This is a genomic window from Rhodocytophaga aerolata, assembly GCF_030503435.1.
GTDB classification, from domain to species: Bacteria; Bacteroidota; Bacteroidia; order Cytophagales; family 172606-1; genus Rhodocytophaga; species Rhodocytophaga aerolata.
The window spans coordinates 57,672-173,014 of record NZ_JAUKPO010000005.1; the positions used below are offsets into that span (position 1 = coordinate 57,672).

Below are 115,343 nucleotides of genomic sequence, written 5' to 3' on the forward strand. Positions count from 1 at the left end.
ACATTGGCCACTTGCCACATATTGAAGCATATGATCAGTTTATTACTCCTCTGGTGAGCTTTCTGAAGAAATAGGCTAGAGAATAAAATTAGTAGAGTAGGATTTTACTAGCTTATCAGGAAAAGGCATTATAAATATACTTTTTTTACATAAAAAAACAGCTTAGCTCTGATAATTTTTCTGCGATAGAATCCATTAAGAGACATAAGGTAAAAATCTCATTTGAAACGTGTTACCGGGTTACTGCTTCTTCCTTTTTAAGAGCCACAAAGCGTTGTTTGGAAGCTTCGCACAGGCTGCAAACATAGCTATCCGGTAGTTCTTCAAAAGCTGTACTGGCTGGTATAGCAGCTGCCTCATCTCCAAACTCCGGATCATACACAGTTAAACAATCGCTGCATTGATATACGTCATGAGTGGCAATAAAAACAGGCTTCTCTTCAGAAAAGATGGATGGAAAATGTTGATCTACCTGCGTATAATACAGCTGGCAAAGATTTATTAGTACAGAAGCCACTACTTGCTCAGATAGATTAGTAGCGAACACCTGCCATTGCAGCGAGTGTGTGCTAAAATCGTGTGTATGTAAAATATCGTACCTGGTTTGGCCCGCTTCACTGGTTTGTCTGATGAGTACAGAAGTAGTAACATCCATCGGCTTTGTCTGGATAGCAAAACTGAGCCCTGTGGTATAAACCTCCTTTTCTTCCAGCTCCCTTACCCAGGTATTTTTTAACCGTTGGGCTTCCACCTCCAGATCTGGTATTTGCCAGTTTACTTCTAACGCTGAGTGGTGGTTATGTATCTGATGCAGGCCTAGTAGTTTCTCCCATTTGGCTTTATGCTCGGCTTTGATGTCTGTGATAAGAAGTGTTTGATGAGGAGTTAGGCAGATTTTCCCAATTTTAGATTCGATACATTGGTTGTAGAGGGCTTCCAGAAAACTCAGTGGAAAAGATTGATTCCGGCGATAGATACCCAGCCAGTAAGAGTTTCCATACGAATACATTCCTTCAATAACAGGAAATGAATGTGCCGTCAGTTGAAGCTCTTCTTCCCATTGCCGTGTTCTGCCCGTGAATGTATGAGAAACAGCCAAATACAAATCTTGTATGGTATCTAGTTGCTGTTGAAAATATACCTCCTCAATTAGTTTAGATACCGTAACAATATCCTCCCCATCTATGAGTACAGGCCATATTTGCCTCTTTCCGAAGAAAGAGAAATTAACATATAAATGCCAGTACCGGGGATACGAGGAAGCTATAAAGTTTAGCTCACCAGTAAACAGCGGCACCAGGTTTTGCAGCGGGTCTACAATATTGATCTTTAGCCTGGGCTGATAAACAAAAGAATCCAGAATGTCCAGGTACGTATCTCCTAATAACCATGCTGTGGTAGGCAGTATTTGCAACGCAGCAAAGGAAGTAACAATGTTTTGCTTACTATCTTCTACTAATGTATACTTGAGGGCATTTTTGCTTAACTCCTTTTCTGCTATGGGTAGATAGACTTTCTCTAGTTGCAGATATACCTCTTGACGAGAGCCAGGTATAATACTATCACAACCACACATACGAGCTATCTCAATTACTTTTCTTACTTCTTCTGGGGTAATAATACCACCATTAGTAAATAATCGAAGGGTTATATTACTAGCCATAGCACAGTTCTTTACAAATTTCACAGATTCTAGTATTGTTCATTATGCGATATAGATTAGCTAAAAATCGTCAGTTGTGACTTAAATCTACTGACTAGCTACCAGGGACTTCTCTATGATAGCTTTTACTTCTGGCTTGCAACTGCCACAGCCCATACCGGCACCGGTAGCCTTGCAAACATCCGTCAACTGAGCACAGCCGTCTTGAACCACCTTCTGGATATTTCCTTCGCCCACATTGTTGCAGGAGCAAATGAGTTTACCTACCGCGGCATCCCTTCTCGATTTGCCAGAGCGAAGCAATTGCAAGCGTTTCTCGGAAAGTTCGGTTTGATTGGCAATTAACTCTTTAAACTCAATGAACTCTGTTTTGTCACCCATTAAGATAGCACCTACCAGCCGGTCCTGATGAATGATGCATTTTTTATAGTACCGCTTAGATTTGTCAATAAAAATCACTTCTTCATAGTCTTTTCTATTTGCCGGAACCTCAATCATCCCGATAGAGCATAATTTCAGCCCTTCCATTTTAAGGATGTTCATAGATAAAGAGCCTTTGTAATAACTCAGCCAATCGCCGTTCAGGTATTTACAAATTACATCAGCCTGTTCTTCGGCTGCGGCCGTAATGCCATAGAGCATGCCCTGGTGCTCTGCTATTTCGCCCATGGCAAATATATCCGGATCACTCGTCTGCAGATATTCATTCACCACAATGCCTCTGTTTATCTGCAAACCCGCCCCTTTGGCCAGATCAATAGTAGGTGTGGTGCCAATGGCGAAAACCACGGCATCGCATTCAATGGTGCGGCCACTAGCTAAACGTACACCCCCTATTTTATCTTTTCCGGTGAAGTATTTTACCTGGTCGTTGTAGTAAATATCTACTCCCCGGTCGGTCATTTCTTCGTGAAGCAGGTCGCTGGCAATTTTATCCAGTTGCCGGTTCATGAGCTGAGATACCCGCTGAATAATGGTGACATTTCTGGAAAGTTCACGGAGAGAGGCTGCCAGTTCCAGGCCTAACAAGCCACCGCCAATAATTACTACATGGCTTCCGGCTTCGGTATAGGCTTTCAGCAGATCGGCATCCTGGCGGGTACGCATCGTAAAAATGCCTTCCAGGTCGGTGTTCAAATCTTTGGGTAAGGAGGCGCTGCTTCCGGTAGCCAGTAAAAGCAAATCATATGAATGCTTGTTTCCTTCTGTATCCAATACCGTTTTGTTTTCCCGGTCAATAAACTGAATAGAAATTCCATTATGCAAATGCACATGCAATTTTTCCTGTTCTTCGCGGCGGAGTTTAATTAACTTCTCCCATGGCATGGCACCACTGATATAATCAGGGAGCATCACCCGGTTATAAAACGGAATAACTTCGCGGCTGAACACATGGATTTCGTCTTGAACGTTCCACTCACGGTAGGCACTAACAAAGCGGGAAGCAGCAGCCCCTGCCCCAATCACTAGTATTTTTTGTTTCGTTTTTATATACTTTTCAACCTGTACAGCGGAGAATTTAAAATCTGGTTCTTTTGATACCGGATCAATTAAAGGTGTAGTTAAATTATTGGCTCTGCCCTTAGACTGGTTGAGAATCTTACCCCAGTGCATCGGCAGGAAAACCACCCCTTTTTTTATGGTATCGGTAATTTTTGCATTCACTTGTACCTGTCCATAGCGGTTAGAAATAACAACCGGATTACCTTCTGCAATATTTCTCACTTTGGCATCGGCCGGGTGAATCTCCAGAAATGGACGGTCAATATGCTGCTTCAGTTTATACACTTTGCCTGTTTTGGTCATGGTGTGCCACTGGTCACGGATACGCCCGGTAGTTAAGATCAGGGGGTAATCTTCTGTTGGCGGTTCAGATAGATTTTCGTCCGGAACGGTGTAAATCGTAGCCCGTTTATTAGTGGTATAAAACTGATGATCAGTAAAAAGCCTCGGTGTGCCTGGAGAATCTGAAGTTGGCACAGGCCACTGGAAAGTGCCTTTTTCTTTTAATCTGGCATGGCTTAATCCGCTTACATCAATCCGGGTGCCTTTGGTAAGTCCGGCATGTTCATCATAAATCTGCGAAACATCTTCATAGTTGAAACTATTGCCAAAGCCCATTTTTTTAGCAAAACGGCACAGAATCTCCACATCTGGCAAGGCTTCTCCCGGTGGATCAATGATTTTATTGAGGTAACTCACCCGCCGTTCAGAATTGGTCATGGTGCCGGTTTTTTCTGCCCATGCGGCTGCCGGAAGTACCAGATCAGCATATTTAACGGTATCCGCCCGGTTAGAAATATCTTGTACTACTACAAACTTGGCATTTTGTAAAGCTTCTTCTACCACCTGAGAGTTAGGTAGACTGACTAATGGATTAGTACAAATAATCCAGATCGCTTTCATGCGGCCATCCCGTAAGGCTTCAAACATTTCAGTGGCTGTATAGCCTGGTTTTTCCGGTACAGCAGGCACTCCCCAGTAATCAGCCACTTCTTTGCGGTGTTGTGGATTTTTCAGATCCCGGTGAGCCGCCAGCATGGTGCTTAATCCACCTACTTCCCTGCCTCCCATGGCATTCGGTTGACCAGTCAAGGAAAAAGGCCCGGAACCTGGTTTGCCGATTTTGCCGGTGATTAAGGATAAATTAATCAGGGAAAAGTTCTTATTCACGCCAATTACGCTCTGGTTCAGTCCCATGGCCCACATAGAAATAAACCCTTCTGCCCGGCCAATATATTCCACAGCCCAGTAAATATCATCTGCTTTTACGCCACATATCTTGGCTGCTTCTTTAATCGTCCGCCCCATCACCATCTGGCGGTAGCTATTGAATCCTTCCGTATGGTTGGCAATAAAGTCTGCATCAATTTTATCCCGCTCAATCAGTCCGCGGCCGATGGCATTGTATAGCACGATGTCTGTACCTGGATTGATCTGAAAATGTAGGTCTGCAATGGAAGTTGTCTGGGTTTTGCGGGGATCTACGACTATAATCTTTACATCTGGATTCTTGGCTTTGTGTGCTTCCAGGCGGCGGAAAATAATGGGATGGCACCAGGCAGGATTAGCCCCGGCAATCAGAAAACAATCGGCCAGTTCAATATCTTCATAGCTTATCGGAACGGAATCTTCCCCCAATGCCATTTTATAAGCCACCACTGCTGAGCTCATACATAGGCGGGAATTGGTATCTATGTTATTGCTGCCAATAAATCCTTTGATCAGTTTATTAACTATATAATATTCTTCCGTGAGGCACTGACCAGATACATAGAAACCTACAGAATCTGGCCCGTGTTTGTTTATCAAAGTTTTGAAAACAGCAGCAGCTCTATCAAGACCAGTATCCCAGCTTACCCGCTGCAAAGGACTGTTGCGGTTCCAACGCATTTCCGGATGCAAGAGCCTGTCGGAAGTGTCCATGGCCGTGTAATGCAGGTTCATTCCTTTAGAACACAACATACCCTGGCTTCCGGGATGCTCTGGATCACCTTCTACTTTGAGGTTGCCTTTATTATCTTTATGAACCACCATTCCACAACCTACACCGCAGTAGGAGCAGGTTGTTTTATAGGTTTTTTGCTTGATTAATGACATAGTAAAAGTAAATGTGAGGAAACCAATTCCTTTTTATTATCCTCATTTAGAATATAGCTTAACTTATATAAGTATAGGTTACCTACTTTATAAGTTTGTCGCTCTATCTGACTTTCTTTACTTTTATTTTGCTTGCCCAAAATAAAAGTAACAAAACAAAAAGGCAGCACCAACAAAGCCTATTGTATGCTTGGATAGGCCAATCCCACAATCCTCCGGCTCGCCCACAGGCCAAAATAGGCCACACTGTTGCTGCACCACCCACCGCACTTTAGAGAACTATTCCATGCGGGTAGGCCTGGAAAAACAGCGGGGTGTGCGTATGCCATGCGCCAGGAAGCATTGTTTTTCCTAGATTTTTCTTTGTTACTTTCTTTGTAGCAATGACAAAGAAAGTAAGTGAACGTATAGGTAAGCACTACTCTCAAAGTGAATCTCATACTAGCTATTTCCTACACTAACTCCACTTTTGGACCTTTATAGAAGTCTGTGGCGTCGATTTCTACTTTGTCCATTAATAAGCTCAGCAGGCGTTCACGGATGGTTTTGTATTCAGGCATATTCACAATGTCTTTTTTGTTTCTGGGCCTGGGCAGATGCACATCTTCTATTTCCCGGATAGTAGCTGAGGGACCATCAGTCATGACTACGATTTTATCGGAAAGGAAAATGGCTTCTTCAATATCATGCGTTACCATCACGATGGTTTTACTGCGGTTATCGAGGTTCCAGAGTTTTAACAATTCAATGTGCATAGAACCTTTTGTGAGGGCATCCAAGGCACCGAATGGTTCATCCAGTAATAGTACATCCGGGTTAATAGCAAAGGCTCTGGCAATGGCCACCCGCTGTTTCATACCACCAGAGATTTGTTTGGGTAGTTTCTCCCGGTGAGCTGATAAGCCTACCATGCGAATATATTTTTCCACAATCTCCCGTTTGTCCACTTCAGATGTAGTTTGTAAGGCAGCATCTACGGCTTGGAAGATATTTTCATACACCGATAACCAGGGAAGCAGGGAGTAATTCTGAAACACAATGCCTCTGTCCGGACCTGGACCTTTAATAGCTTTGCCTTGTATAGTAACGGTCCCTTTTGTTGGGGTGACCATGCCGCCAATGGCATTCATGATGGTAGATTTGCCACAGCCAGAATGGCCAATGATAGATACAATTTCTCCCTTACCTATCTCAAGGTTAATATTTTTTACAGCTATAAATTTGCCTCTGGGTGTGGAGAAGGCAATCTCCATATCTTTTATCTCTACGTAGCTCATGGGAATGACGAATGTTTAATGATGAATGACAATTGACTAACTTGCATAGGAAAATCTTTTTTCCAGAAGGGTGAATAGCCTGTCTAAGAGCAATCCTACCAGACCGATGATAAGAATAGCGGAGATTACTTTTTCTAAACTCAGCGCATTCCAGCTATCCCATACAAAGAAGCCAATACCCAACCCACCAGACAGCATTTCTCCAGCTACAATTACCAGCCAGGCTACACTGATGCTTAAGCGAAGGCCCGTAATAATATGAGGCAGGCTATAGGGAATCAATATTTTGGTGATGTAGCGGCGGGTGGAGAAACCGAAAGCTTTGGCTACATTTTTATGATCATCAGGAATGGAACCCACACCAAAAGCGGTGTTGATCAAGGTAGACCACAGGGAGGTGATAAAGATGATGAAGATGGTAGCGGTACCGGCAGACTGAAATACGGCTAATCCGATGGGAAACCAGGCAAGCGGAGATACTGGCTTTAATATTTGTACTATCGGATAAAAGAGTTTCTTACAAAAAGCATTAGCCCCCATCACAATGCCAACCGGAATAGCTACCAATGAGCCCAATCCAAAACCTAAAAATACTTTTCCTAGTGAACTGAAAAGCTGCAAAGCAATACCTTTGTCATTGGGTCCATAATCATAAAAAGGATCTTTGAGCATTTCCCAAAGTACAGACAAGGTAGCATAAGGCCCAGGCAAGGCATCAGTGGTAATTTTACTGATGATGTACCAAATGAGGAGCAGTATACCAAATCCGCCTAAAGTAAAGGCAGAAGATTGGCCGAAAGCTGTTAGCTTTTTTACCAGGTTATTATCCCAAATCCGGGTGGCAACTTCCGAAGATTCTAATTCTATATCCGTTGCAATTGTTTGACTTTTCATGGCTAGAAGGTTTCTTATTAATGAATTAATATTATTCAAAGATTTGTGTATCAGTATTAAAAGCAGTTCTTACCGGAAACTTTTGTCCTCCAGGGCCGGACAGGCCCCGCCTTCCCAACACCGCTGTATACAATCCGCACAAACCTGCTCCCCATACCAAAGATTGTATAAGGCGGCTTTTGCGAAGGCTGTTATCAGAAACAAGGCTTAAGATGAAAATGGTGTATATTCATTATTCATTACTTTTTAGCTAATCCGCCATCCGGATTATTTGGGTCGAAGGTAGCTTTGTCCAGGTCTATGGTGAATGGCTGCATATCATCTTCCGGAAGGACAATACCCATTTCTTTAGCTACTTCCGCATATACATCCTGCAAAATGAGTTTGTCTGCTACCTCTTTATAATTGGGAGCTTGTTTCAAATAATTGAAGCGTACATATTGATTCAGGTACCAGATGCCATGCGCTTTGCGTGGGTAGTTCACCATTCCTTTATTGTGATACAACATATAATCGTCTGTATACGTGTGGGTACCATAGTCGCAACCCAGATCATAATTTCCCATCAGGCGGGCTTCAATTTCTTTAGCTGGCGCATTTACATACGAAGGTCTGCCGATGATTTCGGCTGCTTCAGCCCGGTTCTTCATGTCATCCAGCCACATAGAGCCTTCCAGTACAGCTTTCATTACTTTTTTCATGTCTTCCCGGCGGGTTCCGCTAAATTCTTTGTTCACCACCAAAGCTTTCTCCGGATGGTTTTTCCAGATGTCTTGCGAAGAAACATGGGTAAAGCCAATGCCTTGTTTTACTGCTACCTGGTTCCAGGGTTCGCCTACACAAAATCCATCCATGTTACCCACTTTCATGTTGGCTACCATTTGTGGCGGAGGAATGGTAATAATTTTTACTTTATTCTGATCAACACCGGAAGCAGCCAGCCAGTATCGCAACCAGATATCATGTGTACCGCCAGGAAAAGTCATGGCGAAGGTGGGTTCCTTTTTCGTTTTCATCTTTTCTACAGCCGCCGCTACACCATCGGTTTTTTGAAAAGGAACATCTCCGCAAAAGTCTTTAGAAAGGGTAATGGCCTGTCCGTTGTTGTTCAGAATCATGGCAATGTGCATTTCGGAACCAGCTTTTCCGCCCACGCCAGTGTAGACAGAGAAAGGCATTCCGAATAAGCAATGGGCTCCATCGAGTTCACCGGTTAAAATTTTATCACGGACATTGGCCCAGGAAGCTTCTTTAGAGATTTCTACCTCTAAGCCGTATTTCTTGAAAAATCCTTTTTCGTGGGCAATTACTAAAGGAGCACAATCGGTTAGTGGAATAATGCCTAAAGTAATTTTTTTAGAAGCGGTGGCAGTTGTTTCTTCCGCAGAAGATGTATCATTGTCCGTAGCTGAACTATTGCTACAGGAGGTAGAGATGTGCAGCAACATCAGCACCAACCATAAGGTAAATAAAGATGAATATATGCGTTTCATAAGTATCTGAGTAGAAGAAAGGTTAATTGAACTAATTGCTTATCTGGATAAAGAAACACCCGTATTACTTACTGAAGAAATCCGGTTTGATATTGATCATCAGGTATGCCCAGTTGGCTTGTAAACCGGCATTGTTTACATTTTTTACTCCGGAAGAAGCAAGGGTTGGCGTAGCAAAGAAACTGGAGTAGCCACCTTCAATAGTGATGATTTTAGTCAGGCTATATGTAGCCGTAAAGTCTAGTTCTGTCCCAAAATTCCGGTCTAGCTCTACTCCATCGCCGCCGGTTACTTTATTTGAAGACGTAAACTGGTGTGCATCTAAGGATAGCAGTAATTTAGAACTAGCTTTGTAGCGGCTTCTGAGGTAGTAGTCTACCAGGCCATTTTTCCCAAAGCCATCCGCTACATAGAAATAATCCATGGTTCCCCAGAATTTATGCGGTGTGCCATATAACGGATCAAACTGGCGGTTGGTGTTGCCGGTAGCCGAGCCACTGTTTCCGGATGTAAAATCAATTCCCGGACCTATGTTTAAGTTTTTACTTACCGGGTATAAGGTGTAGGCCGATAGCAGATACGCATTCATGTTTTTTCCATCTTTGTCTTTACCTCCCTGGTAATAAGCACTGGCCGTCAGGCTTATTTTCTTTAATGCCGTTGTGGAAAGATAGGCACCTGTGGTAAAGCGGCTCCATACTCCCCTGTCATATACTTTAGTAGCTTCTTCCATGTGATATTTATTGAAATCATCTTTCAGGAAAAGGAAAGAAGCATTCCCAGTCTGGAGTTTGCGGCCCAGATACAAAAACTGCATGGATTTATATAAGGCACCGATGCCATTAGTACCGGCCGCATAGCCTGATGGAGTTCCGTTGTAGACACCTCCTGATTTTAATTCGCGGTTCTGGTTAAAAGCCACACCCAGGTGTGCCATCCAACCGTGATCTTCCAGTTTCAGTAAAGCCAGATCGTGCCGTCTTCCTTGCTGCAACCAATCCAGGTTTCCCAGTAAGCGTACATCGTCATACACCAGTTCCTGCCGGCCAATTTTTAAAGAAAGATTTTCCAGAGCGGCACTGGTATCTAGTAACATAATTTCTCCCCAGGCTTCGTGGATTAGTAGTCCATCGTTGGCGTCTACGGTAGTGCGGTTGATAGAAGAGGCATCCTGGCCCCATACCCGTACATCCTGCACAGCGGTAAATAATTTAAAGCGGTGGCCGGTGTAGCCAAAATTGAGCCGGGTGCGCTGCGAAGTGAAAAAAGCAGGAACTGCCTTCTTCCCTGATAGGGTTCCCTGACCATCGCGGAGTTCTGAGCGGGTGCGGAGCTGCCCTGTTAGCGAGAACTGTGCCTGTACAGAACTACAACACAGTAACAGGAATACTAGCCCAACCAAAAGTTGGCTATGTAACTTTTTTTGCATACGTTTGTACTGTTTTAAGTTAGTAATAATTTAAAATGATCAATTAAACATTGGCCCTGAAGGATTGGCAGATCTTTTCAGGGTTTTTCTTTATAAATTATTTAGATCTTTCAACAGTGGATTTGCCTGCTAATACCGGTTGCAGTGCAGGTTCTGCAGATTCGGCAGGGTTTGTATTAAATACCGGGAGCATAGCCAGCAGAGAAATAAAGGCTGTAACAGCTACCGCAATTCCGATAATAAATAAGCCATCGCGGTAAGAAACATCCTCTGCTTTAAATAAGAAGCCTGCCAGTACAGCTCCCACATTCCCCCCGGCCCCCACAATACCAGACACAGCTCCCAACGCTTTTTTATTAATAAACGGCACCACCGCATAGGTAGCACCATTCGACATTTTCACAAACAAGGCAAACCCCAGCATGGCGGCAATGGCAAATGGCAGGTAGGTCATGGTGGAGAAGAGCATGATGCCTAAACCTTCCAGCAACAGGAATATACCCAGTATTATCACCCGTCCTTTGAAACCTGACTTTTTGCTAATTTTATCGCTGAACATCCCACCCAGAGCACGGGCAAACAGGTTCATAAACCCAAACAACCCGGCAATAAGTCCCGCTTCTTTAATGCCTAACTGGAAGTTATCTATAAAGTATAAGGCCGCAATATTATCAATGGTAATTTCGATGCCGAAACAAGCACCATAAGCCAGAAACAACACCCATACCCGGTGGTCGCGGCAAGCACGCCAGAAACTGCCTTCGGCATCGCCTGCTTTGGCTTTATACGCCGGGTCCGTTTTACGCAGGTCAGCAATGTTTCCTTCCGGGGTATCCTGGGTGCAGAAATAATAGACAAAAGCCATCATCAGTAGCCCAAGTCCCGGAATGACCATACTTAAGCGCCAGGCTTCTGAACTCGTATAGCCGGCTCCTACAAAAGCGGCAAAAATCAGCGGCATTACCATTTGTGTAACCCCGCCGCCCAGGTTTCCCCAACCGGCCGTAGTGGCATTAGCCGTGCCTACAATGTTTGGGGCAAACATCACCGACGTGTGGTACTGCGTAATCACAAAGGAAGCTCCAATTACCCCAATTGCCAGGCGGAATAATAAAAAGCTTTCATAACTGTTGCTGAATCCAATACACATCACCGGAATGGCACCAAACGCCAGCATAATCGTATAGGTAATGCGGGGACCTATTTTATCGCAAAGCCAGCCTACAAACAGGCGGGCAAATATGGTAATAGAAACAGAGGCAATAACAATATTTCCTATTTGAGATTTGGTCAGGTGAAGCTCTTCCCGGACAACGGCCATTAGCGGAGCAATACCGAACCACCCGAAGAAGCAGATAAAAAAGGTGAGCCAGGTAATATGAAAGGCCCGCATGCTGGGTGTAGACAGGTTAAACAGATTAATACTTTCGGCTTTTTTAAAGGCAGCTTTTTTCATGAACTATGCGATGGTTAAAGGGTAAATTTCAGGAATAAGTGTATATGTGGATAAAGGCGGTTCAGCGAAATAGTATAAATTACCATACAAACTAATTTTAAGAACAGTGCCCATAAATTTTAACCCTATTTTTGAGTAATTATACTTAAGATGAAAATAAGTACCTAAAATTTTAACCTAAATTTTTAAATAATATGTAATTTTCTTTAAAATGCGTTATAAAATATAGGTATAATTCAAATTAGTAATATTTTATTCTAAATCGTGTATACTAAAAAATAGATAATTCTCTATATACTTGCACTATGCATACACTTCATTCGTCTTCCGAGAATCCGCTGGTACAGGGCATCAAGATTATAGGAATAGGCAAACATGGCAGTAAGCCATTATCTCCTCCACTGCTGGAGGAAATTTTAGCCTATCTTTCAGAAAAGAATACTATATCTATTCAGAAGGGTGCATTTTTTGGGGCATTAATGGCTAAAGGCCCAACCGAGGACGAAAAAAGACTATTACAGCAGATTTGCGGTGAGTCTGGTAACTTAAATGCCCTCTATGATCATCTGTGCGTAGATTCCCCCGGCTATATGAAACCCATTGGGGTAAAACTACTGGGCAGAGAGACGTTACCTGTAGAAGAAGCGGAAACGTTAGGCAGGTACCTGTTTTCGGATGAACCTGGAGAAACTTTCCGGGGAATGGCCGTAAGTATGCTTCGAATCCGGTATGAAACCGATGAAGAATATGCAGGATTTTATAAAGCGGTACTTTCTACTTTTTCACGTGATTTTCAGAAAACACCCTCAAATTTAGGGGCCACTATCCAACTTGCCGAGCCTTTCGACGGAGTGGAACACTCTTATCTACTTACGCCTTTGTTGGCGCACGCATTTGGGCAAAAGGGCTACCCGGTTGTTGTTACAGCAGGCAGATCATCCGGACCTAAATTAACCTTAAATGCCTTAGATATATATCAAGCTTTGGGAGGCACTTTTATTGATACTATACAATCACTCACGCAGAGACCTCCTGCATTTGGCTGGGTAATTGACCAGGGCACCTTGTCTCCTGCCTTAGATCTGTGGGTAGACCGCCGGAAACTCATTTTTAAAAGACCCTTTCTGGCTACATTAGAAAAAGTATTGAACCCTTGTGGCGCAAAAATTCTGATTACGTCCGTTTTTCATATCACCTATATGGAAAAGATGATTTCCTTGGCTGCTATGGCCGGCTTTTCTGCGGTAATTGTACTAAAACGGGGCCTAGAGGGTACGCTTGCCCCTTCTATCGCCAAAGCCAGTGGTATCCTCTGTGCCGTTATCCAGCCAGATGGCAGTTTCCTTACCCAGACTTTTGATGCGACAGATGAAGCGTATGCCGCTTATCGTGCCGAATCGGATGAAGTAGTGGAGGATATATCCGTAGCAGAAAATATCCGGTTAATCCATGGGTTCACCGAAAAAGGCTTTACCGGCAATATAGATTTTGATAAACGGGTAAATTTAGCAATTGCCTTATATACGAAAGGAATAGAATGGCTAGAACAGCACATCGCATAAGATAATTGTTATACAGTAATCTTATGCATTACCTAGCAGGAGTAAAGGTATTGGCTGAATTTAGATTTTTACTTACCACCAGGTTTTTCCCTTCTATAAATCCTTTTTGTTGAGGAAGGGTTACATAGTACCACACATTCCGGTCAATTACTTGTTTTTGCTTTGCTTTAACAGGAGTATAATTTGGTACAGTTCCCAAAGTAGCGGCAGTGGCAGTTGGCTGTGCGTAAATGGGAGCATTATTAACGGTATACATCCGGGTGGAACAACTTGTAGCAACAACTAAGAATAAGATAAGAAAGATGTTTTTCATAGCATAGGTGTCTGTAACCCAAAATAAGAAAAATACCCATCCGTGTTTCGCCAGACATAGAATTTTTACCTTCTACCTACCGTCGCGAACGCATATTTTTTGAAAGAATGATACTGATCATACTATGAATGCATGTTTGCTAGAACTTTAGGATTTATGCCACTTATGATTGAGGGATAATTCTGACTAATTTTATTGTATGAAAGTCGTATTTCTGGATATTGATGGCGTACTAGTAACAGAGCATTATTTACTGCAACTGGAGCGTAACAGGGATAGTTGGCGGGATAAACAAGGACATGCCCATTTTTGCCCCAGGTGCCTGGCTAATTTTGAGTTATTAATTAAGCAAACGGGAGCCAAAGTAGTACTTTCTTCTACCTGGCGATTTTATCTGGCAGATACGGTAGGTGTGCCTGAATTCTTTAAATCCAGAGGCGTAAAATTTGAAATTTTTGATGTTACTCCCAGGTTCCGCTCGTCTTCCAAAAAAATAAGTGAATACCCCACCCGTGGCGAAGAAATCCAATCGTGGTTAGCTATATATCCTGAAGTAACCAAGTACTGCATTTTAGATGATGATCCCAGAATTCTCCCAGAGCAACAGCCGTATTGGGTAAGAACTAGCTTCCGGTATGGCTTTACAAAATCGAAGCTAGAGCAAGCGTTGAAAATATTAACAGATTAGCACTAATTAATTCTTTGCTCAGTTCGTCATATTAGGCACCAAAACAAAGCTTTGAAAGTGAAAGCATAGATCATAGATTTGAACTATGCCTAGCAACTAATTCTAATCAATAAATTGCCTCTATCAAGCAAATTTTCTCGCCACTTCCTCCCTTACAAACTGCGGATGCAACGACACTATTTCTCCTATTACTATTACTGCCGGGTTGCTTAATCCTTGCTCCTGGGCTAAATCAGCAATGTTGTCCATGGTACTAACAGCTATTTTCTCCTCTGCCCAGGTGCCTTGCTGAATAATAGCTACCGGCGTTTGGGCTTTTCCGCACGCATGAAAGATACCGGCTATTTGCCGCAGGTTTTTCATGCCCATTAAAATCACTAAGGTTGCCGATGTCTGGGCTGCCAGGTGAATATCCTTGGATAATTCGTGATTCATGGTAGTGCCGGTTAATACCCAGAAACTCTCATTGACGCCCCGGCAAGTCAGCGGAATATGTTGCAGTTCCGGCACTGCAATACAGCTGGAAATTCCCGGAACTACCTGTGTTTCTATATGAAATCCTCTGGCATGCGTAATTTCTTCGTAGCCCCGGCCAAACACAAATGGGTCGCCGCCTTTTAGCCGCACCACATGCCCATGATGCAAAGCATAATAGACAATCAGATCATTAATATCCTTCTGGGCATATTCACATTTACCTAACCTTTTGCCAACAAACACTTTGATAGAATCTGCCGGTGCATAGTCCAACAAATCCGCATTCACTAATGCATCATAGAGCACGACATCTGCTTGCGACAAAGCTTTTATTCCTTTCAGAGAAATCAGTTCCGGATCGCCAGGGCCTGCACCAACTAACGTGAGTTTAGGAGTCTTCATAGGTAAAAAGGGTAAACGTTAAAAGAAAAAATAAAACAGGCAGGACGCTTTTACGAAACTATCAACACGCACCTACTTTAAGAGATAATACAGTAACAAACAAAAGTTAATTCATTGATGAGTAGAAAATTTTTAAGTATTCCTACTCAAAAACTACTTTCACAAAGATATACTATTATTGAAATACACCATAAAATTTCAAGTGCAAAATTTTGAAATAATATATATTCTCAAAATATAGGTTTAAAATTTAACCTGTTTTAAGAATTTATATAAACTTTTCCTGAAAACGGGCTATAAATTTGACGTGTATTATTTTTATAAGTAGTTTTAGCATAAGTAGTAATTAACCAGTAACCAAACAACCTTGTATGATGAATATAGTAGTTATAGGCAATGGCATGGTGGGATATAAGTTTTGCGAAAAACTTGTGGCAAAATCCACCTCAAAAGCTTTCAACATCACCGTTATTGGAGAAGAGCCCCGTCCGGCATACGACCGGGTGCATTTAAGCGCCTATTTTTCCGGCACTACTGTTGAAGAACTCACTATGGCACCAGCCAGCTGGTATGCAGAAAATGGCATCAACCTCCTGACCGGAGAACTGGCCATTTCTATTGATCGGACTGCCAAAACCGTGACTACCCAGCATGGACGCATCTTATCCTATGATAAACTTATTCTGGTTACTGGTTCCGGAGCCTTTGTTCCTCCTATTAAAGGAGTAGAAAAAGATGGTGTATTTGTTTACCGCACCATTGAAGACCTGGAAGCTATTATCAGTTATAGCAAAAAAGCCAAGAAAGCCGCTGTTATCGGAGGGGGGTTACTCGGACTAGAAGCAGCCAAAGCCGTTCTGGATTTAGGACTGGAAGCCCACGTGGTGGAATTTGCTCCCCGCTTAATGCCCCGGCAACTGGACGAGGCAGGTTCTACCATTTTACAAAACAAACTGGAAAGCTTAGGCATTGGCATACATCTAACTAAAAATACCGCTTCTATTGAAGGGGAAAACTGTATTTCGGGGATGATTTTTACCGATGGTACTTTTCTGGAGGTAGACATGGTGGTTATTTCGGCCGGAATAAAACCACGGGATGAATTGGCTATAAAATCCGGGTTAGCTACCGGGACCAGAGGAGGCATTGTGGTAAATGATTCGCTACAAACCAGTGATGCAGATATTTTTGCTATTGGCGAATGTGCCTTGCATGGACAAATGATTTACGGACTGGTAGCCCCGGGTTATGAAATGGCCGATGTGGTGGTTAGTCAGTTGACTGGCAACAACAAAACCTTTACAGCCTATGATATGTCTACCAAACTGAAGCTGATCGGGGTAGATGTAGCCAGCTTCGGAGATCCATTTTGCACTAGTACTAAGCACCGCACCATTGTACTGGAAGACAAAGTAAAGGGAGTTTACAAGCGGATAAATATTTCGGAAGATGGCAAGCGTTTACTTGGCGGCATTCTGGTCGGCGAAGCAGAAAGCTATAACATGCTGCTGCAAACGGCCAAAAATAATATACTGCTTCCTCCCAATCCTGAAGATATGATACTGGGTGCCCGTGGCGGCAGTGAAGGTGCACAAGGAAGCGGTGTAATGAGTTTACCGGATGAAGCCTTGATTTGTTCCTGCGAAAATGTATCCAAAGGGGCATTATGTTCGGCTATTACAGAAGGAGAATTGAGTGACATAAAAGACATAAAGAAATGTACCAAAGCCGGCACAGGTTGTGGCGGTTGTATTCCCATGCTAAACGATCTGCTTACCGAAACCATGAAGGCTCAAGGAAAAGTAGTGCGGAAAGTGCTTTGCGAACATTTTACCTATACCCGCCAGGAGCTATTCGACATTATTAAGATCAGTGGCATACGTACCTACGATAATTTAATTGAGGAATATGGAAAAGGCCACGGCTGTGAGGTATGTAAACCGGCTGTTGCTTCCATGATGGCCAGTATCTGGAATGAGATGATTTTGAAACAAGCCACTATTCAGGATACCAACGACCAGTATTTAGCCAATATTCAACGGGGTGGTACCTATTCGGTGGTTCCCCGGATTCCCGGAGGAGAAATTACAGCTGAAAAGTTAATAGTCATTGGACAGGTAGCCCAGAAATATGGCTTATACTGCAAAATTACCGGCGGCCAGCGGATAGATTTATTCGGTGCCCGGGTAGATCAGTTGCCAGATATATGGGAAGAGTTAATTGATGCCGGATTTGAAAGTGGTCATGCCTATGGAAAATCTCTCCGGACCGTAAAAAGCTGTGTGGGTTCAACCTGGTGCCGGTTTGGCGTGCAAGATTCGGTTACGTTTGCTATTGAAGTAGAAGAACGCTACAAAGGATTGCGGGCACCGCATAAGCTTAAAAGTGCGGTTTCCGGTTGTGTACGCGAATGTGCCGAAGCGCAATCCAAAGATTTTGGCATTATTGCTACCGAAAAAGGCTGGAACTTATATGTCTGTGGCAACGGCGGTGCTAAACCGCAGCATGCCCAGCTATTAGCTTCTGATATTGACAAGGAAACCTGCATTAAATACATAGACCGCTTTCTGATGTTCTATATCAAAACGGCTGAACCCCTTACCCGTACCGCCACCTGGCTCAACAAACTGGAAGGCGGCATCGACTACCTGAAGCAAGTGGTTGTACATGATTCACTGGGCATGGGCGAGCAACTGGAAAAAGAAATGGAATTTCTGGTAGAAACGTATCAGTGTGAATGGAGAGAAGTGGTAAACAATCCGCAACTACGCCAACGCTTTAAGCATTTTATTAACTCCGACGAAGCCGATCCGCAGATCCAGTTCCGGGAAGAACGTGGCCAGAAAGTGCCTGTAGGCTGGAGCAGGTAGTTTGTTATTGGACAGTAGTCATTAGTTCTATTAAAAAATATCGAACAGATCAACAAGGAACAATGAATATTGAAGGAAATCTATAATTACTTCCGTATTCGTCATTAGCTTCGCTGAACTCGCGTTTCCTTGTTGGACATTCAATATTCATTTCTAATCATTCATCAATAATCATTAATCAATATTGTATGGAAAGCCATGTAATCACCAATACTCAACCAGCTACTCATTGGTTTAAAGCTGCCCCGGTAGAAGCTTTCTCAGTAAATGGAGGTGCCTGTGTACAATACAAGGGCATGCAGATAGCCGTATATCATTTTAAAGCGACTAATGAGTGGTATGCCAGCCAGAATATGTGTCCGCACAAAATGCAGATGGTCTTGTCCCGGGGGTTGATCGGCGATACCTGTGGAGAACCAAAAGTAGCCTGTCCGTTACATAAAAGAAGCTTTTCGCTGGTTACCGGGCAGAATCTGAATGGAGAAGAATATGCTATTCAAGTGTATCCGGTAAAAGTGGAAGAGGGCTTTGTATATATTAACGTCGGGCCTGCAGAGGGGCATTGATGGGTTGGATGGACGCTACTTGGAATACATTCTATGTTAACATGCAATTATAAGGGAAAACCATAGATCAGGGTAGCTGTATCAATAAATGGTTCTTTGTAAATGTCTACTTTCAAAGCATCCATCAATGCTTTTATTGTAACAATTGAAACTAATACAGAAGTTGTATCTACCTCATTCCCATGAAATTGCTTAATACATATTTTTATTCCCCTGGTATGCTTATTAGAGACTTTTATGTTTTGTAAAAAATAGCTGGCTCCAAATTCTATGGCTATTTTCCATGTACGATCTAGTTGAGCTTCATAGGTAATTTCTATAGTCGAATACGCCTGTGTTAACTCAACACTCAATTCAATGAAAGCAAACAGACCTCTGGTCTTGAGCTGTTGAGCAATTTTATAGCTACCTAGATTCATTTGTCTTGAACTAAAAAACGAATTTCCTTCGAAGGATATACAGCCATTATAGAATAAATAATAAAACTTTCTAGTTGCGATATACTGTAAGTTACCTATGTTTCAAATAATTTATACTGCTATTTCAAATCTATTGTATTTATCACTTTTTACTTTACAGCGCTGATACGTGTTTCATTCCCCAGACCCTGCTGTTTTACGGAAAATCACTAGACTCTACTTACTGGCACTCACTGCCGTAGCTTTATTATCTATTGGAGGGCAGATATTGGTTCAGCGTTCCTTACGTAATCAATTAAGCGATTCCAGAGTAATTAATATTGCCGGCAGGCAGCGGATGTTAAGCCAGAAAATAAGTAAAACTGTGCTGTTACTCGCACATGCCACAGACACCTCCCAGATGCCGCTGTACATATCGGATCTTAAAATGGATGTAGAGCGATGGGAAAGGAGTCACCAGGGCTTAAAAAACGGATATCTGCCTTCTGTGGAAACACCCGTAAACAACAGTGATTCTATCCGCAGGATGTTTGCCGGTATTGAACCGCATTTCAGTACCATGCTTACCCATGTGCAGCAAATCATTCATTTGTATTCCACTAATGCTTCTCCTACCTATCAGGCCATTGAACCAAACCTGAAGCAGATACTCAGGCATGAACGGGCCTATTTACAGACTATGGACAACATAGTCTTCGAATATGATGCAGAAGCCATACAACGGGTCAATGCCTCACAACGGATCGAAACTATTCTCCTGATAAGTACGCTACTCGTTCTATTGCTGGAAGGTTTGTTTATTTTTAGACCCGCCGTTAACCAAATCCGGCATACCATCCAGAGGCTAATAGAATCCGAACAACAGACCAAACAAATGAATGAGGAGTTACTCAGTTTGAATCAGTCGCTGGAAGAAACCAGAGAAGCCTTGCTACAGGCTACCACGCAGAGACATCAGCAGGAAATAACCGAACAAAAAGTCCGCACTTCGTATTTAATAGAAGGGCAAGAAGAAGAACGCAAACGCATTGCCCGTGACATCCACGACGGACTGGGGCAAATGCTGACAGCCCTGAAGTTTGGCATCGAAAAAGTAGGCGACTGGGTAGACGAATCTGAGAAAGGACAGCAAAACCTAACTAATCTCCGTCACCTGATCAGCCAGACAATTACCGAAGCCCGCACAATCTCCTTTAATCTGATGCCTGCCGTATTGAGTGATTTTGGTATTGCTTCGGCTCTTAAATTATTAGCTAACCAGGTAGCTGCCAGTGCCGGAATTACAATTACCTTTACCAATAACTGGACCAACGAACGCCTGGCAAAAAACGTGGAGATCGGTTTGTACCGCATAGCCCAGGAAGCTATTCATAATGCCATTAAATATGCCAAAGCCAGTGAGGTAACCGTAGAACTTTCGCTGAAAAAGAAATATATTCACTTAAAAATAGATGATAACGGACAGGGATTTGCGTATGATGAATTTGCAGGTAAACCCGGGAAAGATAGTCCCTCGGCAGGCATCAGTAATATGAAAGAACGGGCATCTATTATTAACGGAGATTTAAAAATTACCACTAAGCCAGGCAAAGGCACAGGGATACACGTAAAAATTCCTTTTATTACTCTCTATCATGAACAAGATTAAAGTATTGCTGGCAGACGACCATACCATTGTGCGGAACGGCATCATGTCGTTGCTGGAAAGTTCTCCGGAAGTAGAAATAGTGGGAGAAGCCCAGGATGGGGCAGAAGCCTTGGCCAAAGTAAAAGAGTTGTCGCCAGATGTATTGATGATAGATATTGCTATGCCTGTGATGAATGGCCTTGAAGCAGCCGAAGAGCTAAGCAAATACCATAAACACACCAAGGCACTCATGCTTTCCATGCATAACAATGAAGATTATATCCTGAAATCCGTGGAAGTGGGCGCTTATGGGTATTTGCTGAAAGATACTACCCGCGACGAAATGCTGCGTGCTTTACAAACAGTAGCCAGAGGAGAAAAATACTTTAGTCCGTCGGTATCCCATATTATTGTATCTTCATATCTGCAAAAAGTAAAAGACACCGAGAAGAGTAAGCTTAAAAAGCCTAAACTGTCTAAGAAAGAGAAAGCCATCGTAAAATTTATTATAGATGGTGACAGCAGCCGTGAAATAGCTGAAAAACTTAATTTAAGCATACGTACCGTAGATAATCACCGGGCGAACATGATGAAACGCCTGGGTGTTAAAAATGCGGTGGAACTGGTAAAAAAAGTATTAAACGAGAAGCTGGCATAAGTCTACCTCTTTGTTGCCGGTTAGTACTTGTAAATTTCACCACAGAAAGAAATCCGAAGGAATCTATAAGCTACCAGTTCCCCCTATTCAAGAGGTTATATTTACCTGATACGTTTGTAGCGGGGCAATCTGGTAAGCTTCAGCCAGCCCCCTTTGTTGTATATCTTTTTTACTTACTTCTTTATATGGAACAGCCACGGTATACTCCCTGGAAAGCGGAAAGGGCAATAGGCTTACGGTATGTATATTTTTCCAATAGGCTTCTATCTTTCTGCCATGGGTAAAGGCAAATTTATCAGAGTTTTTAAATCCATTTTTGAAAAAAGGAAACTCTTCATCTTTAGATACGCCAGGCTGGTTAATGCATACATATAAAGAGAGATCGTCGAATAGCTGCAGGATGCGAAAATGATAATCCGCCAGTTGTTGCTTTGCCGGATCGTCCAGCTGCATACGTTCTATTAAGGTATGCTGCCGTTTAAGCTCTTGCTCCACAAACTCTTTTTCTTGTATATTTTCTTCACGCATAAATGAACAATAATGCCTGCTACATAACAGGGCTGCGTAGGGATTCATGGCCTCTACCTCGTCTATACCCCTGGTATAATGAAGTAGTTTGGTTTGCAGCGGATAGCCGATAAATGAAAAAACCTGCGCATGTTGTACATCCCAAGCAGGCACTTCGTCCAGAGATATCCACCCCCGGTCATGCTGATAGATAGCCAGCAATACCTCCGGAGTATGGGGCTGCTGCCAGAAAAATTCTTCCTTCCAATGCTCAGCCAGCTGCCCGGATAGAGTAGCATGGGTGTGTTGGGCTATCAGAATAAAGCTTTCAGGGGTTTCGCGTACAATCATCTCGGCTAAAATTAACTATTGAGTATAAAGTTAATGTAATCCAGCATCAAATTAACTTGATTGTACTTAACAAAAATGCCTTATCCGGATACAAACCAGATAAGGCATTTGTAGCATTCGTTCCTCTTACTGCTCTAATACTTTTACCAGTGTACCTTGTTGCACTTTGTCATTCAGTTGCATTCCATTCAATACGGCCAGTTCTTTAAGTTGATCATTTTTAGCGCCTAAGGCCGTAAGCGCTTTGGATAAGGTAGCACTTTGTTTTACCGGTTTTATCCGGATACGATTAGGCTTTTTATTAATTTTTGCCTGATCTGTCAGTTGCCGGAAGCTGGTGATATTGGCATTAAACACCGGATAATAGGTATTGAAGTCAGCAGCGGAAGTAAGGCCCATCATGTTGTAAACATTGCCTCCATATTCGATAAAGTACATAAGTGCCCGAACAGCCGGTTGCTGTTGTTGCTGCTGTGCTTGTTGATCCTGTTGCGCTTGCTGGTCGGCCACTACGGCTATTGCCTGCAACCCATTTACAGTCGTATTTTTTGATTCCACCGGAACCATCTGGTAATTTTGCAGGAAAGATTCGGCAGCGGCTTGCAGAGAATTTCCCGGAGCCAGCATCAGTAACATAAGGGCTTTCCCATCTTTAGGCACCATTTGTACTTGTTGAGGGCTATTCTGCAAGGCCCAACCCCTGGGAACCGGAAACTGGAATTTGAGTACCGGATGGTAAAAAACATCATTTTCTACATAGCCTTGTTTAGGATCTTCTCCATAGATAATGCCATCAATCATTTTCAGATAAGAATCGCGGTTCACTTTCAGGTCGGTAGCATTTACTTTTTGTTGCCACTCGGTCGCTAGTTTTTTCACTGTCCGGTTACGGTCTGCCGGATTAGGGTGTGTAGATAAAAAATCAGGGATAGCTTCCTGCTGGTCGCCCCCTACTCTACTGAGTGTATTAAAAAATCCGGCCATTTCCTGGGCATCGTATCCGATTTTTGTCGAATACTCTACCCCTAACCTGTCAGATTCCCGTTCATCGTCGCGGCCAAACTTTAGAAACAGTAAGCCCAGCCCCTGCTGTGCAGCTTCTGCATATTGCGCCAGTTGAGGAGCCGCGATTATACCAGCAATAAGTCCCAGCTGGGCAAGCATTGTCTTACTCTGCTGCCTTGCTGAGTGCCGGGCTGTAACATGGCCTATTTCATGGCCTAAGACACCAGCAAATTCTGCTTCATTATTGAAATGTGCCATAATACCCCTGGTAAAATACACATATCCACCAGGTACTGCAAATGCATTGACGACCGGGGAATCCACTACTTTAAACTCATATTTAAGGTCTTTGCGGTGAGAAATAGCCGCCATTTGCTGACCTTTTTCTTTGATAAAAGTCTGTAGCTCCGAGTCTTCATACAAGCCAAACTGTGCGACTATTTGTGGGTCAGCTTCCTTTCCCATCGCAATCTCTTGTTCAGTAGACATTAAACTTAACTCTCTTTTGCCAGTAACCGGATTTCTGGCACATGAATTAAATAATAACAAGATGGCTGTTAAACATGTAATAAGGTGCTTGTTCATTATTGGAAGTAGTTAGTTTACATACATAAAAAACAGGAAGTAAAATACTCCTGTTCAGTTAATTAAAATGTGATGACTACTACGGATAATTGGATTCCTAAGTTTACTGACGACCAGGACTTATAGTCTGGCCTTTTCATTTCTAATAAAGTATATCCTCATGCATATGTAATTCCTGTATTCTTCCCATAAAATGAATCAGGCGTAGAAGAAAAATCTCTACGCCTGAAAAACAAGATGCCGTTTTTTACGAAATTCAGCTGGCAACCTGCCAGGTCGTTTTAGAAGTTAATGTTGTATGAGTAGCTTATGCGTTAATTGCTGCCCCTCTGCCCGGATCTTTAGTAGATATACACCCCTGGTAAGCTCTTCATCTATGGCAATGGTATACTCGCTGCGGTCGCCACCTGAAATTTTCTGTGCGTATACCTGCTGCCCAAGTTGATTGAATATAGCAATATCCGTTTCAGGTACTGCAGACGCCCAGGAGATTGTAAACCGCTTACCAGTTACCGGGTTAGGTGAAATTACAATTCCGGATGTTTCTAACGTAACCGATACAGACTTGGAATAGGAAAACTTTCCATCTATATCTACCTGCTTCAGACGGTAGTAGCTTATTCCCGCTAACGGTTTTTCATCTACTATGGCATAAGTAGTTGTTAAAGCAGTGGTTCCCTTTCCGTTTAGTCTGTCGATTTCTTCAAATTCCTGTGCATTTTTGCTGCGTTCCACTACAAAGTAGCCGTTATTCTCTTCACTGGCCGTAATCCATTGTAGCCTTACTTGTCTGGCTGTGGTTTCTGCTATGGCTTTGAAACTGAGTAATACGATAGGAAGTGGAGAGTTAATTATCCTTGTGCAAACATTTGGGCAATCTCCTGTGGACACGCTACAGGGATTGGATGCCTGGCAATAATTAACACCTACTGTTGTATTTGCACCAACTACTGTATTTGCAGGATTTCCGTTTCCTATACCGCCTTGTGCTGAAAAGCTTCCTAAACCAGATGTGCTAATATTAGCTCCACTATTTGATGTACTAAATTGTCCTTTTACTACTAATAATCCTTCTAATACAAGCCTAGCATCTCTCCCATTATCACTGTTCATCGTAAATGCATTTTTTACTAATACATTTCCCGCAGAATTAATTAATGAGTAAGTGTCAACATTTCCTACATCAGTAACACCAATAGTTAGATTAGAAATTTCTGTTAAACCTGTTATCTGCAAAGCGGGAATGGCCGCTGATCCTCCATTTATTTTCAATACAGCGGTGCCACCTGGATAAGAGCCGGTATAGGTGTCGCGGAGGGTGCCTCCTGCATTAACGATCAGCCTACCTCTATTTACCTCAGAATTTCCACTGTAAGTTAAACTTCCTGAATTTGCAGTAGCCGTACCAATAGTAAGCGAACCGGCAGAATTAATCGTGAAACTACCCACAGAGACAGCAGTGGTTATAGTAATACCACTATTAATAGTAACTACATCACCTGCTACAGGAAATGCTCCACAAGGTCCTGTCGTACAAGCCCAGCTAGTAGGCGAAGTCCAGTTGCCGCCTCCGGCACTGGAGGTGAAGGTAGCCGCAAAACTTTGCAGGTAAAAGCAGCTGAATGATAAGACAAAAAAGGCACTTCTGGTTTTTTTTATAACTTGTAGAGATAGAATCATATATAAGGTGCAAAATGCAGTTTTTCTTCGAAAAATATTTATTTATAGATGTTGTAATAAATTACTTTATTAGGTCATTTTGTAACTCCTTTTACTCTTGAGCAATCGCTAGTCCTACTTATTTATTAAGTTAATTTATAATTATAAAATGTTAGATGTCAGTTCATTATAGTCAGGCTCTTACAACATAACCATAGTCCAAAACTGTTTGGTAGCAAAAGATACTTTTTCTACTAAACTAGCCATATACCACTCCCAGGGTTGGATGTTTCAATCGCTGCTGTCGCAAATTACTATTTTAACCCATCCATGTAAATATTTTTACATCTTTAATATTTCGACCCTATATTTTGAGATTTACAGGCATTATTTGTACCCCTATAAAGGTTATTTTCTTTGCCAAAGCAAGGAATGGTAGCAGATTCCATTACTCATAGGAAGAGCACGGATATATGAGCTATGAATAAGAAGTTACGGTAACAACTTCCTTACCTTAGCTACTATTGGGAACATTCTGTCTGTTTATACGTGTTCTACCCGGAAAACAAGCTGCAAACTATGAAAAAGACTGTTGTATTAGGGGCTACAGATAATCCGGAGAGATTTGCCTACCGGGCAGCCCACAGCCTGGTGAGGCATGGGTATGAAATAGCACCGGTGGGTATAAAACAAGGCACCGTTGCTGGAAAAGATATTATTAATGACAAAAAAGTTATTCCAGATGTACACACGGTCACGTTGTATGTGGGTTCACGAAATTTACCAGAGTGGTATGATTATATTCTGTCATTAAATCCTAAACGCATTATTTTTAATCCGGGTACTGAAAATGACGAGTTGATGCGGCTGGCCAATGAAAAAGGCATACAGACGATAGAAGGTTGTACCTTAGTTATGTTATCTGCGGGCATGTATTAAAATGGATTATTGATAAATACCAGGAACACATAAACCTTTCATAATCCGGCAGTTCTATTCTTTTACCGGATTATGAAAACCCAACCTCTTCAAGAACTACTCCTAGTTCGCTTAAAATCATGGCCGAAGCTCCCCAGACTGTGTGGCCGAGCAGGTCGTAGAAGGGAGCCTGTATGACTATATTTTCCCGCACAATTATTTCTTTATTTCCTATTCTGCTCAGATCCTGTACCTGCGACAAAGGTATTTCCAGAATTTGCGCCACTTCTCTGGGATCGGGCTGGAAAGCAGGCCGGTTATAACTGGTTCCCACTACCGGATACACCATATAGTTACTGGCTGGTACATACAATGGGCTTAGCATTCCAACCACATCCACCTCAGCCGGATTAATAGCAATCTCTTCAAAAGCTTCACGCAATGCAGTATCCGTATAGCTACGATCTGTTTCCTCCATCCGGCCTCCGGGAAAAGCCACTTGCCCACTGTGTACGCCTGCATATACAGGCCGTACAATCATTGGAAAATAGATATGATTGCTGTCTGGATATAATAAAATCAATACAGCACTTTGGCGGGTTAAGTGGTCTGGCTGTGCTTTTAGCTGCAATGCAGACTGGATTGAACTAGCCATTTTTTTCTGAGCAGGTTCGCCAGGCAGTGCCTGTTCCAGTCTTGTTTTTAATAATTTAAAAAGAGCTGTTGGGGTAGCTTTATGCATAGTTGGCAAGTAAAGAGAGACCGCTTTTGGGCTAAGTAAGAAATATACCTGTAATTGTTCAAATTAATCTGTATATTTAGCAACCCGGTCAGTTTGTTCGGCATTTAAAGAATTAATTTACAGGTATTTATGTTACTCTTATACAGAAATTAATCTATTCCTGTCAGGAATAATCACTTATGCAAAGGTATGCCTATTTTCAAAAGACAGAGACATAAAATGGCATGAAAAAGTGAAAAAAAAAGCGTATTTTTACAACTTGGCAGGCATGAAGATTTATTTCATTTTTATGAAAAATACAACAATTGCCCCTCACTATAGAAGACAACATACTATATGAATGAACTAGTAGAAGAAAAAAAAACCAGTAATTATTCAGCAGATAATATTCAGGTACTGGAAGGTCTGGAAGCAGTAAGAAAGCGGCCTTCCATGTATATTGGCGACACCGGTATGAAAGGGTTGCATCATTTGATTTGGGAAGTAGTAGATAACTCAATTGATGAAGCATTAGCCGGTCATTGCGACAAAATTGATGTTGTCATTAACACTAATAATTCTATTTCTGTTACCGATAATGGCCGGGGCATCCCTACTGATTATCACACGAAAGAAAAACGCTCTGCCCTGGAAGTAGTAATGACCGTACTGCACGCTGGTGGAAAATTTGACAAAGATACCTATAAAGTTTCCGGTGGGTTGCATGGCGTGGGTGTTTCCTGCGTAAATGCCTTATCTACCCACTTAAAAGTGACTGTACACCGCTTGGGAAAAGTATTTGAACAAGAGTATAACATTGGTCATCCCTTGTATGCAGTACGTGAAATCGGCACCACAGACCGCACCGGCACCACAGTAGAATTTTTGCCTGATGCCTCAATCTTTACGGTTACCGAATATAAATACGAAACAGTGGCTACGCGCTTGCGTGAGCTTTCATTTTTGAACCGGGGCATCCGCATTACGCTTACCGACCTGCGTACCCTGGATGATGAAGGTAACCCTACTTATGATGAGTTTTATTCAGAAGGCGGATTAAAAGAATTTGTGGAATACCTGGATTCTACCCGCGAAAAACTGATTCCGGAAGCTATTTACATGGAAGGCGATAAAGGCGGCGTACCAGTACAGGTAGCCATGCACTACAATACTTCTTATTCTGAGAATGTATTTTCGTATGTAAACAATATCAATACCATTGAAGGAGGTACACACGTATCAGGCTTCCGGGCAGCTTTAACCCGTACCTTGAAAAGTTATGCTGAAAAAACAGGTATGCTGGATAAGTTGAAGATGGATATCAGTGGTGACGATTTCCGGGAAGGGTTAACAGCCGTAATTTCTGTAAAGGTAGCAGAACCTCAGTTTGAAGGTCAAACCAAAACCAAATTAGGTAACTCGGATGTGGCCGGTGCAGTAAGTACCTGCGTAAGTGACATTCTGAATACGTATCTGGAAGAACACCCGAAAGAAGCCAGAGCTATTGTAGCCAAGGTTATTTTAGCGGCTCAGGCCCGCCACGCCGCCCGCAAAGCCCGCGAGATGGTACAGCGTAAAAGTGTGCTTACCGGCAGTGGCCTACCCGGCAAACTTGCCGACTGCTCAGATTCCAATCCGGAAGTTTGCGAATTGTATCTGGTAGAGGGAGATAGTGCGGGTGGCAGTGCCAAACAAGGCCGTAACAGAAGTTTCCAGGCAATTCTTCCGCTCCGGGGTAAAATCCTGAATGTAGAAAAGGCGCAAGAGTATAAGATATATGAGAATGAGGAGATTAAAAACATGATTACAGCGCTTGGCGTAACTTTTGGAACATCTGAAGGTGAAAAAGCCCTGAACATGGATAAGCTCCGCTATCATAAAATTATAATCATGACGGATGCTGATATAGACGGGAGCCATATCCGTACTTTAATTTTAACATTCTTCTTCCGCTATATGAAAGATTTAATTGAGAAAGGATATCTTTATATTGCCCTTCCTCCGTTATATTTGGTAAAAAAAGGCAAGGAAGAAAGATACTGCTGGAGTGAAGAAGATAGAGACAAGGCAGTAAAAGAAATTGCTAAAGATGGCCGGGAAGACACGGTAAATATACAGCGGTACAAAGGTTTGGGAGAGATGAATCCGGAGCAACTCTGGACCACCACCATGGACCCGACTACCCGTACGTTAAAACAAGTAAGCATAGAATCTGCTGCTGAGGCGGACCATTTATTCTCTATGTTGATGGGAGACGAGGTTGCCCCTCGCAGAGAGTTTATCGAGAAAAATGCGAAATATGCTAAAGTGGATGTATAAAATAATATATAGTGTTTGAAGAATACAAAAGTAGTTTTTTAAAAAAGGGGTCATCACTTTTGTCCCCTTTTTCATTTGTAACAAACCCGATAAAAAAATTCCGTGAGATAATGCTTGTCAAGGATAAAGTTTCCAGTGTAATTGAGCAAAGCAACTATATTAGCCGCGACCTTAGCTGGCTGCAATTTAACTACCGGGTACTGGATCAGGCAATAAATCCTGACCGCACCATCTTTGAACGGTTAAAATTTCTGGCCATTACCTCTTCCAACCTGGATGAATTCTTTATGATTAGGGTAGGAAGTTTGTATAACTACCTGGATTATGGCAAAGAACGGATAGACTATTCAGGCTTGCGGGAAACCACTTTCCGGAAAACCCTACTGGCTACGGCGCAGCAGTTCTTTAAGGAACAAACCGATGAGTTTAAAATACATTTGCAGCCCTTATTCGAACTGTCGGACTTTCGCATAGCCAAAGTAGAGGAATTAAACGCAGAAGAGAAGTCGGAGATATCGGCGTATTTTATGCGTACGATTTTCCCTATGCTCACCCCTATGGTGTTTGACGGGTACCATACCTTCCCTATTCTGATGAACCGAATCCTGATTTTCGGAGTAGTGACCAGAACAGCCGATGACTCGAAAGACCAGAGAAGGCTTTCCTTTGTTCAGATTCCGCAGAACCTGCCCCGCTTCTTCGAAATTTACCGCGACGACCAGCTTATCTTTGTACCAATCGAAGAAATTATCCGGCGTGAGATTCACAAACTTTACCGCAATATCGAAATACTTTCTGTAGACCTGTTCAGGATTACCCGCAACGGCGATTTCAGTCTGGAAGAAAGCGATGATATTGACAATGATTTTATTGATGAAATTAAGCGGAAAATTAAAACCCGCCGTACTGGCCGGGTAGTCCGCATTGAAGTAGAATCCGGCTATTCCACCTGGATGATGAAAGTGTTGAAAGGCCGCTGGGAACTAGATGATGATAACGTATTCGTCACAGACCGCATGATTGACTTTACTGGATTGTGGCAAATTGTAAATCATAAGGATTTCAGAGATGAAATACCCCCGGTACCTGCACCTATTACACCCATAAGCTTAAAAGATAAAGCAGATGCTCCCTTGTTTGAGGTGTTAAAAAGCCGGGATATTCTATTGCATCATCCCTATAACAGCATTGAACCGGTAGTGCATTTAGTAGAACAAGCTGCTGAAGATCCTGATGTTCTGGCCATTAAGCTTACTATTTACCGGCTTGCCAAATCTTCCCGCATAACGAATGCTTTACTAAAGGCAGCTGAAAATGGCAAACACGTTTCAGTGCTTTTTGAAGTAAAAGCCAGGTTTGATGAAGAAAACAATATCCGGGAAGCCCAACGGTTGCAAAAAGCAGGCTGCTTTGTAATTTATGGAATTAGCCGGTATAAAACGCATACCAAACTGCTGCTGATCGTACGGAAAGATGGCGATAAAATTACCAGGTATGTACACATGTCCAGTGGAAATTATAATGAGGATACTTCCCGCTTGTATACAGATTTAGGACTGCTGACAACCAATGAAAGCTATGCACAGGATATATCGGAGTTTTTTAATGTAATTACAGGCCATTCGTTGCCAAGTAACTACCAGAACATTATTACGGCTCCCCGTGATATGCGCCAGCAACTCATTGAACTGATCCGCAAAGAGGCTACCAATGCAGCTGAAGGTTTATCTTGTGGCATTGTCATTAAAATCAATTCTTTGGAAGACCGCGAAGTAATCGATGAACTATATGCAGCTTCTCAGGCAGGGGTTCCGGTGAAACTCATCGTCAGAGGTATATGCTGCCTACGCCCTGGACGTGCCGGACTGAGCGAAAATATAGCCGTCCGCTCCATTGTAGGGGATTTTCTGGAACACGCCCGTTTATTTTATTTCCATAATGACGGCGACTACAAAATATATGGAGGCAGCGCCGATATAATGGTCAGGAGTTTTGAACGCCGGATAGAATCTTTATTCCTATTTACCGCCGAAACCATTAAACAAGAAGTAATCAATGTACTCGCCTACAACCTGAAAGACAATGTAAATGCCTATGAATTACAAGAAGATGGCTTATACATTAAATGCCAGGCCAATGGCGAAGCACCCTTCAATATTCATCAGGAATTCTTTAAGGTAACTCCAGAAATTATTAAAGAAGCCAAATTATTCTAAAACATGCCAAAGCTGGCATGGGGTTAGCGTATAGAGTAAAAACTGGAAGTAAGCATATCTGTTTTCTTACTTCCTTTCTATTTTCACCTGTAAACATGAAAGAAATTGCTATGCGAGTAAAAACCTCCATTTTTGTTCTATTTGTATTATTTACCAGCATCAGTTGCCGCCAGCTGAAAGAACTCCAGACATTTGCGAATTGTGATTTCCGGCTAGCTAACCTGGAAAACACTACCCTGGCAGGCATCAATGTGCAGAATGTACGCAGCATTTCAGATTTAAACCTGGTTCAGGCCGCTAAAATTACCCAATCGTATGCGTCCGGATCGTTACCGCTGAATTTAATTGTCAATATGGAAGTTAAAAATCCGAATGCCACTACTGCTGCCATGAACAGTGTAGACTGGATTATGGTAATTGATGACAAAGAAATTGTAGATGGTACGATTAACGAACGGGTGCAAATTGCCCCAGATGGTGGCGTAACTACCTTACCCATCCGTATTTCTACCGATTTAAGAAAAGTATTGAGCGGCATGCCTGCTGAACAGGCAGTAAATATGGGTCTGGGATTGTCTGGTAATGGCGGAAAACCAACAAGAGTCACCTTAAAAATAAAACCTTCCATTATGGTGGGCCAGACAGTATTGAAATATCCTGGATACATTAATGTAAATCAGGATTTTGGGGGTAGCAGCCGGCAATAACAGTTAAGAGCAAATTTTTACGTAAGACATGCAATAAAGGCTAAATTTCCGCTAACGGGCCTTTATTGCATGTCTTACACAATACATTATTTAACTCTGATAATATCACTGAATCTGTTGATTTCGGGATTTTTTGGATAATACAATAATTCTACACTGTCTCCTGATTTAATATTCTGGCCACCCTCTCTGATAAATAACTCTTTTTCATTCACATTTCCTTCATACAAATAGTTGTTAAGCATAAATTGATAGGTATAAATCTTTTCTCCTTGTTTTGAATAAACATATCTTGTCAGGATTCCCTTGGTAACGCTGTACTCTCGCTGTATTTGTATCTTCTATTTAGTTATAAAATAGTTAACAAGAAAAGGGCTAAAAATACTAAAAACGAGAATAACGGCAGTTCGTAAATTCCTGACATAAGATGCTTCTTCCTCATCGCCATAATTGCTGTGTTCAACTATCTTTTTGTTGTAATACTGTCCACCAATAATGCAGCCTGTAAATAACAAAATATAGATAATGAATTTATTGAATGGCATATCGGCCGGATCTATATACGTACCGAAGAAGAAAATTAACATCAAGTACGCAGTTAGCACAAGTAATAAACCTGCAATGAACTGGTGCTTGGGCAATAGAGCTACTAGAATCTGTTCGTTTTCGCTGGTGGCCTGGTTCCCGCCAAATCTACTAATAAGGTAAAAAATAGCAGCTAGAACATACCATATACTGAACAATACTGTTCCTACTGTATCTAGAAGGAAGTAAGAGGCAATAAGAAGGATAACTCCCCATAGAAGGGCCATTCCAATAGCAAAAACTTTGTTCATATATTATTACACACTTTGTAAAAGTTTATATAAAACATAAAGTAGCTTAGCAACTATGCAATATCTGCTCTTGTTAGCTGTTTTGAACCACAAAAAGAGGCAATTAATCAAGCATTCAATGTATTTTCTACAAAAGGTATCATAATTAAAAAATCTTAATTCCACTTCTCAGATTCTTTGTTCGGAACCCAGTCCGATTTAGGCTCAAAATGCTGCCAGAGTAACCGGGAGACTTTCCGGAGCAGTACATATCCTTCATTGGTATTTTGCCAGCTCTCATCCTGTTGGTTTTTAGTGATCACACAAAAAACATAATCCCCGGAAGGTGCATTTACTAGCACTACTTCTGACCTGGATTGATCTACAGCTCCTTGTTTAGAAGCAACTTGTACCGTTGGTGGAATCTGCGATAATGCCTCGGCATCCCAGTAAATGCGGGTTAAGTTGCGGTACATCCGCTCACTGGCATCCGGGCTTATTACTTTTCCCTCCCGTATCTGCACCAGTAATTCCGCCATTTCCCGGGGAGTAGTCTGGCCCCAGCCATACTGCTGCTGGTTAGCTTGCCTGGTAGGCGTGCGGGAGTTTACCCTAGTATGTCTAAACCCTTGTTTTTCAAGCAAAGTATTAATGGCCGTGCCAGTACCTGCCATCTGCTGGCACCATAAACTAGCCGTATTATCGCTGGTAGTAATCATCAGCATCACTACCTTACTCATAGCTATTTTGGTACTATCCTGGAAAGAGCCCAGAATATCTACGCCAGGATATAGGAACGAATCCCGGTATAGTAGTTCGGCATGATAATCCAGTTCGCCTTTATGTATTTTATCAAACAACCCAATCATAATAGGCACTTTAATCATACTGGCTGTCGGAAAAAGTGTGTCTGCATTAATGGCGGACGTTTTGCCTGTTTTCAGGTGGCGTACATATATGCCTACTTCACCTTTAAAATTGCTAGTAAGCGACTCTAGCTTTTGTTGTAGTTTACGGTCAGGTTTATCTGGTGGAAATACTGGTTGGGCAAAAAGCTTGCTTGCCAGAATAATAAACGTAAGAATCAGGAAGCATCTTTGGATAAGCATAGGAATACTTGCAATACGATAGACCTGGCAAGTATATTATTTATTATTGATTTATCCCATAAAAAATAAGAATGGCATTATTGTTTTAGAAAAATTGTATTTTTGAAATCCAGCTTTTTTGAAATGAAGAAAAAACATTGGTTGCAGTTTTTTATAGGAGCCGTAATTCTACTTGTGCTGAACATAGCCGCCGCGCAAGTTTTTTTTAGAATAGATTTAACCGAAGATAATAGGTATACCATTTCCGATGCCACCAAGCAGATATTGGAAAACCTGGACGACCAGGTATTTGTAACTGTATACCTGACTGGCGATCTGCCTTCCAGCTTTAAACGTCTGGAAAACTCCATCCGCGAACAACTGGAAGAGTTTGAAATATACGGTGGCCGCAATATCCGCTTTGTTTTCTCAGATCCAACAGCCATTGCCGATAAACAAGCCCGGAATCAATTTTATAAGCAACTAGTAGACAAGGGCATGCAGCCTACCAATCTGGTAGACAAAGAAGGAGAAAAGCAAGTAGAAAAAATTATATTTCCCTGGGCCCTGGTGACTTATAAAAACAAAGAAGCATCTGTACTCCTGCTCAAAGGCAACCAGATAGCTGGTTCTGAGCAAATTATTAATCAGTCGGTGGAAGGGGCTGAGTTTGAACTGGCCTCGGCTATCCGGCAGTTAACGCTGAAAGAAAAAAGACGGATTGGATTTCTGGAAGGGCACGGAGAACTGGAAGAAAAGCAAGTAGCCGATTTGATCAACAGCCTGCAGGAATACTATGAGGTATACTGGGTAAATGTAAATAAAGCTCCCAGTCTGGAAGGCCTGGATGCTATTGTCGTAGCCAAGCCAGATACGAGCTTTAGCGAAGAAGCTAAATACAAAATAGACCAGTTTATTGTGAAGGGTGGCAAGGCTATGTTTTTTATAGATGCCCTCCGCACCGACAGCCTTTCCGGCAGCAATACCGTAGCTTTCCCCTATAATTTAAATCTAGACGATCTGCTGTTCAGGTACGGAATCCGCCTGAATGGCAATATGATTGTGGATTTGAATTCTGCCTTTCTTCCGATAAATGTAGGACGGATAGGCAATCAGCCGCAAATTAAACTGATGCCCTGGCCCTATTTTCCCTTGCTGAATACTTTTGCCAAACACCCCATTGTGCGGAATATGGATGCTGTATACGCCAGATTTGTGGGAACCGTAGATACCGTAAAAGCAGCTGGCATTGCTAAAACTCCCTTGATGTATACCTCTCAATACACCAGAGTTTTGCCGGCTCCGGTTGAAATTTCCCTGAACCAGGCAGGCCTGGATATGAACCCTGCCCTGTTTACCAGAGGAAATTTGCCAGTAGCTTATTTGTTGGAAGGTTCATTCCGGTCGTTGTATGCGAACAGAATCACTGCTACCGACCCTCGTTCGGCTACGTTTAAAGAAACCAGTGCCCCTTCAAAAATCATTATCTGCTCCGACGGCGACTTACTGGCCAATGAAATTAACCCGCAGAATGGCCGTTTTTTACCTTTAGGCTATGACCGGTATTCCAAAAACACATTCGCCAACAAAGATTTTATGGTACATGCCATCGACTACTTGATGGATGAGAATGGCATTATAGCTGCCAGAAATAAAGAAATAGCCCTGCGTCCATTGGACAAACTCCGGATTCGGGAAGAAAGAGTTCAATGGCAACTTATTAATCTGCTACTGCCTGTACTCATTATCACAGGATTCGGGCTTGTACGTACCTACTTGCGGAAAAGAAAGTATACTACTGGCCTTTTACAACAACCTCAGCTAGCCGGCGAAAAAATTTAACTTCTTCCTATAAGCACTATTAATATTTAAAGTGTTATATTTATTTTTACATTAAAAATTTGAACCGTATCTCAGCCACAACCCTATATCTATATGAAGTTTGAAGTTTCCTCTTCTACCTTGCTTAAACAACTTTCGGCTATCAGTGGAGTAATTACAACTAACCCGATTGTGCCAATTCTGGAGAATTTTTTGTTTCAGATCAATAAAAACAAACTCACCATAACAGCTTCCGATCTGCAAACATCCATCATCGCCGAAATGGAGATCAACTCCAATGACAGTGGAAGTATTGCAGTGCCGGCCAAAATTTTGATTGATACACTGAAAGGACTACCCGACCAGCCTGTTACCTTTCTGGTAGACGAAAACACCTATGGGGTTGAATTAAAATCAGACAATGGCCAGTATAAATTATCCGGTGAGAATGCGACAGATTTCCCGAGGGTACCAGCTGTAAACAGAGCCTATACCCTGGAGTTTTCTTCAGATGTATTGGGCAGGGCCATTGCCAATACCATATTTGCCACCAGTACGGATGAATTGCGTCCGGCCATGACAGGTGTGTATATTCAGTTAAATGAGAATAATGCCACGTTTGTGGCTACTGATGGGCACCGCCTGATCCGCTACCGCCGCGATGATGCCGGTACTAATACCGATCTTTCAGTGATCATTCCGCGCAAAGCCTTGAATTTACTGAAGGCCTCTCTGCCCTCTGAATCTACTCCTGTAAAAATGGAGTTCAGCAACTCGAATGCGTTTTTCAGCTTTAATAATATCCGGATGATTTGCCGGCTGATAGACGAACGTTTCCCGGATTATGAAAATGCCATTCCTAACAACAACCCTAACCGCCTGAGCATCGGACGGGTAGAGTTGCTAAGCTCGTTGCGTAGAATTTCTATTTATGCAAACAGGGCTACTAATCAAGTGCGGTTGCGGATTGCCAAAAACGACCTGCTTATTTCTGCCGAAGATTTGGATTTCTCCAACGAAGCCAATGAGCATCTGCCCTGCGAATACAAAGGAGAAGACATGGAAATTGGCTTCAACGCCCGTTTCTTAATAGAAATGTTGAATAATTTGAGTTCTAAAACAATCAATATAGAATTATCGGCTCCTAACCGGGCAGGTCTGATCACCCCCGACGAGCGGGAAGAGAATGAAGACATATTAATGCTGGTGATGCCAGTAATGCTAAATAATTACGCATAAAGCTTACCTAACTTTCATCTTTAGGCCCCCGATTATCGTACTAGATAACCGGGGGCCTTATTTTTTGGTTAGATTAGTAGACTCTTTGCTTTGGTAAAATACTATTGCGAATAATAGAGCGTATTCATGCAACAGAAATTTATACGCAGTGTAGGCCTATCAATTATACTTACGCTGCTTCCATACATACTTTTTGCTCAGACCACCGGAGATGTAGTTGCCTCCGATGATACTACACAAAATTCCTTTGTAGGTAATTTCCATAGAAAGTTTATGGTAAAAACGTTTATGGCTACCCGCAATCTCACCTTTAATATAAAAAACCGCATTGGAGCCAGGGAATCTGTTACGTATTCGCCCAATGGAAATTATTTTCTGGGAGCCGGGCTTTTTTATAAAAAAATCGGCCTGGAACTTGGCTTTAAACTCCCTGTTTCGGACAGGTTAAACGCCAAATACGGGCAAACCAGGTATCTGGACTTACAAACTAACTTTTACGGCACTCGGTTTGGGGGCGACCTCGCCTATCAGCGTTACACTGGGTTCTATCCCCGCAACCCTGCTTTGCTGGACTCTACCTGGTCGCCAGGCAAAGCATATCCGTACCGCAGCGACATCCGGGCAAGGAATATAGCAGCGAATGTATTCTATGTATTTAACAATAAGCGGTTTTCTTATAAAGCTGCCTATACCCAAACAGAAAAGCAACTGCAAAGTGCCGGCTCCTTTATTTTAATGGTCTCTTTCGCACACCTGCTTTTTGATGGCAACCAGGCATTACTATCGGCTAGTGGAGATGGCGTATCGGCAGAAAATACCAATTTTCAATGGGGAAGGTTTTACAACACGTCGCTGTTACCTGGCTATGCCTATACGTTTGTCGTAGATGATTTTTATTTCTCCGGCTCTGTGCATATTGGGGGTGGCACCCAATTCAAAACGTATATGATTAATGACAGCCAGGAAAAAGACTTTAATTTTGCCTGGAAAAATCATGTGCGGGTGGCTGGTGGCTATAACGGACGACGGTGGATGGCAGGAGCTTCCGCTATAATTGATAATACTCCCTTCCGGATGCAGCAGGTTACACTTTCCGCTTCTAACTTTAACGTAAAACTATTTGCCGGCTACCGTTTCAATTCCAGGCCAGTCGACCAAAAGATTGACAAAAATCTGCGGAAAATTAAAGCTAAGTACAATATAGAGTAAAAAACAAGCTCAAACCTGAAGTTCGTTCTGCTCTTTTTTCATAATGGCGGAAATAACCAGCGAATAAATAAAGCAGAAAAAAATCAGCATTAAAATAGTTACCGGAATGGCCACACTTGGCGCCAGCATTTTTTCTGTAATAGCCAAAGCCTGATCTATTTGCGCATCGTCCATATTCTGATCTTCCATAGCTTGCCGTTGTATATCCAATGTTCTGGAGATAGCCGTTGGATCTATGAAGGCATTGTAGAGGGTAGTAAAAGCAGAAGAAACGGCTCCGGTTACTCCTCCAACCAGCGAACCGAGGCCCAACCCTTGCCCATACGACATAAATCCGGAGTTCTGGCTTTTAAAATCTTTTATGGCCAGCACAATGCCTATACAGGGAATAAGAAAAAGGGTAGCGAATGAATTAAACAAACCTACACCGCGGTTAGCACTAAATGCTAGGCCGGAAAGATTCATAATCATGTACAAAATGATCATGGCTAGCCCGGTAAGCAATCCGTATTTTAAAGCCACCCGGGCTGTGGAGGGGGGGGTACTGGTTGAGTCCATAAGCAAAATCCTTGGTTAAGTCAGGTATATAATCGGGGATAAATATAACGACTAAAAGTTAATTTATTGATTTTTCCGTAAAACTGCTGCAACAAATCCGGAAGCAAACAGGCAAATCAGAAATTTTTTAATAAACAAATCTATGCCTACATCTGAAGCAGATGTTTGAGAAATTTTCTGTACTGTCTGCTCAAAAGCATCTTTGCCAAACTGTGTATTGATTTGCTCCTTAGACTGAACGATCAAATCCTGAAGGTCGGCAATATGTTTTGTTAACAGGCCAGTGTCAATAAACACAATAAATAAGTAAATTACAAGTGCGGAAAGAAAAGTAGCGATGAAATTCGTGAAGAACCCAATGATTAATCCTTCCCAGAAATGCATACTACCAGCCCTCTTTCTGTCGCGGAAATAAAACATAGCCAGCGTCATACAAATGACAGGAATTACCAGATCAAAGGTGCTCATGTAAAGAAGGGGATTTTTACCCAGCCAGTAAAAACAAAAAAAGTATAGTACAATAAGTATGGCCCCTAGCAAACCAAATACAGCGGATATTTGAACATATATATTCTTATGCATACAGGCAAAGGTAGTGCAGAACTATTAAATACCTATAGCAAGATATACTTTGCTTGATATAATGCTGATGAGTTTAGGAATGCATACACAGCTGAGCAGGCATAGAAAAAAGTAGTCCTACCTTTTGAATATACGCTTCACTATGGCTAAAAAAAATACAAGTAAATATCCGGATAATACAGACCGTTTCAGGGGTAAATAAAAAGTACCCATGCGTACTGATAGTCCTTAAATAGAGTAGAAAATAAAGTGTTATATTTCATTTGAAAAGCAGCCGATAAGAAGATAGTGTGCTAGCTAAGAGCAGAATAAAATCATTTACAACCGCTTTTGCAAGGTTCATACGGTTGTGCAACCACTTATAATAAATTACATTTGCAATTAAGCAGAAGACAACTACCTTTGCCGCGGCATCAGGCACTTCTGAATGCAGAGAAGTTAAGGCAGGTTGCGCACCAGGTTTAGTACAATTATTCACTAGTAATGCCTATGTACTAAGTATATCGTTTGCAGAAAGTGTAATTTTTTATTTTTACGTATTTAACGCATGTCTTATCTAACAAAAAATGATGTGGAAGCAGACTTGCTGCATCTTCAGAAGGCAGATGAGACACGATTTATTGAACTTTTATTTAAACATTATTACGCTTCCCTTTGCCGTACAGTAAACCGGATTGTGCGGGATACAGACGCTGCAGAAGATATTGTTCAGGATGTATTTATGAAGGTCTGGAATAACCGGCAAACCCTGGAGATTAACTTTTCTATAAAGTCCTACTTATACCGCTCGGCAATTAATTCAGCTTTAAATTATCTGGAAAAAAACAAAAAGCAGGTGCACCTGGAAGATGCCAATTTACTGGAGCCATCTGGGAATAATGTAGAGGAAATGTTGAATGCGGCCGAAGTACAGCAACGGGTTTTCGAAGCAACCGAAGCACTCCCTCCTGCCTGTAAAACCATATTTGTCCTGAGCCGGCACGAAAATATGAGCTACAAAGAAATTGCCGATACCTTAAATATCTCTCCCAAAACGGTAGAAAATCAAATGGGCAAAGCCTTGAAGCATTTCCGGGAATACCTGAATGCCTACATCAAACACCTGTTTACCATTACCTTCTAATGGTTTTACCAGCCATGCGTGAAGTAGTCACTTTGGGCCGGTATAGGCATGTCGGCCTGAAGCGTGGGAAATAATAAAAAAATTAAAAAATATTTTATGTCGGTATGGGGGTATCTCTTGCTTTTACTGTCTTAGGTATAGAAAGTCGAATACGGACTAATGATGGAAATGTCAAATACTGAATATTGGGATCTGCTGGCTAAATACCTCCAGGGAGAAGCCTCTGAAGAGGAGAAATCTCTCCTGTTTGCCTGGTTGCAAGCGCATCCTGATAATAAAGCATTGTTTGACAGTCTGAGAAAAGTCTGGAATGCGGTAGATACGCCTGCTGACAACTACACCCCGGATGTAGAGAAAGGCTGGCAGAAATTTCAATCCAATGCGGGTATATCCCGGGAGTATCTAGCAAAGGAAGAAACAGACACCCTCGCAAAACCAGAAGCTAAAATTATCCGGTTTCAACCCTGGAGCTTAGTTAGTAAAGTAGCGGCTGTTTTATTGGTACTCGTGGGTGTTATATACGTAGTAAAACTCACGCAGAAAAACCAGTCAGCACCAGTAATATTCGCTACCCAGCAGGAGAAACAAACTTTTTACCTGCCAGATAGTAGCCGGATAGTACTCAACAAACACAGTTCACTGAGTTACACCCCTGATTTTAATGAAAAAGACCGGGTTGTCCGCCTAACAGGAGAAGCCTTTTTTGACGTAAAAAAAGCTGCGGGTAAAACATTTACTATTTATAGTGGCTCTACCCAAACCCAAGTATTAGGCACTTCTTTTACCGTACGTACTGAGAATGGGAAAACAGAAGTGCAGGTACTAACCGGAAAAGTAGCTTTTTCTACAAAAGACAACCCGGAGAAGGCAAGTGTACTGCTGACGCCTGGCCTTAAAGCCATAGCGGATAGCAGCGGACAAATTAGCCAAACGAAGATTACGGATGAAAACTTTCTGGCCTGGAAAGACAACAAACTTACCTTTAACAATACCAGTATGAAGGAAGTAGTAGGAACTCTAAGAGATTATTTTGGTGTACCTATTGAAGTAACAGACAACAGGCTGCTTGAATGCCGGTTCACGGGTACCTATGAGAACCCCAGCTTGCAGGAAATCATTGATGTATTAGTGGTTTCTGTAGATTTAACCTATTCCCATAAAAATGGCCAATACATTTTCTTTGGCCCTGGATGTAAATAATCATTAACATTTATAAAATATAACTGCCATGAGGAGAGTCGTATTCCTTATCCTGATATCCCTTTGCCTGAACTTTTCACTGTTGGCCCAAAGTGAGTTACTGGACACACAGGTATCCTTGCAATATACGGAGGTTTCACTGGAACGGATCATCAGAGATATACGCAAGAATTACCGCATCAATTTTTCCTATGTAAATAACCTGATTCCACTGGATAAAAAAGTTAGTATCAATGTAAAAAATCAGCCATTAAAAGCCGCGTTAGACGAAATATTTAAAGATATGGAAGTAGGCTACCAGGTGGTGGGAAATCAGATAGTTTTGAAAAACGAGCCAAAGAAAACCAGTCAGATAGAACGGCTGGAAGGACTGACCAAACCCTCCTATTTGCCTACTATCACTGGAGCTTCCGGCGTACCCATTTATACCAAAGAACGCAGCCCCGACGAAATTTCTTACCAGGATACAACAGGAATACGCCCCACACAGAGTCAGCCATTGGAAGGTACTATTTCTGAACAAATGATGGCAGAGTTGCTGCGGGCAAAAGATAAAATGGAAGGTTTACTGGCTTCTGCTAATGTATCGAGTATCACCAGCAAAGTATATCCGCCGTCGCGCAAAGTATCGGAGAAAAAACAGGCAAGGAGAGAAAAACAACTTACCGAACAAACAGATGCCAATTTACAGGAACAGGATTCCATAAGTTCCGAAAACACTGACTATATCAAAAGACCTTTTCAGTTTACGTTTGTATCACCGCTAGGTACCAACGGAATGGAATCTGGCGAAGTAGTGAATATGGTTTCCTTTAACTTGATAATGGGATATGCAGCAGGTCTGGAGGGTGCAGAGTTTGGCGGCCTGTTGAATATAGAAAGAGATTATGTAAAAGGGGTACAATTTGCCGGATTTGGCAACTTGGTCCGAAATCACGTTACCGGATCGCAGTTTGCCGGCTTTATGAACGTAAATGGCGGCGCGGTAAAAGGGGCTCAGTTTGCCGGTTTTGTGAATACCACTGGTGCCGGTTCTGAAGCCATTCAGTTCGCCGGTTTCACCAATGTATTACTTGGAAATGTAAAAGGTGCACAAGTTGCCGGCTTTGTGAATGTAACAAAAGGCAATGTACAGGGTTTACAGGCAGCCGGCTTTGCGAATGTTACCACAGGTAGTGTGCAGACCGCACAACTAGCTGGCTTCACCAATGTAGCCAAAGACAATGTGAGTGGCCCGCAGATAGCTGGTTTTGCCAATGTATCCAATGGCCGTGTGGATGGGGCACAAGTAAGTGGTTTTATCAATGTGGCCAGACATGTAAAAGGTGCACAGGTTGGTATAATCAATATAGCCGATACCATTCAGGGTGCACAGATTGGCCTTATCAATATAGCTAAAAATGGGTATCGCCGCGTTGAAATTTGGGCAAGCGATGCTTTGTATGCCAATATTGCTTATAAAATGGGTACACGCGGGTTCCATACTATTTTCGCCTTAGGCGCTCAGGGAGATTTAGATTACTTCCGCTATGGATATGGGTTTGGTATCGGTACAGAAATTGGCCTAGGCAACCGGTTTGCTGTAAATATAGATGCATTAGGCTACCATATTAATGAAGACGAAATCTGGACAAGTAAGTTAAATGAACTATACCAGGTACGCAGCACCTTAGGTGTACGCCTGGGCAACCATAGTTACTTCTTTGCAGGGCCAGCCATCAACGTCATGGTATCGCAATTCCAGGGGAATGATAGTGCCAATATCGGTTCTGGCCTGGCTCCTTCCTGGACTAGATACGACGAAGATCATGGACGCTGGGAGAAAACAAATGTAAAACTCTGGCCGGGCATTCATGCAGGGTTCAGATTCTAAGAAGGATTTTCACCAACCATTCGCGCAGTACTCAACTTTTAACACACCAAAACAATAAACGGACATGATACACAAACAATTTATCAAAAAAGAGAATTCTCAGTTACAAAAGAGCTACCTCGAAGGCTGGAACCAGTCTATCCAGAACTTTCATCAGGTAGTGAATGAAATAGATCTGCTGAAAAAACGGCTTAAGAAAAAATAAGCCTCACAAGAGGGTTTAGTATACAGGTAAACCTACTCAAACAAATCATACTTACATCATAATACACTAAAAATGAGGACATTAAAAATCCTTATAGGGCTACTGCTATGCCTTTTCGGAAAAGTTTGGGCACAAAATCCTACCCAGGCACTGACACAAACAATCCGGGGTACGGTAGTAGATAAAGAATCGCAGACACCTGTTATCGGAGCCTCAGTCATAATAAGCAGTATCGACCCTGTTAAAGGAAGCAGCACTGATAGCCATGGAAACTTCCGCATTGAAGGAGTTCCGGTAGGCCGGCATACCATAAAAATAACTTCTATCGGATATGAAGAACAAGTGATTCCGGAAATGCTTGTCGGCTCCGGAAAAGAAGTGATCATGAACGTGCGGATGACAGAATCTTTAATCCAAATGAATGAGATTGTAGTAGTGGCTGCCGAGCAGGAAAAAGGAAAACCAATAAACGATATGGCTACCTTAAGCGCCCGATCTATTTCTGTAGAGGAAACCAAGCGCTATGCAGCCAGTATCAACGACCCGGCCAGGGCAGCTTTGTCTTTTGCCGGTGTATCGTCTACCGACGATGTAGGCAACGAAATTGTAATTCGGGGTAATTCTCCCAAAGGGTTGTTATGGCGGCTGGAGGGAGTGGAAATCCCAAACCCCAACCATTTTGCTGAAGAAGGCTCTGCCGGAGGGGCAGTAAGTATTTTGAGTGTGAATATGCTGGATAATTCTGATTTCTTTACCGGTGCTTTTCCTGCCGAATATGGCAATGCTCTTTCAGGCGTATTTGATATTAAACTCCGCCGGGGAAATAACGAAAAGCGTGAATATGCTTTCCAGGCAGGCTTGCTGGGTGTAGACTTTGCGGTAGAAGGTCCTTTCAGTAAGAATTCAAAGGCTTCCTATCTGGCTAACTACCGCTATTCTACATTAAGCATTCTGGATAATATTGGGATAAAAGTTGCCGGAACATCTATTCCTAAGTTTCAGGATTTTTCCTTCAAGGTACACCTTCCAACGAGCAAAGCCGGAAACTTCTCGGTATGGGGTTTAGGAGGCTTAAGTAGCCAGCAAAGAGCTGTAGATAAAGATTCTACGGCATGGGAAAGTAAATATGACCGCCACCAGGATGCATTTTCAGTAAGTATGGGGGCTTTTGGTTTAACACATACCTACTTCCTGGACGAAAAAACATTTTTTGAATCAGTGCTTTCTTTTTCTGGCAATAGAAACAAATACACAAGGGATACGCTGAATGATGAATATACGCCAGTATTTGATTACCAGGATAATTTTACCAATACAGCCATCCGCGGCTCTGTGATGGTTAACCGGAAATTTAATTCCAGGCATACCCTGCGAACTGGAATTATATTCAGCCATTTGTCATTCGATTTGTTTTCCGAAGGCCGCGACAGAGATTTGGGTAACCAGGTGGTCAGGTTTGTTGAAAACAAGGGAAGTTCTCAATTATTTCAATCGTATGCACAGTGGAAATACCGTATTGCGCAGAATCTGACCTTGAATACCGGATTACATTACCTGCAATTAGCGCTGAATGGCAGCAAATCGCTTGAACCAAGAGCCGGATTGAAATGGGATTTTTCGCCCAGGCAATCAGTAGGTGTGGGTGTAGGCGTGCACAGCCGTCAGGAAGCCATGTCTACCTATTTTGCCCAACACCGATTGTCAGATGGTACTTATGTTACACCTAATAGAAACCTGGGATTTACCAAAGCAAGCCATGCAGTTGTCTCGTATGAAAACCAGCTGAAAGAAGACCTGCGGCTAAAAACGGAAGTATATTACCAGTGGCTTAACCAGGTGCCTATCCGTACAGATCCGGCCAGTACCATGGCAATTATTAACCGGGAAGATGGCTTTGTAACCGATAGCCTGGTAAATAAGGGTACAGGCAGAAACTATGGGCTGGAACTTACGCTAGAAAAATTCTTTACCAATAATTATTACTTCCTGGCCACTACATCCTTGTACGATTCCAAATACAAACCAGCCAATGGCCGGGAGTACAACACCCGTTTCAATGGAAACTTTGTAGCAAATGTAACAGCCGGCAAAGAAATAAAAGTTGGCCGCAGCAAAACCAACCTGATTGGCTTAAATACCAGAATCATCTGGGCAGGTGGCAAACGCTATACGCCCATTAATCTAGCCGCTTCCAGAGTAAAAGGAGAAGCAGTGTATTACGAAGATCAAGCTTTTGGTGAACAAGCCTCCAATTATTACCGGGCGGATATCCGGCTAAGTTACCGCAAAAACAACCCGAAAGCATCCCATATTCTTTCCCTGGATATACAAAATGTAACGAACCGGCTAAATGTATACGGGAAGTATTACGATGAAGACAAAGGAGAAATTGCCACCAGCTACCAGACAGGCCTTATACCCATATTAAATTACCGGATAGAATTTTAATTTACTCACAACCAAATACTTACTAGTAAGATACAATCTATTTATTCAATAAAACATTAATTAAAGCAATGAAAACAACATGTAACCTCCTTATTTATGTAATGGCCTTCTCTCTTCTATTTTTGTCTGCCTGCCACGACGATGATATTTGGGGTATCAGAGGAGAAGGCCCGGTAGTAGCCGAAACCCGCAACATAGCCGACTTCGACCAGATCGATTTAGCGGTGGATGGCGAAGTAATTCTGAAACAAGGTCCAACCCAGGAAATAGAAATTGAAGCCCAGGAAAACATACTGGATATTCTGGAAACCAAAGTACGTAAAGGTAAACTGGAGATAGGTTTTGGCCATCATCAGGTGAGAAGGTATAAGGAAATCAAAATTTATATCACTGTTCCGGAAGTAACGTATTTGAAAGTATCTGGCTCTGGTAAAATTATAGGAGATACCGACTTTGAATCTGACGATGTTTCGTTGGTAATCTCCGGCTCTGGCAGCATTGATTTTGGAGCCCTGAATGCGAACCGCATTGATAGTGATATTTCGGGCTCCGGCGATCTTTATTTGAATGGCACCTGTGCAGAACATTTATCTACTATTTCAGGGTCAGGTAAAATACGTGCCTATGAGTTATTATCTGCCGAAACCAACATCCGGATTAGCGGCTCAGGCAATGCGGAAATATCCGTAAGCGACTATTTGAAAGCCAAAGTAAGCGGCAGCGGCAAAGTACGCTACAAAGGCAACCCAACGGTAGATGTAGATATTTCCGGTTCAGGTAAAGTAGAAAGAGCCGACTGATATAACAAACCCTCACCGGCTTTTAACCGGTGAGGGTTTGTATTCATTTACATACTATAATGCTGCTCGCCTGTTACATTAGTAGCGTAGAAATTCTCTGCTGATAGCTTCCCATTCAGCTTCTAACGAAGTAGAAGGCATTTTTCTTCCGGCCCGGTTGTACCAGTAATTGGCATTCCAGGTATCTCCCTCCTTGCGGTGCAAATACGCATGAAGCAAACAATGATCTGGGCTATTTGTTTCCTGAGCTATGTCATGTGCTTTATCCCAGTTTCCCTTGGCATCGTACCAGAGGGCTTCTGCTAATTTGGGCATTCCTGCCTGCGGGGTATCAGCGGATAAACTAGATTTAAATTCTTCAAAAGTCATGTATCCTTCAATCTGTTGTTGGTAAAACTAACCAGGGTTATTGAACATCTTTTAACGTCACTCCTTCACTTTTTTAATAGAATCGTTCAGCTCAGCAATAGCCGCTTCTATCTCTCCGATTTCTCCCCGCAATTTATCTACATTGCTTTCTATACCGGCAATTTCCGTTTTATTTTTTTCATTTTTCGCGGTAGCTTTCGCATCCCCAGATTCCGCTTTGGCTTCTGAATCAAACAAAGATTCCCGCAGCTTTGTCAGTTTTTTCTCTTCCTTTTCCAGGGCACTTTGTCTATTTTTTAGTTCTTTCTCCTTCTGGGCTATCTGGTCGGTATACACTTCCGTGTAGTGGTATTTTACATATTGCTTAACCCAGGTTTCCAGCTTAGCCAACTCTTTGGGATACTGCTCCTTGCTCAGATGAATATCGTAGCCTGGACTGAACGTAAAACCTAAGGTAGTATTATCAGTGCCTGGGGTGAGCACAGCCCGCAAATCGCCCCGCAAAGGGGTTATCTCCTTCAGCTGGACTTTTGGAAATACCCATACATTTTTTGTCCGTTTATCTGGTTTGGCACTGAAGGTAGTTTTAGCATAGTTAGTAAGTTTTTCTTCTACAATATTGCTTGGCTGCTCCAGATTCACTACCCAGCCGTCTATGGCTACATTTTCTTCATTCCGTAATTTGTCTGCCCTAAGAGTTAAATTCTGCGCCTGTACTGGCAAGGTGTAACCAGAGATAAGCAAAAGAATACTAAGCCATCGGTAGAAAGTAGCAGGATTTTTCATGGGAGTAGGGGTTGAACGTTTATAAATTATCAAGTACTATGGATTGTATAAGGTGCCTGGGATATAAGAATATTTTCTGATGAATATACAAAATTAAATGAATAAAGCCTTTTTATACTATTATCTCCTATAGGCTTGCAATTGTTTTATTCTTTCTGAGGAAAATGCTATGTTTAGGTAATAATGATCCTATAAAACGTATATCTGTGAAAACCTATACATTCTGCCGTATTAGTTGTTGTTTGCTCCTTCTCCTTTTCTTACCTATGACTGCTAGCTATGCACAAACTGAACAAACGTATGCAGAAAAACTGGGGTGGAAAAAAGGCGACCGGGTAATTATTCTGCATGTAGATGATGCCGGCATGTCCTATGACTCTAACCTGGGAGCCATTAAAGCAATGGAAGAGGGAATAGCCAATTCTGTGAGTGTGATGATGCCCTGCCCTTGGGTACCAGGTTTTGTAAAATATTTAAAACAACATCCAAGCGTAGATGCGGGTTTACATTTAACGTTAACTTCGGAGTGGCAGGATTACCGCTGGGGGCCGCTTACCGGTAAACCTGCTTCCCCAGGCCTGGTAGATAAAGAAGGTGCCTTGTGGCCAAATGTGGCGCAAGTCGTGCAACATGCTTCTCCCGACGAAGTGGAGGCAGAAATACGGGCACAGCTGGCTCGTGCACAGGAAATGGGCTTTGAACCTACGCATATGGATTCGCATATGGGAACCTTGTTTGCTTCACCGGCTTTTATGGAGCGGTATATCAAAGTAGGCATTGAGCACAAAATACCGGTTATGTTCCCCGGCGGACATAATACAGCCATTTTTGCACAACTGGCCGAAGAAGCCGTAGCCGATGGCCAAATAAAGAAAGGGCAAGCATTTCCTCCGGCTGCACAAGCCAGCCAGTTCAGGCAAGCCGGCCAGATGATCTGGCAAGCAGGTTTACCAGTATTAGACGATCTGCATAACACCAGCTACGGATGGAAACTGCCTGCCGGGGTAAAGCCTACCAACGAAAACCTGCGGAAAATGAAAACGGAGAAATACATTCAGTCTATAAAGGCGCTAAAACCAGGAGTAACGATGGTAATTATGCATTGTACAGCTCCAACAGAAGTATTTCAATATATTTCAGGTTCTGGCGAGTCACGTAAAGGAGATATGCTGGCCATGATGGACCCTGCCTTAAAAAAAGCCATTGAACAGGAAGGCATTATTTTAACTACCTGGCGGGAATTGAAACAACGCCGCGACAAAGCAGGTAAATAATGAATATTGACAAATGATGAGAGATTAACCTTTATGGGATTTAGCCTGTCGGCCGGGTACACTTGGTTATTGTTAAAAGATGTTAAATTCTACGTTCTGTTGGCTTTTGTCAGTATCTTCGTTGAGGAATAGAGAGATATCCGTATGAACAGCTCTGCAACAAAAATACTCCTGGTAGAAGATGATCCGAATCTGGGCCAGTTGCTGCAAGAATACCTGGAAATAAAAGGCTTTGAAACTACCCTGGCCAGAGATGGGGAAAAGGCATTTACGTATTACCAGCAAAACCACTATGACCTGTGTATTTTTGATGTGATGCTTCCCAAAAAAGATGGCTTTTCCCTGGCAAAAGAAATCCGGGCTTCAAATAAGCAGATTCCCATTATTTTTCTCACCGCCAAATCGTTGAAAGAAGATACGCTGGAAGGATTACGGATTGGTGCAGATGATTATATGACCAAACCTTTTAGCATGGAAGAGCTGCTTTTACGCATGAAAGCCATTTTGCGCCGGTCTGGTCAGTCAGGCGAAACTACGAAAGACACGAAACAATTTACCATTGGCCAGTATACTTTTGATTATGAGTTTCAGACATTGGCTATCAAGAACCAGTCAGTAAAACTGACCTCTAAAGAATCGGAACTCTTGCGGCTGCTGTGCCTGAATCTCAATCATACCCTGGAAAGATCTATTGCCTTAAAACATATCTGGCAGAACGATACCTATTTTAATGCCCGTAGCATGGATGTATACATTACCAAGCTCCGCAAATACCTGAAAGACGATCCTTCTATTGAAATAGTAAATGTACATGGAACCGGATATAAACTCATGGTTCTGAATTCTCTGGATCTGCCTCCGGTAGACAAGTAAACTCAACCTATTCAGTTCTCACGAAAGCCATGTCACCGGGATATGGCTTTTCTTTTTTCCACAGTTTCCGTAATAGCTACCTGATAAAGGTAAAGTTTTCTAATTTTGCAGAATACAAAGGTATTTATTTGTATGCCTTTCCATTTTATACTTTTGACCACCACAGCTTATGCTTAGAAGACCCAGAAGAAACCGCAAATCCCCAGTAATACGTGCCTTAGCAGAAGAAAATACCCTCTCTGTCAATGACCTAATATTTCCTTTGTTTCTGACAGCCGGAGAAAAGAAGAAAGTAGAAATTGGCTCAATGCCTGGAATTTACCGTTTCTCCTTAGACCAGATGCTGGAAGAAATACATACCTGTATGGAACTGGGCATTAAAACCTTTGATGTATTTCCGCATATTCCCGATGACCTGAAAGATAGCTACGCCAAAGAAAGTTACAACCCGGACGGTTTATACCTGAATGCCATCCGCACCATAAAAGAACAGATGCCGGAAGCCTGCATCATGACCGATGTAGCGATGGATCCCTACAGCTCCGATGGCCACGATGGCCTGGTCAAGAATGGCGAAATATTGAATGATGAAACCCTGGAGATACTAGGAAAAATGGCCCTAGCACAAGCCCAGGCCGGTGCCGATATTCTGGGCCCTTCCGACATGATGGATGGCCGGGTAGGCTATCTGCGGGAACTACTGGATAAAAAAGGCTTTACCAACGTCTCTATTATGTCGTACACGGCCAAATATGCTAGCGCCTTCTATGTGCCATTCCGTGATGCCCTGGACTCTGCTCCTAAGTTTGGTGATAAAAAAACGTACCAGATGAATCCCGCCAACAGCCGCGAAGCCCTTATAGAAGCAGAACTGGATTACCAGGAAGGAGCGGATTTTCTGATGGTAAAACCTGCCCTAGCCTATTTGGATATTATCAAATTGCTCAACCAGAACTTTGACATTCCGATAGCCGCTTATAATGTAAGTGGCGAATACGCTATGATTAAGGCTTCTGCGCAACGGGGCTGGGTAGATGGCGAACGTGCTATGCTGGAATGCCTCATGAGTATGAAGCGGGCAGGAGCCAAAATTATCCTAACTTATTTTGCCAAAGAATTCGCCTTACTTAGCAGAAAATAACTAATAATTAAAACCTGATCAACAGAGGATACGCTAAATATTGATAGCTTTACGTCCTACTAGTTCTCTATAGAGTTAAAACGAATTTTATTTATAACAATCCCGATTATGTTACAGAGAGTGCAATCTATATTTTTGTTTGTGTTAGGTGTGTGCATGATTTTAAGTATCGTATTTCCCAGCTGGCAGAAAGCTGGCAGTCAGAATGGGGAAGTGGTTACGTTGAATGCCTTGTCATTAGAATTTGTGCAAAATGGGGAAGTAGCCGCCTCCACTCCTACGTTTTATATTGCAATACTCGCGGTAGGCTCGGCCCTGGTAGCCTTTTATTCATTAAGCCAATTTAAAAACAGGTTAACCCAAATCAAACTCGGTGCCCTCAATTCTCTGCTCATGGCAGGCGTGCTTGGACTCATTTTATATTTCTCCCGCCAGGGTGAAGATCTATTGCCACAGGCCAACCAGACAGCCGCCGGATTTGAAAATTATGAAGCCGGATTTTACCTGGTCGTTATATCCATGATCTGCAACATTCTGGCTAACCGCTTCATCCGCCGCGATGAAAACCTGGTGCGTTCAGCAGACAGAATGAGGTAGTTTAGTTTTACTATCTATAAGAAAAGGTGATGTCAAGGCATCACCTTTTTTGTTCTATAATTATTGATCATATTAAGTAGTAGAACTATCGATTCATTTACACCAAAAGGTTAAGTTAATCAGAACAATGTGGAAGAAACTTTTTCTATTTTTGGTCTTATTTAGTTGTAATCCCTATGATAAAAACACTTTTTTATCTAAAGCAGAGAATTTACATTCTTTCCAAATATTTTTCCAAAATCAATTTTTCCCAAGCCTATTGATCGAGAAATGATTATTAATATGAAAGATTACAAAAATTTTGGAGATTTTCGAAAGGCACTAAATGATTCAATATGTAAAAGCAACAAAGGGAGTTTTGAAGAAATACATTTACAATTAACGATTGATAACAAGAAACTAACTATTCCTTTGATGCAACCAATTTGTGAATATGGAATATTTGATTGGAAAGATAGAAATAGATTAACAATAACAAGGTATGATGATAGTAAGAATTTAGAAAAACATCTCTTAAACTACGATAAGAATAGAACATATTCTCAACATCCTCGCGATGCTTTTTTATTTATTAATCTAACCGATGAAGAAAAGATTGAAAGTCTCAATAAAATTATTATAGGCATTATTCAAGAGTATGCTTTTATTATTAACAAACAGTGCCAACGAAAGTACAAAAAGGCTTATGAAAAATGTTCAGAAGAAGAATTAAACGCAATTTTAAAAGAGATTCCATTGCGGATAAAAACAAGAGAGACAGAAAGTGGATTTTTATAAAATCATTGGTGTAAAGAAACTTGGTGTAGCCAACATAAGAAATAAGGTATGATATTTACTGGATTTCAATTTTCTCACCCAAAAATTTGGGCTGCTGATCCAGTATATATAAGTCGATAAACAATTTTACTCTGGCTAATATTTCCCGTACATTCGTTTTAAAACCTGCCGCTTTGTTTACGTCCTTGGCATTGTAGCCTATGGCTTCTATCTGATGATGGCGGGCAATAAAAACTGCCCGGGCATTATGAAACTTCTGAGAAATAATCGTTATCTTATTCTGCCCAAAAATTTCTTTACAACGAATTACTGAATCAAGGGTGCGGAAACCGGCGTAATCCTGGTATATGCGATTCTCCGGGATACCATGTTCCATTAATGCTTCCTTCATATCCTGCGGCTCATTGTAATATCTGGTACTGTTGTCTCCACTAATAATTATCCGGTCTATTTTACCAGACTCATACAGTTCTACAGCTGCTTTTATCCGGTTGTAAAAATACTGATTCGGCATTCCGTTAGACAATTTTTTGCTGGTCCCCAGCACGAGCCCTACTTTATTATGTGGTGTTTGGGCTGCAGACTGAAAAAGATAGGGAGTGGTAGCATACCGTACCTGCCAATTGCAAAACAGCGTAACAATGCCGGTTAGTAAAACCAGAGCAGCTATAGAGTAAACTATTTTTCTTTTCAAGTGATAATAGATTAGCTGATAAAGATAAGCTAGTAGAGCTATATGAATTTAAGAGAAAACAAGTTGAACTTACATACCCATGCATCTGGCATTTCTGCTTATGTGACAAATGCATGAACATAGCAATAATATAGCCTTGCTTCTGCCAAATTACCGTATGTTATCTTACATAACCAATTATCAAGAAAACGTTCCTTTGCCTACCTAATTACGTATAGCTTTTGTATTTCTACCAGATCTGCTTCAACTTTGCAAAATGAAGTTTAATGTACATGCAGTGGTGATATTCTTTGGCCTGTTTCTGGCTTTTTTTTCTGTACAGGCACAACTTTTAACAGATACCCTGGCTCAGCAACAAATAAAACAGACCTTAGATAAAATTTATAATTTTGAGTTTGTTGAGGCCGAACGTATGATAGCAATGGTAGAAAAGCGGTATCCCCGGCATCCGGTTTCGCCTATGCTACAGGCATTATATAGTTCCTGGAAACATTTTCCGATGGACCCAAAATCGCAGGCATACAGCACGTATCAAACTTACTTGCGGGAGGCGCTGGAAAAAACCAAAGCCACTTTCGGTGAAGATACCAACCATCCGGAAGGAATATTCTTTGCCCTGTCGGCCCATAGTTATTTGTCGCTGGTGGCGGCCGAAGAAAAAGACTATATGAAAGCCCTGGGAGAGGCAAAAAAAACGTATGCTTTTATGAAAAAAGGGTTTGAGCTGATGAACAAATTTCCGGAATTTTTCTTTTCTACCGGCTTATATAATTACTATGTGGTGCAATACCCGGAAAACCATCCGGTAGTAAAACCATTTATGTTTTTCTTTACCGATGGAAACAAGGAACTAGGGCTGCAACAAATGGAGAAAAGTATTCACCGGGGTATTTTTTCCCGGACAGAAGCTTGTTACTGGCTGGCGCATATTTACATAAAACATGAACTCAAACTTCAGAAAGCCCTTCAGTATACACAACTGTTGATCAATAAGTACCCGGCAAATACACAGTATATTATGCGGCATGCTGAGATGCTGGTAGCCAATGGAAAATACGAACAGGCACAGCCGTATATACAACAGTTGCTGGCACAACCAAATAAAATGTTTCATGGCGCAGCCTATGTTTTCCAGGGAATTATTCAGGAAAAAGGCACAAAAAACCATGCCCTGGCCAGGCTCAATTACCAGAAAGCATTTACTCTGGGAACAAATGACAAACGATACACCAAAGATTATTACGCCCAAGCCTATGCAGGCTTAGCCCGTATTGCAGACCAAGAAGGGAATAAACAACGAGCCAAGGAAAACTACAAAAAATCCCTGGAGTTAGCCGAATATGAATCGACTGTCCGTGAAGCCAAAAATTACCTAAAAAATGCCTGAGCCAGATACGTTTCTTACCATTGCCTTTCCGGTAGAAGGGTTGTATAAAGAAAAAGGCAGCAAATTTATTGCACTAGCGTATCCGGTAGCTTCTGAAGAAGAAGTAAAAGAACTAATAGCCCAGGCAAGAAAACAATACTATGATGCCCGGCACCATTGCTATGCCTATATGATAGGTGAACAAGGCCAACACTACCGGGCCAACGACGATGGTGAACCCTCCCACTCGGCTGGTGATCCTATTCTGGGGCAAATCCGTTCCCGGAACCTAACACAGGTTTTGGTGATAGTCGTGCGGTATTTTGGGGGAACAAAACTGGGGGTTGGTGGGCTCATTCATGCCTACAAAACCGCTACTGCCGATGCGTTGGATAAAGCTGCCATCCTACAAAAAATAATTCCTGCCCAGGTAATTGTTCATTTCGGCTACGACTGGATGAATGCAGTAATGAAACTGGTGAAAGATTACGAAATGGATGTTATCTCTCAGGATTTCACAGATACTTGCCATATCCGTCTCTCTGTGCGGAAGAGTCTGGTAGAAGAAGTAAAAGCTAAATTTGCCCTACTGGATGTGGAAGTAGCTTAATAGATTTATTCTATCGTTGATTAACCTTTTGCTTTTGCCTCATCTATTTGAAGAAAGCTAACATTTTTTCGACAATTATTTTATTCCACCTTTTTTAAAATAGCTTCAAATTTCTTTTTCAATAATGGAGTGAGTACATCCACTACCGATTCGCCGGTCAACTGGCTATTGTTAGGCATCATTACAGGAATCAGGTGTAAATGAACATATATAATTTTTCCCGCTAACGCATCCGGTATTTCCAGCGTAACTTCTTCCGCCTGGCCGGTTTGAGGATAAATTATATGCACCTCTGTACAGTTCCGGCTAACGGCATAAGCCACCATCTGGTACAAATCGCTGTGCTGCAACTGGCTAACAAGGGATTGCGATCCGGCATCTATACATTTGTACTTCGTATCCAGGATGATTCCCGAACCTGGCACCCAAATATCATTTCTGATGTGCAGAATCCGCTTCCCTTGATCACTGGCAAACGTATGTACAGCTTGCACTTCTGGCTGCAACTCAGGAAAATGATGTGCAATAAACCCTGCTACAAACTCTTCAAATACCCGTTCCATCGGCAGTAAAAAAGAAAAGCAGATACCATTTTCTTCTGGTACCTTCAATCTTTCGTTTGCTAAAAAAAACCGGCACATCTGCACTATATTCAGGTGATCTTCGTGCAGGCGGTTGATGTAGATATTATCACAATCTGTATACGCAAAATGCTGATCGCTTACTTCCTGCAATAAAAACAATAAGGCTGTTAACCATTCTCTGGAATGTTCAGAGGCTAGAGGAAGCAAACGGGAAACGGTATATTTTACCAGACGGTTAAACGTATTATCGTACACAAAGGGAGCATGCCGGGTATATAATTCCTGCCACTGACCGCTACTCAAGGTATGACGTACATACTGAGCTACATCCAGTTTACCTTTCATATAGCCAGTGGGCTCTCGTACTTCCTGGTAAGCCTGGTAGGGTCTTTCGGTCAGTATTTTTTCTGCATACGCCGCAAACCAGTGAATAAGCAGTTGTAGCATATTTTGTTGGCCTCCGGTAGTTAAACCATTCCAGCTGAAGGGAAAGCGGAAGCTATTCCCATAAGATAAATAAAACAACAAATGCTCAAATACCTGGTTTGCCGTAAAGGCTTGGCTGGCAAAAATTTTTGGAAGCAGCTGCACATGCAAAGAATTGTATTGCACAAATCCTGCATAATTACGGGCTTGCATATCCCGCCCATCGAATTTCAGCATAGCCTGGCCCTGGTGCCGAAGATCAGTTTCCTGTTCTTCACTCAAGACTTCGTCTATGTCAGGTACTGTGGTATAGAGATTCCGGTGACTCCATACCTCCCTTAGGTATGCTTTAAAAGCTGCCAGGTCTACTCCCTCAGGCAAAGTTTGATAAGCACCAAATTCAAAAAGCTGCATAGTTAAAGATGAATGACCCATAAGTACTCATAAGTAGGTCCGCTGCCCACCGGATTATAGTCAACCACTAGTAGCTACCCGACCATGTCTACAGAATATTAGCCAATGGCGATTACCTTTGTAGCGGATGTAGACCATTTTGTTATTCAATATTTTTTCCTAACTTGACCGGGCTAATTTGCCAGTATTCCATACGCCTATTCTACTTAGGTTGCGATTACTGCTGTATTTCTATAACAGGCTCAATGGTCTATGTATGGCCAATGAAAATCACTTGCAAATTAGCGTATCCTCAGTTTTTCACAAGCATTTATGGTTATTTACGATAACAAAGAGTGGATAGAAACAATTGTTAATTTCTACAGAAGTTATATTATCCGTCAGATATTCAGAAGTACGCTGTTGGTAGGGCTGATTACGGCGGTTTTATCCTTTATTGTAATGGAGGTATTGCAGCTCCAGATTAAGTTTCATTCCAATGTATTCTCCCTGCTGGGCATTGTCTTAAGTATTCTGCTCGTGTTCCGGACAAATACCGCCTACGACCGTTGGTGGGAAGGCAGGAAGTTATGGGGAGGTCTGGTAAACAACAGCCGGAATATGGCCTTAATGGTGCATAGTCTGCTGGAAGGCCAGGCTACCGAAGACCGGAATTTTTATGCCAAGCATATTGCCAACTTTGCCATTGCCATGAAAGAACACCTGCGGAAAGGCGTAAAACTGGAAGAATTGCACCACCTGGACCCGGTAGAACAGAAAATATACCAGAGCAGGCAGCATATTCCTAACCATATTATCTCGCAACTCTACGAGCGCACGCAGCAATTACAAAAGAACGGCACCATTTCCGGATACGATGCTATTCCACTCAAGACACATCTTCAAGCCTTTACCGATATTCTGGGAGCTTGTGAACGGATTAAAAAAACACCCATTCCTTTTTCCTATAGCATATATATTAAGACCTTTATTATGCTTTACACGGTAATATTGCCTTTTGGCTTGTTGGAAGAGTTCGGTTATTATACCATTTTACTGGTCATGTTTATTTTCTATGCATTTATTGGAGTAGAGCTGATGGCCGAAGAAATAGAAGACCCTTTTGGACTGGACTGCAATGACTTGCCTACCGGTAATATAGCGACTACCATAAAAAATAATACCTATGAAATATTATGTCTGTATGCAGAAGTAGAAAAAGAAGATGAAAAAGAGTTGTATGAAAAAGTATTCTAGCTAAAACTTTTGTGCTTCATCCAAAAAATTCACCTAAACCCTTATAAACTCCTATGCTATCATCTATTCAACGCCTTATTGACAATAACAAAGAATGGGTACAGGAAAGGCTCGCCATTGATCCAGACTTTTTTGAAACCTTGTCGCAGGGGCAGCACCCCAAATACCTGTGGATTGGCTGCTCAGATAGCCGTGTACCACCCAATGAAATTACCAAAACATTGCCCGGCGAAATTTTTGTGCACCGCAACATTGCCAACCTGGTGGTGCAAACAGACATGAACCTGCTAAGTGTAATTCAGTATGCGGTAGATGTATTGAAAGTAGAACACATTATTGTGTGCGGCCACTATAAATGTGGGGGCGTACATGCAGCTATGCATAATCAGCAGTTTGGCCTGATTGACAACTGGCTCCAGCAGATCAAAGATACCCACAATTTTTACTGGCACTTTTTAAAAGACCTGGATGAGGAAAAGCGGGAAGAACGCCTGGTAGAACTAAGTGTCGTACAGCAGGTATACAATCTGGGCAAAATAAATACCATACAAAACGCCTGGCGTACAGAAAATCGTCCATATTTGCATGGCTGGGTGTATAATATAAAAACCGGAACAGTTATTCCACAAACCCCCATGATCAACAACAATGAAGGGATTGACCAGATTTGCCGCTTTGCCAACTCACAAATTGCTTTTAAACAAGGCTATCTGGAACCTTCCTACGAAGAGGTAACCAGGATACCCTCTTAACTTTTACGTACCGAAATAAATTTTTATCACTATGAAAATAAATATTGGCCTAGAAGAAAAAGACCGTACCGGGTCAGCCACCATCCTGAATCATTTATTATCCGATGAATTTCTGCTCTATACCAAAACCCGTAACTACCATTGGAATGTGACTGGCCGCGATTTTTACGAGCTGCATAAGTTCTTTGAAATTCAATACGAAGCCCTGGATGAAATAATGGATGAGGTAGCCGAACGCGTGCGGGCCTTAGGTTCTTTTGCATTTGGGACCATGGAGCAGTTTAGCAAGTTCAGCCGGCTGAAAGAAGCAATCAGCGATGCCCCTTCCACTGGCAGTATGCTGCAAAACCTGCTGAACGACCACGAGACGATTATCCGCCACCTGCGGGAAGACCAGCAAACAGCCGCTGAAAAATACCATGATGCCGGCACCAGCGACTTTCTGACAGGTCTAATGGAACAACACGAAAAAATGGCCTGGATGCTACGGTCTTTCTTATCTTAAATCATGTTTAAAAATTTTATTTGGAATAGAAACAAAATTAGAATGAGATGCAAGATAGAATAATATTCCATGAGCGCAGGCCTGAAAAAACTGCGGGCCATGCGTAGGCTTAAAGCGGGGAAGCGTTGTTTTTTCTAGATTTTTCTTTGTTACTTCTTTGTAGCAATGACAAAGAAAGTAAGATGCCATGCTGTAAATCATAATGTTAGTTCTTTCTTATTAAATTTTAAACATGCTCTTAAGTACTTACCCTCAAACAAACCCTTACCTTCCATGAAACAATTTAAAACCTTGACCGATGCCCTCACAGACCTCCGCGAAAGAGGCTATGTATATGATTTTAACCTGGCTGAAAATTGCCTGGCATGTAAAGAATTAAACTTGATGCTGCACCCTGAGCAGTTTGCCATTAAAGAGTTTTACCGGTTTGAAGGCATGACAGACCCGGCAGACAACGCTATACTGTATGGCATAGAATCAAATGCCGGGGTTAAAGGAGTACTGGTAAATGCCTATGGCTTTTATGCTGATACCATCTCATCAGATATGGTGAATAAACTACGTACGGTTCCTAACGAATAATGCTACATCCATGGATTCTATAAAACCTACCCTTTACGGCACAGACTGGTGCCCGAAAACCACCGGCTTCAAAAATTATTTTCAACTGATAGGCATACGCTACGATTATTACAATGTAGAAAAAGACCCGGAAGCCGAACAGGCAGTAAAAGACATGAATGGCGGAAAAATAAAGTTTCCGATGGTGGTTGTGGGCGAAAAAAAGCTAAAAAATCCTTCTATTCAAGACCTGAACATCGCCTTAAACAGCTATGGATTGCTTAGCCAGCAAACGGAGTAATACTACCAGAAGCAGGCTGTGCATGTACAACAAACTACTAAACATCCAACCACCTTATGAAGCTAAAACAACTGGAGAATATAGATCTTTTTGCAGACCTGAGTGAGGAAGAGCTGCTCTGCGACATCCATGGCGAAATGGTAGAATATAAGGCCGGGGAGCAAATGTGGCTGGAAGGAGACGAGGCCAAGTATTTTATGGTTGTGCTGGAAGGCACTTTTCAGATATACCGCATAATTAAAGGCCAACGTTTGTTTATCAGCACTTTCACCAAAGGCATGACCGGAGGTGAACTTCCCTTGCTGGCCGGCACGCCTCATCCTGGCAACGCGTCTGCTATGACGGATGTTAAGCTGTTTCGCATTGATGAAGATAATTTCTGGCAGATGCTTGGCGACTGTGTACCCGTACGGAAGAAGATTCTCAAAAATATGGCTAACCGCTTACAAGAGATCAATTTATTGTCTTTTCAGCGGGAAAAACTATTGTCTTTGGGCACAATGGCTGCCGGGCTGGCACATGAATTAAACAATCCCGCTTCGGCTGCTAAGCGGGCCTCCCAGAATCTGCTCTCTACGCTGGATGAATTTGACCACCATTCTACAGAAATGTTGAAATCTTCTATGTTCAAAGTACCTGACCGGCCAGGCTTTTTGTTCCAACCTATCCGCGATATCATCAACATAGATATAAAGCTCAGTTCCCTGGAACGTAGCGAACGCGAAGACGACCTGATTGACTGGATGGAAGAACTGGGGCTGGACGAAGCCTGGGATATTGCCTCTATGCTGGTAGCCGTGGGATTTACCAAAGAAAATCTTTCTACGTTTTGTGAACAGTTGCTGCCCGAACAAGTACCTAATTTTCTGCGGTGGATGCATAAGGAAGTGGAAATGCGCCTGTTGTCGCAGGAGTTAACGATTAGTACAACGCGAATCTCGGATCTGGTAACGGCCATTAAGCAGTATTCCTATATGGACCAGAACCTGCAAGAAGCGCAGAAAGTAAACATCCATGAAGGCATAAACAGTACCTTGATCATTCTCAACCATAAACTTAAGACCAAGCGAATTCAGGTAATAAAGGAGTATGATGAAGGAATACCTTTGGTAGCCGCTTATGGAAGTGAACTAAACCAGGTATGGACTAATTTGATAGATAATGCCATAGACGCTGTTTCAGAAGGGGGAACCATCAGCATCCGGACATATATAGACGATACCTGCATGGACACACACTCAATTGCCGTAGCCATTACCGACAATGGCATTGGCATCCCCAAAGAAGTGCAGGCTCGGATTTTTGAGCCTTTTTTCACCACCAAAGGAGTAGGGAAAGGCACAGGCCTGGGGCTGGAAATAGCACACCGGATTATTGTAGGGCAGCACAAAGGAGACATTGAAGTAAGCTCTGAACCTGGCCATACCACGTTTACCGTTTATGTGCCGGAAGAAGTGAAATAACTAGCAGCAACAGCCAACTAACGCTTGCCTTTGCTATACCTATAATACTGTTTGTATGGCACAAGGCTAATCTTCCTCTATGCTTTATGACACACGTATCTGATAAAACTATATTAGACCAGCTTCAGGAAATCCCAACCTTTAATGGGTTGCCGGAAGACCAGTTACACTGGTTTGCTAAACATACCAGAATAGTTGAATTACAGGAAGGCGATAATCTCTTTAAAAAAGGAGAACCCGCAGATCATATGTGGGTGATTCTGGAAGGTAAAATTCAACTGCTGCTGGAGCAAAATGGCCAGTGGCTTCCGGCCTTTACCATTAATAAAGGCGATATTACCGGACTTCTCCCCTTCTCTCAGCTAAAAATAGCTGCTGGCACTGCTATAGCCGCCACCCATGCTACCATTCTGGGTTTTCACCGCGACGATTTTCCTGAATTAGAACGCATAAGCCCCGAACTTACCAGACGCCTAGTAGTTGTAATGACTAGCCGTATCCGGGAATTTACCAAATCTCAGGAGCAACGGGCAAAACTCCTTTCGTTAAGCAAACTATCCGCAGGTTTGGCGCATGAACTGAATAACCCGGCTTCCGCAATAGCCCGGACCACAGGCGAATTAGGTAAATGCATGGCTAAATTGCCGGCCTTAGTACAACAGTTAACTAATCACCAGTTAACAGATGCCGAATTTAGAGAAGTGACGGAATTGATCCAGACAAAAGCCCGGCAATTGCTGCCTGTATTATCCAGCTATCAGCAAAGCGAAAAAGAAGAAGAACTGATAAACTGGATGGATGCCAAAGAAATAGAAGAAAGCTGGTGTCTGGCAGAAACGTTTGTCCGTTCGGGAATAGATATAGCTGATCTGGAAACGATTGCTGCACAAACTCCGGCAAAAGCTTTATCTGATATACTAGCCTGGCTGGAAACCACGCTGAATATGGGAAGTCTGGTAAAAGAAATTCAGGAAGCGTCCACCCGGATTTCTGGTATTGTGAATAGTGTAAAAGTCTATACACACATGGACCAGGCCTCCGACAGGCAATGGGTAAACCTGCATACAGGCATTGATACCACCTTAAGCATGCTTAGCTATAAGCTAACAAGCAAACAGATTCAGGTACAAAAAAGGTATGCCGAGGACTTACCTCAAGCCAGAGGAATTATTACCGAACTAAATCAACTCTGGACTAACCTGATTGACAATGCCATTGATGCCATGGATACAGGGGGCATACTGGAAATTTCTACACACAAAGAAGGCAGCTTTGCTCAGGTACAAATAACCGACAATGGCACTGGCATTCCTCCGGAAATTATCTCTAAAATATTCGACCCATTTTTTACGACCAAAGAAATAGGCAAAGGTACTGGCCTCGGCTTAGATATTGTAAACCGTATTGTTCAGAACCATAGTGGAACAATCCAGGTAGAATCTATTCCTGGCCGTACGCAATTCACTATTACCTTTCCTTTGGAGAGTGAGCAGTAAAGTAAGTAATGAAGTACTTTGTATGACCTTTTCCTTAACCCTATGAAACCACCGATTATCCTTGTTATAGACGACGATCCGCAAGTATTACGTGCCATCGAACGCGACTTACGCAGCAAATACCGGAAAGATTACCGTATCTTAAGTGCCTCATCTGGCAATGAAGCTCTGCAAACGGTGCAGGAATTGAAGCTGCGAAACGAAGAAATAGCGTTATTCCTTTCCGATCAGCGGATGCCCGGCCTGCAAGGGGTAGACTTTTTGCAGCAAGCCAAAACGCATTTTCCTGCCGCTAAGCGGGTTTTACTTACGGCCTACTCTGACACCAACGCTGCTATAAAAGCCATAAATGATGTGCAGCTGGATTACTATTTGATGAAACCCTGGGACCCGCCGGAAGAAAAACTGTATCCAATAATAAACGATCTGTTAGACGAGTGGCAAAGCACCTACCGCCCCGATTCGCCAGGCATACGGGTAGTAGGCTATCAATGGTCCCCTCAATCGCACAATATTAAAGACTTTCTGGCAGGTAACCTCATTCCTTTTGCCTGGCTGGATGTAGAAACCAGTGATAAAGCCAGAGAACTGGTCCAATTAAGCGATCTTGAGTTAAAAGACATGCCGGCTATTTTCTTTGAAGATGGCTCTTTTCTGGCCCGCCCGGATATTATTTCAGTTGGCAACAAAATAGGCCTGAAAGCACAAGCCTCAGAAAAATTGTACGATGTAGTCATCATTGGAGCTGGTCCGGCCGGGTTAGCGGCTGCCGTGTATGGAGCTTCCGAAGGATTGAAAACCTTGCTTATCGAACGGCGGGCACCTGGCGGGCAAGCAGGTACCAGTTCCCGCATAGAAAATTACCTGGGTTTTCCCACCGGATTAAGTGGTGCCGAACTCACCAGACGGGCTATTACGCAGGCTACCAGATTTGGAGCAGAATTCCTATCTCCCCAGGAAGTAGCTAACATTACGGTGAAAGATGGCTATAAAATTATACAACTAAGCGACGGCACAGAAATAAATGCCCGCAGCGTAGTAATTACCACCGGTGTAAGCTACCGGCAGCTAGGAGCCACAGGCGAGGAAAACTACACTGGCGCCGGGGTATATTATGGGGCAGCTACTACTGAAGCCTACGCCTGCTCTGATCAGGATGTATATGTAGTGGGTGGCGGAAACTCTGCCGGACAAGCTGCTATGTATCTTTCCAAATATGCCCGCAGTGTACATATTCTGGTCCGCAAGCCAGATTTAAGCTCGACTATGTCGCAGTACCTGATAGATCAGATCAACAGCACAAAAAACATTGTAGTTTGTGGCAAAACGATAATAACCAAAATGCAGGGAGATGGCCGCTTAGAAGAAATTGTGATACAAAATATAGAGAACGGTGCTACAGAACTTGTAAAAACGAATTCTGTTTTTATTTTTATTGGCGCCAAACCATGTACCGAATGGGTGCAACTGGACCTGATCCGCAACGAGAAAGGCTATATTGAAACCGGCCGGGATCTACTCAGGTTTGATTTTTTCAAAAAGAAGTGGAAACTTGATAGAGAGCCTTTTCTGCTGGAATCCAGTATGCCTGGTATTTTTGCAGCAGGCGATGTACGGGCAGGCGCTATGAACCGCATTGCTTCAGCCGTAGGCGAAGGAGCTATGTCTATTAAGTTTGTACACGAATACCTGGCAGAGCCGTAGCATCTATGGAGCTATTAACTGATGAGAAGCAGAAACAAGAACAGGAGTGGCTGGAGCAATTGCAAAGAAACAGCTGGGAACCTGAAGTTATTATTTCCGGTATAATTCTGGCTTTCATCTTTGCTTTCCCGGCGCAGGTATACGAGTTTGCCATCCGTATTATTCAGGATTATGGATTAAAGTACCTGGGAGCCTGGCTGGTACTGATCTATATTTCACAAGTAATCAATGTATTTAAGATCTTCTTTATTCTGCACCTTGGCTTGCGGTTTGCATGGGCCGGGTTGCTGGGGCTAAGTTATGCCTTTCCACGAGGAGTTATCAATGAAAACCTGTTTAAAAACGCCAGGCATTATACCTATTCCCGGCCTTCCGATATGGTGTTGAAGCTGGAAAGGATTTGCAGTATGACGTTTGCTTTTCCGCTTATGCTGGGAATAGTGTTTATCGTTATTTCCTGTTACCTCAGTTTGCTGCTTCTTATCCATAAAGTTTTCAACCTCAACTTTTTTGTCATCTACCTGATTTTTTTAGTATCCGTAATGGCCTTTAGTGCCCTTGCGTTGATTAACAAAAAATCGAAAGTAAGAGCTAAATTTGCCAGAACAATTTTTTCCAGTGTGCAGGCTATTTATCAGAGTAACCTTGGAAAATGGTCTATTATAAGTTATACCTTCTTCATTATCTTCCTGACATTTCCTTTTGTCAGGATAGACATTCGGGACTTTTCCTTGTATTTTCATGAAACCGACCTTAATGAAGATCAGCTGGAATGGCCTAACAAAGCATGGTATTTTGATTCTCATAAAGAAGCAGATAAACGGTTCCCCAGAGTGTTATTGCCTGCTGAAGAAATTTCCGGCAAGTTCACGGTAGTCAGTCTGGCACACTTTGCAGAGGATCAAGAATTTGTCCAAGCCCTGAACACTTATCATCAATACAATCTGGATACACTAGGCTGGAAAAAGATTCAATTACCAACGGATCTGTATAGATTTTATGTAAATGACTCCCTTATCTCCCTCTCCGGCTGGAAAAAAACACGAATGGCAGCATCTAATCAACGGGTGTATCAAAGTATACTGGATCTGTCTACGTTGCCTGCCGGAGCGCATGAGGTAAGAGTAGAAAAAGTGTTAGCCAGGCAATCCATACTGAATTTAACGACCGAGGTAAGATTACGGAAAAACTGGGCAAAGTTCAGCTTTATTAAACGATAGAATTTTTCCGGCTCACCAACTTACATAACAAAAAAGGCAAGCTATCTGCTTGCTTTTTTGTTAATCTATTTCGAATTGAAGCTTGACTAAGTTATGATATAAGCCTTCTTCCACTTGTACCAACTCTTCATGCGTACCAGACTCTCTAATGCGGCCTTCGCTGATTACATAAATATGATCTACTTTGCGGATAGTTGCCAGCCGGTGAGCAATAATAATGGTAGTGCGGCCTTTCATTAAGGTATCCAGTGCCTCCTGTACCAGTTTCTCTGATTCAGCATCCAGGGAGCTGGTAGCCTCGTCCAGAATAAGTATGGCCGGATCTTTTAGTATAGCTCTGGCAATGGCAATGCGTTGCCGCTGGCCACCTGAAAGTTTAACACCCCGTTCACCCACCAATGTCTGCATGCCTTCCGGAAAAGATTGAATAAAGTCCAGGGCATTGGCTTTGCGGGCAGCTTGTAGTATTTCTTCATCTGTAGCATCTGGCTTGCCATAAGCAATATTCTCTTTAATGGAACCGCCAAACAGAATGACTTCCTGGGGTACAATACCAATATTTTGCCGCAGTTGTAAAATATCGAATTGCCGGATATCTTTTCCATCCACAATAATCCCTCCTCGCTCGGTAGTATAATAACGCAACAAGAGCTGCACAATAGTAGATTTACCTGCGCCACTATAGCCAACCAAGGCAATCTTTTGTCCGGCACCTATCTCAAAACTAATATCTTTCAACACATCTATATCCTGGCGGGTCGGGTAGGCAAAGGTTACATTCCGGAAAGCTATATCCCCATAAATTTTCTGAGTCGACCTGTCGGCTACTGGCAGCGGCTTACTTACTTCCACTTCTTCGCGTAGAATCTCCCGGATTCGTTCTGAAGCGCCAATGGCTTTTTGTACTTGAGCATATAAGTCTCCCATCCCTCCTACAGCACCGCCGATAAAGGCCGTGTATAAAATAAAAGTAGTTAATTGCCCTACTGTTAGCACATCTTCTTCCAGTAACGTAGCGCCATACCATAATACGCCTACAATACCTCCAAATATGGCCATAATAATAAATGAATTAAAAGCACCTCTATACCGGGCAGCCTTTAAAGCATTAGCAATTACTTTCTCCAGAGCCGTATCGTAGCGCTTAATTTCATAATATTCATTGGTAAATGCCTTTACCACATGAATAGATTGCATGGTTTCTTCCACTACCACATTGGCATTAGCCAGTTCGTCTTGCGCCTTGCGGGAAAGCTTCCGGATAAACTTGCCAAACATTACTGCGCCAATAACTAATACCGGAAAAGTAGAAAGCATAAATACTGTTAATTCCGGAAATAAGGTAAAAATGATTGTTATCCCGACAATGAGGGTAATAATCTGCCTGATAATTTCAGCCAGGGTAAAGGAAAGTACATCCTGCAGTTGACTGATATCCGAGGTAAGTCGGCTTACTAATTCGCCTACCCTTCTTTTTTCAAAAAATGGCAATGGTAAGGTAATAATCTTGCTGTATACGGCAATGCGGATATCGCGCATGGAGCGTTCGCTTACTTTGGCAAATAACGTAACCCTGAAAAATGAGAACGTACTTTGCACCACAAATACAGCTACTAAGGCGAGTGCTACCTGTGAAACAGAAAATTCCACTCTGTTTTCAGCCGCATCTATCAGCATCCCGGCAAACCGGGGAAATATAAGAGTTGTTAAGGAGGATAATACCAGGAAAATCAGACCGGCTATAAAGGTGCCTTTGTAGGGTAATACAAATCTAAAAAGTTCGCTCGCCTGTCTTAATGACTCTTTCGTGATTTTGGTTTTGGTGTTCTCTTCCGGCTGTCCATTGCTTCTGTCACCGGATCTTCTTTTTGCCATCTCGTGAATATTATTAACACCGTTAGTCTTATAGTAGACGTATGGTATGGTAGTTTATTTTATTAATATTTTCTGCTCTACGTGAACAGCAATGCTTACTTACTAACTTTTGCCCTTATATTTCGATTGCACAAAAATGGTTTGTGCATTATCTGTCTTCATTAACTTTTGCAACGGTATTTTTTGCTCACGCATATACGCTTTCACTATTTCCCATCCCAGCCAGCGGCCTATGGCTCCGGGTGCTTTGGCACCAATTTCGGCAGTGTAGGGCCTGGGGTCTACATATCTGGTTTTTGTGAAGTAGCTCGTTTCATATAACAATTTTTTCTCTACAAAGTGCCCCCAAATCACATCTCTATTTTCATCCGATTGTGTCATTTGTTCAGCCGTATATTCCAGCAACAGGCTATCGTTCACCTGAGGCAGCATATAGCTGGTAAACTCATACGATTTGCCATAATAAATCATATCGCTAAGCAACGATTTGTCCTGGGGATTTACCTGGTTGTATTGCTGCGACAGCAGCAAAATAACTTTGGGAACAATATATTCAGGTTGAAAAGTGCGGAGAATATAGGTTGGCGCATCTGGGCGGAAAGAGGCTTTATCACCTATAAAATAATCCAGGCCAATTACTATAACACTATCTGTCACCAGTAAATCTCTTCCAAATCCGGTAACAATTGTTTGAACAGCCGGCGTTTTAAATTCGGGATAATAGTGCTTGATATGCTTAAAAGCGGTAACAAACTGATTCTGCAGGTTGCTTAGGTTACCAAATTTTTGCTGGCTTTCCTGATATAATTTCTGCAGTCCTTCGTTCTGAATTAACTGAAAAAGCTTAGTTACTTTGGCTGAATCTGGTGTTCCTTCAGGAAAAGGCAGAAAATACTCGGCAACTAGTTTATTTTCTTGTAAAAAACTTTTTATTTCGCCTGTGGATTTTGCGCTGAAAAGTTTTTGTTCCAGCCGTTCGAAAGTTACATCTATATTTACCTGGGAAACATCTATTTCTTTTTCTGATTGAGTTGTACAAGAGGTAAAAAGTGCAAAAACCAGAAAAAGATAAACCAAATATTTCATTCTATCCGTTAAACTGAAAATACATACCACAATTCGCAAAATTATGAAAAAAATCGCATTACTGTCTTTATTTTGTCTTATTTCCATAGCAGGATTCTCACAAGTAAAATTAGGTCTGCGGGTAGCCCCGAACATCTCTCTCAACAGCGTAAATAGTGAAGGTATATATAATGATCTTGAGAAAGATGGCTCATCGTTACGGTTCAGTGCCGGACCCATAGCTGATTTTTTCTTTGCCGATAACTATGCCTTTACTACTGGTCTCTGGTATACGGTAAAACGGGTTGGCCTTTCTGGAACGGTACCAGCAAATGACGACTCAGGAGCGCAAATTTCAGCGAAGTCTTTATATAATATTCAATATCTGCAGTTGCCAGTAGGCTTAAAGTTGTTTACCAATGAGGTTGCCCCGGACATACGGATCTTTTTTACGCTGGGTGGCACGTTAGATTTAAAACTGGCTGAGAAACAAAAGGACGAAGCCAATAACTTTTTGTACCGGGAAGCACGCAATTCCGACAGAAAAGCATTTAAACCTGTTGACGCTGGCATACTATTCGGAGCTGGTGCAGAATTGGTAATGGGGGCAAATACCGTATTGTTTGGAGGATTGAACTATAATCGGGGCTTAGTAAATAGCTTAGGCAGAGTAGAGTATCCATCCGGAAGCCGCATAGTAGATGATGTGAGGCTGACAAACAGTTATTTTTCTTTAGAAGTAGGCCTTAAATTTTAAGGAAAGCCTATAATTAAAAAAGGCAGGTTTATGAACCTGCCTTTTTTAATTTGGAAGCAAAGGCTTATATAACTTCTGCTGGTAAAATTTCTATATCTTCGCCCATTTGGTTCTTGAAATGAAACTCTGTGATACCTAAAGAAGTATCTTTCACTACCTTCACCCACCGTTTATACTTCATAAACCATTTCATTCTTCTGGAAGGGAATCCCTGAACAAAATAGGCATATAAATAAGGATGCAGTACAATGCTAATGTCTCTTTCGTTCTGCTTACTCAGCATATAATCCAGGTTAGACTCTATTAAGTCGGCTACCAGAATGCTGGCTGTAATTTTACCAGTGCCGCCGCAGGTTGGGCAAACTTCTCCGGTGGTAATATTTACTTCCGGCCTCACCCGCTGACGGGTAATTTGCATCAGGCCAAACTTGGTTAGCGGGAGTACCGTAAACTTGGACCGGTCGTTTTTCATCTCATCCTTCATTTTCTCATAAATCAGGCGCTTATTTTCCGCCTTTTTCATGTCAATGAAGTCCACGACTATAATGCCGCCCATATCGCGTACGCGTAGCTGCCTGGCTATTTCTTTGGCGGCTTCCATATTTACGTTGAAAGCAGTAGTTTCCTGGTCGCTTTCTACATTGGATTTATTGCCGCTGTTTACATCTATTACGTGCAGAGCCTCGGTATGCTCAATAATTACGTATCCGCCGCCTGGTAAGCTTACAGATCTGCCAAAAACAGATTTTAACTGCTTTTCTATACCAAAGTTTTCGAATATTTTGGTTTTGCCGTTATATAGCTTCAGTATTCTTTCTTTATCAGGAGCAATGGTGCGGATGTACGACCTTATTTCATCATACATTTCTTTGTCGTCCACAGAAATACTGTCGAAGCTTTCATTCAGCATATCCCGTAGAATAGAGGAAGCACGGCCCATTTCGCCGATTATTTTTTCACGGGGCTTGGCACTCCGTAAAGTTTTAAAGCCTTGCTCCCATTTTTCCAGCAAATTGGTTAGGTCCCGGTCGAGTTCGGCTACATCTTTGCCCTCTGCTACGGTTCGGACGATAATGCCGAAATTTTGTGGTTTAATGGAATTAAGTAGCCGCGCCAGACGCTGCCGCTCTTCTTTATCGGTAATTTTTTTAGATATGTTTACTGAACTGGAAAAAGGAACCAGAACAATATACCGGCCGGCAATGGAAATTTCACACGACAACCGGGGGCCTTTGGTAGATATAGGTTCTTTTACAACCTGTACTAAGATCGGGCTATTTTTACTCAATACCTGAGAGATCTTACCCAGCTTATCAATTTCAGGCTCTAGTGGAAAACCATTCAGTTTGTGGGTGGTAATACGTTTGGCTAAAACGTCTTTCGTATACTTGTTCAGCGAGTTAATATTTGGTCCCAGGTCCAGGTAATGCAGAAAGGCATCTTTTTCATAGCCTATGTCAATAAATGCAGCATTTAACCCCGGAACAAGTTTCCGGACGGTACCTAAATATATATCCCCTACTGTAAAGTTATTCTCACTTTGTTCTACATGGTATTCAACAAGCCTTTTATCTTGCAATAAGGCTATTCTCTCACCTTTTTGAGTAGAATTGATTACTAATTCGTTACTCAAGATTTCTCAACGGTTATAAATGATAAATAGACACACTAAATCAGTGCTAACAAGTTGCTGTTGTTAGGAATGGAGGGAATTAAAACAAAAAATACTTCCTGACCGAATATCAGGAAGTAAACTCAGGTTATTTCTTCTTGTGTCTATTTTTTCTTAACCGTTTCTTTCTTTTGTGGGTAGCAATTTTATGTCTTTTTCTTTTTTTACCGCAAGGCATACGAGTAATGTTTTAATGTGAAATACTACTTTAACTTCTTTAAATATTCGTCAACCGTGGCTTGTACAGCCGGGTCAGTGTTTGTCTTTTTTACTTCCTGTAGCAACGCTTTAGCTTCTGATCCATGTCCGGATTCAGCATAGCTGATGCCAAGATAAAACTTAGCCTGGTCATTTTCCGGATGAGCTTTTAGTACCTGTTCAAACCGCTCAATGGCTTTATCGTACTGACCAGATTGCATAGATAGCAAACCCATATTAAAGGTTGCCCGTTCATGCGCCGGATCTTGCTGAAGAACCTCCCGCAGTAAGGCAATGCCCTGCATGGGGTTAGAAGAAGCAACATAGGTCATAGCCATATTGGCTTTTACATCCAGTTGATTGGGGTCTTTTTCCAAAACTTTCTGGTAAAAAGCCCTTGCTTTTTCTCCCATCTGGTTAGCCTTCTGGGGGTCTGTAGCAAAGCCGAAAGCATCATAATAACTATCTCCTGCGTTCGTCCAGCTTTCAAGGCCAGGATTTAATTCAGCTATGGCTTCCCGGTAGTGGGCTGCACTATCAAATAAGGAAGCACTTTTAAATACGCCTGCCAAAGAGTCTGCAAAAATAGTCTTTTTTTGATTATCTGCACTATTTACATAGGCTTTTCTCAGATCATTAATTGCAGCAATTTGCGCGGCATCCAGGTTATTGGTATGCGTACTGGCACCCATATCAACTGTATTGGCAGCAGTTGCTTCTGCTGCCAATACAGTTGACTTGTCGCTTACGATAACTTTTGGCAAGCTGTACATGCCAACAATAAGCCCCAGGGCAAGTACAATAATTGTTAGTTGCTGTTTATGCATTAATGTTTGGTAATCTAAACCACTTAGGTACTACAGATCGTTTAGATTAATTAGCTTACTACTTTCAGTTTTTCACTGGATTTAATCTTTTCAACAAAAACCTTTGCAGGTTTAAAGCTGGGTACATAATGCTCATCAATCACCATAGCTGTGTTTTTTGAGATATTACGGGCAATTTTCTTGGCTCTCTTTTTGTTTACAAAGCTGCCAAATCCGCGGACGTAAATATTTTCGCCTTTGGCCATTGAGCTTTTTACTACATTGAAAAAAGCTTCGATGGTATGCTGCACGTCGGCTTTGTCAATACCAGTCTTTTCTGCTATCTCTGCAATTACTTCTGCTTTTGTCACTTTACTGAAATTTAAAAAGTTTCTATTATTTGATAAATTATCTACTTATTATTTTTTAGGACTACAAAGGTAGGCCCCTTTTTCTAAATAAAAAATAGTTGCCCTAAAATATAATCCAATAATCTCTAGGCATATAGGACAAAATTTGTAATTTTTTTGTTCATTTTTTACAGGCCTTATGGGTAAAAACGCATCAGTTTGTTCTGGTATACCTCCAATTAATTGAACGTTTTTACTTTCCTGTATAATCCCTGGATTATTTTTATTTTAACTTATTGCACAACGAATTGGATAAAAAAATAGTTGCCCACCGATTAATTAATTGGTACAACCACCATAAACGCGACCTGCCCTGGCGCCATACCACAAACCCTTACCTGATCTGGTTGTCCGAAGTAATTTTACAGCAGACCCGTGTAAAACAAGGCATGCCTTATTACCTGGCTTTCACCGAAAAATACCCAACCGTAGACGACTTAGCCTTGGCAGACGAACGGGAGGTTTTACGGCTATGGCAGGGTTTAGGTTATTATGCCCGTGCCCGGAACATGCATGCCACTGCCAAACTGGTACATCAACAATACGGCGGAACTTTCCCGGATTCCTATGCAGGTTTGCTTCAGTTAAAAGGGATTGGGCCATACACGGCTGCAGCCATTGCTTCTTTTGCTTTCCGGGAGCCAGTGGCTGTATTGGACGGAAATGTGTACCGGGTGCTTTCCCGTATTTTTGGTATTGACACAGATATTGCCAGCCATGCCGGAAAGAAGATATTTACTACGTTAGCAAACGAATTAATTTCTCTGGAGCATCCGGATATATATAATCAGGCAATTATGGAGTTTGGGGCCATGCTCTGTACACCTGCCAAACCACAATGTATGTTTTGCCCGTTTAATGACGCATGTATTGCTTCCCTCACCGGCAGGCAGGAACAACTTCCGGTAAAGAGCAAAAAACTATCCGTTAAAGAACGTTTTTTTCATTACCTGGTGTTTACCTCAGGCAATGAAATAGCGCTCAAAGAACGGACTCACAAAGATATCTGGAGTGGTTTATACGATTTTTATTTGGTAGAGAAGGATGCATTTGTCGAAACTGACGAACTATTACAAGAGCTTTCACCAGAAATGGCTGGAGCTCTAGTGGTTGAAAAGAAATCTGCTGTGCACATACATGTGCTTAGTCACCAGCGGGTAAAGGCTAAGTTCTGGCAGGTAGCGGTTGCTGCAGAAGCAAAAGAAAAACTGGCTACAGATCTTGGTTTAACGTTTTTTACGCCAACAGAAACAGACGATTTGCCCAAGCCAGTTTTGATAAATAATTATTTGAACGAATATATATTTTAGTTAATTTTATAAAATTCATTATGTTCACACCATATTTCCTGAGGATACGCCTTATGGCTTTTTCAGGAATCTGGCAACACTTGTAAACACAGTTCATTCAAATTAAACAACAGAAGCATTATGGCAGGAGTCAATAAAGTTATATTGGTAGGGCACTTAGGCAAAGATCCGGAAATACGGGTAATCGGTAACGATAGAAAAGTAGCCAAATTCACCCTAGCAACAACTGAAACCTACAAAGACAATAGTGGCCAGCGGGTTGAAAGCACCGAATGGCATAATGTAGAATTCTGGGGTCCGATTGCCGATGTTATTGAAAGGTTTCTAAAAAAAGGCAGCCAGGTATTTGTAGAGGGCCGTATTCGCACCCGGTCATATGATGATAAAGATGGCATAAAACGATATGTAACTGAAATTGTTGGCCAGAATATGACTATGTTGGGTGGAAAGCCTTCCGGTGGTGGCGGTGCCAACGAGAGCCCTGCCGAATACAATGAGTCTACCTTTACACCTACCAAAGCAAACAACAGTTATGGAGCTAAACCTGCCAGCAGGGATACACCTCCTCCATTTGCTCAGGCAGATCCTGGTGAGGATGACTTACCCTTCTAACCTATTGTTTCACTAACCACCATAACTTTGCAAAGCCACCTTGATACTGGAGACCCTCTTTCGGGTTGGGTGCTTCTGACAGCAGTCTTAAGCACCTCCTTTGTTTTATATAGTTCTGTTATTTTTATTCTGCTGATACTTTCGGCACTCATCTCCGGGGCAGAAGCCTTAATTTTTTCATTTACAGAAGAACAACGCACGGGTTTTAAAAACAGCACCGTTCATGCTGAAAAACTGATTGCCCGCCTGCTGGATCACCCAAAAAAGCTGCTGGCAACTGTTCTTATCACAAACTTCTTCACCCATGTAGCTATTACTATTACCGCTGTGTACATGGCCTGGAACTTTTTTGGTTTGGACAGAGCGTATTCAGGCAGTGAAGTAGTACTATTTACTTTTACTGTTGCTTTTGTTATTATTTTCTTTGGCGAAATGCTCCCAAGAGTATATGCCAGCAGTAAAAATCTCTCTTCCTTACGCTTCACGGTTTATATCATTGCTTTTATGCAATACCTGTGGTGGCCGTTGTCGATTCTGCTCATTATGCTAGGAAACATCATTGAAGACAAAGTAGGAAACAAGGGTTATAAATTATCGGTAGAAGAACTTGACCATGCCTTGCAGGCAACTACGGGCACTGAAACCACCGAAGAAGAAAAAGAAATACTGCGAGGCATTGTAAACTTTGGAAATACACTGGCCCGCCAGATCATGCGGTCAAGAATAGATGTTACGGCTTTTCCTTCCAGCCTGAATTTTCATGAGCTCATGGACAAGATCAACAAATCGGGTTATTCGCGTATACCCATTTACCACGATACCATAGATAGAATTGAAGGGGTTTTATATATAAAGGACTTGCTGCCTCATTTGCACCGGAACGAATATTTTAACTGGCGGCAATTTATCCGGCCAGGATTTTTTATTCCGGAGAACAAAAAAATAGATGATCTTTTACAGGACTTTCAGCAGAAACGGGTACACATGGCTATTGTGGTGGATGAATATGGCGGTACAGCCGGACTTATTACACTGGAAGATATTATTGAAGAGATTATGGGGGAAATTAATGATGAGTTTGATGAGGAACATGAACTCTATTCCCAACTAGACGAACATACATTTCTATTTGAGGGAAAAACCTTGCTGCACGACTTCTGTAAAATTATGGAGGTATCAACCCATCTGTTTGACGAAGTTCGCGGTGATAGTGAATCGCTGGGAGGTTTACTGCTGGAGCTCTTTAACGGCCTCCCTAAAACAGGAGATAAAATTACCTATGCGCAGTTTTCATTCCTCATTGTATCTGTGGACAGCAAACGGATTAAACGGGTAAAAATTAGTGTGCATCCGCAGACAGATATACCAGTAGAGAAAGCACAACCTAACAGAAATAAGTAAATCCGGAAGTCAGTAAATTATTTTGGATAAACTACACGTTTACTTACTGTCAACTATAACCATTAGCTTTTCGAAAGGCTAGCACAAATAAGGAATGCCCGATGGAGAGTTTATACAAACCAACTATAACTAATACTTCGCACGAAATATATACAACTTGTAATTATCTTATTCTAAAATGCCTCAAAGTTTCAAGATTTTTCTTTTCGTTGGTTTAGTATCTCTACTTGTTTCTGCCTGCAATGAATCCTATGTGCCCAAGCCCAAGGGATACAACCGCATAGACCTGCCTGAGCGTAGTTATGTGCCTTTGCATGAAAAGCACCCTTATTTTTTTGAATATTCTGCCCATGCCAAAATTCTGAAAGACACTTTCGATATTGCTGAACCCGACTGGATCTACGTCTATTATCCAACCTTGGGGGCAAACGTACAGATTACCTATAAACATGTAGCGAAAGACCCTAAAAAGTTTCAGGAATATGTGAACGATGCCTACAAGCTTACCGCTAAACACCAGATAAAGGCATCAGGAATAGAAGAGACAGTAATCCGCACACCTGCGGGCAAAACGGCTAATTTGTTTGAAATTGAAGGAGATGTGCCTAGTCAGTTTCAGTTTTATATGTCAGATACTACTACCCATTTTTTTCGCGGAGCTTTGTATTTCCGTACCTCTACTCAAAACGACTCTTTAGCCCCAGTAATAGATTATGTAAAAGAAGATATTCTGCATATGATCAACACGCTGGAATGGCGGGAGTAATGGCGGCAACAAATTCCAGTGTACTGGTTGCTGGCTATTCCAATTCCCCTCAATAATTAGCACATTTGCATATAGCCCAATTCCCAGGAGATATTCATGAGCAACTTTTTTAATACAAAAATCGAATTTCTGAAAGGTGTAGGACCACAAAAAGCAGCTTTATTAAACAAGGAACTCAACATATTCACCTACGGCGATCTGATTCAGCATTATCCCTTCCGCCATGAAGACCGCACAAAAATATATACCATTAGTGAGATCAATGAAAGCATGTCTTTTGTGCAGATTAAAGGGCAGATTTACCAGTTCGAAACGTTAGGAGAAGGATTTAAAAGTCGCCTGGTGGCTTATTTTACTGATGGGGATGAAGAAATGGAACTGGTTTGGTTTCAAAATACTACCTGGATTGCTAAAAACCTGAAGAAAAACACCGATTACCTGATATTCGGAAAACCTCAGTTTTTTAATGGTAAAATCAGTATTCCTCATCCGGAAATGGAGTTGTTTGAAACTGATCAACCTGCTACTGGTTTCCTGCAGCCAGTATATAACATTACCGAGAAGCTCCGCAAAAAATTTGTAGATAGTAAAGCTATTTCCAAAATGATCCGGCAGGTACTGGATTTGGCAACCAACCATGTAAAAGAAACCCTGTCTGACGAGCTTATTATTCAGTACCGGCTTATGTCCAAACGAGAGGCACTGGAAAATATCCATTTTCCAGGCAGCTATCAGTTACTGGAACAAGCCAAGTACCGGCTAAAGTTTGAAGAGCTGTTTTATACACAACTAAAACTGATAAAAACCAAGTTTATCCGGAAAACAGCTTACAGAGGGCAAATATTTAAAAACGTACCTACCCTTACCACTTTTTATAATGAGCATTTGTCGTTCGACCTTACGAATGCACAAAAACGGGTGATCAAAGAAATATACCGTGATTTTTGCTCGGGCAAACAAATGAACCGCCTGCTGCAAGGCGATGTAGGCAGTGGTAAAACCATTGTTGCTTTTATCTGCATGCTGATGGCACTGGATAACAGAGCACAGGCTTGCCTGATGGCTCCTACCGAAATCTTGGCAGAGCAACATTATTTTGGGTTGAAAGAATATGCCGATGTGCTAGGCATTACCATTGATAAACTTACCGGTTCCAGTAGCCAGGGCAGCCGCAAAGTAACCCATGAATACCTGCAAAGCGGCGACATAAAAATCATCATTGGTACCCATGCCCTGCTGGAAGACAAAGTACAATTTCATAACCTGGGACTATGCATTATTGATGAGCAGCACCGCTTTGGTGTAGCTCAGCGAGCCAAACTCTGGAGTAAAAATGAAGATGTGTATCCACATATCCTGGTAATGACGGCTACCCCTATTCCTCGTACCCTCGCCATGACCTTGTATGGAGATCTGGATGTATCCGTAATAGATGAACTACCTGCAGGCCGTAAGCCTATTCGTACGGTACACCGCTACGATGCCCACCGGTTGCGGGTGTTTGGCTTTCTGCGTGAACAAATTCAGCAAGGCCGGCAAGTGTATATTGTATATCCATTGATAGAGGAGTCTGAAAAAATGGAACTGAAAGACTTAATGGATGGCTATGAAAGTGTGGCACGGGCATTTCCGGAATACCAGATCAGTATTGTACATGGAAAGATGAAGCCCAAAGATAAAGATTATGAGATGCAGCGTTTTGTACGGAATGAAACCCAGATTATGGTAGCTACTACCGTAATAGAAGTAGGCGTAAACGTACCCAATGCTTCTGTGATGGTGGTGGAAAATGCTGAACGTTTTGGTCTTGCCCAGTTACACCAGTTACGGGGCCGTGTAGGCCGGGGTGCCGACCAGTCGTACTGTATTCTCATGACCGATTACAAAATTACCCGGGAAGGCCGTGCCCGTATAGAAACATTGGTAAATACCAACAACGGTTTCGAAATAGCTGATATGGACTTAAAATTGAGAGGTCCGGGTGATTTATCTGGCACCCAGCAAAGTGGCGTTCTGGATTTACTCATTGCTGACCTGGCAAAAGATGGCCCTATCTTGCAACAAGCCCGCGAAGCCGCACAAGCCGTACTGGAATCCGATGAAGAATTAGCTCTCCCCAAACATTATGTCATCCGGCAGCATATAGAATCATTGAAAAAAGACGAAACGAACTGGAGCCGGATCAGCTAAGCTTTTAGCTCTAACCTAAAACAAGAAGCCTGTATTGAAGGATAATACATTATTTCTTATAGCTATTCCTAGGGTGCAGTAAGTTTTAATTACCTTATTAATTTGACCATGAGTTCCAGAAGAATTAAGTCCTAGCGTAAAGCCATACCGCAATTGCTGTCCAAAACCGAGGAAAGGTACTATCCCTACAAATAACAGAACTAGTATTTTTTTCATCATCTCACAGATAAAAGTTGAACATATACCCATATTCCCTTGCTAAGTATGGAGCCGCAAACTTATAACAAATTATATGCACAACAAACGTTAGTGGTAGACCATAAAGTATAGGGCAGCCTGCAAGAACTTAAAACCAGGGAAGACCACAACTTTATGCGCTAAAACTAAAATGCATTTAGCTAGTTATAGTAAAACACAACTTATTCTACTCAAATACAGTAAGTACGTTCCGTAGTTTAATAAAATTGCTCTCAATACTATATCATGACAGAAAGGCCCTACCATCCTATTGCCAATTATGGAATTATTGGTAATCTGCACACAGTAGCCCTGGTTTCCCTGCAAGGCTCCATTGATTTCATGTGCTTTACCAGATTCGATTCCCCTACGGTGTTTGCCTCTTTGCTGGACAATCAGAAGGGTGGCTTTTTTGAAATTAAGCCTGATCTGGATGAGTTAAATTACAAGCAACTATACCTGCCGGATACTAACGTTTTGCTTACCAGGTTTCTGTCAGAAAAAGGAGTGGCTGAACTAACTGATTTTATGCCGGTAAAGGAAAAAGAAAAAAACTGTGTATTGGTCCGCAGCATTACAGCCACTCGTGGCAAGATGGCATTTACTATGCACTGCAATCCCCGGTTCGATTATGCCCGCGCGGACCATACTATTGAGGGTACCACACATGAAGTAATTTTCACTAGCAAAGGCGAAGATAAAACGGCATTCAGGTTAATTAGTGGAATTCCGCTGGAAATAAGAGGAAAGGATGTAGTTGCCCATTTCACGTTATGTGAAAAAGAGAAAGCAGATTTTGTAATAGAAGCTATTTCTATAGAAAAGAACCGGTCTGTAGAAGAATCCTTAACGTATTATACCAACGAAGGCTTTTATGAGACCGTCAACTACTGGAAACGGTGGATTGGGAAATCTAAATACAAAGGACGCTGGCTGGAGATGGTAAACCGCTCGGCTCTGACATTAAAACTATTAACTTCTTACCAGTTTGGATCTTCGGTGGCAGCTGCCACTTTTGGGTTGCCTTCTGTTATTGGCGGCGAACGTAACTGGGATTACCGGTATACCTGGATCCGGGATGCGGCTTTTACCATGTATGCCTTTCTGCGTCTGGGCTTAATGGACGAAGCCCATGCGTTTATGCACTGGATAGAAAAAGAGCTTACAACCATTACCCGCAAAGATGAACCCTTGCAACTGATGTACGGACTGGATGGACACACCACTATCCATGAAGAAGAACTACTGCATCTGGAAGGATACCGGCAATCGTCTCCGGTACGTATTGGAAATGGCGCATTCAGCCAGCTACAACTCGATATTTATGGCGAATTGATTGATTCCATTTATTTGTTCAATAAATATGGTGGGCCTATTACCTATGAATTCTGGCAGAAAATGGAACCCCAGATAGAATACGTATGCCACAATTGGCAAAATCCTGACCATGGAATATGGGAAGTGCGAGATGAGCAGCGGGAGTTCCTGCAATCCAGAGTAATGTGCTGGGTGGCTTTGGACCGGGCTATCCGCATCGCTGACAGCCGTTCTTTTCCTTCTCCGATAGATAAGTGGCGCAAAATCCGGGATGAAATTTACCGCGATGTTTTTACTAATTTCTGGAGTGAAAAAAAACAGGCGTTTGTGCAGTATAAAGGGTCTGATGTACTGGATGCCGCAGCTTTATTAATGCCGCTCATCCGGTTTATTAGTCCCTTCGAACCTAAATGGCTTTCTACATTGGATGCCATTGAGAAGGAACTTGTTTCCGATTCGCTGGTTTACCGGTATCGTACGGATAAGGGAGCAACCGACGGCCTGGCAGGCGAAGAAGGTACTTTTACCATGTGTTCATTCTGGTATGTGGAATGCTTATCGCGTTCAGGAAAAATTGAAAAAGCACGCCTTTATTTTGAAAAGATGCTGGGCTATGCCAATCATCTGGGTTTGTTTGCCGAACAACTTGGCTTCCGCGGCGAACACCTGGGTAATTTTCCGCAAGCCTTTACTCATTTAGGTCTTATTAGCGCCGCCTTCGAGCTGGATGCCAAACTTACCGGCTGGGAAGCCGATCAACATATTAAAGATCCTTCCATCGGGTGAGGCTTTCCTACTAGTTAATACCTGTTGCCAGGGAATGGTTCAGGTGAGTTGTTTAGCATAAAGTAGCCGCAATTTCTGATATGTTTGCCAAATTCAGGTAAACTTTACACGTACAATTAATTCTCGTTCTGGAAGCCCATAAATTATTATATACTTTATACTATATAAATAGCTAAAAATCAATACTATATAGAGCATCATACTATCTCTGCTTATTAGGTAAGCATCTTTTTTAGTCTGTTTACTTATAAAAACATACATTTTCTTACAGGTGCCTTAACCCTTTCTATTATACTAACTTATATAACCTCGGTTACCCCGTAAATTTGTTAGAACTCTATCTATAGCCAGATAGGTGTGGGCCCTTTCTTTTTAGCTAAAGCAAGTATGTCATTACCTGTTTTTATCTGGCTAGTGTGGATAACTCTGGCAAATGACCCGTAGATTAACTATAACTATATCGGCTTACAAAACAGCTTTCTTCCATGTGAGTGTAAGCATACTACTGCTCCTGTTGCAGCATGTGGGTATGGCAGCTACACCAGATGTCGTGTTAAAAGCCGGATTAATTATCAAAAAATCTGCTACCATAAAGCCAGGTATCTATAAACTACCAGCCACCGGTAAAGACACTCAGGTAATCACCATAGAAGGGAATGATATAGTCATTGATTTTCAGGGGGCTATATTGCAGGGCTCGGTAAAACCGCAGTATCCGGACCAGTTTATAGGTGTTGGGCTCCTGGTAAAAGGGCATAATGTCACCATAAAAAATGTAATTATTAAAGGCTATAAAATAGGCCTGCTCGCCCGAGACTGCGAAGATTTGCATATTACTAAAAGTGATTTCAGCTATAACTACAAACAACGCCTCTACAGCACATTGGACCGGCAAAATGTTTCTGACCGGATGAGTTATTATGCCAATGAACAAGATGAATGGCTTCGCCATGGCGCCGGTATCTACCTCAAAAACTGCCAATTTGCTGAGGTAGATCACTGTACTGTTAGTGGCGGCCAGAATGGGCTGATGCTGACAGGTTGCAACAGTGGCACATTCTGGAATAATACCTTCTCTTATTTGTCAGGTATTGGAATGGGAATTTACCGCAGTAGCCAGAACAAAATTATGCATAACAGGCTAGACTGGTGTGTGCAGGACTACAACCATGGTATTTCTCAGCAGGGACAAGAGTCGGCAGGTTTACTGGTGTATGAGCAGAGTTCAGAGAATATTATTGCCTACAACTCAGCTACGCACTCTGGTAATGGGTTGTTCCTCTGGGCTGGTCAGTATAGTATGGATACCGGGGAAGGTGGCTGTAATGATAATCTCATATACGGCAACGATTTTTCTCATGCACTTGCCAATGGTATCGAAATGACTTTCAGCCGCAATAAAGTAATCAAAAACCGGCTGGCAGAATGTACACAGGGTATCTGGGGTGGCTATAGCTTTGAATCACTTATTTTGGGAAACCGTTTTTCCAGAAATAAAAATGCCATTGCCCTAGAACACGGACAAGAAAACTCGATCTTATACAATTCTTTTGAAGAAGATACTACCGGTATCAGGCTTTGGAGTAACAAAACACAACCTGCCGATTGGACATATGCACAGAAACGGAATACAGAAAGCCGGGAGTACATCATTGGCAATAATATATTTACGCAAACAGCAGTTCCTCTGCAACTGGCGGCTTCTCATCAGTTGTTTATTGAGCAAAATACCTTTTCTGAATTTACTTCCCTACAACTAGATACTTCACTCACAGGCGTTTCTTTTGTACAGAACAACTTGCTCCTTTTTAATCCGGCTATCCTGCTGAAATCTCCGCTGGAAAAACCATGTAAAAATGGAAGTAATTACCTGGCGAATACAACCAGCAAACTCAAAAGTGCTCCTACCCTTTTCTCGGATTCTACGGCCATAGAAATTCTGGAAAATATGCTAAAAGAAGAAGCACCAGATAGTATAGAAGGTGGCCAAAACCCAATAGTGCCAGTAAATCATGCTAAAGGAAGAAAATATATCCTGGTAGATGAGTGGGGACCGTATGACTTTAAGTCGCCGGTACTATGGCCGCGGAAAAGAGGACCAAATGGCACCTGGGAGTTTGAATTACTGGGGCCTGCAGGCAAATGGAAGGTAAAAAAACAAAAAGGCATTCAACTGGCTACTGGTTCTGGCAGCGTACCCGGCTACGTGATAGCCACAAGCCCAGGCGACTCGTTAACAGATATAGAAATTGAGCTGGAATATACAGGGGCTGCTATCATAACTCCATTTGGAGAAAGTATACCTGCCGGAAAACCCTACACAATCTGTTACCGCAATTTTCAAACACCTGTACAATGGACGGTAAAATACTTTACGTACAATAAGCAAACTAACCCGCAAACCGCCTACTCAGCCTTTCAGAAACTACTGGCTACGGGTACTCCCTTCTATACACAAAAATGTAGTACGCTTGCTTTTGATTCCGGAATAAAGATGCCGAAAGATTCTGTAGCTACATTGGCAGAAGGCACCTTTACCATTCCCAAAGGAAATTACCAGATACAGGTAACCAGCAACGATGGCGTGCGCATATGGCTGGATGGAAAGCTGCTAATTGACCATTGGCAGGCCCATGAACCGGGTTATAAAACCGCAAAAGTACCAATGGGAGGAACGCACAAACTAAAAGTAGAACACTATCAAGTAAGCGGATATTCTCCTTTAGTAGTAGGCATAAAGCCAGAAGAAGACATTGCTCTGAAATAGTCGTACGTTAAAGGGCTTACAAATACTCTTTTTTCTGATAAAAAATATCCATGTACTTTGGTTAGATTGCGTTTTATTGAAGAATAACCAATAAACCATGATTGCAAAGGAAATTCAGCGGGATCAGCTGTGGCAAGCCATTCATTCGTATACGATACACCGGCCTTCCCAGCTGATACGCCTGTATTACAAGTGTAAAGATGAATCCTTTGAAAGCCTTCCGCTGGTTTTTGAGCAGAATGAACACCGCTTGCCCCGTCTCTTACTTGACGAAAAGGCCCTCCGCAAAGCCAGAACTTTACCTGAACCTTTTAAACGGGAGTTTGCCAGAACAGCAGCCAAAAGCCATTTTATTTCCTTAGGTCTTGCATGCAGCAAATACTTCGGCCCCCTGTGCCGGCCAGGACGGGCAAACCAAACATACAATCCCTATAATGAACTGCATTTCAAGCTAGACGAAATAAAACCTATTTTCCAGGATATTGACACCCAGTTTTATTACGGAAAATACATCCGTTTTGAAAATTTAGCTAGCTTATATTTCAGCAAAACCCCTGATACTGATTTATTGGTGGTTGCCGAAGAAGAACCGGCATATACACCTGCCACGCATTATCCACTCAATTTTATCCTGTATGGTCCGCCCGGTACTGGCAAAACTTATTATTCTGTAAACTATGCGGTAGCCATTATTGAGGGGAAAACCATGGAGCAACTAGAAGCAGAAGACCGCTCTGAAGTAAGAAAACGGTATGAAACCTATTGTGAAAACGGACAAATTGAGTTTATCACCTTTCATCAGAGCTATGCCTATGAGGAGTTTGTACAAGGCTTGCGCCCAGATGCGAACCGTAATACTGATAACCTTCATTTCAGATTGGCCGATGGCCTTTTCAAGAAAATTGCCGACCGGGCTAAAGCCAACTTTATTGCTTATCAACAGAACAAGGCTCAGCCCAACATGCCGCTGGAACTATTGCTGGACCGCCTCCTGGTAGACCGCATGAACCGGGAAACTGAAGAAATTGAACTTCCTATGATAGATGCCAATCAAGGTCAGTTTAAATCAATGATTATTTATGAAGTTGGTGACACGTATCTAAAATATAAACGCCGCTCTCTACGCGATACGGTAAAAGATGAAGAACGCGTGTTATACATGCATAAGCTTAAAGAGAACTATTACGGGCAGGAAATCCGGGATGCCATTAACAAACAATATTACGAAACAGTAGTAGCTGCCATTAGAAAATTTGAGCAACAGATAAAATCAGCCGGAGACAACAAGCAACTAAAGAGGTATATCCTGATTATTGATGAAATCAACCGGGCAAATATATCCAGAGTTTTCGGTGAATTAATTACTTTACTGGAAGAAGATAAACGTTATGGCCGGGAAAATGGACTTACAGCTACTTTGCCTTCCGGTGAAAGCTTTAGTGTTCCCTCTAATTTATATATTATTGGCACCATGAACACCGCCGATAAATCCATAGCACTGCTCGATATAGCTTTACGCAGACGGTTTGAATTTATTGGTATGTACCCCTGTTATGACCTTATCCCGGAAGTAGCTCCTGTATTGCAAGCAATGAATGAGAAAATCTGGGATAAAAAAGGAGCGGATTTTTTGATTGGCCATTCGTTTTTTATAGGCAAACAGGTAGAGGATTTACCACAGATTTTTAACCGTAAAATTATTCCGCTGCTTCATGAATATTTCAATAACCGTACAGACCAGGTAAAAGAAGTGCTACGGGCTACCGGACTCACAACTGCTGAAGAAAACTACCAGATTGTCGTGAAATAACCTCCTTCCATAACTCCGGCCATTCCCTTTACGTACATAGCTAAATTTTCCATATTAATGACGATTAGCTATGAAAGTGAAAAGTTTAATTCTATTTTTTTGTCTGCTTCCATCCATAGGAGTTTTTGCACAAAGTTCAACCCCGGTAAATATTGGTATAAAAGTAGGGGCCAATTATTCAACCCTTATCCGGCAAGACAGAAACCTATCTGCCGATTACCGCCTGGGATATGTTGGTGGAGTGTTTGCCCGGTTTAATGTAAACAACCTATATATACAGCCTGAAGTAGTACTCTCTTCCAAAAATACCCGTATCCGGACATCTGCCACTTCTGATTATTCAGACCCTTCAAATCCGGTTCGCACAAGTACCACCGTGCAACTTAACAGCGTAGATATCCCATTGTTAGTAGGCGTAAAGGTAATAGAAACCGACCAGTTCAACTTACGGCTGATGGCTGGGCCGCTTGCCTCCCTTGTATTTGATTCCAGAGGGTTGGAAGGCTTGGTTTCTTCAGAAACACCAGTAAAAGACGCTTATAACCGATCTATATGGGGATATCAGGCCGGCATCGGGGCAGATTTAGGTAGTATTACGTTAGATGCCGTATACGAAAGCAGCTTCAATGAAGCCTACGATTTGAGCCGTTACAACCTGGGTAAACCTAAAAACGGATTATTTATGTTTACCGTAGGCTTTAAGTTCTTATAAGTTCTGTCGTATATCCACTCCCATAGTAGCTGGCGCTTCTATGGGAGTGGATATATAACTTTATTGTTGTTTCTCTATGTCAAAAATAGCTTTTAGCTCATTGGCATCATGAGGTTTCATACGGCCGGCAAGTATTAGACGCAATTGCCGCCGGCGCAATGCACTGGCAAACAGGTCTTTTTCTGCCTCTGTTTCTGGTACAGCCTCAGGTACTCGGGCAGGCTTACCGTTTTTATCCATAGCTACAAATGTAAAAAATGCTTTGTTGCTTAAATACCGCACCCCGGCAGGAATATCCTCTCCCCATACTTCTATAGCTACTTCCATAGAGGTGTTAAATGAACGGGTTACATGTGCCTGTAACGTCACTACATTGCCTAGCTTAATGGGTTGAGAGAAAGATACATTATCTACAGAAGCTGTTACAACAATGTGGTTAGAAAACTTTTGTGCGGCAATAGCAGATACAATATCCATCCAGTGCATCATCTTTCCTCCCATTAAGTTATTAAGTGTATTGGTATCATTGGGTAGCACTAGTTCAGTCATCGTGGTTAATGACTCCTTTACAAGTTTTTGGGGAAGTGTCATTCGTACTTACTTTTAACAGCTATTGAGTTGATTATACAATTTATATTTAGTACAACAGGCTTTGCTAAAAAAAAAGCAACCTGTTTTTACAAGTTGCTTCACTAGTCAAAGGTTATACAACGTTATCTTCTTTTTCGTTTAACCGGATTAAAGCCACTTTTTTTGATACCTCCAAACCGGGGTTTTCTGGTTTTGCCCCAAACATTGGTTTTAGGCCGGATTACCGGGTTAATAGTATACTCTAATTTAAACCCTACATTTACATATCCATCGTTCTGCTTCGGATCTCCCCGCTTGTGGCCTTCGGCCCAGGTTTTACCATCAACCGTATTCCATGGCCTTACCCCTACTTCATGTGAGCGGTCGGCCAAGGCGGCTGCAACTGGAGATAAAGTAGAGTTATTAACAAAATTAGTACTTACATCATCAATATAATCAGTAAATGCCCAGCGATAGCCTACTTCTACGCTAAAGTCCAGCCAAGGGCTTACTTTAAACGTAACACCACCACCATAAGGTATTACAGGCTGTATGCGGGCATATTCTACCCCTTCTGTTTTAAGCGGCCGCAGGCTGTACCACTGGCCATCCAGCTCTGCTCTGGGATTGGTATAAATCAGACCTAACCCTGCAAATACGTATGGCCGTATAAACTGGCGCTGGCTATAAAATTTAGTATATTGAAAAATGTCGAATACGGCTGCACCTGAGAGTTCCATGTTGCCAGACCGGAATGAAAGATTTCTGCGGGCATTTTTCCCATCTACATCGCTGCCATATAACCTGAAATAAGCAAGTTCGCCTCGTAGGCTAAACTTTCCTGTAAATCTGTAATTGAAGCCAACACTCGCCATTGGCCTTGCACGTAAGCAGTCGCCGGATTCGCAAAGGTCGCCGAAATAGGTAGAAGTACCACTCCCTACATAGGCCCGCATAATCCCATAGTTACTTTGGCCACGGTAAAATCTGGAATTACGTAATGGCCCCCGTTGTGCCATCAGTGAAACGGGTAGTAATAAGCTCACCAAAACAAGTACACAAATGTATTGGAGTTTATGTGCTATCATATAGTAAGGGTTATTCGGCAACGTACACAAAAATAATAGAATAAGTAAATGAAAGCAATATTTATTTCCAGCCGTGTTTCCCTAATAATGGCACAAAGCTAAACATTTGAAACGATTCTTTACTGATTTTGTTATCATCCAGCTTATTGATACGCAGCATTTGTTGTTTTTCATTGTCGCCCACCGGAATAACCAGTGAACCGCCTACAGCCAATTGATCCACTAATGTTTTGGGCACAGCCGGGGCTCCTGCGGTAACAATTATTTTATCGAATGGCGCATACACCGGCAACCCCAGAGAGCCATCGCCACAATACATCCGGATATTGTACCCCATCTGGGTGAGTAGTTGAGAAGCCCGGGTATATAAATTTCTATTATATTCTACAGTATATAATTTTACACCCAGTTCAGCCAGAATAGCAGCCTGGTAACCTGACCCTGTACCTATCTCCAGCACCTTCTGCCCGGATTTCGGAGCTAGTAATTGAGTCTGAAAGGCTACTGTATATGGCTGGGAAATAGTTTGTCCTTCGCCTATCGGAAAAGCTTTGTCCTGATAGGAATGTTCTAAAAAGGCTTTTTCAAAGAAAAAATGCCTGGGAACTTTTTCAATCGCCCGCAGTACATCCGGATTTTTTATACCTTTATCTACCAGTGTACTTACCAGCAGTTTCCGCATGCCTTTATGCCTGTAAGTATCGTCTAACATGACTGTCTGATTATGAGAAATATGCACCCCAGCTGCCGTGTTGTAGCTTTATAGCCTAAAAATAGCAAACCCTCCAGAAGTGAATCTGAAGGGCAAAAATACAAATTTATTGGTCAGTATGACAGCAATCGGCCAACAAAAAGAATAGAACCTACTCTTTGCTTACTGAACCTGCGCTTGAAACTTCGCTAGTCACCTTTGCCTCTCCCCGGTATCGGACTTTTCCGGCACTGCTAGCCTCTGCTATAAGTTTTTCATTGGCATGTACTTCAGCCAGACCTGAACTGCTTACGTCTACATCTACTTCTCCGGCTACCAGATCAAAAGCCCGTAACCTTGCTGCACTGGATACTTCAGCCTCCAGCACTTCTGTACGTCCTTTTAGTTCAAGTTCAGCCGCTCCATTCAAGTCAGCACTGATTTTGTGGGCAGCAATATCTATGACAGACTTAGCCGCACCAGATACCTGTACATCTACTGTATTGCCGGTATGTTGTTCGTCACCAAAACCCTGGATGTAGGACTCTGAAGCTCCGTGAAAATGAACGCCTGCAAGTGTAGGCATTGTAATATCTACCCGTATGCGGTCACGGTTTACATTCCAGTTAAAAATATCAAATTTATTGTTGTAGAAAACCTCTAGTTCTCCATCTCTTACTCTAGCCCGTATATCCTCAATATCTTCTTTATCGCCACTAATACGAACCAGGTAATTATCTCCTTGGGTAACATGTACCCGGAAAGCACTTCCAATATTAAGACGGTCAAAATCGCGGAGACTGAATTCACGTATGTTGCCATCCCGGCCAGTTTTAATCTCTCCTGCTACCAGATTTTCATTATCCAGGCAGTTGGTACAGATCAAGCCTTCGCCTTTAACATATTTTAGTAGTTTGGTTTTGCTGTTATCGTAATTGTATCCATACATATCCAGGATATTCTGGAGTTTCTCGTCAATAGTAAATAATTGATTATACGGAATGTATAATATCAGTTTTAATGATTGTGCACGAAATTTAGCATCCTGGCTGAAAGTAAAATTTTCATCAAATAATAAAACGGAGTCTTTTTGTGTAACGGTGTATTGTATAGTTTTAGCGTTGTTGATAGCATCTTGACGGTTTCTGCCCCGGGCTTCAAATTTTTGCACTAACCGTGGAACATTGCCTTCATACGGCTCCAGAACAAGGCTGGTATTATCATAGGTTTCGTTTCCTGCTTCTCTTAAATCCAGGTAAAGGATTTTATTTCCAATGGTAAAATCACTGGTTGTTTCATAATATCCTCTGGTGCTGAACTGCCCGGCATACGCTGGTACCGTTACCCCAGTGGTAATGAGGGCTACTATCCAAAGCCCGAACAATGTCCAGCCAAAAGGTGCACTGATGGTGCTTTTTTTAGCTATCAGGCTTGTACCCAGTTGACCAATAGTAAAGGCAGGAATGAAAGCCAGTACAAATAAGGATATTAGCCCAACCACCGGGAAACTATTACGCAGTAACTCCAATGGCAATTCTCCCAGGTTTACAAACTCATAGGTATTAATGAGTCCGAGCCCAACACCCAATACTGTAACCAGGCTAATGATAAATGCTACAGATATAACAATTAGTAAAACTCCTGCACTAACCCGAATCATAGCCAGGATAAACATAGTTAACGGGCCGACCGCTTTGATAATGGCACCAAATACGATAGCCACCAGGCGAAATGGGAATAAAAGTATCTTCAGAAGTGTACTTTCTTCACCATTTTCATTTGCTTCGAAATTTTTTTTTATGTTATGCTCTATGTTCGATAGAGTCACCGGCTCGCCCTGCATCTGCATTTTCTCCGTTATGGTTTTAGCCTCCGGAACAATGGCCCAGAGGATAAAATACAGCAGCAGCCCTGTTCCGAAAAATACGACACTCAGGACAAACATGAGGCGGATAATTGTTTCATCTATGCCAAAATAGGCAGCTATCCCACCGGCTACTCCGCTAATCACTTTCTTATCCGGATTCCGGTATAGTTTTTTCACTGCTTTATCTTCCGGCAAGGTAGCAGAGCCTGGTGTTACAACCCATAATACAATATAGGTGATCAGAGAGACACCAGACAGCGATCCTGGCAGGAAAAACAAGTCGAAGAAAGTACCTACGAACAACAACCTGATCCATAGCGGATCTATGTTGAAATAATTAGCAATACCTGACGCTACCCCTCCGGCTACTTTACGTGTCAGGTCCCGGTATAATCGCTTAGGGCCTGCAGTTGAAGTGGTCTCTGCGCCTGGTCCTGCAGTGTTTTCGCCGCTATTTGTATAGCTACCACTGGTTGCATAGGCTGTATTGGCACTTGCTCTGGCATGGTTTTCTTCCTCCTCAATGGCAGCAAAGTCGGAGATGTTACCCATTTTTACAATGAGCATATCTACATCTTCCAGGGTAATTACCTGCTTGCCTGGATTAAGTTTGGTAAGAAAAATTTCGGCAATTCTGCTTTCTATATCAGCAATAATTTCTTTATTATCTTCATAGGTAGAAAAGTACCGCCCGATCGTGCTCAGATAGTTCCTCAGCTTCTCGTAGCCATCCTCCTCTATATGGAAGATAATGCCGCTTATATTGATACTTATCGTCTTTTTCATGGTGTATCAGTATTTAATATGTATCCGGTATATGTTCATCTGGGCAATCTAACTTCAGTATCCATCTAGTGCTCAGAGACTTTCTTATAAGTAAATTGTTTTTAATGATAAATTCTTCTGTACTTAACCTTCTTGCCGTTTAGGATGAATTTCCGCGACAGTGGTATTTATACTTCCATTACCGGCAGGGTTTCCGCCATTATTTTTCATTATTTGCGTAGTAGAAGTCACCAGTTCGGTCCATGTTAGCTGCAGGCTCGCCAGAAACTCGGCTCCTGCCTGGGTAAGTGTATAGTATTTGCGGGGTGGCCCGGAGGTAGATTCTACCCATTTATATTCTACCAGTCCTGCGTTTTTTAATCTGGTAAGCAGCGGATATAGGGTGCCTTCTACAACCATTATTTTAGCAGCTGTTAATTCTTCCAGCATATCTGAAGCATACACTTCACCTCTTGATATTATATGCAGTATGCAAAACTCTAAAATTCCTTTTCGCATTTGCACCTGTGTGTTCTCTACATTCATATACGTTGATCTTTTGAGTATCTGACAGTCCATTCTATTGATAGCAATCTCTTTTCTGTATGAGTAATTCTATCTGAGGACTGTTAACAGAGGCTATACTCCTTAGTTGCTTCCGCAAGCTTTTACAGCCTTCTTAAATCTATTAGAAATATCTTGTACCTGCTTTTCGTCTGATGTATTTAGGTTAATAGTTATGGAAGAAAGATCTACTAATTGAGTTACTGGATTGTCGTCTGTTTTCAGTTTTATCCTTAATTCATAGGTATTATTGTCATTCTTTGCGTAGTTGATGGATGATACTTCTTTCAGTTCGAACTCATTGCTTTTGCTCATCGAAAATCCATCGCTGTTTGAACTCCTATTTGTGTATTTGCAACTACATCCATCAAACTCAAACTTCTCCTGACCGCCCTGCTTTTTATTAGCTGCACTAAATACATTCAGTTGCTGCTCTAATATTTTGGTTTCTTTAGCAATGCTTGCTTGACTATAACCTGTACTTATACAGCACAAAGACAAAACAGTAGCAAACAGATATGTATGTACATTCTTCATAGTTTCTTAAGTTTATTGAACAATACAAAGGTAGTAAAAGGTACTATGCAAAGCAAGGTACCTTATGAGATTTTTGTTCCCTTTTTTGTAAATGGTTAAAAATGCTATTCCAATGGTGATACGTATGCAAGAGTGGCAGGAAATATTAGTATTGCTGGTGTGATTGTCTACTTGAAAGAATAAGCCATGAACAAATATCTATGGTTGAGGAGCTGTTCATGGGTTTTCAAGTCGGCTTATGAGACGTATAGAATTTACTACATACTTGATCAATTTATTACTTACTTCATTTTAATCCGGAAATATACTTTTGCATGGGGTGTATTTATGGTTATTTTTACAAATTCTGCACAAGTAATCAACTCATGAGATTTACTATTTTATTTTGTCTGCTTACCTGCTTGCTACCAGGTTTTGTTACCGGACAAACCCGTGCACCAAAGTATAGTAATGAGTTTTTATCAATCGGGGTAGGCGCCAGAGCATTAGGGATGTCGCGCACGCAAGTGGCACTGGCTAATGATGTAACAGCTGGATATTGGAACCCGGCTGGCTTGCTGGATATTAAAAATAAATATGAGTTTTCTTTGATGCACTCTGAATATTTTGCTGGTATCGCTAAATACGATTATGCCGCTTTTGCTACGCCAGTAGATTCGCTAAGTCATATAGCCGTTTCGGTCATTCGCTTTGGGGTAGATGATATTCCGGATACCCGGTTTTTATATGACGCCAATGGAGCCATTAATTACGACAATATTACGTTTTTCTCAGCCGCCGATTATGCCTTTATCTTCTCCTATGCCAGACGTCTGCCATTTATTAAAGGTCTGAAAGCAGGAGCCAATTTTAAGGTAATTCACCGGAATGTCGGGAGCTTTGCAAATGCCTGGGGATTCGGGTTGGATGCCGGCGCTCAACTGGAAAGGAAAAACTGGCGGTTTGGTATCATGGCCCGCGATATTACCAGTACTTTCAATGCCTGGTCGCATAATACAACGCTGGTGTATGATACTTATGTTAAAACAGGCAATGAAATACCCCAGAACTCTATAGAAGTAACGTTACCTAAATTGATTGCAGGAGTTGCCAGATCTTTTACCATTAAAGACAAAGTTGGTATTTTAGCCACTGCCGACCTGGATGTTACATTCGATGGTATGCGCAATGTGCTTGTCCGCTCTGGCACTATTTCTATTGATCCACATATTGGTCTGGAAGTCAATTACGAGAAGCTGGTGTTTCTCAGAATGGGAGCTGGCAATGTACAGCGTATTAAAGACTTCGATTCCACTTATCATACCACCCTTCAGCCTGACTTTGGTGTGGGTTTCCGGGTGAATAAATTTACCATTGACTATGCACTCACCGACATTGGCGACCGGGCAGAAGCATTGTATTCGCATGTATTTTCTGTAAAAGCCAGCTTTAAATAAAATGAGTATCCCTTTATGACTCATCTGTTATTCTACCTATATAAGCTTTCTGTTTTATTACTAACTTTTCCTGTGTATGTATGGAGAAATGGATTGGCTATGCTTGGTAATTCGTCTTTTACAAAGAAGAAAAGGTTACTAAAACCACTTCACCAAACTGCCTATCCATTCGTGAAATTCAGCGGACTAATTTCTCTATTAATTCTCTTTACTACGGCTACAGTAGTGGCGCAACGATTTGGTAATGAGTGGATAAATTACAATCAACAATACTATAAAATTCCTATTACCCAGAAAGGTATACACCGCATTACTTATTCAGACCTCTCCAATGCAGGTGTTCCCGTTGACCGGGTAGATCCAAGACGGATACAGGTATATTATCATGGAACAGAGCAGGCCATTTCTATTAATGGCGAAGCAGATGCTATTTTTCATCCAAATGATTTTATTGAGTTTTATGGAGAAGGCAATGATGGTACCCTGGATTCCCTTCTCTATCTGCCTAGTTCGGCGCAACCTCATAAATACTTAAGCCTGTATTCTGATACAGCTTCTTATTTTCTTAGCTGGCGCTTAGACAATGGCTTTGGTAAAAGAATGGAATCTGTATATGAGGCAAATGTCAGCAATATAACTTCTGAAACCTATCACTGGGACGAAAAACTGCTTTTACTATCCGACCAATTCGCTAGTGGACAAACCTACGAAAGAGGCACCGATCTGTATGTGCAAATGAGCCAGTATGACTACGGTGAAGGCTGGACAGGTGAGTTAATCGAGAAATTCCAGAGCAAAGACTATACCTTAACAGGTATTCAAAATATAGCTACAACTGCTGCGAAACCTACCATAGAAGTCTTATTGATTGGCCGAAGTAAATGGAACCACAATTCGGAAATTTTTATTGGAAATTCCTCCGCAAGCCTGCGGTCGTTGGGCAGCGTTCAATTCCAGTATAATAACAAATACCTGTTTACGGCTACAGTTGAGCCTACTGATTTTACTAGCGGACAAGCAGTTATCCGGATTAGAAGTAACGGAACCAATGACAACAACCGGGATGCCGTTTCGGTTTCATATATCCGGCTGATATACCCGCAAACCATAGATGCTGGCAGTAGCCCCCAGAAATACCTGACTTTGGAAAAGAAAGCCACAAACAAATCATTTATTGAAATTGCTAATCCGGCGACAGGTACACTGCTTTATGATATTACTGACAAACACACCGTAAAAAGAATTGGAACAAATACATCAGCCGGGAAATTAACAGCCATTGTACCCAATACGGCCAATGGACGAAAGCTTTTTGCAAATACAAACTTTCTGCCTGTTGGCCGAATAAACAAAGTAGGTTTTAGAAATATAAATGCAGCTAATCATACCTACATTATTATTAGCCATAACAAATTAATGAAACCAGCCGGAGGCTACCCGGATGCTGTAAAAGCTTATGCCAGTTACCGGGCCTCAACAGCTGGTGGCCGGTATGATACTTTGGTAGTGGATGTAAACTTACTCTATAACCAATATAGCTATGGTGAGCCTAGCCCCCTAGCTATCCGCCGCTTCGCTGATTTTTTATTAACCAATGGTAATCCGAAGTTTCTTTTTCTCATTGGCCGGTCACAATACCCATTTGCCCTCTTACCCCTTTCTTCCGGAGATTTTAACCATACACGAAATCCTAATTATCCTACCCGCAATTTTGTACCTACGGCCGGTTATCCTGGTTCCGACATTCATCTAACTGCCGGGCTAACTGGTAATCCGTATGTACCTTCCATTCCTACAGGTCGGATTAATGTTACTACCCCCGAACAGATTATTAATTATTTAAATAAGGTAATTGAACATGAAGCTACTCCGGCAGATGCTTTGTGGAGGAAAAATCTGGTACACCTGAGCGGCGGTAAAAATCTGGCAGAACTTCGGGCATTCCGCTTGTTTGTGGATGATTTTAAGCGGATGGCAGAAGGCACTTATCTGGGAGGCAAAGTAGCTACTTTTTCGAAAAGAAGTGACAATGCCGTGGAGCTCATTAACATCGCTGACCAGGTAAATAAAGGAACTTCACTAATCACCTTCTTTGGGCACTCTTCCATCGGTTTCACCGATATTGAAATTGGGTATGTATCTGACCCGTTGCAAGGCTACCGCAACAAAGGAAAGTATCCGATGATTCTGGTAAACGGTTGTGAAGCAGGAGATATTTTCTATGACTCCAACAATTTAAGCTTTGGGGAAGACTGGATATTAGCCAAAGACAAAGGAGCCGTTTTATTTCTAGCCCACAGTGCCTTAGGCTATGTTACTCCTCTACGCCGGTATACCGAATGGTTTTATAGAACAGCTTTTAGTGATAGTTTGTATGTTGGGAAGCCTATTGGCAATATTCAGAAAGAGGTTATTCGCCGCTTCGTGGGGAGCAATACTACTAATTTTATTGAATTATCTCATGCACAGCAATTTACGTTGCAAGGCGATCCCTCCCTTAGTTTGTTAGGAACAGATAAACCAGATTATTATACAAACGATGATCAATTATTTTTACGTTCGTTCGACAATAGTCCTATTACAGCGGTAAGCGACTCATTCCAGATTGGTATAATTACTTCTAATTTTGGCAGAGTGAGTAATAGCTCTATTCCTGTAACCGTTCGCCGTACGACTAGCGAGGGCATTGTAGAACAACTTGATACAGTATTTTTTCCACCAGTTTTTTATCAGGATACCCTGTTTTATACCATACGTTCGCAGAATTTTAATGCTGGTGGCAACAACAGGTTTGAAGTGATACTAGATGTGGGGAATAGCATAGCTGAATTAAATGAGAATAATAATACTGGCGTACTGGAATACTTTATGCCTTCTGTTGGAGCCATTCCTTTATACCCCAAAGAGTACAGTATTGTAAATCAGCAGCCTGTCACTTTCATTGCGCAAACTACCTTGACCAGTACCGAGAACAGGCAATATGTATTTGAACTGGATACCGTACATACCTTTACTAGTCCCGTTAAAAAAACGGCGACCATTACGGCCGGTACTTTGCCCACCTGGAAAACTGATCTACTAAGCAATAGTGTTCAGCACGATAGTACGGTTTATTACTGGCGCATACGTTTTGCCGACATGCCTGCTGATGCTAATAATTCCTGGGCTGAAAGCTCATTTATTTATATTAACAATAGTCCTGAGGGATGGTCACAGAGCCGCTTTCCACAATTTTCTAAAAGCAAACCTGTACAGGTGAACAGAAATACTAGTACTGAAACATGGGAATTTAAAGAAGTAAATACGTTGCTGGATGTGCGGACAAGTGGCGTAAACTATCCGGATGCTACTTCTACAATAAAACTTTCTCTGAATAATTCAACAGATGTAGTACGCCGCAATTGTATGCCAAATACACTTATTGGTGTTACATTCGATAAAGTAACAACCGTTCCGTATAGCCTGATTCCCGGCCTCCGGTGCGAAACGCCTACCGGAACGGATGCTTTTGTAAGCAATTACATGAGTAACGGGTACCTCAGTGCCGATGGATTGATTACTTATATTGATGCCATACCTGCCGGGGATTATGTACTATTATTCACCTCAGGAAGCATTAATTTCAGCAGCTGGACACCAGCTATGAAAGCAAAGCTAGAAGAAATCGGAGCTGATCCTGCAAAAATAGCCCTCTTACAAACCGGACATCCGTATATTATCCAAGGTAGAAAAGGTGCTACTCCCGGTACAGCATTAGAAGTGTTAGCAGATTATTCACCTGGAGTAGACCCAGCTGTACAAACCATTGCTTTGAAACAGACAATTACCGGACGCGCTGACAACGGTACCATTACCTCTTCCCTGATTGGGCCTGCCAGCGACTGGGGCACTTTATACCGGACTGTGCTAAACAGCGAAGTTAATTCCCATGATGAATGGCAACTGGATGTAGTGGGAATTTCGCTTCAAGGCAACGAAAAAGTACTTTACGCTGCTATACCTTCTGATAACTTTCCTTTGGATTTTGCAGATGCGAAACAGTATCCCTATATGCGGCTTAAGCTCACAGTGAAAGATACAACCAACTTAACGCCACCTCAGCTTAATAAGTGGCAGGTAATCTATTCTGGCGTGCCTGAAGGAGTAATTAACCCTGGCTTGGTTAGCGCTGATATGTATAAGATACCTAACAAGCAAGAAGGAGAAAACTTCAACCTTGACTTTATATTTCAGAATATATCCAATAGAAATTTTGAAGACTCCTTAGACGTACAATATACTTTGTACAATACAGATACCCGTAAAAGAACGGTAACAACTTTTAAAATAGCCAAGCTAGCTGCCGGAGATACTATCCGGTTTAGTGTTCCGGTAAAAACCGGTGGAGCAATGGGTAATAATGTACTGCAGGTTTATGTAAACCCACGCATACAAGCCGAGCAAAACTATGCAAACAATATATTTGAAGTTCCTTTTAAAGTTAACCGCGACAATATTCACCCGGTTTTAGATGTAGCTTTTGATGGTGTACGTATTATGGATGGAGATATTGTTTCACCAAGTCCACTTATTACTATCTCTTTAAAAGATGAAAATAAAGTATTGATCCGGAAAGATACCGTGGGTATGGAGCTTTTATTGAAGAAACCCTGTGAAGGCTGTACATTTGAACGGGTAAACTTTGGGCAGGCTGATCTGCGGTGGACAAGCGCTAGTGCAGAAAGCAATGATTTCAGGATAGAATACAATCCAAAGAATCTCCAGGATGGTGTGTATACGTTGCAAGTACAAGGAAGTGATGTCAGCGGTAACATCTCCGGAGTACAACCGTACAGAATCAGTTTTGAGGTAGTAAACGAGTCAAAAATTACTCATTTTTATCCATATCCTAATCCGTTCTCCAGCAATACCAGATTTGTGTTTACCTTAACAGGTAGTGAAATACCTAATCAGATTAAGATTCAGATAATGACCGTTACAGGAAAGGTGGTCCGGGAAATTACTCAGGATGAATTAGGTCCTATCCGCATAGGTAACAATATAAGTACTTTTGCCTGGGATGGTACCGATGAGTTTGGAGATAAACTCGCTAATGGGGTATACCTGTACAGAGTTACTGTTAAGACCAATGGCCAAACAGTAGAACGCAGACAAACAGCTGCAGATAAAGGATTTAAAAAGGATTTTGGCAAAATTTACATTTTACGCTAATACATATGTGCTATTAGTGAAGTATTTTATAAATCAATTCTTTTAAGATTTGTCCCTCAGTCATTTGACCAGAATCGACTCCCTTGGCCTGCAAATCAGCTATCCGCAGATAATGTATGATGTGAATAATTTTCATTAATGGGTATACCCGCATTGCCTGCTGATATTCTTTCACGAAAAATGGATTAACCCCTAAGGTTTTTGCTAACCCTGCTTCAGATTTATCGCTGCTTTCATGAGATACGAGTAGCTTACAGAAGAAAGTGAACAACGTAGCAATGATTACAATTACTGGATTGCTCTTAGCATTTGCTTCAAAATAGAGTATAATTTGATTGGCTTTTACAATGTCTTTATTGGTAAGTGCTTTTTGGAGCTCAAACATATTGTACTCTTTACTAATCCCTACATACTGCTGTACCAGGTCTGCCGTAATTTCTTTTTTATCTTTGCAGTTAATCAGCAGTTTATCAATCTCATTGCTTAGGCGGCTTAAGTCATTCCCAATATAATCTGCCAACATCTGAGTAGCGGCAGGATGTATAGCAAAACCTTTCTCTTTCAGATATGAGGTAATCCATTCAGGAATTTTATTATCATAGAGCTTCTTCGAATCTATAAAGACTGCACTCTTATCCAATGTTTTCGCCAGAGACTTTCTTCCATCGAGTGTTTTATGCTTATGGTTGAGTACCAGAATAGTTGATGGCAAAGGTTTTTCTACATAAGATTCCAATAACTTTTGTGCTTCTTCTCTCCCTAAATCTACTATGTCTTGAGCCTCCTTTACAATAATCACTTGCTTCTCCGCCATCATTGGAAAGCGACGAGCTTGTGTGAGTAAGGTGCCTACATTTAAATCTTTTCCATAACACACTATCTGATTAAACCCTTTTTCATGATCAGGTAAGGCATGCTTCTCTATAAAATCCGAAATAAGATCAATAAAATAGGTTTCGTCCCCCTGCAAAAAATAAATGGGTGCAAATTTGCCACTTTTCAAAGTGTTCAGTACTTGCTCAGGCTTTTGAGGCATTACAGCAGTTTTAAGTGTATCGGTCAACTGGAATTAGCTTCAAAATTACACCTATCTGAAAACAATTCTTTATTACCTGCAGATTTTTGTTCGATGAATACCCGTAAGTTTTTATCTATGTGTTAGGAAGTAAAAATCTACAGTCTGTTTATTGGTATCTATCCATTCAATTGGCCTTATCAGAAATTATTTCTCATGTACTATTTACTTTTAGTATGTAATCTTTATCAACCTATAATAAGTAAGCAAAATCAGCACTATGAAACTGGATAAAGATTTAAAGGCTCCTCATTTCAGAGCAAAAGATATATACGGTAGGATAATTGACCTCAATGATTATACAGATAAAAAAGTCTTTATAGGCTTTTTCAGACATGCCGGATGTCCTTTTTGTAACATCCGGGTACATTCGTTAACGAAAGTATCTGCTGAGTTGAAGCAAAAAGGATTAGAAATGATTTTTTTCTTTGAATCTAAAGAAAAAGTATTGCTCAACAGTAGTTTTCACAATGAAGTATCGCCAATTCCTCTTATTTCTGATCCGGAAAAGAAACATTATGAAGCATATGGGCTGGAAAACTCAGCATTAAAAAGCACGATAAGCCATATTTCAACTTTTGTGCAAACAGCCTTTAAAGCCAGAACGTTAGGAGTGCCCATGCATTTAATGGCTGATGGTGAATCGATTAATACTATTCCTGCTGAGTTTTTAGTTGACAAAGGTTTATTCGTAAAGGAAGTGCATTATTCCGAAAGTTTGACGGACCGTATGAGTATGGATAAAATTAAAGCATTTGCCGATAATTAAATGGGTTATGCAAGCCTGCTTATAACAGGTAACAGGCTTGCAATTATAACAAATACTTTTACAATACAGTCTTAAAACAAAAAAGCTAATCCCCTGATTAGCTTTTTTGTTTTAAGGCAAAACGAGTTTATGCTGTTTTACTTATTGTGTTATATAACTGTTTCTGAGAAAACTTACGTTTATCTATTTTATAGAGTATATTCCTAGATTGCCCTGTAATGAGTAGCGCTCCCTTAAAAAGGATCAAACATCCTACCACCAAACTGATTAATGCAAATATTGAAGCAAGATAAATAGCTAATATATTGGTAGCAAAGAAATATACAACAAACCAGAAAGCAGTAAGTATCAAAGCAGATACAAAAAGCTGTATAGAGTTCTTCATAATCTTTAATGTTCTGCTCTAATAAAAGGTAACTCGTTATACTAATTTTTGTGTAAAATTTAACAGAAGCAACAAACCTTACATTTATTTCTGTTATACTCTCAAAGTAAGCAAAAACCTGTCCAGTTTTTAGTCAGCTATTAATTCAACTATTTAAACTGTAACATCCTACTTTTTATTGAGGTAGAGTAAACCAACTACCTAAAAAATTTATTCTGACTTTGCTACTGTTCTCTTTTTTCTGATAATAGCATCATCACTCATCGTGTGGTTGGTAATGTATCCTACATGAACTTTAGATTGAGCAATATACTCTACTTTGGACCAGCCTCTGCTAATTTCTTCTAATACTTTTACTCTTGTTTTTTCCTCCAATCTAACTAAGATAGTAGCGGTTACTTTTGGTTCATCTCTTAAAAATCCGATGGGGGCATCTATGGTTCGGTAGGTTTGTGCAAATGCAGTAAAACCAAGACATACAAACGTAAGGAGTAGAAGATATTTCATATATTTTACAACAAAAGAAATGTTTCTGTATCGAAGTTACATAATATAATTTTCTTGGGCTGCATGAATTTGTATATTTTTTATAGTAGATTTATACTTTACCAGCTTAAATAAGGTTACTCAGCCACACCCAGCTATATAAATATACTAAATTTAGCTAAAATCTTACCAGTATTGTTTATTTTCCACTACTGATTTGATTATTGATAAAAGTCTAGAATCAATTTAACTGATTTACTATTATGAAAGCTGGTATGTATATCTTTACAACATTACTCTGCCTGATACTTTATGTTGCAGCCATAGTAGTTATAGCTGTATATTCTGAAATAGCAGCAATTTTATTTGTGATACAGAGTTTGATAGTATATCTAATACATTATATCTTAACCTCACAGAAAAAACATACCTGACAAGAAGTTAGCTTTTTCTGAAATGCACGTGCAGGGTGCAATAGTTTAGTTATTGGTCCGTTCAAGCTTTATCTGGATAATTGATTTAAGTGTTTAATATATTTGATTAGAACGATGAAGGAGTTTATTACCAATATTTGGGAAATAATTATGAAGAACAAAGAGATAATGGCTGGTATCTTTGGGATTCAAATTTTAGTGATCATCATAATTGTGGTAATGCTAGCAATCGATGAAGATGAGCCGGCTATTCGTCAATGAGGCAGCCAACACTTATAGAAAATATGGCTTTTAAAGCAATCGAAAGGTAGGAACGTATATATTTTAATTCAGCTGTATGCTAATTTTCGTTGCTAGATATATTAAGTAAAAATTCTTGATGTAAGCGGAGTATTTGTGGAAGCAACAGTTGTTTATTGTCATTATAAATAATATAATCTGCTTTATTTATTTTTTCCTCTTCTGTTATTTGTTTTGCAATAATTGCTCTGATCTCTACTTCTGAGCGATGCTGGTCACGGGCGACAACCCTCTCTATACGAAGATCTACTGGTGCAAATACGGTGATTATTTTATCCAACGAGAGATAAGAACCTGATTCGAATAACAGAGCGGCTTCTTTTATAAGATAAGGAGACTGATCGTTTTTTTGAACCCAGGCCTGGTAGTCTTTTCCTACTTTCGGATGGACCAGGCTATTTAATAGACTAACTTTCTGGCTATCGTTAAAAACTTGTTTCGCTAAATAACCCCGGTTCAGCTGACCTGCAGATGTATACGATTCCTTACCAAAGTTCTGGATTATCTGAGACTTTAGGTCATCATCTTGAATATACAATAACTTAGCCCGCGAATCAGCATCGTAGATTAGAATACCTAAAATACTGAAAATCCGGCACACCAGACTTTTGCCAGAACCTATTCCACCAGTAATGCCAATCTGTAAAGGATTATTCTTCTTCCTCCACATAATGCAATTTGATTATAGCTTTATTTACCCGGATATCGGAAACAAAGGCAGGCTTTTGCTCCAAAAATATTTTTACGGTAGAGTCTGACTTATTGAATGTTTTAAAATCTGCTACTAACCTAAAATCTTCTGGACGCACTTTATTTGCTTCGTCCTTTCTCAACCAGTAGCTTACTTCTAAGGTATAATCTCCCAATACGATGCTGTCTTTTTTCGGAAAATCAAGCTTGGCAATAGATATTAACTGAGTTTCCTTTACAAAAGGAGCTACTGCAAAACTTACTTGCGCTATATTCACATCCGATTGGATAAGGGGATTTTGTGCATAATTGATTGTAAGATTTTCATTCACATCTTCATCAATACCTTTACTAGCAATGTTTAATAAAATTGCATCTGGTAATGCCTCTAAAAGTGTAGAAGGTCCTTTGAAATTAACTGTTCTGGGAGTGATAGTAATAGGAGAAATAATTCGATATCCATTAGCTAAATTAAGTGCACTACTATCAATAGTTAAAGCAACTTGTCTGGTAGCTATTCGGTCGAAGTTAAAAAAAATGGTGTCTTCAACAACATAATTCACTTTAATATCCCTTACCTGCTCCGTGATAGGCACCATTAAGGAAGTACCGGTTATATAATTGGTCCGTAAAGGATTATTGATACGATAAGTGATGTTTTGTGAGTTTAGCCGTAATGTTTTCTTTAACAAATTCCAACCATATCCAGAAACATTGAGTCTTACCTTTTGTGGCAAAGGATTGATAGGGACGTATACTGAATCGTCATACTCAAATTGAACAGGATATGTAATTCTGGTAGAATAATCTTTATTTAACGCATTCAAAAACCAAAAAGTGGTAGCTGCCAGCAGGCACATAACTACCACTTTTATATCACTGCTTTTACGAATTATTATGGAATCAACGATCCAGTTAAATATGTTTGAAGTTTTCTTCAAGTAGTACTCCTTTTCTTTCAGTTTAACTTTGCTGAGGCAACTGTACTGGTTTTTTAGCATTGCCTTCGTACTTCTTAGATGCTTCTTGAGAAATAGCCGATTTTTCAAATACCAGCTTAATTCCTTTGTCTACATCTAGGGTAATGGTTTCGGCATCCACCGAATAAACCCTGCCATGCAATCCTCCAATAGTTACCACAAGGTCGCCTTTCTTTAACTCTTCTCTGAATTTCTTTTGTTCTTTTTGCTTCTTTTGCTGTGGCCTGATCATAAAAAAATAAAAAACCAGACCCATAGCAGCAAACAAGATCAAACTTGAATAATCGAAACCTGGCTGGGCAGCTTGTAATAGCACAGATGTTAACATATTTTTTTACTTATATAAAGTGAAAATCAAACCAGTGGTTCGACTAATAAAATAAAAGCATACAGAAAATTATCTATTTGATTTTCTGTAGTAAAATCTATTGTTGTTTCATAGGGCCTTTCATGCTTGCTACCCCGGACTCTACAACCCCTTTCAACATTACCTGGCTAATTTCAGGTTGTGTATTGGCAGTAATGGTTACACTTTTAGATTGCACCCCTGCTTTTCCCTTACTGTTAAATTCTACCTGAATCTCACCTTTCTGACCTGGGGCAATTGGCTCACGAGGCCACTGGGGAACAGTACAACCACACTGAGCCGTAGCATTCTGTATAATCAATGGAGACTTACCTGTATTGGTAAAACTGTACGTATGTTTTACTACATCTCCTTCTTGAATAGTGCCAAAATCCCATGCAGTTTCGTCAAATGTGATTGCAGGTGCATCAGCAGCTGCAATTTGGGTAGCTGCGTTACCTTCGGTCTGGCTAGTAGTTTGTACATTTGCAGTTACTTGAGATTCCGTATTGTCAGCACGTTTGGCTTCAGTATTGCAGCCATATATAGCTGCAGTTGTTACTATTACTAGTAATGCTTGTGCAAAAATCTTTTTCATGAGTATAACCAATTAATCTAAATTATGGATTATTAAATTTAATTACTTTATTTCTTAGCAACAATGACCATTCCAGTTTAGTTGCTTCTCAAATTAAAGATAAAAAATAATTTACTGATTCTCTTACCTTTATAACTTCTGACCAAAGATGTTATTTAATATTTTTTCCTTTGATCTGATCTATCAAATCTTCTACATCGCCTAGCAAACGTTCAGCCTTCACTTTAGCATCGTTTATTACTTTTTGCCCTTCAGATTTGGCAGTATTCACCGGCTCGTGTCTATCTTCCATTAACTCATCAATTAATTCCCGCAATCTATCGCGGTACTTGCCTAGTTGATAGTTAAGTCTATCCCGGGTGCTTTCACCTTTTTCAGGAGCATATAAAATGCCAACAAAAGCTCCGGTAGCAGCACCAGTTAAAAAAACCAATAAGGTGACTGTGATTCTCCTCATTATTATGAATAATTAAATTGTCTATGTATTTTTTCCAAAATTACAATTGTAAAACCATCTTTGAAAGAACTTTTTGCAAAACCCTACTTATTATCAATTAACCCTCTCCCGCTCTTTTTTAACAAACCTTTACCTGTAAGTTCAGCTACTGCAGCATCCAGTATACCATTTACAAATTGCTTGCTTTTGGGTGTACTGTATTCTTTTGATAACTCTATGTATTCATTAATAGTTACTTTCACAGGTATACTCGGAAAATGAAGCATTTCAGCAATAGCCATTTTAATTATAATCCGGTCTAGCATTGCTAACCTCTCTATGTCCCAGTTTTTAGATTTTCCGGAAATAATTTGTTCATACGACTCATCGTTGTCCAGCGTATGTTTATACAAATCTTTCATAAATTCTTTGTCATCTTCCCAATTCGGCGACAACTCTAATAAATGCAACGAATCAGTATTATTTACTTCTAATGCTTTTACTGTTTTCGTAAGCATGCCTTTTAAAATATCTGCATTTTCAGCCCAGCTAATATCTGTTTCTGAAAAAAATGATACAGCTAGTTCATGTTTAAACAAAATACTTTTGAGTATATAAAGTATTATTTTTTTATCTTCTTCAAAATCAGCTGTGTCTAGTTGTTGGTATTGCTGATAGGTAGTATCCGTGCTGATTACCTCTCTATAGATTTTTTTAATAAACTCACGGTCGGCCCCCCACCCTATTCCTCTTCGAACAACTTCTTTTTCTAGGGTAGTATTTTTCCTCAGTAAGTCGGCTACCTTATTTTCCCGGAATTTCAACTCCCGGACAGCTGCAGGCTGCGGTTTAAGTATTCGTTGCATGCGTTCTTCTTCCTGTTGCTGCACATAATCAGATAACTCTACTAGTAAAATAAGCAGCCACAAATAGGTATCGTATATCCTTTCTACTGCTGATACCATTTGTTTACCCAAAAATTGCCGGTCTTTAGTTAATTGCGTATGGTAATAATTTATAGCCTCGGTAGTTGCTTTATTCACTTCTTCGGTAGCATCTTCATCATTTACAGGTTGTTGACGCTGAAAATGTTCTTCAAAAAGAAGCCCTGCCATTTTTTTGTTCCCTTCCAGGCGTTTGTAATCTGGCGCCTGCATAGAGTTCAAATCCGGGGCAAAAGTGCTTTGTATCAGATCAAGAGCTAAATGATAATCAGACTGTTCGGCCTGTTTATAAGCATAAATAGTCTGCATCACCTTAATTCTCAGCAATCTCCTGTTTAGCATATTACAATTTGATAAAGAACGTTCTAAATAATAAATGTTTCCTTTGCTGAACCATGAATGTTCCCCTACTGGTTCCCAAAGATAAGCAAGACCCCAAATTTTGTTTTAGGCTATATTCATATAACAGCCATCTTCAATAAATATTATTTCATTCCCGGTATTCACAAACTTTCGGTAATCGTTAAATGTTTACCTTTGTAGCATTGTCTGGTTGAAGAAATAGATCGCTGTAAAAAGTTTGCAAATGTATGCTTTTATATAGCAACCACAAGTATTTGCCCCATATTAATGGCAAATGACTTCTAATCTGGGCAACCACGTATTTAACTTATATTAATTGCATCGTTTGTGAAGCACCTAGCCTATCTTAATAAGTACCTGCTAAAGTATAAATACCATCTGTTGTTAGGTACCTTGTTTATTATCATTTCAAATATTTTTGCTATAGTCCCTGCACAGGTAGTCAGGTATTCGTTTGATCTGGTAAAAGAAACCATTGACCTGTACTTCTTATACGATAATTATGAAGCCAGGCAGGAACTGGTACAGGTGTTTGCCAAGAGTATTTTATTTTATGGTGTTGTCATTCTATTAATGGCTTTGCTGAAAGGTTTTTTTCTTTTTCTTATGCGGCAGACCATTATTGTTATGTCCCGCTTAATTGAATTTGACCTTAAAAATGAGATTTATACGCATTACCAATCTTTACCTCTTAGCTTTTACAGAAGAAACAACACCGGCGACCTGATGGCACGTATTTCTGAAGATGTAAGCCGGGTACGGATGTATTTAGGACCTGCCATTATGTACGGACTCAATTTGGTGGTGCTTTTTGTACTGGTTATATCGTATATGCTGTCGGTAAATGTAAAGCTGACAGTATATGTACTACTTCCGCTACCATTTCTTTCCATTTCTATTTATTTCGTTAATACCCTAATTAACAAACGTTCTGAAGAAATACAGCGGAGTTTATCCGGGTTGTCTACCTTCGTGCAGGAAGCTTTCTCAGGCATCCGGGTACTAAAATCTTTTGTGCAAGAAAAACGCTTTGCCGAAAAGTTTACTATCGAAAGCAATGAATACAAAGACAGATCGCTGAAGCTAACGTTTGTAAATTCCTTGTTTTTTCCATTAATCATGGCGCTGGTAGGTATAAGCACTATACTTACCATATTTGTTGGCGGCCGCGAAGTAATTGCAGGCACCTTATCTGCTGGCAATATTGCTGAATTTATTATGTATGTGTACCTGCTCACCTGGCCGGTAGCTTCCCTTGGTTGGACCACCAGTATGGTACAACGGGCCGCGGCTTCGCAGGAACGGATCAATGAATTTTTAAATACCAAAACCGATATTATTTCTGAAAAGAATATTGACCGCCCAATAAAAGGAGCCATCCAGTTTGAGAATGTAAGGTTTGTATATCCCGACTCGGGCATTGTTGGCTTACAAAACGTTTCTTTTGAGGTAAATAGTGGCGAAGCCATTGCCATCCTTGGTACAACAGGTTCAGGCAAAAGTACGGTAGCTAACTTACTTTGCCGAATGTATGATGTGACCTCCGGTGAAATTACAATAGACGGGCAGGAAATTAAAGATTATCAGATTTCCAGTCTCCGCCGCCAGATTGGCTATGTTCCGCAAGATGTATTTTTGTTTTCTGACAGCATCCGTAACAATATTATTTTTGGATTGGAGCCTAACTTTCCTGAAGAACGCATTATACAGGCAGCGAAAGATGCCGATCTGTATGAAAATGTGATGCGTTTTCCGGATGGTTTCCAGACGAAACTAGGCGAACGGGGAATTACTCTTTCTGGTGGCCAGAAACAACGCGTATCTATTGCCAGAGCCATTGTACGTGATCCGCGTATCCTTATTATGGACGACTCTCTTTCTGCGGTTGATACAAAGACAGAAAATGCCATTCTCAACAGCTTAAAGAGGATCATGGTAGACCGTACAACTATCATTATTTCACACCGGGTATCGTCTGCTAAACTGGCAGACCGGATTATTGTACTGGATGATGGAAAAATAGTAGAACAAGGCACTCACGAAACATTGCTGGAACACAATGGAGTTTATAAAGAACTCTATGAAAAGCAACTTCAGACAGAAGAAGTATAGCTTCCTTTTTTATTTTTTAGAATTGTAACCAACCAGAGCTTGTAATATTGGCTGAAAAAATTACAAGAGTACTTAGTTTTCTTAAAACATTTCGAATGCTAGAAAGCAGCCTGATATATTTACTAATAAAATATAATTAGTAATTGATCCTCTTAACTATTTTTCTGCATGCCAAAAGAAAACGCTGTATCCATTCAGATTCCTGCTGCCGAACTGAAAAAAATGCTGGATGCATTTAAGATAATTGAAAGTGTTTTACGTCCTTATCTGATAGCTCTTACGCCAGAGGAGAGAAAGCAACTACCTAAAATGAGCGATAAAACTGTGCCATTTGTAGAAAAAACACTGGATTATGCAAAGTCTAATCCTCAGTTTGCTCCATCGTATATGAGCATACCAGAACTAAAAATAGATATAGATGCGGTATATACACTTACTCAATTAGCTCGACCGATTGATCAGCTAAGGGAAGGATTAGGAGATACAATGATGCTGGCAGGCAGTGAAGCTTACATAGCTGCTCTGGCATACTATAACTCTGTAAAACAAGCAGCTAAGATGAATGTACCAGGTGCCAGAGCTATTTATGATGATTTAAGCAAACGTTTCCCCGGCAGGCCAAAATTAGATACCAGCAAAGCAGCCATACAATCGTAATTCAATACTGCTATTATTGGCTTTTGCTTATGATATGTCTGGCTGCTAATTGTGAGTAAAAGTCAATAAAATATATCAATACTTCTGACAATGGTACATTTAGCTGCTGTGCGAGCAGGTGAATTATACCATTACTTATTCCATCTCTGCTTTTAATTAGGATAGTGATCTTACTAGACCTACTACTTTCCATTGCTCCTGCTTTTCCAGTCTTGCATAATTTCATCCATTACCCTGGCGGTACGAGCCGCTGAACTTCCAGTACTCGGACACTTACCTTTTCCCTGTAGTTCTTCTACAATAGTTTGAATTAGCGGTTGCTGTACATGTTGAGGCATCGTAAACGAAAGTACCTGAGCTCCATTCTCAGTTTCTACAGTTACAGGAGTGCTTAAATCAAAGAAAGAAAATGAAATTTTGCCTTTGCTTCCTATGATTTCTGCTTTATCTAGCTGCTCTTTTGGCGGAACAGAGAAACACCAGAGCCCCGTCCCTACTATACCATTGCTAAATGCCAAACTTGCACAAACAATGTCTTCTGCCGGATACAATCCTGCCTGATTCGCTACATGACCTTTGGCCGAACTAATGGGGCCAAAAAAATGATCCAATAAATCCAGTTGATGTGAACCCAAATCATAAAAAAGCCCACCTCCAGAAATAGCCGGATTTACACGCCATGGCAGATCTGTACCTGTGGATGCCAACGGAGGAAGGTACAACTGCATATGCACGAATCTCAAATCTCCAATCACCTGATTATCCAGCAGTTCTTTTATTTTTACAAAATTGGGTAAACACCTGCGATAGTATGCCACAAACAAAGGCACTTCCAGAGAAGCACAGGCACGTATCATTTGTTTACACTCCTGATAGTTCAGGGCCATTGGTTTTTCTACATATACAGGCTTTCCTGCTTCTGCAGCCATTATGGTGTATTCCCTATGCGAACTTGGCGGCGTAGCTATGTACACTGCATTTACATCTGGGTCGTCCATGAGGCTGGCTGCATCGTCATACCATTTAGGTACACCATGCCGCATCGCATAATCCCGTGCTTTTTCGCCATTTCGTCGCATGACAGCTACCAATTTTGATCCCTCAATTTTAGTAAAAGCAGGTCCGCTTTTAACTTCCGTTACATCTCCACAACCAATTATTCCCCATTGTATCTGCTTGTTCATATGCTTGTTTGAAATTATTTGTTTAGGTAATGAATTGATAGTTTATTTGCACGTTTAATGGCTGCTTTTTTGGCATACTTTTCGGAGTTTATTAAAACGCAGATAAAATGCAACAATTCTTTACAGCTGTATTTTAAATTTCTTTCTTAAAGAAAGCAAGTCGCAACCTTAAAATATATTTAATATAGCGATCACCCGTAGTTTTATATTTCTTCCGGAACAAAATATACATTAATCATCCTTATGAAGATTGGAATTATTAGAGAAGGAAAAGTACCACCAGATAAAAGAGTAGCCCTATTACCGTATCAATGTATAGAGGTACTCGAACGTTTTCCCCAGCTTCAGTTGTATATACAACCAAGTTCCGTCAGGTGTGTACCCGATGATGCCTATCGGGCAGCAGGCATACCTGTAACAGAAGATCTCTCTCATTGCGATATATTATTTGGTATAAAAGAAGTACCTACTAGCCAGTTGATTGAAAACAAAACTTACTTTTTCTTTTCTCATACCGTAAAAAAACAAAAGTATAACCGCCATTTACTCCAAACCATTTTAAAGAAAAACATCACCTTAATTGATTATGAATGCCTGACAAATAATGCACAAGATAGGCAGCGGATTATTGCTTTTGGCAGATATGCAGGGATTGTAGGAGCATATAATGCCTTCTGGACCTATGGCAAAAAATATAATGCATATACACTGAAAAGAGCTTACGCTTGTTCCAATATGGAGGAAATGAAAAAGGAATATGCAAAAATACAGCTACCCTCCATAAAAATTGCTGTAACTGGGAGCGGCCGGGTTGGCAAGGGAGTGCAAGAAGTACTGGAAGAACTTCAGATCACTGAAGTTTCCCCGCAAAATTTTATTGAAGAGACTTACCATTATCCGGTTTATACTGTACTTCAGTCCAAAGATTATCATCAGCACAAAGACGGATTAGCCTGGAATAGTCAGGATTTTCATCAGCATCCTTACAATTATGTTTCCTTGTTCTATCCGTTTGCCCGGCAAGCAGATATACTAATTACATCTGCATTCTGGCATCCGCAGGCACCCAGGTTATTTACTAAGCAGGAAATGAAACAAAATGATTTCCATATCCGGGTTGTATCGGATATTTCTTGTGATGTTGATGGGTCAGTACCCTGTACAGTCAAAACGACAACAATACCCGATCCGGTGTATGATTTTGATCCTTTCACCGAACAGATAGTAGCTCCCTTTTCAGGAGCAAATATAATTTCTGTGGTAGCCATTGATAACTTGCCTTGTGAATTGCCGTATGATGCCTCTGCCTATTTTGGACAACAATTAATAGACCGTGTTCTCCCCTTAATGCTATCTTCAGACAACGAAAAAGTAATTGAACGGGCAACTATTACTAATAGCGGCAAACTTATGCCTGCCTATCAATATTTAGAAAGCTTTGTAAATGAACGTTCTGAAGATAATGCTCGTTAACACACACCACTATCTATTTAGATATACCTAATAAATATTTTTGGCAGAATATAGAAAAAGTACATTATCAATTGCCTATTCAATTAATGCTTACTGGTACCTCTGATTGTTTCCTGTTTGCCTTTATGAACAATAAAATTCTGCTTTATTTACTGATAGCCTTTTTTCCCATCAAGGAAGGTATAGCCCAGGCGGAAGAAAATAACAATTCGAGTTTGAACAATGAGTTCGAAAGAAAACATGTGTTGAAAACCAACATATTAAGTCTACTTACCACATCTGCATCTTTGAGTTATGAACACACCTTCATTAATTTGACCTCTTTACAGGCTGGCATATACTATGGGCGAAGCACCTTATTAGATGGTATAGAACGCCTGAGTATTACAGCTGAATATAGAATGTATCTATCTAAAGAAAAAAGTTTATTGGTGGGCACCTACCTCGCACCCTACCTGAAATACCAGCATATAGTAGACCGGGAAGAAGATAAAAATGAGAAAACCACGGCAGTAGCCCGTATTTCAACTATAGGTGTGGGCTTGTTACTAGGACGGCAGTGGATAGCAAGAAAAGGATTTACTGTAGATATGTACGCAGGGGCAGGTTTCAACCCACAAGTCAAATTAAAATCCCTCTCACAACTAGATAAAAATCATCCTTATTACTTTTCTGAGCGCCGCTGGCAAGCAGATATCCGTTTAGGGATGGTTATCGGGTATGCTTTTTAATAATTAGCCCTACTTATTTTTCATTTGATAAGGTTTACTTAAGTTAGCCAACGCCTATACTGAAACCTTATTATCCTTAGTTTAATTGTATTTGCACTCTATCAGAATAACAATTAAACTCCGTAGCATACAGTTATCTGCTTTTACGTAAACCACTTAATGAAATCTTTAACATAGAGTATTTTAGGCATGACTGTCTACATAAACAAGTAACAAACAAAAAGCCCCATTGTAAAATGGGGCTTTTTGTTAATAACATACTTACGGTTACTTCACTATTAATTTTTGTTGATATGAACCTTGAGAAGTAGCTACTCTAACTATATACATACCAGGTGCCAGGCCATTTCTTGGTTGAATAGTAACTATATTACCATCTGAAATGGCTCGCTGTGTAATAACTTCTGCACCAGTCATAGTAAATACACTTACAACAACCTCACCTGTATATCCCATTTGAATGAATATATGTTTTCCATCAGAAGGATTCGGGTAAATGTCAATTGCAGCCTGAGTGGTTTTGGTTATTTCAGCAGACACAATTTTTGAAGTTGTTTTAGAGTCATCTTTATCTACCATCAACAATCTATAATAATTTGTACCTGATAATGGCTTTCTATCAACATAGGTATACGTCTGAACAGATTTGGACTCTCCTGCTGCCTTTAGTGTCGTTAGAGAAACAAAATTCACTCCGTCTGCACTGCGCTGCAATATAAAATGACTGCTGTTATGCTCTGTAGATGTAAACCAATTCACATTTACTACCTCTTTGCTAGCTACAGCTTTTAAGTCTACAAGCTCAACCGGTAACGGGTTAAAGTCATTTAAAGACCCCCAGGTGAACGGGCTAAAACTACTTATATTATCTGAAGTCAAATAACCATAATAAAAGGAGAAGCCAGGTTGCATTGTTGCCCCTGAACCGGGGCCTTCCGAATCCCATTTGCCACCTTGATAATGCGCTACCCTTAACTGATTCCATTGGCTAGGGTCTGAAGAAACATCACTAAATGCATCCCAAAATAAGGTTACTTTAGCGTTACTACTGCCAGATACCCGATCCATCATCCAATACTCCACCAGACTGATACGAACCAAATTAGTACCTTGCTTAGAGAATGGATAAGGTGTTGTTGGATTTTGTCTCATATATTCGGCTCTAAACCTAGTTGTACTACTTGAAGAAGGCTGTATTCCAATTTCTGCCAAACGGCCATTTTTTCCTGTAGGAAAAGTAAAATGATTCGTACTGTTAACAATCTTCGTAACAGGTCCGTTAATATAGCTTGCGTCTGAACCACCAGATACATAAGCGCTCGAACCACTAACTCCTGAGCTTTCATTCAGGATTAAAACATTAGCGGTAGTTGTAGTAATAATACCATTCGTTAATAAAAGAGCATTAGAACCACCAACTAAGGTAAGATCTGTACCTAGGGTAGCCTGGCCACTAGAAGTTCTATTC

97 protein-coding genes (2 of these 97 cut by a window edge) are annotated in these 115,343 nt (G+C 41.4%); 53 read left to right on the forward strand and 44 right to left on the reverse strand.

The features are described from left to right. A protein-coding gene (locus tag Q0590_RS10820) for an alpha/beta fold hydrolase (RefSeq protein WP_302037551.1) crosses the window boundary here: on the forward strand, positions 1 to 74 show its 3' end. It extends 925 nt beyond the left edge of the window; the window shows 74 of its 999 coding nt (coding positions 926-999); the start codon falls outside the window, past its left edge; its stop codon occupies positions 72 to 74. Positions 75 to 232: 158 nt separating this feature from the next. Here Q0590_RS10820 and Q0590_RS10825 read toward each other — a convergent pair whose 3' ends face one another. The 7 genes from Q0590_RS10825 to Q0590_RS10855 form a co-directional block, all read right to left on the reverse strand. Next, positions 233 to 1,663 (reverse strand): rubredoxin, encoded by a 1,431-nt coding sequence (locus Q0590_RS10825; RefSeq protein WP_302037552.1) that lies wholly within the window; start codon positions 1,661 to 1,663, stop codon positions 233 to 235. An 87-nt stretch (positions 1,664 to 1,750) separates the two neighbouring features. Then, positions 1,751 to 5,263 carry a nitrate reductase gene (locus Q0590_RS10830; protein ID WP_302037553.1) on the reverse strand — a complete coding sequence of 1,171 codons (3,513 nt, stop codon included), beginning with the start codon at positions 5,261 to 5,263 and terminating at the stop codon, positions 1,751 to 1,753. Positions 5,264 to 5,715: 452 nt separating this feature from the next. Then, complete coding sequence (locus Q0590_RS10835) at positions 5,716 to 6,540, reverse strand: ABC transporter ATP-binding protein (protein WP_302037554.1); 825 nt, start codon at positions 6,538 to 6,540, stop codon at positions 5,716 to 5,718. 36 nt (positions 6,541 to 6,576) lie between these two features. Further along, the gene (gene ntrB / locus Q0590_RS10840; RefSeq protein WP_302037555.1) at positions 6,577 to 7,434 is read right to left on the reverse strand and encodes a nitrate ABC transporter permease; all 858 of its coding nucleotides are present in this window, start codon (positions 7,432 to 7,434) and stop codon (positions 6,577 to 6,579) included. 239 nt (positions 7,435 to 7,673) lie between these two features. Next, positions 7,674 to 8,927 (reverse strand): CmpA/NrtA family ABC transporter substrate-binding protein, encoded by a 1,254-nt coding sequence (locus tag Q0590_RS10845; protein WP_302037556.1) that lies wholly within the window; start codon positions 8,925 to 8,927, stop codon positions 7,674 to 7,676. Positions 8,928 to 8,991: 64 nt separating this feature from the next. Then, positions 8,992 to 10,356 (reverse strand): alginate export family protein, encoded by a 1,365-nt coding sequence (locus Q0590_RS10850; protein ID WP_302037557.1) that lies wholly within the window; start codon positions 10,354 to 10,356, stop codon positions 8,992 to 8,994. 97 nt (positions 10,357 to 10,453) lie between these two features. After that, complete coding sequence (locus tag Q0590_RS10855) at positions 10,454 to 11,812, reverse strand: NarK family nitrate/nitrite MFS transporter (protein WP_302037558.1); 1,359 nt, start codon at positions 11,810 to 11,812, stop codon at positions 10,454 to 10,456. Between the two features lie 305 nt (positions 11,813 to 12,117). Between Q0590_RS10855 and Q0590_RS10860 the strand changes: the two genes are divergently transcribed. Continuing rightward, on the forward strand, positions 12,118 to 13,374 hold the full coding sequence (locus Q0590_RS10860; RefSeq protein WP_302037559.1) for an anthranilate phosphoribosyltransferase: 1,257 nt from the start codon (positions 12,118 to 12,120) through the stop codon (positions 13,372 to 13,374). A gap of 28 nt (positions 13,375 to 13,402) precedes the next feature. On the opposite strand, the gene Q0590_RS10865 is transcribed toward Q0590_RS10860, so the two are convergent. Further along, a complete protein-coding gene (locus Q0590_RS10865; RefSeq protein ID WP_302037560.1) occupies positions 13,403 to 13,687 on the reverse strand; it encodes an SH3 domain-containing protein in 285 nt (94 codons plus the stop codon). 199 nt (positions 13,688 to 13,886) lie between these two features. On the opposite strand from Q0590_RS10865, the gene Q0590_RS10870 reads away from it, so the two are divergent. After that, complete coding sequence (locus tag Q0590_RS10870; protein ID WP_302037561.1) at positions 13,887 to 14,375, forward strand: HAD domain-containing protein; 489 nt, start codon at positions 13,887 to 13,889, stop codon at positions 14,373 to 14,375. Between the two features lie 123 nt (positions 14,376 to 14,498). Here the strand turns inward: Q0590_RS10870 and cobA are convergent, their stop codons facing one another. Then, positions 14,499 to 15,254 (reverse strand): uroporphyrinogen-III C-methyltransferase, encoded by a 756-nt coding sequence (gene cobA / locus Q0590_RS10875; RefSeq protein WP_302037562.1) that lies wholly within the window; start codon positions 15,252 to 15,254, stop codon positions 14,499 to 14,501. Positions 15,255 to 15,625: 371 nt separating this feature from the next. On the opposite strand from cobA, the gene nirB reads away from it, so the two are divergent. Continuing rightward, the gene (nirB, locus tag Q0590_RS10880; protein ID WP_302037563.1) at positions 15,626 to 18,124 is read left to right on the forward strand and encodes a nitrite reductase large subunit NirB; all 2,499 of its coding nucleotides are present in this window, start codon (positions 15,626 to 15,628) and stop codon (positions 18,122 to 18,124) included. Between the two features lie 188 nt (positions 18,125 to 18,312). Further along, positions 18,313 to 18,690 carry a nitrite reductase small subunit NirD gene (nirD, locus tag Q0590_RS10885; RefSeq protein WP_302037564.1) on the forward strand — a complete coding sequence of 126 codons (378 nt, stop codon included), beginning with the start codon at positions 18,313 to 18,315 and terminating at the stop codon, positions 18,688 to 18,690. A 47-nt stretch (positions 18,691 to 18,737) separates the two neighbouring features. On the opposite strand, the gene Q0590_RS10890 is transcribed toward nirD, so the two are convergent. Beyond that, complete coding sequence (locus Q0590_RS10890; RefSeq protein ID WP_302037565.1) at positions 18,738 to 19,109, reverse strand: hypothetical protein; 372 nt, start codon at positions 19,107 to 19,109, stop codon at positions 18,738 to 18,740. A gap of 169 nt (positions 19,110 to 19,278) precedes the next feature. On the opposite strand from Q0590_RS10890, the gene Q0590_RS10895 reads away from it, so the two are divergent. Then, positions 19,279 to 20,757 (forward strand): ATP-binding protein, encoded by a 1,479-nt coding sequence (locus Q0590_RS10895; protein ID WP_302037566.1) that lies wholly within the window; start codon positions 19,279 to 19,281, stop codon positions 20,755 to 20,757. Continuing rightward, complete coding sequence (locus Q0590_RS10900; protein ID WP_302037567.1) at positions 20,744 to 21,394, forward strand: response regulator transcription factor; 651 nt, start codon at positions 20,744 to 20,746, stop codon at positions 21,392 to 21,394. Before Q0590_RS10895 ends, Q0590_RS10900 begins: the two co-directional genes overlap by 14 nt. 87 nt (positions 21,395 to 21,481) lie before the next feature. Here the strand turns inward: Q0590_RS10900 and Q0590_RS10905 are convergent, their stop codons facing one another. The 3 genes from Q0590_RS10905 to Q0590_RS10915 form a co-directional block, all read right to left on the reverse strand. Then, complete coding sequence (locus Q0590_RS10905) at positions 21,482 to 22,252, reverse strand: DUF3891 family protein (RefSeq protein WP_302037568.1); 771 nt, start codon at positions 22,250 to 22,252, stop codon at positions 21,482 to 21,484. 126 nt (positions 22,253 to 22,378) lie between these two features. Beyond that, positions 22,379 to 23,842 (reverse strand): M48 family metalloprotease, encoded by a 1,464-nt coding sequence (locus tag Q0590_RS10910; protein WP_302037569.1) that lies wholly within the window; start codon positions 23,840 to 23,842, stop codon positions 22,379 to 22,381. A 288-nt stretch (positions 23,843 to 24,130) separates the two neighbouring features. Then, complete coding sequence (locus tag Q0590_RS10915) at positions 24,131 to 25,522, reverse strand: T9SS type A sorting domain-containing protein (RefSeq protein ID WP_302037570.1); 1,392 nt, start codon at positions 25,520 to 25,522, stop codon at positions 24,131 to 24,133. Positions 25,523 to 26,080: 558 nt separating this feature from the next. Here Q0590_RS10915 and Q0590_RS10920 point away from each other — a divergent pair. Beyond that, positions 26,081 to 26,440 (forward strand): CoA-binding protein, encoded by a 360-nt coding sequence (locus Q0590_RS10920; protein ID WP_302037571.1) that lies wholly within the window; start codon positions 26,081 to 26,083, stop codon positions 26,438 to 26,440. Between the two features lie 70 nt (positions 26,441 to 26,510). Here Q0590_RS10920 and Q0590_RS10925 read toward each other — a convergent pair whose 3' ends face one another. Continuing rightward, positions 26,511 to 27,161, reverse strand: coding sequence for an NUDIX hydrolase (locus Q0590_RS10925; protein WP_302037572.1), 651 nt, complete (start codon positions 27,159 to 27,161; stop codon positions 26,511 to 26,513). 336 nt (positions 27,162 to 27,497) lie between these two features. On the opposite strand from Q0590_RS10925, the gene gyrB reads away from it, so the two are divergent. The 3 genes from gyrB to Q0590_RS10940 all read left to right on the forward strand — a co-directional run bounded on the left by gyrB (position 27,498) and on the right by Q0590_RS10940 (position 32,382). Next, the gene (gene gyrB, locus Q0590_RS10930; RefSeq protein WP_302037573.1) at positions 27,498 to 29,459 is read left to right on the forward strand and encodes a DNA topoisomerase (ATP-hydrolyzing) subunit B; all 1,962 of its coding nucleotides are present in this window, start codon (positions 27,498 to 27,500) and stop codon (positions 29,457 to 29,459) included. Between the two features lie 110 nt (positions 29,460 to 29,569). Further along, a complete protein-coding gene (ppk1, locus tag Q0590_RS10935) occupies positions 29,570 to 31,675 on the forward strand; it encodes a polyphosphate kinase 1 (protein ID WP_302037574.1) in 2,106 nt (701 codons plus the stop codon). Positions 31,676 to 31,770: 95 nt separating this feature from the next. Beyond that, positions 31,771 to 32,382, forward strand: coding sequence for an LEA/WHy family protein (locus tag Q0590_RS10940; RefSeq protein ID WP_302037575.1), 612 nt, complete (start codon positions 31,771 to 31,773; stop codon positions 32,380 to 32,382). Positions 32,383 to 32,468: 86 nt separating this feature from the next. Here Q0590_RS10940 and Q0590_RS10945 read toward each other — a convergent pair whose 3' ends face one another. From Q0590_RS10945 to Q0590_RS10955, 3 genes are all read right to left on the reverse strand, one after another. Continuing rightward, the gene (locus tag Q0590_RS10945) at positions 32,469 to 32,627 is read right to left on the reverse strand and encodes a hypothetical protein (RefSeq protein WP_302037576.1); all 159 of its coding nucleotides are present in this window, start codon (positions 32,625 to 32,627) and stop codon (positions 32,469 to 32,471) included. A gap of 96 nt (positions 32,628 to 32,723) precedes the next feature. Continuing rightward, entirely contained in the window at positions 32,724 to 33,218 is a 495-nt protein-coding gene (locus Q0590_RS10950; protein ID WP_302037577.1) for a hypothetical protein, read from the reverse strand. A 155-nt stretch (positions 33,219 to 33,373) separates the two neighbouring features. Continuing rightward, a complete protein-coding gene (locus Q0590_RS10955; RefSeq protein WP_302037578.1) occupies positions 33,374 to 34,306 on the reverse strand; it encodes a serine hydrolase in 933 nt (310 codons plus the stop codon). 123 nt (positions 34,307 to 34,429) lie between these two features. Here Q0590_RS10955 and gldG point away from each other — a divergent pair, with 123 nt between their 5' ends. From gldG to Q0590_RS10970, 3 genes are all read left to right on the forward strand, one after another. Continuing rightward, entirely contained in the window at positions 34,430 to 36,127 is a 1,698-nt protein-coding gene (gene gldG / locus Q0590_RS10960) for a gliding motility-associated ABC transporter substrate-binding protein GldG (protein WP_302037579.1), read from the forward strand. A gap of 93 nt (positions 36,128 to 36,220) precedes the next feature. Beyond that, positions 36,221 to 37,345, forward strand: coding sequence for a DNA polymerase III subunit beta (gene dnaN, locus Q0590_RS10965; RefSeq protein ID WP_302037580.1), 1,125 nt, complete (start codon positions 36,221 to 36,223; stop codon positions 37,343 to 37,345). A gap of 126 nt (positions 37,346 to 37,471) precedes the next feature. Further along, a complete protein-coding gene (locus tag Q0590_RS10970) occupies positions 37,472 to 38,554 on the forward strand; it encodes a DUF4421 family protein (protein ID WP_302037581.1) in 1,083 nt (360 codons plus the stop codon). Between the two features lie 9 nt (positions 38,555 to 38,563). On the opposite strand, the gene Q0590_RS10975 is transcribed toward Q0590_RS10970, so the two are convergent. Together Q0590_RS10975 and Q0590_RS10980 are read right to left on the reverse strand one after the other, a co-directional pair. Next, entirely contained in the window at positions 38,564 to 39,112 is a 549-nt protein-coding gene (locus Q0590_RS10975; RefSeq protein WP_302037582.1) for a DUF4199 domain-containing protein, read from the reverse strand. Positions 39,113 to 39,175: 63 nt separating this feature from the next. Then, positions 39,176 to 39,694 (reverse strand): DUF4199 domain-containing protein, encoded by a 519-nt coding sequence (locus tag Q0590_RS10980; RefSeq protein ID WP_302037583.1) that lies wholly within the window; start codon positions 39,692 to 39,694, stop codon positions 39,176 to 39,178. A 547-nt stretch (positions 39,695 to 40,241) separates the two neighbouring features. Here Q0590_RS10980 and Q0590_RS10985 point away from each other — a divergent pair. From Q0590_RS10985 to Q0590_RS11010, 6 genes are all read left to right on the forward strand, one after another. Next, positions 40,242 to 40,817 carry an RNA polymerase sigma-70 factor gene (locus Q0590_RS10985; protein ID WP_302037584.1) on the forward strand — a complete coding sequence of 192 codons (576 nt, stop codon included), beginning with the start codon at positions 40,242 to 40,244 and terminating at the stop codon, positions 40,815 to 40,817. A gap of 168 nt (positions 40,818 to 40,985) precedes the next feature. Then, positions 40,986 to 42,017 (forward strand): FecR domain-containing protein, encoded by a 1,032-nt coding sequence (locus Q0590_RS10990; RefSeq protein ID WP_302037585.1) that lies wholly within the window; start codon positions 40,986 to 40,988, stop codon positions 42,015 to 42,017. A gap of 28 nt (positions 42,018 to 42,045) precedes the next feature. Next, on the forward strand, positions 42,046 to 43,890 hold the full coding sequence (locus Q0590_RS10995; RefSeq protein ID WP_302037586.1) for an STN domain-containing protein: 1,845 nt from the start codon (positions 42,046 to 42,048) through the stop codon (positions 43,888 to 43,890). 64 nt (positions 43,891 to 43,954) lie between these two features. Further along, positions 43,955 to 44,095, forward strand: coding sequence for a hypothetical protein (locus Q0590_RS11000; protein ID WP_302037587.1), 141 nt, complete (start codon positions 43,955 to 43,957; stop codon positions 44,093 to 44,095). 72 nt (positions 44,096 to 44,167) lie between these two features. Then, positions 44,168 to 46,543: a TonB-dependent receptor gene (locus Q0590_RS11005; protein WP_302037588.1), complete on the forward strand. Its 2,376-nt coding sequence runs from the start codon at positions 44,168 to 44,170 to the stop codon at positions 46,541 to 46,543. A 68-nt stretch (positions 46,544 to 46,611) separates the two neighbouring features. Then, on the forward strand, positions 46,612 to 47,343 hold the full coding sequence (locus tag Q0590_RS11010; protein WP_302037589.1) for a head GIN domain-containing protein: 732 nt from the start codon (positions 46,612 to 46,614) through the stop codon (positions 47,341 to 47,343). Positions 47,344 to 47,421: 78 nt separating this feature from the next. Here Q0590_RS11010 and Q0590_RS11015 read toward each other — a convergent pair whose 3' ends face one another. After that, positions 47,422 to 47,712: a hypothetical protein gene (locus Q0590_RS11015; RefSeq protein WP_302037590.1), complete on the reverse strand. Its 291-nt coding sequence runs from the start codon at positions 47,710 to 47,712 to the stop codon at positions 47,422 to 47,424. 57 nt (positions 47,713 to 47,769) lie between these two features. Next, complete coding sequence (locus Q0590_RS11020) at positions 47,770 to 48,498, reverse strand: hypothetical protein (RefSeq protein ID WP_302037591.1); 729 nt, start codon at positions 48,496 to 48,498, stop codon at positions 47,770 to 47,772. Between the two features lie 266 nt (positions 48,499 to 48,764). On the opposite strand from Q0590_RS11020, the gene Q0590_RS11025 reads away from it, so the two are divergent. From Q0590_RS11025 to Q0590_RS11045, 5 genes are all read left to right on the forward strand, one after another. Further along, a complete protein-coding gene (locus tag Q0590_RS11025; RefSeq protein ID WP_302037592.1) occupies positions 48,765 to 49,772 on the forward strand; it encodes a polysaccharide deacetylase family protein in 1,008 nt (335 codons plus the stop codon). A 144-nt stretch (positions 49,773 to 49,916) separates the two neighbouring features. Next, the gene (locus tag Q0590_RS11030) at positions 49,917 to 50,645 is read left to right on the forward strand and encodes a response regulator transcription factor (protein ID WP_302037593.1); all 729 of its coding nucleotides are present in this window, start codon (positions 49,917 to 49,919) and stop codon (positions 50,643 to 50,645) included. A gap of 169 nt (positions 50,646 to 50,814) precedes the next feature. Then, the gene (hemB, locus tag Q0590_RS11035) at positions 50,815 to 51,786 is read left to right on the forward strand and encodes a porphobilinogen synthase (RefSeq protein ID WP_302037594.1); all 972 of its coding nucleotides are present in this window, start codon (positions 50,815 to 50,817) and stop codon (positions 51,784 to 51,786) included. 108 nt (positions 51,787 to 51,894) lie between these two features. Then, positions 51,895 to 52,383: a DUF4293 domain-containing protein gene (locus tag Q0590_RS11040; protein WP_302037595.1), complete on the forward strand. Its 489-nt coding sequence runs from the start codon at positions 51,895 to 51,897 to the stop codon at positions 52,381 to 52,383. A gap of 282 nt (positions 52,384 to 52,665) precedes the next feature. Beyond that, a complete protein-coding gene (locus Q0590_RS11045; RefSeq protein ID WP_302037596.1) occupies positions 52,666 to 53,160 on the forward strand; it encodes a hypothetical protein in 495 nt (164 codons plus the stop codon). A 55-nt stretch (positions 53,161 to 53,215) separates the two neighbouring features. Here the strand turns inward: Q0590_RS11045 and Q0590_RS11050 are convergent, their stop codons facing one another. Next, complete coding sequence (locus Q0590_RS11050; protein WP_302037597.1) at positions 53,216 to 53,854, reverse strand: SanA/YdcF family protein; 639 nt, start codon at positions 53,852 to 53,854, stop codon at positions 53,216 to 53,218. 256 nt (positions 53,855 to 54,110) lie between these two features. Between Q0590_RS11050 and Q0590_RS11055 the strand changes: the two genes are divergently transcribed. Then, positions 54,111 to 55,241, forward strand: coding sequence for a tetratricopeptide repeat protein (locus Q0590_RS11055; RefSeq protein WP_302037598.1), 1,131 nt, complete (start codon positions 54,111 to 54,113; stop codon positions 55,239 to 55,241). Further along, on the forward strand, positions 55,234 to 55,830 hold the full coding sequence (locus tag Q0590_RS11060; protein WP_302037599.1) for an IMPACT family protein: 597 nt from the start codon (positions 55,234 to 55,236) through the stop codon (positions 55,828 to 55,830). The genes Q0590_RS11055 and Q0590_RS11060 overlap by 8 nt, the downstream gene beginning before the upstream one ends. 80 nt (positions 55,831 to 55,910) lie before the next feature. On the opposite strand, the gene Q0590_RS11065 is transcribed toward Q0590_RS11060, so the two are convergent. Continuing rightward, entirely contained in the window at positions 55,911 to 57,254 is a 1,344-nt protein-coding gene (locus Q0590_RS11065) for an McrC family protein (RefSeq protein ID WP_302037600.1), read from the reverse strand. 312 nt (positions 57,255 to 57,566) lie between these two features. On the opposite strand from Q0590_RS11065, the gene Q0590_RS11070 reads away from it, so the two are divergent. The 9 genes from Q0590_RS11070 to Q0590_RS11110 all read left to right on the forward strand — a co-directional run bounded on the left by Q0590_RS11070 (position 57,567) and on the right by Q0590_RS11110 (position 66,492). Beyond that, entirely contained in the window at positions 57,567 to 58,490 is a 924-nt protein-coding gene (locus tag Q0590_RS11070; RefSeq protein ID WP_302037601.1) for a bestrophin family protein, read from the forward strand. A gap of 53 nt (positions 58,491 to 58,543) precedes the next feature. Next, positions 58,544 to 59,242 (forward strand): carbonate dehydratase, encoded by a 699-nt coding sequence (gene can / locus Q0590_RS11075; RefSeq protein ID WP_302037602.1) that lies wholly within the window; start codon positions 58,544 to 58,546, stop codon positions 59,240 to 59,242. A gap of 31 nt (positions 59,243 to 59,273) precedes the next feature. Then, on the forward strand, positions 59,274 to 59,747 hold the full coding sequence (locus Q0590_RS11080) for a Dps family protein (RefSeq protein WP_302037603.1): 474 nt from the start codon (positions 59,274 to 59,276) through the stop codon (positions 59,745 to 59,747). A 273-nt stretch (positions 59,748 to 60,020) separates the two neighbouring features. Then, positions 60,021 to 60,329, forward strand: coding sequence for a phosphoribosylpyrophosphate synthetase (locus tag Q0590_RS11085; RefSeq protein WP_302037604.1), 309 nt, complete (start codon positions 60,021 to 60,023; stop codon positions 60,327 to 60,329). Positions 60,330 to 60,339: 10 nt separating this feature from the next. After that, on the forward strand, positions 60,340 to 60,609 hold the full coding sequence (locus Q0590_RS11090; RefSeq protein ID WP_302037605.1) for a glutaredoxin family protein: 270 nt from the start codon (positions 60,340 to 60,342) through the stop codon (positions 60,607 to 60,609). A gap of 56 nt (positions 60,610 to 60,665) precedes the next feature. Continuing rightward, positions 60,666 to 62,072, forward strand: coding sequence for an ATP-binding protein (locus Q0590_RS11095; RefSeq protein ID WP_302037606.1), 1,407 nt, complete (start codon positions 60,666 to 60,668; stop codon positions 62,070 to 62,072). An 86-nt stretch (positions 62,073 to 62,158) separates the two neighbouring features. Then, on the forward strand, positions 62,159 to 63,568 hold the full coding sequence (locus Q0590_RS11100; protein WP_302037607.1) for an ATP-binding protein: 1,410 nt from the start codon (positions 62,159 to 62,161) through the stop codon (positions 63,566 to 63,568). Positions 63,569 to 63,610: 42 nt separating this feature from the next. Next, positions 63,611 to 65,272 carry a response regulator gene (locus tag Q0590_RS11105; RefSeq protein WP_302037608.1) on the forward strand — a complete coding sequence of 554 codons (1,662 nt, stop codon included), beginning with the start codon at positions 63,611 to 63,613 and terminating at the stop codon, positions 65,270 to 65,272. Positions 65,273 to 65,277: 5 nt separating this feature from the next. Continuing rightward, positions 65,278 to 66,492 carry a hypothetical protein gene (locus Q0590_RS11110; RefSeq protein WP_302037609.1) on the forward strand — a complete coding sequence of 405 codons (1,215 nt, stop codon included), beginning with the start codon at positions 65,278 to 65,280 and terminating at the stop codon, positions 66,490 to 66,492. Positions 66,493 to 66,552: 60 nt separating this feature from the next. Here Q0590_RS11110 and Q0590_RS11115 read toward each other — a convergent pair whose 3' ends face one another. Together Q0590_RS11115 and gldB are read right to left on the reverse strand one after the other, a co-directional pair. Then, positions 66,553 to 68,367: an ABC transporter ATP-binding protein gene (locus tag Q0590_RS11115; protein ID WP_302037610.1), complete on the reverse strand. Its 1,815-nt coding sequence runs from the start codon at positions 68,365 to 68,367 to the stop codon at positions 66,553 to 66,555. A gap of 102 nt (positions 68,368 to 68,469) precedes the next feature. After that, positions 68,470 to 69,453 carry a gliding motility lipoprotein GldB gene (gldB, locus tag Q0590_RS11120; RefSeq protein WP_302037611.1) on the reverse strand — a complete coding sequence of 328 codons (984 nt, stop codon included), beginning with the start codon at positions 69,451 to 69,453 and terminating at the stop codon, positions 68,470 to 68,472. A gap of 43 nt (positions 69,454 to 69,496) precedes the next feature. Here gldB and Q0590_RS11125 point away from each other — a divergent pair, with 43 nt between their 5' ends. Then, positions 69,497 to 70,189, forward strand: coding sequence for a porin family protein (locus tag Q0590_RS11125; protein ID WP_302037612.1), 693 nt, complete (start codon positions 69,497 to 69,499; stop codon positions 70,187 to 70,189). Positions 70,190 to 70,253: 64 nt separating this feature from the next. Here Q0590_RS11125 and Q0590_RS11130 read toward each other — a convergent pair whose 3' ends face one another. The 3 genes from Q0590_RS11130 to Q0590_RS11140 all read right to left on the reverse strand — a co-directional run bounded on the left by Q0590_RS11130 (position 70,254) and on the right by Q0590_RS11140 (position 73,236). Then, positions 70,254 to 71,822, reverse strand: coding sequence for an Rne/Rng family ribonuclease (locus Q0590_RS11130; RefSeq protein ID WP_302037613.1), 1,569 nt, complete (start codon positions 71,820 to 71,822; stop codon positions 70,254 to 70,256). A gap of 242 nt (positions 71,823 to 72,064) precedes the next feature. After that, positions 72,065 to 72,886: a tetratricopeptide repeat protein gene (locus Q0590_RS11135; RefSeq protein WP_302037614.1), complete on the reverse strand. Its 822-nt coding sequence runs from the start codon at positions 72,884 to 72,886 to the stop codon at positions 72,065 to 72,067. 50 nt (positions 72,887 to 72,936) lie between these two features. Further along, positions 72,937 to 73,236 carry an HU family DNA-binding protein gene (locus tag Q0590_RS11140; protein WP_302037615.1) on the reverse strand — a complete coding sequence of 100 codons (300 nt, stop codon included), beginning with the start codon at positions 73,234 to 73,236 and terminating at the stop codon, positions 72,937 to 72,939. Between the two features lie 287 nt (positions 73,237 to 73,523). Here Q0590_RS11140 and mutY point away from each other — a divergent pair, with 287 nt between their 5' ends. From mutY to Q0590_RS11185, 9 genes are all read left to right on the forward strand, one after another. Beyond that, positions 73,524 to 74,585: an A/G-specific adenine glycosylase gene (gene mutY, locus Q0590_RS11145; protein WP_302037616.1), complete on the forward strand. Its 1,062-nt coding sequence runs from the start codon at positions 73,524 to 73,526 to the stop codon at positions 74,583 to 74,585. 120 nt (positions 74,586 to 74,705) lie between these two features. Then, positions 74,706 to 75,197: a single-stranded DNA-binding protein gene (locus tag Q0590_RS11150; protein WP_302037617.1), complete on the forward strand. Its 492-nt coding sequence runs from the start codon at positions 74,706 to 74,708 to the stop codon at positions 75,195 to 75,197. 27 nt (positions 75,198 to 75,224) lie between these two features. Beyond that, positions 75,225 to 76,598, forward strand: coding sequence for a gliding motility-associated protein GldE (gene gldE, locus Q0590_RS11155; protein ID WP_302037618.1), 1,374 nt, complete (start codon positions 75,225 to 75,227; stop codon positions 76,596 to 76,598). Positions 76,599 to 76,776: 178 nt separating this feature from the next. Then, positions 76,777 to 77,364 (forward strand): gliding motility lipoprotein GldD, encoded by a 588-nt coding sequence (gene gldD, locus Q0590_RS11160; protein ID WP_302037619.1) that lies wholly within the window; start codon positions 76,777 to 76,779, stop codon positions 77,362 to 77,364. Between the two features lie 96 nt (positions 77,365 to 77,460). Further along, a complete protein-coding gene (gene recG, locus Q0590_RS11165) occupies positions 77,461 to 79,554 on the forward strand; it encodes an ATP-dependent DNA helicase RecG (protein ID WP_302037620.1) in 2,094 nt (697 codons plus the stop codon). A 483-nt stretch (positions 79,555 to 80,037) separates the two neighbouring features. Next, positions 80,038 to 81,894, forward strand: a complete 1,857-nt coding sequence (locus Q0590_RS11170) for a glycoside hydrolase family 15 protein (protein WP_302037621.1) — start codon at positions 80,038 to 80,040, stop codon at positions 81,892 to 81,894. A gap of 433 nt (positions 81,895 to 82,327) precedes the next feature. Further along, positions 82,328 to 84,661: a right-handed parallel beta-helix repeat-containing protein gene (locus Q0590_RS11175; RefSeq protein WP_302037622.1), complete on the forward strand. Its 2,334-nt coding sequence runs from the start codon at positions 82,328 to 82,330 to the stop codon at positions 84,659 to 84,661. A gap of 97 nt (positions 84,662 to 84,758) precedes the next feature. Beyond that, positions 84,759 to 86,471, forward strand: coding sequence for an McrB family protein (locus Q0590_RS11180; RefSeq protein WP_302037623.1), 1,713 nt, complete (start codon positions 84,759 to 84,761; stop codon positions 86,469 to 86,471). A 70-nt stretch (positions 86,472 to 86,541) separates the two neighbouring features. Beyond that, the gene (locus tag Q0590_RS11185; protein WP_302037624.1) at positions 86,542 to 87,183 is read left to right on the forward strand and encodes a porin family protein; all 642 of its coding nucleotides are present in this window, start codon (positions 86,542 to 86,544) and stop codon (positions 87,181 to 87,183) included. A 60-nt stretch (positions 87,184 to 87,243) separates the two neighbouring features. On the opposite strand, the gene Q0590_RS11190 is transcribed toward Q0590_RS11185, so the two are convergent. The 6 genes from Q0590_RS11190 to Q0590_RS11215 form a co-directional block, all read right to left on the reverse strand. Beyond that, entirely contained in the window at positions 87,244 to 87,774 is a 531-nt protein-coding gene (locus Q0590_RS11190) for an acyl-CoA thioesterase (RefSeq protein ID WP_302037625.1), read from the reverse strand. A gap of 122 nt (positions 87,775 to 87,896) precedes the next feature. Further along, positions 87,897 to 88,841, reverse strand: coding sequence for a DUF6089 family protein (locus Q0590_RS11195; protein WP_302037626.1), 945 nt, complete (start codon positions 88,839 to 88,841; stop codon positions 87,897 to 87,899). 61 nt (positions 88,842 to 88,902) lie between these two features. After that, positions 88,903 to 89,553 (reverse strand): protein-L-isoaspartate(D-aspartate) O-methyltransferase, encoded by a 651-nt coding sequence (locus tag Q0590_RS11200; RefSeq protein WP_302037627.1) that lies wholly within the window; start codon positions 89,551 to 89,553, stop codon positions 88,903 to 88,905. Positions 89,554 to 89,704: 151 nt separating this feature from the next. Further along, positions 89,705 to 92,185: a PspC domain-containing protein gene (locus Q0590_RS11205; RefSeq protein WP_302037628.1), complete on the reverse strand. Its 2,481-nt coding sequence runs from the start codon at positions 92,183 to 92,185 to the stop codon at positions 89,705 to 89,707. A gap of 123 nt (positions 92,186 to 92,308) precedes the next feature. After that, entirely contained in the window at positions 92,309 to 92,710 is a 402-nt protein-coding gene (locus Q0590_RS11210) for a PadR family transcriptional regulator (protein WP_302037629.1), read from the reverse strand. Between the two features lie 102 nt (positions 92,711 to 92,812). Further along, positions 92,813 to 93,265, reverse strand: a complete 453-nt coding sequence (locus Q0590_RS11215) for a helix-turn-helix domain-containing protein (protein WP_302037630.1) — start codon at positions 93,263 to 93,265, stop codon at positions 92,813 to 92,815. A gap of 365 nt (positions 93,266 to 93,630) precedes the next feature. Here Q0590_RS11215 and Q0590_RS11220 point away from each other — a divergent pair, with 365 nt between their 5' ends. Together Q0590_RS11220 and porU2 are read left to right on the forward strand one after the other, a co-directional pair. Then, complete coding sequence (locus Q0590_RS11220) at positions 93,631 to 94,701, forward strand: putative type IX sorting system protein PorV2 (RefSeq protein WP_302037631.1); 1,071 nt, start codon at positions 93,631 to 93,633, stop codon at positions 94,699 to 94,701. A gap of 15 nt (positions 94,702 to 94,716) precedes the next feature. Continuing rightward, the gene (porU2, locus tag Q0590_RS11225) at positions 94,717 to 99,912 is read left to right on the forward strand and encodes a putative type IX secretion system sortase PorU2 (RefSeq protein ID WP_302037632.1); all 5,196 of its coding nucleotides are present in this window, start codon (positions 94,717 to 94,719) and stop codon (positions 99,910 to 99,912) included. 13 nt (positions 99,913 to 99,925) lie between these two features. Here porU2 and holA read toward each other — a convergent pair whose 3' ends face one another. After that, positions 99,926 to 100,948: a DNA polymerase III subunit delta gene (holA, locus tag Q0590_RS11230; protein WP_302037633.1), complete on the reverse strand. Its 1,023-nt coding sequence runs from the start codon at positions 100,946 to 100,948 to the stop codon at positions 99,926 to 99,928. 259 nt (positions 100,949 to 101,207) lie between these two features. On the opposite strand from holA, the gene Q0590_RS11235 reads away from it, so the two are divergent. Then, entirely contained in the window at positions 101,208 to 101,756 is a 549-nt protein-coding gene (locus Q0590_RS11235) for a redoxin domain-containing protein (RefSeq protein WP_302037634.1), read from the forward strand. A 595-nt stretch (positions 101,757 to 102,351) separates the two neighbouring features. On the opposite strand, the gene Q0590_RS11240 is transcribed toward Q0590_RS11235, so the two are convergent. The 7 genes from Q0590_RS11240 to nusB all read right to left on the reverse strand — a co-directional run bounded on the left by Q0590_RS11240 (position 102,352) and on the right by nusB (position 107,697). Beyond that, positions 102,352 to 102,648 (reverse strand): SH3 domain-containing protein, encoded by a 297-nt coding sequence (locus Q0590_RS11240; RefSeq protein WP_302037635.1) that lies wholly within the window; start codon positions 102,646 to 102,648, stop codon positions 102,352 to 102,354. Positions 102,649 to 103,401: 753 nt separating this feature from the next. Next, a complete protein-coding gene (gene coaE, locus Q0590_RS11245; protein WP_302037636.1) occupies positions 103,402 to 104,031 on the reverse strand; it encodes a dephospho-CoA kinase in 630 nt (209 codons plus the stop codon). Beyond that, positions 104,012 to 104,992 carry a YbbR-like domain-containing protein gene (locus Q0590_RS11250; protein ID WP_302037637.1) on the reverse strand — a complete coding sequence of 327 codons (981 nt, stop codon included), beginning with the start codon at positions 104,990 to 104,992 and terminating at the stop codon, positions 104,012 to 104,014. The genes coaE and Q0590_RS11250 overlap by 20 nt, the downstream gene beginning before the upstream one ends. Positions 104,993 to 105,014: 22 nt before the next feature. After that, positions 105,015 to 105,359 (reverse strand): preprotein translocase subunit YajC, encoded by a 345-nt coding sequence (gene yajC / locus Q0590_RS11255; RefSeq protein WP_302037638.1) that lies wholly within the window; start codon positions 105,357 to 105,359, stop codon positions 105,015 to 105,017. A gap of 97 nt (positions 105,360 to 105,456) precedes the next feature. After that, positions 105,457 to 105,975 carry a DUF1573 domain-containing protein gene (locus Q0590_RS11260; protein ID WP_302037639.1) on the reverse strand — a complete coding sequence of 173 codons (519 nt, stop codon included), beginning with the start codon at positions 105,973 to 105,975 and terminating at the stop codon, positions 105,457 to 105,459. Positions 105,976 to 106,126: 151 nt separating this feature from the next. Further along, positions 106,127 to 106,432 (reverse strand): YtxH domain-containing protein, encoded by a 306-nt coding sequence (locus Q0590_RS11265; protein ID WP_302037640.1) that lies wholly within the window; start codon positions 106,430 to 106,432, stop codon positions 106,127 to 106,129. Positions 106,433 to 106,515: 83 nt separating this feature from the next. After that, positions 106,516 to 107,697, reverse strand: a complete 1,182-nt coding sequence (gene nusB, locus Q0590_RS11270; RefSeq protein ID WP_302037641.1) for a transcription antitermination factor NusB — start codon at positions 107,695 to 107,697, stop codon at positions 106,516 to 106,518. A 348-nt stretch (positions 107,698 to 108,045) separates the two neighbouring features. Between nusB and Q0590_RS11275 the strand changes: the two genes are divergently transcribed. Both Q0590_RS11275 and Q0590_RS11280 read left to right on the forward strand, forming a co-directional pair. Further along, positions 108,046 to 109,830 carry an ABC transporter ATP-binding protein gene (locus Q0590_RS11275; protein ID WP_302037642.1) on the forward strand — a complete coding sequence of 595 codons (1,785 nt, stop codon included), beginning with the start codon at positions 108,046 to 108,048 and terminating at the stop codon, positions 109,828 to 109,830. Between the two features lie 168 nt (positions 109,831 to 109,998). Then, entirely contained in the window at positions 109,999 to 110,487 is a 489-nt protein-coding gene (locus Q0590_RS11280) for a hypothetical protein (RefSeq protein WP_302037643.1), read from the forward strand. Positions 110,488 to 110,669: 182 nt separating this feature from the next. Here the strand turns inward: Q0590_RS11280 and Q0590_RS11285 are convergent, their stop codons facing one another. Beyond that, entirely contained in the window at positions 110,670 to 111,671 is a 1,002-nt protein-coding gene (locus Q0590_RS11285; protein ID WP_302037644.1) for a Gfo/Idh/MocA family protein, read from the reverse strand. Positions 111,672 to 111,914: 243 nt separating this feature from the next. On the opposite strand from Q0590_RS11285, the gene Q0590_RS11290 reads away from it, so the two are divergent. Both Q0590_RS11290 and Q0590_RS11295 read left to right on the forward strand, forming a co-directional pair. Continuing rightward, positions 111,915 to 113,144: an NAD(P)-dependent oxidoreductase gene (locus tag Q0590_RS11290; protein ID WP_302037645.1), complete on the forward strand. Its 1,230-nt coding sequence runs from the start codon at positions 111,915 to 111,917 to the stop codon at positions 113,142 to 113,144. 125 nt (positions 113,145 to 113,269) lie between these two features. After that, positions 113,270 to 113,875: a DUF3575 domain-containing protein gene (locus Q0590_RS11295; RefSeq protein WP_302037646.1), complete on the forward strand. Its 606-nt coding sequence runs from the start codon at positions 113,270 to 113,272 to the stop codon at positions 113,873 to 113,875. Between the two features lie 267 nt (positions 113,876 to 114,142). Here the strand turns inward: Q0590_RS11295 and Q0590_RS11300 are convergent, their stop codons facing one another. Beyond that, positions 114,143 to 115,343, reverse strand: partial view of a T9SS type A sorting domain-containing protein gene (locus Q0590_RS11300; protein ID WP_302037647.1) — the 3' end only. The gene runs 5,147 nt beyond the window's last position; the window shows 1,201 of its 6,348 coding nt (coding positions 5,148-6,348); the start codon falls outside the window, past its right edge — the gene reads right to left on this strand; it ends in the stop codon at positions 114,143 to 114,145.

Bases quoted from the DNA above. Each gene is read 5' to 3' on its own strand.
- Q0590_RS10825 (WP_302037552.1), bottom strand. From the start codon at position 1,663: ATGGCTAGTAATATAACCCTTCGATTATTTACTAATGGTGGTATTATT.
- Q0590_RS10830 (WP_302037553.1), bottom strand. From the start codon at position 5,263: ATGTCATTAATCAAGCAAAAAACCTATAAAACAACCTGCTCCTACTGC.
- Q0590_RS10835 (WP_302037554.1), bottom strand. From the start codon at position 6,540: ATGAGCTACGTAGAGATAAAAGATATGGAGATTGCCTTCTCCACACCC.
- ntrB (WP_302037555.1), bottom strand. From the start codon at position 7,434: ATGAAAAGTCAAACAATTGCAACGGATATAGAATTAGAATCTTCGGAA.
- Q0590_RS10845 (WP_302037556.1), bottom strand. From the start codon at position 8,927: ATGAAACGCATATATTCATCTTTATTTACCTTATGGTTGGTGCTGATG.
- Q0590_RS10850 (WP_302037557.1), bottom strand. From the start codon at position 10,356: ATGCAAAAAAAGTTACATAGCCAACTTTTGGTTGGGCTAGTATTCCTG.
- Q0590_RS10855 (WP_302037558.1), bottom strand. From the start codon at position 11,812: ATGAAAAAAGCTGCCTTTAAAAAAGCCGAAAGTATTAATCTGTTTAAC.
- Q0590_RS10860 (WP_302037559.1), top strand. From the start codon at position 12,118: ATGCATACACTTCATTCGTCTTCCGAGAATCCGCTGGTACAGGGCATC.
- Q0590_RS10865 (WP_302037560.1), bottom strand. From the start codon at position 13,687: ATGAAAAACATCTTTCTTATCTTATTCTTAGTTGTTGCTACAAGTTGT.
- Q0590_RS10870 (WP_302037561.1), top strand. From the start codon at position 13,887: ATGAAAGTCGTATTTCTGGATATTGATGGCGTACTAGTAACAGAGCAT.
- cobA (WP_302037562.1), bottom strand. From the start codon at position 15,254: ATGAAGACTCCTAAACTCACGTTAGTTGGTGCAGGCCCTGGCGATCCG.
- nirB (WP_302037563.1), top strand. From the start codon at position 15,626: ATGATGAATATAGTAGTTATAGGCAATGGCATGGTGGGATATAAGTTT.
- nirD (WP_302037564.1), top strand. From the start codon at position 18,313: ATGGAAAGCCATGTAATCACCAATACTCAACCAGCTACTCATTGGTTT.
- Q0590_RS10890 (WP_302037565.1), bottom strand. From the start codon at position 19,109: ATGAATCTAGGTAGCTATAAAATTGCTCAACAGCTCAAGACCAGAGGT.
- Q0590_RS10900 (WP_302037567.1), top strand. From the start codon at position 20,744: ATGAACAAGATTAAAGTATTGCTGGCAGACGACCATACCATTGTGCGG.
- Q0590_RS10905 (WP_302037568.1), bottom strand. From the start codon at position 22,252: ATGATTGTACGCGAAACCCCTGAAAGCTTTATTCTGATAGCCCAACAC.
- Q0590_RS10910 (WP_302037569.1), bottom strand. From the start codon at position 23,842: ATGAACAAGCACCTTATTACATGTTTAACAGCCATCTTGTTATTATTT.
- Q0590_RS10915 (WP_302037570.1), bottom strand. From the start codon at position 25,522: ATGATTCTATCTCTACAAGTTATAAAAAAAACCAGAAGTGCCTTTTTT.
- Q0590_RS10920 (WP_302037571.1), top strand. From the start codon at position 26,081: ATGAAAAAGACTGTTGTATTAGGGGCTACAGATAATCCGGAGAGATTT.
- Q0590_RS10925 (WP_302037572.1), bottom strand. From the start codon at position 27,161: ATGCATAAAGCTACCCCAACAGCTCTTTTTAAATTATTAAAAACAAGA.
- gyrB (WP_302037573.1), top strand. From the start codon at position 27,498: ATGAATGAACTAGTAGAAGAAAAAAAAACCAGTAATTATTCAGCAGAT.
- ppk1 (WP_302037574.1), top strand. From the start codon at position 29,570: ATGCTTGTCAAGGATAAAGTTTCCAGTGTAATTGAGCAAAGCAACTAT.
- Q0590_RS10940 (WP_302037575.1), top strand. From the start codon at position 31,771: ATGAAAGAAATTGCTATGCGAGTAAAAACCTCCATTTTTGTTCTATTT.
- Q0590_RS10945 (WP_302037576.1), bottom strand. From the start codon at position 32,627: ATGCTTAACAACTATTTGTATGAAGGAAATGTGAATGAAAAAGAGTTA.
- Q0590_RS10950 (WP_302037577.1), bottom strand. From the start codon at position 33,218: ATGAACAAAGTTTTTGCTATTGGAATGGCCCTTCTATGGGGAGTTATC.
- Q0590_RS10955 (WP_302037578.1), bottom strand. From the start codon at position 34,306: ATGCTTATCCAAAGATGCTTCCTGATTCTTACGTTTATTATTCTGGCA.
- gldG (WP_302037579.1), top strand. From the start codon at position 34,430: ATGAAGAAAAAACATTGGTTGCAGTTTTTTATAGGAGCCGTAATTCTA.
- dnaN (WP_302037580.1), top strand. From the start codon at position 36,221: ATGAAGTTTGAAGTTTCCTCTTCTACCTTGCTTAAACAACTTTCGGCT.
- Q0590_RS10970 (WP_302037581.1), top strand. From the start codon at position 37,472: ATGCAACAGAAATTTATACGCAGTGTAGGCCTATCAATTATACTTACG.
- Q0590_RS10975 (WP_302037582.1), bottom strand. From the start codon at position 39,112: ATGGACTCAACCAGTACCCCCCCCTCCACAGCCCGGGTGGCTTTAAAA.
- Q0590_RS10980 (WP_302037583.1), bottom strand. From the start codon at position 39,694: ATGCATAAGAATATATATGTTCAAATATCCGCTGTATTTGGTTTGCTA.
- Q0590_RS10985 (WP_302037584.1), top strand. From the start codon at position 40,242: ATGTCTTATCTAACAAAAAATGATGTGGAAGCAGACTTGCTGCATCTT.
- Q0590_RS10990 (WP_302037585.1), top strand. From the start codon at position 40,986: ATGTCAAATACTGAATATTGGGATCTGCTGGCTAAATACCTCCAGGGA.
- Q0590_RS10995 (WP_302037586.1), top strand. From the start codon at position 42,046: ATGAGGAGAGTCGTATTCCTTATCCTGATATCCCTTTGCCTGAACTTT.
- Q0590_RS11000 (WP_302037587.1), top strand. From the start codon at position 43,955: ATGATACACAAACAATTTATCAAAAAAGAGAATTCTCAGTTACAAAAG.
- Q0590_RS11005 (WP_302037588.1), top strand. From the start codon at position 44,168: ATGAGGACATTAAAAATCCTTATAGGGCTACTGCTATGCCTTTTCGGA.
- Q0590_RS11010 (WP_302037589.1), top strand. From the start codon at position 46,612: ATGAAAACAACATGTAACCTCCTTATTTATGTAATGGCCTTCTCTCTT.
- Q0590_RS11015 (WP_302037590.1), bottom strand. From the start codon at position 47,712: ATGACTTTTGAAGAATTTAAATCTAGTTTATCCGCTGATACCCCGCAG.
- Q0590_RS11020 (WP_302037591.1), bottom strand. From the start codon at position 48,498: ATGAAAAATCCTGCTACTTTCTACCGATGGCTTAGTATTCTTTTGCTT.
- Q0590_RS11025 (WP_302037592.1), top strand. From the start codon at position 48,765: ATGACTGCTAGCTATGCACAAACTGAACAAACGTATGCAGAAAAACTG.
- Q0590_RS11030 (WP_302037593.1), top strand. From the start codon at position 49,917: ATGAACAGCTCTGCAACAAAAATACTCCTGGTAGAAGATGATCCGAAT.
- hemB (WP_302037594.1), top strand. From the start codon at position 50,815: ATGCTTAGAAGACCCAGAAGAAACCGCAAATCCCCAGTAATACGTGCC.
- Q0590_RS11040 (WP_302037595.1), top strand. From the start codon at position 51,895: ATGTTACAGAGAGTGCAATCTATATTTTTGTTTGTGTTAGGTGTGTGC.
- Q0590_RS11045 (WP_302037596.1), top strand. From the start codon at position 52,666: ATGAAAGATTACAAAAATTTTGGAGATTTTCGAAAGGCACTAAATGAT.
- Q0590_RS11055 (WP_302037598.1), top strand. From the start codon at position 54,111: ATGAAGTTTAATGTACATGCAGTGGTGATATTCTTTGGCCTGTTTCTG.
- Q0590_RS11060 (WP_302037599.1), top strand. From the start codon at position 55,234: ATGCCTGAGCCAGATACGTTTCTTACCATTGCCTTTCCGGTAGAAGGG.
- Q0590_RS11065 (WP_302037600.1), bottom strand. From the start codon at position 57,254: ATGCAGCTTTTTGAATTTGGTGCTTATCAAACTTTGCCTGAGGGAGTA.
- Q0590_RS11070 (WP_302037601.1), top strand. From the start codon at position 57,567: ATGGTTATTTACGATAACAAAGAGTGGATAGAAACAATTGTTAATTTC.
- can (WP_302037602.1), top strand. From the start codon at position 58,544: ATGCTATCATCTATTCAACGCCTTATTGACAATAACAAAGAATGGGTA.
- Q0590_RS11080 (WP_302037603.1), top strand. From the start codon at position 59,274: ATGAAAATAAATATTGGCCTAGAAGAAAAAGACCGTACCGGGTCAGCC.
- Q0590_RS11085 (WP_302037604.1), top strand. From the start codon at position 60,021: ATGAAACAATTTAAAACCTTGACCGATGCCCTCACAGACCTCCGCGAA.
- Q0590_RS11090 (WP_302037605.1), top strand. From the start codon at position 60,340: ATGGATTCTATAAAACCTACCCTTTACGGCACAGACTGGTGCCCGAAA.
- Q0590_RS11095 (WP_302037606.1), top strand. From the start codon at position 60,666: ATGAAGCTAAAACAACTGGAGAATATAGATCTTTTTGCAGACCTGAGT.
- Q0590_RS11100 (WP_302037607.1), top strand. From the start codon at position 62,159: ATGACACACGTATCTGATAAAACTATATTAGACCAGCTTCAGGAAATC.
- Q0590_RS11105 (WP_302037608.1), top strand. From the start codon at position 63,611: ATGAAACCACCGATTATCCTTGTTATAGACGACGATCCGCAAGTATTA.
- Q0590_RS11110 (WP_302037609.1), top strand. From the start codon at position 65,278: ATGGAGCTATTAACTGATGAGAAGCAGAAACAAGAACAGGAGTGGCTG.
- Q0590_RS11115 (WP_302037610.1), bottom strand. From the start codon at position 68,367: ATGGCAAAAAGAAGATCCGGTGACAGAAGCAATGGACAGCCGGAAGAG.
- gldB (WP_302037611.1), bottom strand. From the start codon at position 69,453: ATGAAATATTTGGTTTATCTTTTTCTGGTTTTTGCACTTTTTACCTCT.
- Q0590_RS11125 (WP_302037612.1), top strand. From the start codon at position 69,497: ATGAAAAAAATCGCATTACTGTCTTTATTTTGTCTTATTTCCATAGCA.
- Q0590_RS11135 (WP_302037614.1), bottom strand. From the start codon at position 72,886: ATGCATAAACAGCAACTAACAATTATTGTACTTGCCCTGGGGCTTATT.
- Q0590_RS11150 (WP_302037617.1), top strand. From the start codon at position 74,706: ATGGCAGGAGTCAATAAAGTTATATTGGTAGGGCACTTAGGCAAAGAT.
- gldD (WP_302037619.1), top strand. From the start codon at position 76,777: ATGCCTCAAAGTTTCAAGATTTTTCTTTTCGTTGGTTTAGTATCTCTA.
- recG (WP_302037620.1), top strand. From the start codon at position 77,461: ATGAGCAACTTTTTTAATACAAAAATCGAATTTCTGAAAGGTGTAGGA.
- Q0590_RS11170 (WP_302037621.1), top strand. From the start codon at position 80,038: ATGACAGAAAGGCCCTACCATCCTATTGCCAATTATGGAATTATTGGT.
- Q0590_RS11175 (WP_302037622.1), top strand. From the start codon at position 82,328: ATGACCCGTAGATTAACTATAACTATATCGGCTTACAAAACAGCTTTC.
- Q0590_RS11180 (WP_302037623.1), top strand. From the start codon at position 84,759: ATGATTGCAAAGGAAATTCAGCGGGATCAGCTGTGGCAAGCCATTCAT.
- Q0590_RS11185 (WP_302037624.1), top strand. From the start codon at position 86,542: ATGAAAGTGAAAAGTTTAATTCTATTTTTTTGTCTGCTTCCATCCATA.
- Q0590_RS11190 (WP_302037625.1), bottom strand. From the start codon at position 87,774: ATGACACTTCCCCAAAAACTTGTAAAGGAGTCATTAACCACGATGACT.
- Q0590_RS11195 (WP_302037626.1), bottom strand. From the start codon at position 88,841: ATGATAGCACATAAACTCCAATACATTTGTGTACTTGTTTTGGTGAGC.
- Q0590_RS11200 (WP_302037627.1), bottom strand. From the start codon at position 89,553: ATGTTAGACGATACTTACAGGCATAAAGGCATGCGGAAACTGCTGGTA.
- Q0590_RS11205 (WP_302037628.1), bottom strand. From the start codon at position 92,185: ATGAAAAAGACGATAAGTATCAATATAAGCGGCATTATCTTCCATATA.
- Q0590_RS11210 (WP_302037629.1), bottom strand. From the start codon at position 92,710: ATGAATGTAGAGAACACACAGGTGCAAATGCGAAAAGGAATTTTAGAG.
- Q0590_RS11215 (WP_302037630.1), bottom strand. From the start codon at position 93,265: ATGAAGAATGTACATACATATCTGTTTGCTACTGTTTTGTCTTTGTGC.
- Q0590_RS11220 (WP_302037631.1), top strand. From the start codon at position 93,631: ATGAGATTTACTATTTTATTTTGTCTGCTTACCTGCTTGCTACCAGGT.
- porU2 (WP_302037632.1), top strand. From the start codon at position 94,717: ATGACTCATCTGTTATTCTACCTATATAAGCTTTCTGTTTTATTACTA.
- holA (WP_302037633.1), bottom strand. From the start codon at position 100,948: ATGCCTCAAAAGCCTGAGCAAGTACTGAACACTTTGAAAAGTGGCAAA.
- Q0590_RS11235 (WP_302037634.1), top strand. From the start codon at position 101,208: ATGAAACTGGATAAAGATTTAAAGGCTCCTCATTTCAGAGCAAAAGAT.
- Q0590_RS11240 (WP_302037635.1), bottom strand. From the start codon at position 102,648: ATGAAATATCTTCTACTCCTTACGTTTGTATGTCTTGGTTTTACTGCA.
- coaE (WP_302037636.1), bottom strand. From the start codon at position 104,031: ATGTGGAGGAAGAAGAATAATCCTTTACAGATTGGCATTACTGGTGGA.
- yajC (WP_302037638.1), bottom strand. From the start codon at position 105,359: ATGTTAACATCTGTGCTATTACAAGCTGCCCAGCCAGGTTTCGATTAT.
- Q0590_RS11260 (WP_302037639.1), bottom strand. From the start codon at position 105,975: ATGAAAAAGATTTTTGCACAAGCATTACTAGTAATAGTAACAACTGCA.
- Q0590_RS11265 (WP_302037640.1), bottom strand. From the start codon at position 106,432: ATGAGGAGAATCACAGTCACCTTATTGGTTTTTTTAACTGGTGCTGCT.
- nusB (WP_302037641.1), bottom strand. From the start codon at position 107,697: ATGCTAAACAGGAGATTGCTGAGAATTAAGGTGATGCAGACTATTTAT.
- Q0590_RS11280 (WP_302037643.1), top strand. From the start codon at position 109,999: ATGCCAAAAGAAAACGCTGTATCCATTCAGATTCCTGCTGCCGAACTG.
- Q0590_RS11285 (WP_302037644.1), bottom strand. From the start codon at position 111,671: ATGAACAAGCAGATACAATGGGGAATAATTGGTTGTGGAGATGTAACG.
- Q0590_RS11290 (WP_302037645.1), top strand. From the start codon at position 111,915: ATGAAGATTGGAATTATTAGAGAAGGAAAAGTACCACCAGATAAAAGA.
- Q0590_RS11295 (WP_302037646.1), top strand. From the start codon at position 113,270: ATGAACAATAAAATTCTGCTTTATTTACTGATAGCCTTTTTTCCCATC.